The 115343-nt window shown below is 45.0% G+C and carries 114 protein-coding genes and 1 pseudogene (1 of these 115 running past the window's edge); 2 read left to right on the top strand and 113 right to left on the bottom strand.

The window, feature by feature from the left end; genetic code table 11:
* From ACTNA4_RS07750 to alaS, 61 genes and pseudogenes are all read right to left on the bottom strand, one after another.
* Window positions 1-634 carry the 5' portion of a hypothetical protein gene (locus ACTNA4_RS07750; protein ID WP_441029491.1) on the bottom strand. 164 nt of this gene lie to the left of the window's left edge, so only the first 634 of its 798 coding nucleotides appear in the window; it begins with the start codon at window positions 632-634; its stop codon lies beyond the left edge, outside the window.
* Window positions 592-870, bottom strand: a complete 279-nt coding sequence (locus tag ACTNA4_RS07745) for a hypothetical protein (protein ID WP_441029488.1) — start codon at window positions 868-870, stop codon at window positions 592-594. Before ACTNA4_RS07745 ends, ACTNA4_RS07750 begins: the two co-directional genes overlap by 43 nt.
* A 299-nt stretch (window positions 871-1169) precedes the next feature.
* A complete protein-coding gene (locus tag ACTNA4_RS07740; RefSeq protein ID WP_441029485.1) occupies window positions 1170-2744 on the bottom strand; it encodes an ATP-dependent nuclease in 1575 nt (524 codons plus the stop codon).
* Window positions 2745-2768: 24 nt separating this feature from the next.
* Complete coding sequence (locus ACTNA4_RS07735; protein ID WP_441029482.1) at window positions 2769-3944, bottom strand: ATP-binding protein; 1176 nt, start codon at window positions 3942-3944, stop codon at window positions 2769-2771.
* Between the two features lie 196 nt (window positions 3945-4140).
* Entirely contained in the window at window positions 4141-5076 is a 936-nt protein-coding gene (locus tag ACTNA4_RS07730; protein WP_441029533.1) for a sugar phosphate nucleotidyltransferase, read from the bottom strand.
* Between the two features lie 45 nt (window positions 5077-5121).
* Window positions 5122-5532, bottom strand: a pseudogene (locus tag ACTNA4_RS07725) (VanZ family protein); the annotation flags it as partial.
* A 410-nt stretch (window positions 5533-5942) separates the two neighbouring features.
* Window positions 5943-6101 carry a hypothetical protein gene (locus ACTNA4_RS07720; protein WP_441029479.1) on the bottom strand — a complete coding sequence of 53 codons (159 nt, stop codon included), beginning with the start codon at window positions 6099-6101 and terminating at the stop codon, window positions 5943-5945.
* Window positions 6102-6418: 317 nt separating this feature from the next.
* Window positions 6419-6802, bottom strand: coding sequence for a VanZ family protein (locus tag ACTNA4_RS07715; protein ID WP_441029476.1), 384 nt, complete (start codon window positions 6800-6802; stop codon window positions 6419-6421).
* A 91-nt stretch (window positions 6803-6893) separates the two neighbouring features.
* Window positions 6894-7745 carry a hypothetical protein gene (locus tag ACTNA4_RS07710; protein WP_441029473.1) on the bottom strand — a complete coding sequence of 284 codons (852 nt, stop codon included), beginning with the start codon at window positions 7743-7745 and terminating at the stop codon, window positions 6894-6896.
* Window positions 7746-7881: 136 nt separating this feature from the next.
* On the bottom strand, window positions 7882-8217 hold the full coding sequence (locus ACTNA4_RS07705) for a hypothetical protein (protein ID WP_441029470.1): 336 nt from the start codon (window positions 8215-8217) through the stop codon (window positions 7882-7884).
* Window positions 8218-8724: 507 nt separating this feature from the next.
* The gene (locus ACTNA4_RS07700) at window positions 8725-9864 is read right to left on the bottom strand and encodes a hypothetical protein (protein WP_441029467.1); all 1140 of its coding nucleotides are present in this window, start codon (window positions 9862-9864) and stop codon (window positions 8725-8727) included.
* A 289-nt stretch (window positions 9865-10153) separates the two neighbouring features.
* The gene (locus tag ACTNA4_RS07695) at window positions 10154-10456 is read right to left on the bottom strand and encodes a hypothetical protein (RefSeq protein WP_441029464.1); all 303 of its coding nucleotides are present in this window, start codon (window positions 10454-10456) and stop codon (window positions 10154-10156) included.
* A 48-nt stretch (window positions 10457-10504) separates the two neighbouring features.
* Window positions 10505-11689 (bottom strand): MerR family transcriptional regulator, encoded by a 1185-nt coding sequence (locus ACTNA4_RS07690; RefSeq protein WP_441029461.1) that lies wholly within the window; start codon window positions 11687-11689, stop codon window positions 10505-10507.
* 29 nt (window positions 11690-11718) lie between these two features.
* Window positions 11719-12633, bottom strand: coding sequence for a dTDP-4-dehydrorhamnose reductase (rfbD, locus tag ACTNA4_RS07685; RefSeq protein WP_441029458.1), 915 nt, complete (start codon window positions 12631-12633; stop codon window positions 11719-11721).
* Window position 12634: 1 nt separating this feature from the next.
* Window positions 12635-13669, bottom strand: a complete 1035-nt coding sequence (gene rfbB / locus ACTNA4_RS07680; protein WP_441029455.1) for a dTDP-glucose 4,6-dehydratase — start codon at window positions 13667-13669, stop codon at window positions 12635-12637.
* Window positions 13670-13683: 14 nt separating this feature from the next.
* On the bottom strand, window positions 13684-14259 hold the full coding sequence (gene rfbC, locus ACTNA4_RS07675) for a dTDP-4-dehydrorhamnose 3,5-epimerase (protein WP_441029452.1): 576 nt from the start codon (window positions 14257-14259) through the stop codon (window positions 13684-13686).
* Window positions 14259-15146: a glucose-1-phosphate thymidylyltransferase RfbA gene (rfbA, locus tag ACTNA4_RS07670; RefSeq protein ID WP_441029449.1), complete on the bottom strand. Its 888-nt coding sequence runs from the start codon at window positions 15144-15146 to the stop codon at window positions 14259-14261. The genes rfbC and rfbA overlap by 1 nt, the downstream gene beginning before the upstream one ends.
* Before the next feature lie 194 nt (window positions 15147-15340).
* Complete coding sequence (locus ACTNA4_RS07665; RefSeq protein WP_441029530.1) at window positions 15341-15508, bottom strand: DEAD/DEAH box helicase family protein; 168 nt, start codon at window positions 15506-15508, stop codon at window positions 15341-15343.
* A 474-nt stretch (window positions 15509-15982) separates the two neighbouring features.
* Window positions 15983-17137: an acyltransferase family protein gene (locus tag ACTNA4_RS07660; protein ID WP_441029446.1), complete on the bottom strand. Its 1155-nt coding sequence runs from the start codon at window positions 17135-17137 to the stop codon at window positions 15983-15985.
* 670 nt (window positions 17138-17807) lie between these two features.
* Window positions 17808-18131: a helix-turn-helix domain-containing protein gene (locus ACTNA4_RS07655; RefSeq protein ID WP_441029443.1), complete on the bottom strand. Its 324-nt coding sequence runs from the start codon at window positions 18129-18131 to the stop codon at window positions 17808-17810.
* Window positions 18132-18444: 313 nt separating this feature from the next.
* Window positions 18445-19914 (bottom strand): lipopolysaccharide biosynthesis protein, encoded by a 1470-nt coding sequence (locus ACTNA4_RS07650; protein ID WP_441029440.1) that lies wholly within the window; start codon window positions 19912-19914, stop codon window positions 18445-18447.
* A gap of 50 nt (window positions 19915-19964) precedes the next feature.
* Window positions 19965-20135, bottom strand: a complete 171-nt coding sequence (locus tag ACTNA4_RS07645) for a hypothetical protein (RefSeq protein ID WP_441029437.1) — start codon at window positions 20133-20135, stop codon at window positions 19965-19967.
* Between the two features lie 517 nt (window positions 20136-20652).
* Window positions 20653-21828 (bottom strand): CDP-glycerol glycerophosphotransferase family protein, encoded by a 1176-nt coding sequence (locus tag ACTNA4_RS07640; RefSeq protein WP_441029434.1) that lies wholly within the window; start codon window positions 21826-21828, stop codon window positions 20653-20655.
* On the bottom strand, window positions 21825-22703 hold the full coding sequence (locus ACTNA4_RS07635; RefSeq protein WP_441029431.1) for a hypothetical protein: 879 nt from the start codon (window positions 22701-22703) through the stop codon (window positions 21825-21827). Before ACTNA4_RS07635 ends, ACTNA4_RS07640 begins: the two co-directional genes overlap by 4 nt.
* Window positions 22704-22705: 2 nt before the next feature.
* Window positions 22706-23755, bottom strand: coding sequence for a glycosyltransferase family 4 protein (locus ACTNA4_RS07630; RefSeq protein ID WP_441029428.1), 1050 nt, complete (start codon window positions 23753-23755; stop codon window positions 22706-22708).
* Between the two features lie 19 nt (window positions 23756-23774).
* Window positions 23775-24758 carry a glycosyltransferase family 2 protein gene (locus tag ACTNA4_RS07625; protein ID WP_441029425.1) on the bottom strand — a complete coding sequence of 328 codons (984 nt, stop codon included), beginning with the start codon at window positions 24756-24758 and terminating at the stop codon, window positions 23775-23777.
* 15 nt (window positions 24759-24773) lie between these two features.
* Window positions 24774-25631, bottom strand: a complete 858-nt coding sequence (locus tag ACTNA4_RS07620; protein ID WP_441029422.1) for a glycosyltransferase family 2 protein — start codon at window positions 25629-25631, stop codon at window positions 24774-24776.
* A 44-nt stretch (window positions 25632-25675) separates the two neighbouring features.
* Entirely contained in the window at window positions 25676-26251 is a 576-nt protein-coding gene (locus tag ACTNA4_RS07615) for a serine O-acetyltransferase (protein ID WP_441029419.1), read from the bottom strand.
* Between the two features lie 12 nt (window positions 26252-26263).
* Window positions 26264-27499, bottom strand: a complete 1236-nt coding sequence (locus ACTNA4_RS07610; RefSeq protein ID WP_441029416.1) for an O-antigen ligase family protein — start codon at window positions 27497-27499, stop codon at window positions 26264-26266.
* Window positions 27500-27511: 12 nt separating this feature from the next.
* Window positions 27512-28582: a glycosyltransferase gene (locus ACTNA4_RS07605; protein ID WP_441029413.1), complete on the bottom strand. Its 1071-nt coding sequence runs from the start codon at window positions 28580-28582 to the stop codon at window positions 27512-27514.
* Window positions 28583-28608: 26 nt separating this feature from the next.
* Entirely contained in the window at window positions 28609-29022 is a 414-nt protein-coding gene (locus ACTNA4_RS07600) for an adenylyltransferase/cytidyltransferase family protein (RefSeq protein WP_441029410.1), read from the bottom strand.
* Between the two features lie 17 nt (window positions 29023-29039).
* Window positions 29040-29810 carry a glycosyltransferase family 2 protein gene (locus ACTNA4_RS07595; RefSeq protein ID WP_441029407.1) on the bottom strand — a complete coding sequence of 257 codons (771 nt, stop codon included), beginning with the start codon at window positions 29808-29810 and terminating at the stop codon, window positions 29040-29042.
* A gap of 446 nt (window positions 29811-30256) precedes the next feature.
* On the bottom strand, window positions 30257-30448 hold the full coding sequence (locus ACTNA4_RS07590; protein ID WP_441029527.1) for a hypothetical protein: 192 nt from the start codon (window positions 30446-30448) through the stop codon (window positions 30257-30259).
* Window positions 30449-31433: 985 nt separating this feature from the next.
* Window positions 31434-32420 carry an NAD-dependent epimerase/dehydratase family protein gene (locus ACTNA4_RS07585; RefSeq protein ID WP_441029404.1) on the bottom strand — a complete coding sequence of 329 codons (987 nt, stop codon included), beginning with the start codon at window positions 32418-32420 and terminating at the stop codon, window positions 31434-31436.
* A gap of 12 nt (window positions 32421-32432) precedes the next feature.
* Entirely contained in the window at window positions 32433-33683 is a 1251-nt protein-coding gene (locus ACTNA4_RS07580; protein WP_441029401.1) for a nucleotide sugar dehydrogenase, read from the bottom strand.
* Window positions 33684-34504: 821 nt separating this feature from the next.
* Window positions 34505-35923, bottom strand: coding sequence for a sugar transferase (locus ACTNA4_RS07575; protein ID WP_441029398.1), 1419 nt, complete (start codon window positions 35921-35923; stop codon window positions 34505-34507).
* 139 nt (window positions 35924-36062) lie between these two features.
* Window positions 36063-36572 carry an antiterminator LoaP gene (gene loaP / locus ACTNA4_RS07570; RefSeq protein ID WP_441029395.1) on the bottom strand — a complete coding sequence of 170 codons (510 nt, stop codon included), beginning with the start codon at window positions 36570-36572 and terminating at the stop codon, window positions 36063-36065.
* A 563-nt stretch (window positions 36573-37135) separates the two neighbouring features.
* Window positions 37136-37642, bottom strand: coding sequence for a VanZ family protein (locus ACTNA4_RS07565; RefSeq protein WP_441029392.1), 507 nt, complete (start codon window positions 37640-37642; stop codon window positions 37136-37138).
* A 5-nt stretch (window positions 37643-37647) separates the two neighbouring features.
* Window positions 37648-38304: a (d)CMP kinase gene (gene cmk / locus ACTNA4_RS07560; protein ID WP_427805847.1), complete on the bottom strand. Its 657-nt coding sequence runs from the start codon at window positions 38302-38304 to the stop codon at window positions 37648-37650.
* 18 nt (window positions 38305-38322) lie between these two features.
* Window positions 38323-38835 (bottom strand): hypothetical protein, encoded by a 513-nt coding sequence (locus tag ACTNA4_RS07555; protein ID WP_441029389.1) that lies wholly within the window; start codon window positions 38833-38835, stop codon window positions 38323-38325.
* A 14-nt stretch (window positions 38836-38849) separates the two neighbouring features.
* The gene (locus tag ACTNA4_RS07550) at window positions 38850-39953 is read right to left on the bottom strand and encodes an AAA family ATPase (protein ID WP_427820676.1); all 1104 of its coding nucleotides are present in this window, start codon (window positions 39951-39953) and stop codon (window positions 38850-38852) included.
* 187 nt (window positions 39954-40140) lie between these two features.
* Window positions 40141-41373, bottom strand: a complete 1233-nt coding sequence (locus tag ACTNA4_RS07545; protein ID WP_441029386.1) for an NAD(P)/FAD-dependent oxidoreductase — start codon at window positions 41371-41373, stop codon at window positions 40141-40143.
* Complete coding sequence (locus ACTNA4_RS07540) at window positions 41370-42299, bottom strand: MurR/RpiR family transcriptional regulator (protein ID WP_427805850.1); 930 nt, start codon at window positions 42297-42299, stop codon at window positions 41370-41372. The genes ACTNA4_RS07545 and ACTNA4_RS07540 overlap by 4 nt, the downstream gene beginning before the upstream one ends.
* Window positions 42300-42673: 374 nt before the next feature.
* Complete coding sequence (locus ACTNA4_RS07535; RefSeq protein WP_427805851.1) at window positions 42674-44089, bottom strand: oxaloacetate decarboxylase subunit alpha; 1416 nt, start codon at window positions 44087-44089, stop codon at window positions 42674-42676.
* A gap of 207 nt (window positions 44090-44296) precedes the next feature.
* Entirely contained in the window at window positions 44297-45448 is a 1152-nt protein-coding gene (locus ACTNA4_RS07530) for a sodium ion-translocating decarboxylase subunit beta (RefSeq protein WP_427805852.1), read from the bottom strand.
* A gap of 36 nt (window positions 45449-45484) precedes the next feature.
* Window positions 45485-45856, bottom strand: coding sequence for a biotin/lipoyl-containing protein (locus ACTNA4_RS07525; protein WP_441029383.1), 372 nt, complete (start codon window positions 45854-45856; stop codon window positions 45485-45487).
* 29 nt (window positions 45857-45885) lie between these two features.
* Entirely contained in the window at window positions 45886-46662 is a 777-nt protein-coding gene (locus ACTNA4_RS07520; protein ID WP_441029380.1) for an OadG family transporter subunit, read from the bottom strand.
* A gap of 14 nt (window positions 46663-46676) precedes the next feature.
* Window positions 46677-48113, bottom strand: a complete 1437-nt coding sequence (locus ACTNA4_RS07515; protein WP_441029377.1) for an acyl-CoA carboxylase subunit beta — start codon at window positions 48111-48113, stop codon at window positions 46677-46679.
* 209 nt (window positions 48114-48322) lie between these two features.
* On the bottom strand, window positions 48323-50311 hold the full coding sequence (locus tag ACTNA4_RS07510) for a 2-isopropylmalate synthase (protein WP_427805856.1): 1989 nt from the start codon (window positions 50309-50311) through the stop codon (window positions 48323-48325).
* Window positions 50312-50491: 180 nt separating this feature from the next.
* Window positions 50492-51856 (bottom strand): D-alanyl-D-alanine carboxypeptidase family protein, encoded by a 1365-nt coding sequence (locus ACTNA4_RS07505; protein ID WP_441029374.1) that lies wholly within the window; start codon window positions 51854-51856, stop codon window positions 50492-50494.
* A 257-nt stretch (window positions 51857-52113) separates the two neighbouring features.
* Window positions 52114-52683, bottom strand: coding sequence for an SMC-Scp complex subunit ScpB (gene scpB, locus ACTNA4_RS07500; protein ID WP_427805858.1), 570 nt, complete (start codon window positions 52681-52683; stop codon window positions 52114-52116).
* Complete coding sequence (locus ACTNA4_RS07495) at window positions 52673-53440, bottom strand: segregation and condensation protein A (RefSeq protein ID WP_427805859.1); 768 nt, start codon at window positions 53438-53440, stop codon at window positions 52673-52675. Before ACTNA4_RS07495 ends, scpB begins: the two co-directional genes overlap by 11 nt.
* A gap of 143 nt (window positions 53441-53583) precedes the next feature.
* Window positions 53584-54468 carry a metallophosphoesterase gene (locus ACTNA4_RS07490; RefSeq protein WP_441025380.1) on the bottom strand — a complete coding sequence of 295 codons (885 nt, stop codon included), beginning with the start codon at window positions 54466-54468 and terminating at the stop codon, window positions 53584-53586.
* 24 nt (window positions 54469-54492) lie between these two features.
* Window positions 54493-54765 (bottom strand): hypothetical protein, encoded by a 273-nt coding sequence (locus ACTNA4_RS07485; protein WP_441029536.1) that lies wholly within the window; start codon window positions 54763-54765, stop codon window positions 54493-54495.
* 76 nt (window positions 54766-54841) lie between these two features.
* Complete coding sequence (locus ACTNA4_RS07480) at window positions 54842-55225, bottom strand: hypothetical protein (protein WP_441029371.1); 384 nt, start codon at window positions 55223-55225, stop codon at window positions 54842-54844.
* 90 nt (window positions 55226-55315) lie between these two features.
* A complete protein-coding gene (locus ACTNA4_RS07475) occupies window positions 55316-56545 on the bottom strand; it encodes a D-alanyl-D-alanine carboxypeptidase family protein (RefSeq protein ID WP_441029368.1) in 1230 nt (409 codons plus the stop codon).
* A 65-nt stretch (window positions 56546-56610) separates the two neighbouring features.
* Window positions 56611-56898 (bottom strand): hypothetical protein, encoded by a 288-nt coding sequence (locus ACTNA4_RS07470; protein ID WP_427820665.1) that lies wholly within the window; start codon window positions 56896-56898, stop codon window positions 56611-56613.
* Window positions 56899-57129: 231 nt separating this feature from the next.
* Window positions 57130-58347 (bottom strand): aspartate aminotransferase family protein, encoded by a 1218-nt coding sequence (locus ACTNA4_RS07465; protein ID WP_427807941.1) that lies wholly within the window; start codon window positions 58345-58347, stop codon window positions 57130-57132.
* Window positions 58348-58603: 256 nt separating this feature from the next.
* On the bottom strand, window positions 58604-59200 hold the full coding sequence (locus ACTNA4_RS07460) for a putative ABC transporter permease (RefSeq protein WP_427807943.1): 597 nt from the start codon (window positions 59198-59200) through the stop codon (window positions 58604-58606).
* An 89-nt stretch (window positions 59201-59289) separates the two neighbouring features.
* Window positions 59290-59466 carry a 30S ribosomal protein S21 gene (gene rpsU / locus ACTNA4_RS07455; protein WP_004054229.1) on the bottom strand — a complete coding sequence of 59 codons (177 nt, stop codon included), beginning with the start codon at window positions 59464-59466 and terminating at the stop codon, window positions 59290-59292.
* 142 nt (window positions 59467-59608) lie between these two features.
* The gene (gene alaS, locus ACTNA4_RS07450; RefSeq protein WP_441029365.1) at window positions 59609-62248 is read right to left on the bottom strand and encodes an alanine--tRNA ligase; all 2640 of its coding nucleotides are present in this window, start codon (window positions 62246-62248) and stop codon (window positions 59609-59611) included.
* Between the two features lie 193 nt (window positions 62249-62441).
* Here alaS and ACTNA4_RS07445 point away from each other — a divergent pair, with 193 nt between their 5' ends.
* A complete protein-coding gene (locus tag ACTNA4_RS07445; protein WP_441029363.1) occupies window positions 62442-62645 on the top strand; it encodes a hypothetical protein in 204 nt (67 codons plus the stop codon).
* A 70-nt stretch (window positions 62646-62715) separates the two neighbouring features.
* Here the strand turns inward: ACTNA4_RS07445 and ACTNA4_RS07440 are convergent, their stop codons facing one another.
* From ACTNA4_RS07440 to gpr, 42 genes are all read right to left on the bottom strand, one after another.
* Window positions 62716-62850: a hypothetical protein gene (locus ACTNA4_RS07440; RefSeq protein WP_441029361.1), complete on the bottom strand. Its 135-nt coding sequence runs from the start codon at window positions 62848-62850 to the stop codon at window positions 62716-62718.
* A gap of 110 nt (window positions 62851-62960) precedes the next feature.
* Window positions 62961-65435, bottom strand: coding sequence for a homocysteine S-methyltransferase family protein (locus ACTNA4_RS07435; RefSeq protein WP_441029358.1), 2475 nt, complete (start codon window positions 65433-65435; stop codon window positions 62961-62963).
* A gap of 24 nt (window positions 65436-65459) precedes the next feature.
* On the bottom strand, window positions 65460-66107 hold the full coding sequence (locus ACTNA4_RS07430; RefSeq protein WP_427807951.1) for a vitamin B12 dependent-methionine synthase activation domain-containing protein: 648 nt from the start codon (window positions 66105-66107) through the stop codon (window positions 65460-65462).
* A gap of 8 nt (window positions 66108-66115) precedes the next feature.
* Window positions 66116-66982 carry a methylenetetrahydrofolate reductase [NAD(P)H] gene (metF, locus tag ACTNA4_RS07425; protein ID WP_427807953.1) on the bottom strand — a complete coding sequence of 289 codons (867 nt, stop codon included), beginning with the start codon at window positions 66980-66982 and terminating at the stop codon, window positions 66116-66118.
* Between the two features lie 81 nt (window positions 66983-67063).
* Window positions 67064-68500, bottom strand: a complete 1437-nt coding sequence (gene glgA, locus ACTNA4_RS07420) for a glycogen synthase GlgA (protein WP_427807955.1) — start codon at window positions 68498-68500, stop codon at window positions 67064-67066.
* Window positions 68501-68574: 74 nt separating this feature from the next.
* Window positions 68575-69363 (bottom strand): sporulation transcription factor Spo0A, encoded by a 789-nt coding sequence (spo0A, locus tag ACTNA4_RS07415; protein WP_427807957.1) that lies wholly within the window; start codon window positions 69361-69363, stop codon window positions 68575-68577.
* 125 nt (window positions 69364-69488) lie between these two features.
* Window positions 69489-70556, bottom strand: a complete 1068-nt coding sequence (gene spoIVB, locus ACTNA4_RS07410; protein ID WP_441029355.1) for a SpoIVB peptidase — start codon at window positions 70554-70556, stop codon at window positions 69489-69491.
* Between the two features lie 149 nt (window positions 70557-70705).
* Entirely contained in the window at window positions 70706-72379 is a 1674-nt protein-coding gene (recN, locus tag ACTNA4_RS07405; protein WP_441029352.1) for a DNA repair protein RecN, read from the bottom strand.
* Between the two features lie 24 nt (window positions 72380-72403).
* Window positions 72404-72856, bottom strand: coding sequence for an arginine repressor (argR, locus tag ACTNA4_RS07400; RefSeq protein WP_441029349.1), 453 nt, complete (start codon window positions 72854-72856; stop codon window positions 72404-72406).
* A gap of 35 nt (window positions 72857-72891) precedes the next feature.
* Window positions 72892-73725 carry an NAD(+)/NADH kinase gene (locus ACTNA4_RS07395; protein WP_427807963.1) on the bottom strand — a complete coding sequence of 278 codons (834 nt, stop codon included), beginning with the start codon at window positions 73723-73725 and terminating at the stop codon, window positions 72892-72894.
* Between the two features lie 19 nt (window positions 73726-73744).
* The gene (locus ACTNA4_RS07390) at window positions 73745-74551 is read right to left on the bottom strand and encodes a TlyA family RNA methyltransferase (RefSeq protein ID WP_427807965.1); all 807 of its coding nucleotides are present in this window, start codon (window positions 74549-74551) and stop codon (window positions 73745-73747) included.
* A gap of 6 nt (window positions 74552-74557) precedes the next feature.
* The gene (gene dxs, locus ACTNA4_RS07385) at window positions 74558-76429 is read right to left on the bottom strand and encodes a 1-deoxy-D-xylulose-5-phosphate synthase (protein WP_441017709.1); all 1872 of its coding nucleotides are present in this window, start codon (window positions 76427-76429) and stop codon (window positions 74558-74560) included.
* A gap of 12 nt (window positions 76430-76441) precedes the next feature.
* Entirely contained in the window at window positions 76442-77332 is an 891-nt protein-coding gene (locus tag ACTNA4_RS07380) for a polyprenyl synthetase family protein (RefSeq protein WP_441025365.1), read from the bottom strand.
* The gene (gene xseB / locus ACTNA4_RS07375) at window positions 77322-77624 is read right to left on the bottom strand and encodes an exodeoxyribonuclease VII small subunit (RefSeq protein ID WP_427807971.1); all 303 of its coding nucleotides are present in this window, start codon (window positions 77622-77624) and stop codon (window positions 77322-77324) included. Before xseB ends, ACTNA4_RS07380 begins: the two co-directional genes overlap by 11 nt.
* 3 nt (window positions 77625-77627) lie before the next feature.
* Window positions 77628-78896, bottom strand: coding sequence for an exodeoxyribonuclease VII large subunit (gene xseA / locus ACTNA4_RS07370; RefSeq protein WP_427820429.1), 1269 nt, complete (start codon window positions 78894-78896; stop codon window positions 77628-77630).
* Between the two features lie 31 nt (window positions 78897-78927).
* Window positions 78928-79323: a transcription antitermination factor NusB gene (gene nusB, locus ACTNA4_RS07365; RefSeq protein WP_427807975.1), complete on the bottom strand. Its 396-nt coding sequence runs from the start codon at window positions 79321-79323 to the stop codon at window positions 78928-78930.
* 15 nt (window positions 79324-79338) lie between these two features.
* Window positions 79339-79722, bottom strand: a complete 384-nt coding sequence (locus ACTNA4_RS07360; RefSeq protein WP_427807977.1) for an Asp23/Gls24 family envelope stress response protein — start codon at window positions 79720-79722, stop codon at window positions 79339-79341.
* A gap of 105 nt (window positions 79723-79827) precedes the next feature.
* Window positions 79828-81420, bottom strand: coding sequence for a peptide chain release factor 3 (locus ACTNA4_RS07355; protein WP_427807979.1), 1593 nt, complete (start codon window positions 81418-81420; stop codon window positions 79828-79830).
* 156 nt (window positions 81421-81576) lie between these two features.
* Window positions 81577-82191: a SpoIIIAH-like family protein gene (locus ACTNA4_RS07350; protein ID WP_427807981.1), complete on the bottom strand. Its 615-nt coding sequence runs from the start codon at window positions 82189-82191 to the stop codon at window positions 81577-81579.
* 21 nt (window positions 82192-82212) lie between these two features.
* Window positions 82213-82782 carry a stage III sporulation protein AG gene (locus ACTNA4_RS07345; RefSeq protein WP_441029346.1) on the bottom strand — a complete coding sequence of 190 codons (570 nt, stop codon included), beginning with the start codon at window positions 82780-82782 and terminating at the stop codon, window positions 82213-82215.
* Window positions 82769-83074 (bottom strand): stage III sporulation protein AF, encoded by a 306-nt coding sequence (locus ACTNA4_RS07340; RefSeq protein WP_441017715.1) that lies wholly within the window; start codon window positions 83072-83074, stop codon window positions 82769-82771. The genes ACTNA4_RS07345 and ACTNA4_RS07340 overlap by 14 nt, the downstream gene beginning before the upstream one ends.
* A gap of 16 nt (window positions 83075-83090) precedes the next feature.
* Entirely contained in the window at window positions 83091-84284 is a 1194-nt protein-coding gene (locus ACTNA4_RS07335; protein WP_427807987.1) for a stage III sporulation protein AE, read from the bottom strand.
* A gap of 50 nt (window positions 84285-84334) precedes the next feature.
* Window positions 84335-84721: a SpoIIIAC/SpoIIIAD family protein gene (locus tag ACTNA4_RS07330; RefSeq protein ID WP_441017719.1), complete on the bottom strand. Its 387-nt coding sequence runs from the start codon at window positions 84719-84721 to the stop codon at window positions 84335-84337.
* 37 nt (window positions 84722-84758) lie between these two features.
* The gene (gene spoIIIAC / locus ACTNA4_RS07325; protein WP_427807991.1) at window positions 84759-84953 is read right to left on the bottom strand and encodes a stage III sporulation protein AC; all 195 of its coding nucleotides are present in this window, start codon (window positions 84951-84953) and stop codon (window positions 84759-84761) included.
* Between the two features lie 24 nt (window positions 84954-84977).
* A complete protein-coding gene (locus tag ACTNA4_RS07320) occupies window positions 84978-85499 on the bottom strand; it encodes a stage III sporulation protein AB (protein ID WP_441029344.1) in 522 nt (173 codons plus the stop codon).
* Window positions 85484-86407 carry a stage III sporulation protein AA gene (spoIIIAA, locus tag ACTNA4_RS07315; protein ID WP_427820433.1) on the bottom strand — a complete coding sequence of 308 codons (924 nt, stop codon included), beginning with the start codon at window positions 86405-86407 and terminating at the stop codon, window positions 85484-85486. Before spoIIIAA ends, ACTNA4_RS07320 begins: the two co-directional genes overlap by 16 nt.
* A 103-nt stretch (window positions 86408-86510) precedes the next feature.
* On the bottom strand, window positions 86511-88598 hold the full coding sequence (locus ACTNA4_RS07310; protein WP_427820434.1) for a polyribonucleotide nucleotidyltransferase: 2088 nt from the start codon (window positions 88596-88598) through the stop codon (window positions 86511-86513).
* Window positions 88599-88849: 251 nt separating this feature from the next.
* Window positions 88850-89116 (bottom strand): 30S ribosomal protein S15, encoded by a 267-nt coding sequence (gene rpsO / locus ACTNA4_RS07305; protein ID WP_427807999.1) that lies wholly within the window; start codon window positions 89114-89116, stop codon window positions 88850-88852.
* A gap of 128 nt (window positions 89117-89244) precedes the next feature.
* The gene (locus ACTNA4_RS07300) at window positions 89245-90888 is read right to left on the bottom strand and encodes a Na/Pi cotransporter family protein (RefSeq protein ID WP_427808001.1); all 1644 of its coding nucleotides are present in this window, start codon (window positions 90886-90888) and stop codon (window positions 89245-89247) included.
* Between the two features lie 12 nt (window positions 90889-90900).
* On the bottom strand, window positions 90901-91830 hold the full coding sequence (locus tag ACTNA4_RS07295) for a bifunctional riboflavin kinase/FAD synthetase (protein ID WP_427808003.1): 930 nt from the start codon (window positions 91828-91830) through the stop codon (window positions 90901-90903).
* Between the two features lie 32 nt (window positions 91831-91862).
* A complete protein-coding gene (gene truB, locus ACTNA4_RS07290) occupies window positions 91863-92786 on the bottom strand; it encodes a tRNA pseudouridine(55) synthase TruB (RefSeq protein WP_427808005.1) in 924 nt (307 codons plus the stop codon).
* Entirely contained in the window at window positions 92787-93746 is a 960-nt protein-coding gene (locus ACTNA4_RS07285; protein WP_441029342.1) for a DHH family phosphoesterase, read from the bottom strand.
* The gene (gene rbfA, locus ACTNA4_RS07280) at window positions 93727-94119 is read right to left on the bottom strand and encodes a 30S ribosome-binding factor RbfA (protein WP_427808009.1); all 393 of its coding nucleotides are present in this window, start codon (window positions 94117-94119) and stop codon (window positions 93727-93729) included. Before rbfA ends, ACTNA4_RS07285 begins: the two co-directional genes overlap by 20 nt.
* Before the next feature lie 21 nt (window positions 94120-94140).
* The gene (gene infB, locus ACTNA4_RS07275; protein ID WP_441029341.1) at window positions 94141-96957 is read right to left on the bottom strand and encodes a translation initiation factor IF-2; all 2817 of its coding nucleotides are present in this window, start codon (window positions 96955-96957) and stop codon (window positions 94141-94143) included.
* 13 nt (window positions 96958-96970) lie between these two features.
* Complete coding sequence (locus tag ACTNA4_RS07270) at window positions 96971-97294, bottom strand: L7Ae/L30e/S12e/Gadd45 family ribosomal protein (protein WP_427808013.1); 324 nt, start codon at window positions 97292-97294, stop codon at window positions 96971-96973.
* Entirely contained in the window at window positions 97281-97550 is a 270-nt protein-coding gene (gene rnpM / locus ACTNA4_RS07265) for an RNase P modulator RnpM (protein WP_427808037.1), read from the bottom strand. Before rnpM ends, ACTNA4_RS07270 begins: the two co-directional genes overlap by 14 nt.
* Before the next feature lie 23 nt (window positions 97551-97573).
* Entirely contained in the window at window positions 97574-98737 is a 1164-nt protein-coding gene (nusA, locus tag ACTNA4_RS07260; RefSeq protein ID WP_427820438.1) for a transcription termination factor NusA, read from the bottom strand.
* Between the two features lie 20 nt (window positions 98738-98757).
* A complete protein-coding gene (gene rimP / locus ACTNA4_RS07255; protein WP_427808017.1) occupies window positions 98758-99225 on the bottom strand; it encodes a ribosome maturation factor RimP in 468 nt (155 codons plus the stop codon).
* A gap of 146 nt (window positions 99226-99371) precedes the next feature.
* Window positions 99372-101612 carry a DNA gyrase/topoisomerase IV subunit A gene (locus ACTNA4_RS07250; protein WP_441029340.1) on the bottom strand — a complete coding sequence of 747 codons (2241 nt, stop codon included), beginning with the start codon at window positions 101610-101612 and terminating at the stop codon, window positions 99372-99374.
* A 13-nt stretch (window positions 101613-101625) separates the two neighbouring features.
* Window positions 101626-103548 carry a DNA gyrase/topoisomerase IV subunit B gene (locus ACTNA4_RS07245; protein WP_427820440.1) on the bottom strand — a complete coding sequence of 641 codons (1923 nt, stop codon included), beginning with the start codon at window positions 103546-103548 and terminating at the stop codon, window positions 101626-101628.
* A gap of 78 nt (window positions 103549-103626) precedes the next feature.
* On the bottom strand, window positions 103627-104799 hold the full coding sequence (locus tag ACTNA4_RS07240; protein WP_441029338.1) for a stage II sporulation protein P: 1173 nt from the start codon (window positions 104797-104799) through the stop codon (window positions 103627-103629).
* A gap of 69 nt (window positions 104800-104868) precedes the next feature.
* Window positions 104869-105846, bottom strand: a complete 978-nt coding sequence (gpr, locus tag ACTNA4_RS07235; RefSeq protein ID WP_427808025.1) for a GPR endopeptidase — start codon at window positions 105844-105846, stop codon at window positions 104869-104871.
* Between the two features lie 185 nt (window positions 105847-106031).
* On the opposite strand from gpr, the gene rpsT reads away from it, so the two are divergent.
* Window positions 106032-106295: a 30S ribosomal protein S20 gene (rpsT, locus tag ACTNA4_RS07230; protein ID WP_427820443.1), complete on the top strand. Its 264-nt coding sequence runs from the start codon at window positions 106032-106034 to the stop codon at window positions 106293-106295.
* Window positions 106296-106418: 123 nt separating this feature from the next.
* Here the strand turns inward: rpsT and ACTNA4_RS07225 are convergent, their stop codons facing one another.
* The 10 genes from ACTNA4_RS07225 to ACTNA4_RS07180 all read right to left on the bottom strand — a co-directional run bounded on the left by ACTNA4_RS07225 (window position 106419) and on the right by ACTNA4_RS07180 (window position 115264).
* Entirely contained in the window at window positions 106419-107060 is a 642-nt protein-coding gene (locus tag ACTNA4_RS07225; RefSeq protein ID WP_427808029.1) for an orotate phosphoribosyltransferase, read from the bottom strand.
* A gap of 304 nt (window positions 107061-107364) precedes the next feature.
* On the bottom strand, window positions 107365-108381 hold the full coding sequence (gene ilvC, locus ACTNA4_RS07220) for a ketol-acid reductoisomerase (protein ID WP_427808031.1): 1017 nt from the start codon (window positions 108379-108381) through the stop codon (window positions 107365-107367).
* Window positions 108382-108495: 114 nt separating this feature from the next.
* Complete coding sequence (gene ilvN, locus ACTNA4_RS07215; RefSeq protein ID WP_427808033.1) at window positions 108496-108996, bottom strand: acetolactate synthase small subunit; 501 nt, start codon at window positions 108994-108996, stop codon at window positions 108496-108498.
* Window positions 108997-109191: 195 nt separating this feature from the next.
* Window positions 109192-110346, bottom strand: coding sequence for a double-cubane-cluster-containing anaerobic reductase (locus tag ACTNA4_RS07210; RefSeq protein WP_427807190.1), 1155 nt, complete (start codon window positions 110344-110346; stop codon window positions 109192-109194).
* Window positions 110347-110393: 47 nt separating this feature from the next.
* Complete coding sequence (locus ACTNA4_RS07205; RefSeq protein ID WP_427807189.1) at window positions 110394-111140, bottom strand: acyl-CoA dehydratase activase; 747 nt, start codon at window positions 111138-111140, stop codon at window positions 110394-110396.
* Between the two features lie 145 nt (window positions 111141-111285).
* On the bottom strand, window positions 111286-112290 hold the full coding sequence (locus tag ACTNA4_RS07200; protein ID WP_441029337.1) for a LacI family DNA-binding transcriptional regulator: 1005 nt from the start codon (window positions 112288-112290) through the stop codon (window positions 111286-111288).
* A gap of 250 nt (window positions 112291-112540) precedes the next feature.
* On the bottom strand, window positions 112541-112939 hold the full coding sequence (locus ACTNA4_RS07195; RefSeq protein WP_441029336.1) for a hypothetical protein: 399 nt from the start codon (window positions 112937-112939) through the stop codon (window positions 112541-112543).
* A gap of 57 nt (window positions 112940-112996) precedes the next feature.
* Window positions 112997-113188, bottom strand: coding sequence for a hypothetical protein (locus ACTNA4_RS07190; RefSeq protein ID WP_441029335.1), 192 nt, complete (start codon window positions 113186-113188; stop codon window positions 112997-112999).
* A 319-nt stretch (window positions 113189-113507) separates the two neighbouring features.
* The gene (locus ACTNA4_RS07185) at window positions 113508-114272 is read right to left on the bottom strand and encodes a MerR family transcriptional regulator (protein ID WP_441019027.1); all 765 of its coding nucleotides are present in this window, start codon (window positions 114270-114272) and stop codon (window positions 113508-113510) included.
* Between the two features lie 176 nt (window positions 114273-114448).
* Entirely contained in the window at window positions 114449-115264 is an 816-nt protein-coding gene (locus ACTNA4_RS07180; protein ID WP_441029334.1) for a DUF445 domain-containing protein, read from the bottom strand.
* Window positions 115265-115343: the final 79 nt, after the last annotated feature.

The following is a 115343-nucleotide window of genomic DNA, read 5'->3' as shown; positions in this document are numbered from 1 at the left end:
TACTCGGTATATTATGAAAGGCCAGCAGAACGGAACTCCAAGCCAGGCTCTTGCTGTTTTCTCGCCGGTCGATGAATAGCTCCTTCGTGTACACACCGCCCTGCTTGTATGCCTCGGCCTGTTTGCAGGCCTCATCCTGCTCATTGGCCACACCACTCTCAGTATTACCTCTGCCCCGCCCTTTCTTCAGACTGTACGAGAATACCAGCCCGGAATAGGTGCGGAACTTATATCCCTGGAACGCAATTACCGCTGCCCACAGAGCTTCCTCGCTATGTTCGGCCCTTAACTCCTCCAGAATCTTTTCCCGCTTCCGCATCCGGCGAATACGCTCTGCGCCGACGCTCAGATTTTTATTATCTGTTTTAGCCGGGAAGTATACACCCTTCTCATATGGCAGGTACGAAGTGACAGAGGCTTTGGAGAGATTAAGTTCCTGCATCGTCGCTGCGATAGCTTCTGTGTGTGACAGACCGGAGTCTCTGTGTTTATTGAACACTCTTTGAACCTGATCAGCGGCATCAGACTTGTACACGCCGGCGGTGATCAGCAGTTTGCGTACCTTTATGGGATTAATGTCGAGCCCGTCGGCTATAACTTGGAGAGACGGATGGTCAGCGGTACTGTAGAGCACCACGGCTGCGTCCATCTGATTCTGAAGGATGGAGCTTGGGTTGTAGTCCGGCTTTGACTTCTTCCGACCGCCACCGGGTTTTCTTTTTCTCCCCATTTTCTCACACCCCTTTCTATTTCCAGATTTGCATTTTCGTTGTCCGACAAATGTCTGTCTGCATAGTTCTTATTTCCATTACAAACTATATATTTGCTCCCACAGAAAGCCGTGTGTACGATATTTTTCAAAATTTTCACCCATCAAATATTTTCCACACGGCTTCAAAATTCACTTTTTTTGATACCCGCTTTACTTCAGCTTCACCAGAACATCTTTACTACACAAGATTCGTCCTGGGTTGGCTTAATGGAATTGTCAAAAAACTATTATTTTCCTTTTCTGGTGCCAGAACCCGGGGGGTTCTTAAGAAAGGTTGAGTTGGGTGGAGAGTGGTGGCGTTTAGCGTGCCTCTCATCATTGGTTCAAATTTTCGTGAGGCACTTGATTCTCAGTTGGACAACCTATTCTCATTTTACGCGGATCATTACAATCACCTTTATCTTAATCTTTTCATTGTCGCTGCCAAAAGTGCTCGAACGTTTAATTCACTCTCTGGTATGTTCTCAACTGCAAATTTATAAGAATATCTGTAAACCTCTTTAATAGTTACATTCAATTGTTGTGATAACTCTGATGCTATTTTTTCTGCTTGCTGTTTGCACTTTTTCCGAAAACTTCCTCTTTCTCCAATTTTACTATCATACTGCGCCTGATTAGTGAATTCGGGCAAGTCAGCTTCATATGCAATAAAATCAAATTGTTCTGTAATGGTATAATCGGCTTGCTGATTACTATACTCAGCACGCACCGACTGCAAGAAAAGCTGTTTCTTTTCAACATATGTTTTTACTAAAAGAACTTCTGGCGTATACGGCAGGAATTTAAGGAAGCGACTGTTATCATGAAACCTCTGTATATCTTCTTGATTTCCATATTGAGGATATGGTATCACATCCGTTTCAACATCTTTATCCATGAATGCGGTAACAAAAACATTATCGTAAAACACATAGTTATTTGCTTCCACATAAAAGTTCATAACATTTTTATATCCCCCAATTTCCAGTACACGAATATCAAGGTAGGCTTGTTCTGGATAGTAGGCAAAATACCTTCTTTTTAATTCCATAAACAATGCCTTTGCCATATCATCTTCTACCAGAACAACAATATCTGGCATCGTATCTTCCCTCATGCCAATAGCACCAATAGCTTTAGCTGGTGGACAATGATACATCACCTCTATTTGACCGCTGTCATTTCTCTCTTCAAGAAGTATCACATCTTTTTGACTTCTTATCAAACTTGCAGAATGCGTTGTAATTAAAATCGTAAGTCCTTTTTCCTCTGCCAATTCTTTAAGACATGAAAGTAATCGAATCTGTGCAGATGGATGTAGTGCCAACTCAAGTTCATCAATCAATACAAGAGAGCCATTCAACACATTATGTATATCATATAAAAGATTCAATAACACTATTTCGCCAAAGCTAAAGTTTCTCTCTGTATAAAATCTTCCGTCACCTGTCGGTATCGCATATGCTATGTTTCTACGCCTAGTATCTGCTGCAACTGTTCCTCTTCCACGATATAACTGACCCGTTGTAATACGAATCATCTGTGAATATTTGTTTGTTCCAAAAATCTGATTAAGCTTTTCATTAATCCAATCATCTCCGCGATTATTTCTTCGTGGAGTAATCTCTGTTTGTGTAAAAACTCGTTCATCCTTTGTTGTAATATTCACAACTTGAGGATATCCCATAAGCGTCAGAACATCATTCTGCTTATTTGCCTTCCATTTTCCACTCGTTCTTTTGGAATATTTGACATTTTCTCCATCTACTTCATACTGTATATACCCAGAAAAGAAATCCAGACGATCATTTCCATTTGAAGCTGGGAAACCTGTTCTAAATGCATTACTATTTTTAATTCTACTTAAGCAAGTAAATAATGTTGTCTTGCCACTTCCATTTTTTCCTGTAACAATATGAAGTCCCGGCGTAGGAATATAGAACTCCATATGATTAATGTTTTTTATGTTATCTATTACAATTTTCTTCGTCATCCTATATCCTTCCCGTACAGTCTTTTACACCCTTATCCCAAGCGAATACTTCGTCATCTGGACACATTCTTCGATGCTCGTCTTTACTTGTTCTTCGTCCAGAATATTCCGAACTTCTACCGGTGTACAAAGTATTTGATTGCGGTCAACTTTAGTATATGTATTCGCACCATACGCATTTGCCGTATAATTCCATAAGCCTTTGCAGCCGACTATGGTCACACAAATATACACTGCTGTTGAACGCCCCAGTTTTTTATACATCTCCGCTGTGCCTAATATCAGTTTTCTTAATTCATCTATGAAGTCAAACACTATCAGGTATTGTTCCGTATTTAACTCCTTACTTCTCACATTTTGTTCTTTTATCTCCAAATCCATCTTCAACTCAATGGAGCCGTTATTGAAAATTTGCAACTGTTCGTAATCATGCAGCTCAGAATAATCTGGGAAATACACCCCATCCACATTCGGAACTGCACGATCAAAGATCATACCATTAAATAGGGCATCAAAGTTCAGCTTTCCCTGCTTGTACAATTCGAACATTGGAATATAATCCATGGAGTTTTTAAATGTAGCTGGAACTATGTGCACAAGTGCAAAAGGCTTCTTCATTTCTGCGATATTTTCTGCTAATCGTTCTTTTCTAAATTCCTTGATATCTTCTGACAGCATCGCAGCATTCAAGAAATTATTTCTCATCTCCGTATAACTCATTGCCTGTTTCTTATTCCCATGCCTTATATAAAAGTGAAACTGCCCTTCTGGTTCTTCAGTAATATACGGCTTATATAATCCTCGATGAATGTGGAGAACTACAACATATTTATTCTCTTGTAACGAAATAAACGAGAAGTCCACCTCAGGCATTACAGGCTGAATAGCTTGCAGTTCATTCCTGCGATCCAGTTCAAACCGATCAAGATTCAACAGAGGAATGCCAACCACTGCCCCTGCCATCCCAGAATCTTCACCGATACCATAGAAGATGTATCCTCCATCCGCATTGGCAAAGGAACACACATCATTTCTAAATTCAGCCTGCTTTTCTTTCTTTTTATTTTTATCTGTACATTCAAGAGGAGCAAAATTCACCTTGTAATCAATGAAATTGTTCTCTCGATAATCATCATTCCGGATAAGAGCCTGCAGATCCTCTGCCGTCCAATCCTTGAATTCTTTGTTATTGATTCTCATAAGGATGCCCTCTTGCATTTTAAATCCACACTTCACATCTTAGCCGATTATCAATAGGATAGGCGTTGCCTGCTGCTCACCACGGAGAGGTGTGCAAAGTACCGAGCAGCTACCGTGCAGGGATAAGGTATCCATGCACAGCCTTATTTTAGTATATAGCGGGAATCGACAGAAATCAAGCTGACAATTCATATTCTCACAAATCGATGTACAGTTCTTCTCTATACACGTCATCCTCGATCAGCTTCTTAAAGCTTTGAACCACAGCCTCTTTGTCTTCCTTATAGGTAACACCGAACCACTTGTCCTTGGTTTCCAGCACCTTCACCGTATACTTCCCGTCTCTGAGCAAGCCGCCGATATGGGTTGGCAACAAATATTCTGCTTTCAGAGGATTCGCCTTCACGTCATTCTCAAAGAACTCCTTAAAGCCCTGCTCCAGAACATCCAGATATGCCGGAGCACATCCTTCCTTTGCCGGGAATCCCCAGAAGTTCATAGACACATAAGACTCGGGGTTCAATTCAACACCATCAGCAGATGCGCCGTCATCCGTCTTAATGATATTGCTGGTCTCGACAACATCGGTGATGTGAGTATGGCCTTCCGCCACTTTGCACACACCTCTGGTGACTCCACCGTTATCTGATAATGTGTTTTTCAGAATAAATCCAGCCATCGCAATGGCATTATCCGCATGATCCAATACAAGCCAGTCATGAAGTTGCCGGAATGCTTCTTTTCCGTAATAATCATCCGCGTTGATCACTGCAAACGGCTCGTGAATCAACTCTTTCGCGGCGAGAACTGCCTGTCCTGTTCCCCAGGGCTTTGTCCTTCCTTCCGGTACTTCCCCCGGCACATTATTCAAATCCTGGAAAGCGTAGGAAATTTCCACATTCTTTTTCTCGCAGATAGCTTCCACACGGTTACCAATCCGCTCCCGGAAATCAGCTTCGATATCCTTGCGGATAACAAAGATAATCTTGTTGAAACCTGCTTTGATTGCGTCATGGATAGAATAATCCATGATAATTTCATTATGTAAGCCAACCGGCTCCAACTGCTTGATGCCGCCGCCAAAGCGAGAACCGATGCCAGCGGCCATTATTAGTAATGCTGTGTTTTTCATATTGTTTTTCCTCTTGGGCTTTATTTTATAACCAATATAGTAGATAAGACCGCCAATGACTCCGCCCAGTGTGTTATAAAAGAGATCTGATAGCTGCCAAGTTCCTAACCGTAAAAACAACTGGAGCATTTCTATAGCAAAGGAAAACAGGAATACTATTTTCGTACTATTCCACAGTACCGATGCCATTGTCATCCTGGGTAAAATTCTTTCCTTATCCGTCCACAGTAGAAGTATCGTAAACGGAATAAATAGTGCCAGATTCTCGATACACTCTGTCGTGAGTTCTCCCTTCGCGTTATAAAGCCCCCAGACACCTATCACATTACTCACTGGATTCGCCCACATATTCCGATTCAGCAACGTTCGGAACAAGATCATCACAGTATAGAATACCAAGAAGAAGATACGGCGAAATGTGGAGTCGGATTTAAACCAGAAAATCCATTCTTTCATTGCCTGTATTATAGAAGGATAGGCTTTATATACAAACATAAACAGTACAGACAAGATGACTGCAAACCAGAACGGCTGGTAAAGGGCGGTAAGAACATTAGTGACTATTTTTGAAATTATTTGCATTGCTCTTGTCCTCCCTTCAAGTTATCTTCCTTCCGGTACACGTAAAAGCGATACAATAGCATTAACACACATGCTTCATCCTAGATCGGCTTTATAGAATTTTCACAAAAATTTTATTTGCCGTTTCTGGTGCCTGACCCCACTGTGGTTTATGTTGTCAGACTAGCGACAAAGGATGAGATAAAAGAACTGATCCGAATCCGGGCTGAAGATGATGAATGCGATCCCATAGAATAAGTACCACTGCCCCACTGTGTGTATTTTCCACAGTGAGGCTTTTTTCGTTACAAACTATATACTTCCATCATCAGCCGTATCCCGACTTTCATCCCCTCCTCAAATGCGCTTTTCTCCCATGCACAGCACACGCTTCCCTGCCTGACCATAATCTCCTCCCAGAGAGGGACCTTACCTCCAACAAAGTCCTCTACCAGTCTATCCATGCCAGGTATCTCTTGCAGCCACGCTTCAAACTCCTTATCTCGCGCCCTTGCTGCTCTCCCCGCCACTGTAGTCTTCGGTGCTGCTGGATTATTCTCTGAGTAAGTCTCATAGATCAGGTCGAGCAAGTTTTCCACTGGCGGGTAGTATTTTGGTTCTGTTTTCGATAAGTAGTTCTCCAGTATTTCTCTTAATTTTTCGATAATGCTACCTTCCCTTCCAACCAGGTTTATTGAATTCCGATTCCCAGTTATGAGGGATATTACCGTCTATTTCTGCACATAACAAGTTATTTTTCCCAGACAGTTAAGGTTCAATGTTACAAAATCAAAACCACAGCCCCACCGATAAAAGTACCGATCAGATTCAGTCCGACATCAAACCATGAGAAATGCCGCCCCTGTATCCACGGCTTTGTGGCCTCGTCCACATAACTCCACAGAGCCGCTATTATCATCCATCCCAGAGCTTCTCCTCCAACCTTTAGTGTCAGCCCCAGCAGGAACGTAAACACAGCGAATACGACAATGTGTGCCGCCCGCCGCAGCTTTCCGTTCAGGTCATTGATATCATTATCGAGAAAACGAAGATGCTCTGCCAGCTCCCGGCTTGCCCCGCCTGTGTGTTCCCCATCCTGATGGGAAAGGTAGGTCATGAAAATAAACCAGAGAATCATGGAAATTAGAGATATATAAAACGCCAATGTGCTTTACCTCCCGGTATTGATGGGAATCATTCTACCATAGAATTCTGCACATAGCCACTCCCAGAATAATTCTCACCCAGCGTTGATCCTATTCTGTTTTCTTCTCCCTCACCGGTGCCATCTTCTCTTTTGCTTTCTCCGGCACATCGATAAGGCCGAATCGATAGAACATTGCGAAGATGTAGGTCACACCCCGAATATCGCCGAGGGCCTTCGGACGATCAACCACAGCTCCAATGCTCGGAATATTATGAAAGGCCAGCAGAACCGAACTCCAAGCCAAGCTCTTGCTGTTCTCTCGCCGGTCGATGAACAGCTCCTTCGTATAGGTATCTCCTCTACCTTTTTTCAGACCGTAGGAAAATACCAGCCCGGAATAGGTGCGGAACTTGTAGCCCTGGAACTCAATTACCGCCGCCCATAGAGCTTCCTCGCTCTGTTTGGCACTCAGCTCCTCCAGAATCTTTTCCCGCTTCCTCATCCGCCGAATACGCTCTGCTCCAACGCTGATATTATTACTATCCGTTTCGGCCGGGAAGTACACGCCCTTCTCATAAGGCAGATACGAAGTGACAGAGGATTTGGATATATTCAGTTCCCTCATCGTCGCTGCAACGGCTTCTGTGTGTGGCATGCCGGAGTCTTTGTGTTGATTAAACACCCGGTTCACTTGATCGGCTATCTCCGACTTATACACGCCAGCGGTAATCAGCAGCTTGCGTACCTTGATGGGATTGAGGTCAAGCTCGTTCGCTATCGTCTGGAGGGACGGATGCTCCTCTTTATCGTAGAGCACCACAGCTGCGTCCATCTGATTCTGAAGGATGGCACTTGGGTTATAGTCCGGCTTTGACTTCTTCCGACCGCCACCTGGTTTTCTCTTTTTCGCCATCATATCGCCTCCTTTATCCTTATTTTCGTTACAATCTATATATTCCACATACTGCTCGTTTCGGTTTCTTGTTCTTTATTTCCGTTACAAACTATATGCAAACTCCCACAGAAAGCCGTGTGTACGATATTTTTGTTGAAATATTTTCCACACGGCTTCAATATTAGCTTTTCAGCTACCAGCTTTATTTCAACTTCTCCAGAATCTCAGCCGCACTTACTCCATCGGCCATCAGCTTCTGAATCATCTCTTCCAGTTCAGCTTTCTTCGCTTTCTCAGCTTCCGCAGCATCGAACGCTGCCTTCTGCTCTTCCAGCTTTGCAAGCTCTTTTTCTACGGCTTTCAGATCCGCCTTCTTCGCTTTCAGGTCGGCTTTGAGAGCAGTCAGATTCTCTTCGAGGGAAGCGATCTCAGCTGTGAGATTCTCTTTCGCCGAGGTTTTCTCAGCGATGAGGGTATCGAAGTCATTAGCTGGGATGGTAACCTTTGCTTTATTCTTGGAACCCTTGGGACGCGGCATAGATGTACACACTCCTATTTGAAATTTTAAGTGTATTAAGTATATAGCGGGAACTGGCAAAAATCAAGATGCAGTATTGGTATCTCCCGCATATATTCCACACATTTTTCTCAATTTGATATTGGGGTGTACATACCAATATGCCGAATCGGGCCTGATTTCCATCATGCGTTTTGTAGAAATACGGACAATCCTCGTTTTGATTCTACACTTTGCCGTATCAAAAACTGATGAAATTCTCAGTTTGGGTGCGGGAGATCAATCATCCTTGTCTTACTGATGACATAACACTTCGTTCAAAATCTTTAAGTTTTGCCCTTTCCTCCATAGAGTAGTTTCTGGGTAACATAGGATTTATCGGCATCACAATCTTCCCATTTCTTCGAACCTTAACTGTTTTACATAATACCTGTGCAGATTTTTCACTTTTTCTTCCCATTGACGTTTGATTTTTCGCTTTACCATTCCTTGAATGCATAAATGTCACCTTTACATAATACTATAAATTTATGCCGACTTACCTAAAATAGTTTTAGAATATATCAATTGTAAAAACCCTTGAGGCAACTCGTCGAGACCATTTATTCGATCAATCCAATTTGAATCCAATGTATCAAGATAAGTAGCATATTGCTGTGCTAATGCAAATAAGAGTTGCGCGGATTGTGTGTCAAATACTTCGATGTTTTCTTGTGTATTTAAGCAATCACAACATAAATATCCAAAGTATTTATATGTTCCATCTGTCAATTTTGTTCTTATCGAGACCACAATTGCACAATTATAATATGCATCAAAGTCGGTATGTTCGTTCATATAGTTTCCACTATTTTTCTTTGCATTATTTATTATGAAATGGTCTTTCTTCAAACAATGCACAAAATCAACGTTTCCATCAATTGTGTAGTATGCCTCTCCTATTTCCCTCTCATGTTTATCATATGTCTTTTTATCCCTGAATGCTGTGTACACAACAATTTTATTCCTTCCGTTTTCTTTTGAATAATAAGGTTTATCAAATAGTTTTATAGTTGCCGAAACACTCTTTTTCAATCCCTTTGCTGCCAGATATGCCTCTTCAATTGCTACTAAACAATTCAATAAATTGCTAGAATACCGCTTATACACATCGTACAATCCAATTGCAAATTCATTAATGGCGTGATGGATTTCTCTTTGCAGAAGTTCTGTATCTTTAATTTCACTACTTTGAAGGGTTTCCAACATACGATAAGAACGTTCAGCAATATCTGGTATTCGCGTACAAAACTCGTTATTAAGCTTACTAGCATTTTTTTGATTTACGCTAATAACTTCCATCTTTCGAAGTACATCATTCAGTCTTTCTGTAGCTTCTTTTTCTTGTACTTCCAGACTCCGTTGAAGTTCTTGATTCTTTTCTTCTAGCGCCTTTAGACTTGATTGCAAATCTTCCAAATTACGATTCTTCTTCTGTCTATCAAATAATGACCACGACCAAATAATTGCTACAAGCAGTTCTGCTGCGAGTAATCCAATAAATATTGATATAAATCCATTTGTTTCTGTCCTAAAAGCAGATACAACAGAGGCCACAGCACCTAATGCGCCGATAATCCACCCCATTACATCACTGAATCCAACCTTTAGTCTTTTTCCTTGCTTCATTTCTGTTCTCTCCGTACTATAATATTAGATATTAGATATTACATAATTACAACGAATTGGTTTCCTATTCCTATGACTCGTAGCATTCTATTGTATATTTTCGGTGTAATCACATAATTGATAACAGAACTTATATCGCTTCATTTATCATCCAACTGTTAAGTCGGTTCATTGGAATTTCCTGCTGGAAAATACATAGATATGTGGGAAATTCGAGCAACGCAGGAGCCAGTTCATGCCTCCTATTTATTAAATCGCGTTTCTTTCCCATTGGCAAGCACTATTATTCTCACAAATCACTGTACAGTTCTTCCTGATACATGCCATCCTCAATCAGCTTCTTAAAGCTCTGCACAACAGACTCCTTGTCTTCCTTATAGGTAACGCCGAACCACTTGTCCTTTGTCTCCAGCACCTTCACGGTATATTTACCATCTCTCAAAAGGCCACCGATATGGGTTGGCAGCAGATACTCTGCTTTCAGAGGATTCGTCTTTACATCATTTTCAAAGAAATCCTTGAAGCCCTGCTCCAACACATCCAAATATGCGGGCGTACATCCTTCCTTAGCCGGGAATCCCCAGAAGTTCATATCTGACCCTAGTATGATTCCTTCTCAAGGACAGGGCCTGTGTTAAATTTACTTCACCGTAGTAATAAATGCTCCGGCATCCTTTGTGATTGCAAAACCACGATCTGTTTTTTTCTTCACGAAATTATAAAAATCATGATACTTATCAACAATATATCGATTCTGATTTCCATGGCATGACAGAATGTATGCAATTAAAGGCTCTGGCTTTGTGACCGTCAGGCTGTCTTCAAATTGCTGCCAGCTCACCTCTGAGAAATACTGTGATAACTGCGCCCCGCCATTATCTTTTCCAAATTTATCAAAGAGTACATCGGCAGATAAAATAATCCTATCATCGAACTCCCGCACCAATTTGCTGACCTCCTGCATGTGCCTGCTACTGTAGGTACTGCAAATCATTCTTCCACCAGGCTTCAATACACGTCGAATTTCGGAAAAAACCTTTTCTAAATCCTCGCAATAGAACAGCATATGATTGGCGATCACAACATCAAAGCTTCCGTCTTCCGCATATATATGATGGGCATCCATCACCTGGCACTGAATGTCATGATTCAGCTCCGCCAGCTTTTTACCGGTTTCTCTGACGATACCATCGGAGATATCTGTTAATATTATCGAGGCATTATCTGGAATCAGATTCACGTTCTGGGTCCAGAGTGATCCGTCACCGCACCCCAGTTCCAGTACCCTCTCGCCGGGCTTAATATCCGCCATCCGGTAAAGCCAGGGAAACCATCCCTCTTTGTTTTCAGAGTATGCACTATGCAGATGGATGCGTGCGGAAATATTGGAAGAATTAACATATTGTGTTTTTAGCTTCTGTTCTAATTCATTCGCATTGGAAAGTCTCAGCATTTCACTCCAGTTTACTTCCCTGCTTTCCAGAATCGCTTCTCTTGCTTCCTGAATTGATTTTTTCATCAGAATCATCTGTTCAATGTGCTCATCCAGCAAACTCGTCTGCATCTGTAAGGATTCCAGCCAAAAATCCTGGTCTGTTCCTCTGACTGTCAGCTCCTTAATATCAGAGAGAGGGAAGGAAAGATATTTCAAGAACAATATCTGCTGCAATTTTGCAAAATCATTATCCGTATAATATCTCGTTCCATTCTCTGCCACGTGGGAGGGCTTCAGGATATTCTGTGCATCATAATAGCGCAATGTTTTCTTCGTCACATGAGCCATTTCAGCAAACTTACCGCTGGCATAATAACCATCTTTTTTCATCTGTACCCTCCTTTCATTCCGTCAGTTTTTTACAGTTTTGCCTCTTCTAGGTATCTTCTCACCGCATCCTGCCATGTCGGCAAAGGCTCAAAACCATTTTCAATCAGCTTGCTCTTATCCAGTCTGCTGTTTACCGGTCTCACAGCTTTAGATAATCCATACTCTTCAGTCGTAACAGGAACCACTCTGGTCTTCAATCCATACTGCCGGTAGAACTCACAGCAGAAGTCATACCAGGAAATATACCCACCCTCGTTGGTGGCATGGTAATAGCCGTATTTCTCCGTCTCGCACATATCCACAAGTAGGCGTGCCAGGTCGAAGCAATAGGTAGGTGTGCCAATCTGATCATTGACCACCCGAACTTCATCATGGGTCTTGCCCACATTGATCATGGTCTTAATAAAGTTCTTACCGTTCAGACCGAACACCCACGCGATACGGACGATGAAGTACTTCTCCAGCGTGTTCGCAACCGCCAGCTCCCCCTCCAGCTTGGTCTGACCGTAGACGTTCAGGGGCTTATAGTCCTTGCAATCCGGCTGCCAAGGCTCCGTTCCCTGGCCATCGAACACATAGTCTGTGGACAGATATAGCATCTTGCAATTCAGTTTCTTGCAGGTATCAGCAATGTTCTGGGTACCGCCTGCATTCACTTTTCTAACAGCTTCTACCTTATCGTCATCTTCTGCCATATCCACAGCAGTCCATGCAGCACAGTGGATCACCGCATCCGGTTTGACAGCTTCAATCACCTTGGAAACCGCATCTTTATCTGTGATGTCCAGCTTTACGTAGTCCATTCTGGTAACCGCGCTACCATCTGCGACACCTACATAGGTATCTGCCATATCAGAACCGACGCCTTGATGACCTCTTTTATTCAATTCATTCATGACATCATGGCCCAGCTGACCATTAACGCCTGTTACAAAGAACTTCATATCAATTTCTCTCCTTGTAGTTCTTCTCAATCCAGTTGAGGTATTCTCCACTCGTGCATTCTTCAGTCCACTTTCTACCTTCTTCTGACAGGTACCAATCGATGGTCAGCACAATACCATCCTTGAACATGGTGGTCGGTCCCCAACCAAGCTCTTTATTTGCCTTTGCAGGATCAATTGCATATCTCTGATCATGTCCATGACGGTCACCAACATGTGTAATCAGACTTTCAGGTTTACCCAGCTTGTCCAAGATAATCTTTACGATTTCGATATTTGCTTTCTCATTGTGGCCACCGAGGTTATAAACCTCACCAACACGGCCCTTTTCAATGACAGCGAGAATTCCGTAGCAGTGATCCTTTACATACAGCCAGTCACGGACATTCAGACCTTCGCCGTAAACCGGGAGCGACTTGTCATGAGTGGCATTGTGAATCATCAGAGGGATCAGCTTTTCCGGGAACTGATATGGTCCATAGTTATTGGAACAGCGGCTAATCGTCACAGGGAGACCGTAGGTGCGGTGATATGCAAGTACCAACAGATCTGCAGATGCCTTACTGGTGGAGTAAGGAGAACTTGTATGCAGAGGAGTATCTTCATGGAAGAACAGGTCAGGCCGATCTAATGGAAGATCACCGTAAACCTCATCTGTGGAAACCTGATGGTATCTCTCAATTCCATACTTACGGCAAGCATCCATCAATACAGCAGTACCGAGGATATTGGTCTCCAGGAAAATCTGAGGATTTGTGATGGAACGGTCAACATGAGATTCTGCTGCGAAGTTTACAACGATATCCGGCTTTTCCTCTTCAAAAATCTTCTCGATTGCAGCTCTGTCTCTGATGTCTGTTTTGTAAAACTTATAATTTGGATTCTTCAGCTCTTCTTCAATGGTGGAAGGGTTTGCAGCATAAGTGCAGACATCCACATTCAGGACTCTATATTCAGGTCTTTCTGCCAGCAGAAGTTTGCAGAAGCAGTTTCCAATAAAACCAGTACCACCGGTTACTAAAATAGTCTTACTCATATCTCTATCTCCCATTAACAATTCTCGTTGTAAATAAACTGATTATCAGAAGTATCAAGTGTTGGGCCAATCATGTCCTTTTCACTTAATATCGGTTCAATACCATTCAGCAGACTGCCCCAATCTACATTGACCTCAGGTGCATCGTATCTCATGCCGCCCTCTGAAGCCTTGTTGTAAACATTGTCACACTTGTAGCGGAACTCAACGTCATCTGTGAGTGTCAGAAATCCGTGTGCAAATCCACGAGGAATAAAGAACTGTCTGTGGTTCTCCGCTGATAATTCAACAGATACCCACTGTCCAAAGGTCGGACTGCCTTTACGAATATCTACAGCAACATCGATGACAGTACCTTTCGTGCAAGACACTAATTTTGCCTGAGCGTAAGGCGGATTCTGCCAGTGAAGACCACGAAGGGTTCCTTTCTGAGCAGAGAAGCTCATATTGTCCTGGACAAATTCTGTGGTGATACCGAGTGCCTCATACTTCGGTTTATTGTATGTTTCAGTAAAATATCCACGGTGGTCACCGAAAACATCCGTCTCGATAATTAACACACCTGGAATTTTTGTCTCGATTGCTTTCATTACCCTCTTACCTTTCCTTCTGCTACAGCCTGCAGATGCTTTCCATATGGACTCTTCCCATAACGTGCAGCGGACTCCAGCAGTTTTTCTTTATCAATCCACTCATAACGGAATGCGATCTCCTCCGGCGCGGAAATCTTGATCCCCTGTCTCTTCTCTACCATCTGGACAAAATCAGCTGCTTCCACAAGGCTATCCATTGTACCGGTATCGAGCCATGCAAAGCCACGACCAAGAAGCTGAACATCAAGACGACCTTCGTTCAGATACATCTCATTCAGCGTTGTGATTTCCAATTCTCCTCTTGCGCTAGGCTTCACTTCATTCGCCTTAGCACTTACACCTGCAGGATAGAAATACAGACCTGTTACAGCATAGTTGGATTTCGGATTCTGAGGTTTTTCTTCAATGCTGGTAGCATGACCATTCTCATCGAAAGCAACCACACCGAATCTCTCCGGGTCTGGAACGTAATATCCAAACACGGTAGCACGGTTGTTTTCCTCAGCATCAACTACAGCTGCTTTCAAAATCTTACTGAAGCCATTACCATAGAAAATGTTGTCACCAAGAACCATTGCTCCGGCTTCTCCATTAAGGAACTCCTCGCCAAGGATAAATGCCTGTGCCAGTCCATCAGGACTTGGCTGAACCTTGTATGAAAGATGAATGCCGTACTGAGAACCATCACCAAGAAGTGCCTCAAAACGAGGTGTGTCGGTAGGCGTGGAAATAATAAGAATATCCTTGATACCTGCAAGCATCAATGTGGACAGTGGATAATAGATCATCGGCTTATCGTAAACAGGCAGAAGCTGTTTACTGGTAACCATGGTGAGAGGATAAAGTCTGGTGCCGGAACCTCCGGCAAGAATGATACCTTTCATAGTGTTGATGCTCCTTTATATATATATATATATATATTGATTTCTAATGTACTCTTTCGTTACACTTATCACATATACATCATACACTATGCCCCAAGGTCACACTCAACACTTATTTTTTCAAAAAATTATACAAAAATTTAGAAAGCTTTTTCCTGCTTATGGTCATATCACACACATAACTACGGCAAGCATCAAACCAGTAATACGAGAAAGGTAGAGTCCGGATTATCGGCAATGAGCTGATAAGCTATGTAGGACCTCCCAAGCCCGGTCGGGTGGACAATACATGCCCTGTTGGCTTTTTTGAATGATTTGATGAGTGCCTTGTAGGCTTTAAGGTTATGTTCCAGGATTTGCATTTTTTTCTCTTCCCTACTCTTCTTCACTACTTTTCATCTTCCACACCAATCTACCATTTCCTCATACCAACCTAACCCCACAAAACAATAAAAGAGCAAAAAAAGAGAAAGAAGAAAGAAGGATAAGAAGAATAAAAGAATAAAAGAAGACAAGAACACAACCAAACACAACAATAAAAAAGCGCGGGGATGGGTTTTTAGTTGTTTGGTGGTGTTTGGATTGTGGTTTTTTAGTTGTTTGGATTGATATTTGCTTAGGAAGCACAAAATCAGGTAGGTGATTGGGTAGAATCAGGTATGGCAAGGTGACGAAAATCAACTATAACTTCAAATCCTCACGCTACATGATAGTAAGGTGGAAGTGAAGATTTGAAGTTTAATTGCACAAAAGGCACCCGGATAGTTAGCTCTTGCTTCGAATTTGGGATATCAATGAAAATCAATTATTGGAGGAATCCAGTTTTATAAAATCGCCTAGAGCAAAGTTGTTCTAAATCTGTTTTGGCGAGCTTTCAGCCTATCTTCAACAAACCTATAAAGAAAAGTAATCAGGATTGTAAAAATGGTGATTAGAGCCACTAGAATTAGAAGCGCCCATTCGCTGTTCCATCCATAATTTTCAAATACAGTGCCAATCAGCATTCTTACTGGATAGTGAAATAAGAATAAATACATGCTGATTTTTCCAAGATTGACCATTAGTTTTGTACTAAGACCATCAGATAACTTACCTCTACCACATGCAAATACATAAAGGAAAATAATGCATAGTACAATGTCAAGAAATCTCAATACTCCTTTATCAAATGGAATGGAATTTCTTCCAAAGAAATAGGTAATTGCTATCGCAGAAATAAGTAATTCTTGCCCGCTGCCCATCTGAGTTTTTGACTCTTTATATAAATAACCAATACACATACCTATAGCTAAATACCAGCACCTAATGAAAGGATGTCCATACCTTAAATCGTTTAAAACAGATAAGTTGTTTTGTATTAGTAAGGCACCAGATGAGAGTGCTAAAGTAATTACAACAAAACTACAAATCATGATGAGAGCTTGACTTTTATTTCTAATTTTGTCCACAACGCTCAAGAGCCAAGGACAAGCTATATAGCAAATAAAAATCGTGGATAAGAACCAACATACGCCATTAATACTGTGACTAAATATTGTCATACCTGTAATGGATTGAAATAATGTCAGATCAGTAATTCCAATGATAAACAATTTTGGTAATGTTTTAATCAAACCATCCGTGGTAAAACATACCCATGCCATGCCCAAAAGAAGAGACACAATATACGCTGGATATATCTTCTTTACTTTGGCAACTGCAAATTCCAGTCCGCTTTTTATTGAGCACTCAGGTCTTTTCGAACTAAAGTAAATACCAAATCCAGACAGCATGAAAAAGTAATCAACTGCTAATGTTGGATTATGTAAATACGTGTTGTAGAAATCTCCAAAGATTTCGGATTCACCGAGAAATTCTAAATGGGACAAGATAATTATGCAGCACATAATAAATCTTAATCCTTCAAGCTGAGGTATACGCTTGCTTGCTTGCCTGCTTGCTTGCTTGCTTGCTTGCTTGCTTGCTTGCTTGCTTGCTAAATTGTGTTCCATCTTATTCTCCCTTGTCAAGTTTTTTTGCAAAATATTTCCCTATAGTTTAGATTAGCTGTATCGTGGAATCTGTGGTTTTCTAATTATTCAGTAGAATTCTATTCTTAAATCTTCACGCAACATGATAGATAGTAAGGTAGAGGTGAAGATTTGAAGTTAAATTGCACAAAAGGCACCTGTGGGTGAGGTAATCACTTTGCTCAGTAAAATAGTAAATAAAAACTGAATTCAAAGTAATGATTTTCTCGCCTCGAATTCAGGAGGTCATGTTCAACTTATATTTGGTCCCGATTTCTTCGTCAGAAGCAATAATTAACACCCCCGAGTTTTCAACCAGAATTTTTTATCCGATATCAGATCACGTCTTATTTAAGCCGTTTTTTGATGCAAAAAATGTCAATTATTTTGATATTATACCTAGCGTATTCTAACGGTTTATAATTTAATAGATTCGGAGGTGCACCATCATGTCTATCAACCTGCGTGAATTCAAAAAACTTAAAGGTTCTTACTTCTCTGTTATTGTCATCGCCCATTTCAACTGAGAAAACAGTGTCTGATCTGAGAAAGTTGTGTCCGTGATGAGAATGAAGTATCTTTTGCTGAATTATGTACATAAGAGTTTTTAAATATAGATTATTTTCTATTCTGTTTCCTGATGGATCTGATCTCAGATTTCTTTTCTGATCTCCGGGTGTTTCCATAGCCATTCAATCATACGATGATTCACTGGATCATCTTTTTTTGTTTCTTCTCCATGCAGTAACCATTCCACTTCAACTTCTAATGCTTCAGCTATGTCCTCTGCCCTGTTTTCTTTCAATCTGTAATGACCATTTTCTGTCAGGCTTATCTGTGAATCGGCTATTGATGTCAGTTCAGATAGTTGTTTCAATGTTTTACTCTTCTCAAGTCTTGCCTGTTTCAGTCTGTTTCCTACCAGTGTTTTCTGCTCATTTATACTTGGCATTGATACTGCCGTATTGATATCCATGTCTCCTTCAAAGTATTCAGGATTAACATGTTATACTTCACACACTTTATTAATGAATTTTTCATCTGGTGTTACCGTCTCCACTTACATACGTTTGATATGAGTTGCTGTGCATCCTAATGGTTTCGTAGAAGCTACTGATGCAGTGTGAATACAAATCTCACTTTATAAATAAAGAGAAGCAGCGATCATAGACTACATAAGTATACAGTATTTATTAGCATAAATATGCTATATTATTATGTCCTCTATAACTGAGGACACTGTTTTATCATCAGGACACTAGATTCTCATTTTTCTTGGGCAATAACAATTATTTCCTCCGTTTCGTTATCATATGCAAAGCCGTGTCTTTAATATACACGAAGCTTTCCAGCTTGAACGCAAGGGACAGCGCAATATAGCTTGCAAAGCCTACCATAATTTGAAGTATCAGCTGGACAAGAACCGTAATCATCAACGCCTCACACATACGACCGGTCAACGCCACGATCCCCGCCATCATAGAAGAAAGAATGATGGCCGGGCCAATATCCTTTAATTGCTCAAGATAGCTATAATTCAGAAGCTTTTTGTTAGGTGTCGCATTGACAAAGGAGCGAATAAAGGATGCTACTACATTTCCAACCGCAATAGCATACACTCCGTAACGGACCGAGATCAGCAGGACAATGATCGCAACAGATCTTTTGATCACTTCCATCCGAAAATACAGATCACTGCGTCCGATGGCCTTAATCGCTTCCAAATTTGCCGTCTGCATAGGCTGTAGCAAATAAAAAAGGCAATACAGTTGCAAGAATGGAACGCAGGGCAGCCATTTGTCAGTCAGCAGCAATCTGACTACCGGCTTTGCCGTGACCATCAATCCCAGCAAAAGTGGCGACAGCACATAGGAGCTTACTTTGATCGATCTGCGCGTCATTTGCAGCAGCCTCTCTCTTTCTTCCTGATGCTTTGACAGCACCGGGAAAAGGACACCGCTAATCGCGGTATTGATATTGACAACGATCAAATTCGGCAACTGCTTTCCCTTAGAATAATAAGCCAGATCCTGAGAGCTATATACCTTGCCAATGATGATATTGGAAAGCTCATTGCAGAAATTGTAAAGCAGATTTGATAAGATGATATTGAGTCCATATCGGAACATCGGTTTCAATCGTGTCACAGAAAATACGGCCTTGGGACGCCATTTGACTGTAAACCAAAGCACCATCGTATCACAAAACGAGTTAAACAGATACTGCGCTACTAATGCCCAAATACCAAATCCGCTGACCGCCATTATGATACCAACAGCTGCGGAGCCGATCGTTCCGATGATTGTTGAAAAAAAGAACCTTTTAAACAACATATTTCTGGAAACGAACGCCTGCTGTATATTGTTCACGCCTGAGATCGGTATTTTTAAACCCAGTACTCGAAGCACCGGCGCAAGGATTGGCATCTTATAAAAGGCTGCCGCATACGGTGCAGCTAGCCAGATAAAAATATACAGTAGTAGCGACAATCCGACATTGAAAAAGAACATTGTCGAAAAATCTATGTCGTCTGCATCTGTTTTTTGGATCAGGGCATTACCGAAGCCGCTGGTGACAAATACATTCGCAATCGTAATAAAGGACATCACCAGTGCAATCGCACCGTAATCAGACGGCGCCAATATTCTAGCAAGAACGATAGAAACGACAAAGGTGACCATCTGTGCCAAAATACGTTCGCCAAAGCGCCATGACAATCCTGCCAGTACTTTCAATTTTTCACTTTGTGTCTTAGCCATTTTTTCCCTTCTTTCGACAAGAATCGCCCCTTTATTTCTTGGGACATTCCTCACAAGCCCTTTTCGTCACAGCTGCTGCCACAAAAGACAATCAGGATCAGGACCGCTTTCGTCCCTCTGATCAAAAGTGTGTCTAGATAATCTTTGAGTATATATCGGATCGTAAAATAATCCAGCCAATTACGGATCGGATACTGGAGCAGAAATACATACATAGACAATGCACTTGCCTCTTGAACCCATTTCGTGCATAGTAATATGGAGATTCTTCCTTTTTCAATGCGCAGCACCACAGCAGAACGGCACAAAACATTACATCGACCGCACGAAGACTTACATACGGAAACGGCATGATGCCGCGAACAAAAAACCTCCAGATTGCAAGAATCGTGGAAACATATTCAGCCCATGCATTTGCACTACATCACTAGCTGTCTTGGCATTGGAGATACAGAGCGCCTAGTAGCATTCCCAACAAAACATAAAAGGCACGTATATTCGGCGATCCATATACCAAATGATTAAAAGCAGTAACTGCTTCTATTTTCTGAATAATCGCGCTAAGCCCTAAAATTCCAGCATAGACTATTCCTATAGCCACCAAAATCTGTTTATCCTTCAGCTTATTTACCACTACGCAGCAGGAACGGTGCAATTAAATAGATGATAAACAATGTTGACAAAAAACCAAGCCACGCCATTGATCACTGTCGCAAACGAAATCAGGACCGTGGCAGACTACAGTAGCTTAAAATATTTCAACAGGCGCTTTGCGGAATTTCCGTCCATATGGTCATGAAACTTCCGGCATAAAACCTCACGCTCTTTCTTAAACGGGTCGCGTTCTTGCTGAATATCACGCAAAAAGACCTCAAAGCTGTGCTTATCGCGGATCTTATGTCCCGGCATATAAGAAAGCGGGTCGTCTACCAGAAAACCAACGCCATTCGAATAACTTTTCAAATCGTTCAATTCAAATCCGATCGGACGATTTGTCACCAGATAATCCAAGTACACCGACGAAAAGTCCGTGATCAATGCATCACTGCACGCAAGTAGCGAATAGACCTCGACATTTTCTTCTCTCAATTTTTGATTCGTCCATGTCCAGATATTCGTCAGCTCGCATTGAGGCACATATCTCATGTCCTGATGCGGATGATACTTGATGATCAGGAGCATATTCAGCTCTTGCAAAAGACGGTTCAGGTCTTGGATAAAGCTATTGTCCAAAATCGACATATCCAACTCGGTTTCCATATCCTTGCGGTCAACATTGGTAACATCGATATGCTTAAACGTGGGCATCCATAAAACTATCTTATCAAAACGCTCCAAGCCAAAAGTCTTCTTTGCGTCGTCCCCTCCGTTTATAAGGAGATCGTTACGCGGAAAGCCCGTAAGAAGCACCTTATCTCTTCCTCCCAAAAATGCTTTGCATCGGAGGTCTGCTGCAAAATCGGAGGTGCTTACAATATGTGTATTATAAGCTACCTTCCAGAACTTGCCTCGGCTATCCTTGAGAGGAGTACCATGGGTCAAAAAACATCTTACCTGAGACTTTTTGTAATAACATCCCAACGGCTTGTGTGTATAAAAGCAATAGCCCGCTTTCGCATTATAATACCAATAGTTTAGTTTATCCTTAAAGGACATCGTTCTATCGCTGTAATAGACAAATTTCACATTACTTTTTTTATGCTCTGTGAACTTTTCCGGATGTTCCACCATCCAAACCAGCTTTAGCTTTTCCACTCCTGTCTGCTTGAGCAATTCATCATAGAGTGCCTTTGAATTGTCGCAAAAATCCGAAGTGCTTTCAAACAAGACCAATTTTTGATCGGTAGGCAACCAGAACAGTGGATTCCACTCTCTCCATTCTCTTTGCAACTTATTGATAATTTTTTTTATCATTTTCGTGCTCCCATAATCCCCTCGCGGTAATCCTTGAACCCTTCCAGCATCGCACCGATCTTCTGCAGCTTTTTCTTTTCGCTCAGCACGAGCTTGGCATAGTAGATCATTCTTTTTTTCCTTGCAAATTTCACCGCGTCCTTGTGCGCTTTAAATTTTCTTTTAAAATGAAGATTGTTCCTCATCAGATAATAGTAACGGTTCACAGACAAGTTCGTAAGCCCGTGCTTGCTGAGCGTATTTGCCTTGATCGGTTCACCGATCTGCTGTACGATGATACAATCACCAAATACCTTCAGTTTATACCCCAGAAGCGCGATCTCATAATCCAAATCGAAATCCACAAAGGCAATAAAATAATCATCCAGCGGAAATACACGATCCAGCAGCTTCAGGTTCAAAAAATTGCCCGAAGTAATGTGAAACTTCGGCTCGGATACGATTCCTTTGGGGCAAACCGATTCGGAATACTCCGTACCCTGCGCGCCTACATATCGTTTCACAAAATTTGCCGCATAAATCGCCGTGCAGTCTAGCTCATGATCCTGCTCGATTTGCTGTTTCATATAGAGCATCCCCTCAGTGGAGAACTCTGTATCCTGATCCATGGTCAGCAGGAAATCGCAATGATCCGCCAGCGAGCGTACATACGCTTTGTTCAAAACGCAGGAAATGCCATCATTATGATCGTTGAAGATATATTCTACATTATCGTAATCGGCAGCCTTTTTTTCGATCCATTCATTACGCTGTATAGAATTATCATACAGATATACACAATCCATACTCTTTGCGTATCGTTCCAGCTGCTTTGGGAAATCCCGCTCAGGATTATAAAGGATCACAACACAGCCATATTTAAATTGCACTTTCATTTTTACCACCCAAGCCCGATCATCTCATTTTTCATATCTGCAAACACCTTGGAGGAACGGAAACGCAATGATTTTTCATAGTTTGCTTTCCCCATCGCAGTAAACAATGCTTTGTCCTCTAGCAACCGCCTGATCGCTGTTTCAAAACCAGACTGATCCCCTGTTTTGAAGATTAGTCCGTTCACGCCGTTAACAACAATCTCGCTATTATAGCTAATATCGCTTGCCACCACCGGCAGACCAGCAGAAAATGCATCCAGCAAAGAAGCAGGAAAGCCTTCGCGGATATGCTTGGATGGGAACAGGAATCCGTCATACTCACACAGCTTAGCCGTCACCATTGCATTTGGTAGAACACCGCAATATTGCACGCCGCACTTTTCATCCAAGCTGCCGATATCTTCTTTTGCATCCTCATCCACTGGTCCATAGATATCCAGGCAGACCGGATATCCTTCTTTTCGAAGCTCCTTGATCGCACGAATCGCCATATCCACGCCCTTGGTCCTGCACACTCGAGCCAAAAATACAAAACGTATATCCCTACCATCATCCTTTTCTCGGTCAATTGCGGTGCATTTGATGGGCTTGTAGTCATTATCCGGCTTAAAATTGGGAAACCAAACGGTATTGTGAATCCCTTCTTTACCCAAATTCTTTGCAAGCCCCTCTATTTCCACAAAAATCTTGTCCGCGCACTTCAGGGCATTTACCATAGCCTTGTCGTGCCATTTTTTCCCGGTATGCAATTCATTGATCAGATAGCCATTTATAGAAATGATCACATAGCGATAATCCTTCAACAGCTTTTTCTTTAGGTACGCAATCGGCAAAAGGATGCTCCGCCCGCGGGAGGACACCGCAATGATCGCCGGCTTTTTGCTCATGCAAAACCCGCCGTAAACCTTCAATGCTTTGCCAGGATTCATATTGCGGGTGTCCAACACAGTAATACGATAAACATCTCGTATATTCTGTAATGTATAGGTATTTTTGATGCCCGGTCCCATTGTCATATCAATCGGCCCGATAAAGTCTACTGCTTTCATCATGCCTTCACCATCCTATAGCTCATTTTCTTAGTACGCAGTGCAGACCGTCTAATAATGTCCACGCTTTCATTCGAATCAGCTTGTTTTCTACAAGAAGTCGGATACTTTTAGTTTTAAAAACCATGCAATCCTTGCAAAAAACCGAATCCGTATAAATCTGGATCATGCGTTCCCTCTTTTTCTGCTTGTCCATAGTACGCAACGCATACATTTGATTAACATACGAAACGATTTTCGAAAAAAAGAACAGTCGATACTCCACTGGAGGCAGCTCACGTCCAAATACAACGCGTAGCGTCTTCCAGCAATTCATTACCGCTTCAAAGCCATTTTCGTGAAACCGTGTGTTCAGGCTGCCATGAGATGAAATTTCATATGTATAAACCTTTTTCGCTTGCACGGCGATTTCTTGCGCTCTGTTGATCGTCTGCAGCACAAATTCAATATCCTCATAGATGGAAAATTCTTCACAGAATCTAATCCCATGCTGCACCAGCAGATCACGCCGAAACACCTTACTCCACGGAGAATGAAGAAGCCATTTGAAAAACAATTCCTTGAATTTCTCCTGCATAAAACGGTCCTTGCTACCGCACCAATCCGACTGGGGTATAATATCCTGAAGCTGCGCCTTGTCAATAAAGTGCTGTGTGTATCCCGATATGATCAGATCGACCGGATGGGCGCTTAACTTTTTATCGTATGCTTCAAGCGCGTCCGGTACCAAAAGATCATCACTGTCCAAAAAAATGATATAATCTCCCGTCGCGGTCTCTATGCCAAAATTACGGCTTCTGCTCACACCGACATTTTCTCTGTGGAACGGCTTGATCCTTGCATCACGCCCGGCATACTCATTGCAGATATCGCCGGAGCCGTCCGTGCTTCCATCGTTTACAAGGATCAGTTCCCAGTTTTCATAGGATTGTCCCCGCACTGACTCTATGGTCGCTCTTATATTTTTTTCTGCATTGTAGACCGGAACAACGACACTAAATTTCATAACGAGCTTCTCCACTTAGTAAAGTCCAAATTTTGCGCCAACACGAAGCAACACCACATCCAAATATTTTAAAATATTGAAAGCGCTCCTTCTCTTTTCTTGTGCTTCCCAAAAGCTAACTCTCCGTACCATTATGCGATATAAAACAGGATGCTTTTCCCAGTGCAAGTTTTCAAACACTTCTTTATTGGAAGCATACATTACCGCATGATTCTTACTGGCATTTGTATCATTGTCGCAATGTATGTATAGCTTTTGGGGATTCAGTGCAAATTTACATCCATTCTCAAGCATATCAAGCCACAGCATAAGATCGTCTGCGCCATTGCTTTTAAACGTATATTCTGTCCAGTTTTTGGGGATCGCAGATTTCCGAATAATGGCCTGCCCCGGAGAAACGATCGGATTCGTCACTGCACAATACGCAAAAATGCTTTTACAGCGCTTTTGCATATTTCCGTTGCTGTATAGCTCTTTTCGTTCGCAATTTGACGCTTCCACATAGCCGTTACAGATCACTACATCTGCCTGGTCTTCCAGAAGCTTTTTCATCTGCGAGCTCAGAAACTCTTCTGCAATCTCATCATCCTGATCCAAAAAAAAGATATACTCGCCGCATGCAGCCGCCAGTCCCTGAAGTCTGGTGCGGTGGATCCCCATATTGACGGCATTATTCACAATCCTTAATGTAAACGGCACCTCTTTTTCTGGCGCAGCGATGGTATCCGCAGGAGAATCATTCACCAGCAAGACCTCTACCTCGCTTATTTCCTGCTCATTGAGATTATTAACATTACGGCTCAACATCGAATACAGCTTCTCTAGGTATTTATTTCCATAGTAGTACGGAATGATCACCGAAATAGAAACCATACGATCCCTCCATTCTTCAAATCCTACATTGTGCAGCCATACCACTACACGCTCATATCAAACAAATCCCTGCAAAGATTTTTATGGGAGTTATTATTGCTTATTTTTTTAGCTGGAACTCCTCCCCAAGTAGTGCCGGGCTCGGTGATCGACTTTATCACCACGGCGCCCGCGCCGATCGCAACATCATCCGCAATCGTGATATCGCCAATAATTTTGGCACCGCTTCCAATGAAGCAATTTTTTCCGATCCTTGCTGCTTTGGTCTGTCCGTCGGTCGCCCCAATATTTACACCCTCATGGATACGACAGTTTTCTCCTACTCTGGCCGCAGGGTTGATCGTGACCGTGCCATAATGTGCGATAGATAATCCCTTGTCAAAAACATTTACAGGGATATAAAGTCCATATTTGACGCCCAGCTGATGCAGTCTGTATTTATACCACAGCTTTGCCAGAATGTTTTTACTGCAGTTTTGATAATACTCGCATTTCCGAAGCACGATTTGATATTTCCATAAATCATCAGAAAACAGCTTTGGCCTTTTTGCATTTTTTCTGTACAATGCGATCTTATCCTGATACATATATTCATAAAGATCTTTCTTGGATGTGATCATATCATTTAACCTCTATTCCCTATACTGATCACGGGACGCTCCGACCAATATGCCCAGCAGCATAAATTCTGTCTTATAATAATAGTGGACGATAAAGCCGTGCGAAAGCAAAATACATCCAATTAATACAATACATAAAAACGCCCGATCATTTTTACAATCGTCAAGCCCTTCTGCGTCCGCAATTTTTCTGAATCTGCTAAATCTTTTTAGCAACGTAATATGTATCCCATAATACAGCATTGCGCCCAAAACGCCCAAGCCGCTCAGCAACTCCATATAATTATCGTGGCAGAAGGTGTAGTAGCCCGTAATTTGCTCACGAATATAATAACCAATGCCACCCAGTCCGATGCCCCAAATCGGCGATTGTGTGAAATAGTGAAACGCCAATCGCTTCATTTCCAGTCGCTCCTGAGTAGAATTTTCCGTGGTATTTTTTCCGCCCGTGGTTAAAATATCCACCAAAGACTCTATTCGCACACCTACAATAGAATAAATCAAGTCATTCGTCATCACCACATGGTAAACAACAATGAGCAGGACAATTAGTATTGCAACAGCCATAACAATCTTGATCAATTTTTTAACTGTGAGCTTCCCTCGCAAATTAAAATATCCATAAACAGTCACACTTCCGAGAGTAATCAGCATCAATCCTGTTCTAGAACCAGTTAGCAAAATACCATAAAACAAAAGAAGATACAGGATAGAATAAAAGACCCGATATTTACCAATACTTTTAAAAATATAATAAATTGCACAAATCGCCGAAAATGCCAAATAAATTGCTGCCGTATTTGCGTTGCCAATTAAATTAGTAATACGGTCACCCATATTAATATCTGCATGAAACAGCATATACAGCGTTGCAACACCACCTGACCATGCAATCGCCTTCAAGCAGCTTTCAATACGGCCAGCAGTATTGAGGTGATCACATATCACAAAGAAAAACAAATAGTTTAATATCAACGTATTCGACCGTGTCATTGTTGCACTGGGATAAACGCTGTATAGAATAGACAGGCAAGACAGCGCTACAAAACCACCTAGCATTATCAGAAATACTTTATTGTATTTCACTTCCACTTCAAACCGCCTGACAAGCAATTCAAGAGCGATAAACGCTGCGATTGCAATATTTGTAAGCACGTTGCCTCCGGTAGCAGTCTGAAAACTAAACGTATAAACAATAAAAATCAGTGCCAAAAAATAATATTGCACTATATTTTTCTGATAAATCATACCCTTCATTCCTTAACACCTATCATATATTTTCAGATATTGGTCGCACATAATTTCCACTGAAAATCTATTCGCTCCCTTTCGTGCATTGCGCCGCATATTCACATGCTGCTCGTTTGTCATAGAAAGGAGTTTTGCTAATCCTTTTTGCTGGGAATCCAGATCCGGCGCCACAATGATCGCCGATGTGTGATCTACCATATCCGGAATACCGCCCACATTTGTGGTCAGGATAGACATTCCCGTACCCATTGCTTCAATCAGCGTGATCGGCATGCCTTCCCATGCGGAAGAAAGCCAAAAAGCATCATTTTCATGCATCAATTGATACACTGTGCTTTTTGCACCGGACAGTCTAACTCTTGTTTCGTTTTTATCCTTTATCAGCTGCTCCAACATTTCTTTACGTGAGCCTTCACCAACAATCGTGACCTCTACGTTCACCTCTTTAGGCAATGTTGCAACTGCTTCAATAATGGTGTGCTGGTTTTTCTGCTCCTCCAGTCGACCGATATTCAAAATCTTGAAGGGGTCTTGCAGGACATTTGCGTCTTTCACAACACATTTTTTTAAGTCAATACCGTTATAGACCATCGGCGTTTGTTTCTTTGACAGCCGATAGACACTGCACATCGAGTCCTGCACTCGCGGGCTAATAGAAACCGGCGTTACCTTTTTCAATTTGTATATAAGTTGCCGAAGCTTTCTTCGCGATGCAGAAACCTCTTTCTCTGCCACATTATGCACTGTATGAACTATCCGGACCTTTTTCCCCACGGCTGCAAGCAGCACATATTCCAAAATATATAAATGTGTGTGAATAAATGCCGGGTGATACTTATCTATCAGCTGTCTGAATTTTCGTACCGACTGAATATCTGCGCCCTCTTTTTTGTCCAAGTAAATTACCGGGACACCTTGTTTTTCCAGTCTCTCTGTAATGGCAGATTCATAACGAAAAAAGCTAACAGCGTACACCATGTAGCCTCGCTTTTGCTGCTCGATTGCCAGATTTTCCGCCATGATTTCCGCACCGCCCAACCGAAATGCAGGCAAGACCTGAAATATCACCTTTTCGTCCATTATTTTCGTCCTCTCCTAATCTATTATTAGATATGGTTTTTGACATATTCCGTTAGCTTAGTAGACGAAATACCGTCTGTGTGGGGCAGATACACGATCTCAACACCAAAAGGAGCCAATTCCTGTTCAAATTGTTTCCACTGCGGCGTTCCCTGCCAGTCGCTGCCAACGAACATCTTCTGGAACTTATATTTTTTCCATGCAGCAAACTTATCCTTATCCACCTGCGGCACGACCATATCAACATATTTGATCGCCCTAACGATCTCCATGCGCTCCTGAAAATCGATCACTGGCTTTTTCTTTTTTTCGCGCTGTACTAGCTCATCCGTACTTACGCCAACGATCAAATAATCACACTGCATTTTTGCTCGCTTGAGAATATTCAGATGCCCGATATGAAACATATCGTATACACCCGTTGTGTAGCCTATAACCATAACGTCCTCCTGCTTGATCACTTCATAATGTAAATACGCTTAATGCTGGCATGATATGCCCAGCCGACCATACAATAGACCGACTTCCACAGTGGCAGTTTTTCTACATGCCGATACAAATACCATGTGCGCTTCATCGCATTGAACTTGTTAGAGCTCAGCGACTGCGGAACACGTCGATACTGTGTAAGCACCTCATTTTGTCCGTTGAATTTTACACCGTTTCGCAGCATCTGCAGCCATGTTGCAGAATCCTGACCGCGGCGAACATCCGGCATGACCAAAAGATCCTTGTCTACCATTTCCAGATCAACAATAACGCCGACTGTTTGAATGATCGTGTTGGACAGGAGCTGATCATAGGTGATCGTTTTGGGCATATGCACGACCTTATTCAGCTTTGTACCATCCGCGTCGATCTTCTCATAATCGCAGCAGCTAAATTCCACATGATTGCTAGTCATGAAATCGATTTGTCGCTCCAGCTTATTCGGCAGCCATACATCATCTGCATCCAAATAGGCAATATACTGCCCCTGTGAGCGCTCTAAAGCATGATTTCTCGCTTTGGCGGCGCCGCCATTCTGATCCAGCTTCAAATAAATAACACGATGGTCATTTTTTGCATATTTTTTTATGATCTCTGCACTGTGATCGGAGCTGCAATCGTCCGCCAACAGCATTTCCCAGTTGGTATAGCTCTGCTTTTGCACGCACTGGATCGTTTCTTCCAAATACTGTTCACTGTTATAGACCGGAACAATAATTGAGACTAATCCTTTTATCATAATTTCATCCTCCTACTATTTGACCACTATCTCTAACGATCGCATTTTTCCGTATTAGAGTCCGGCAAAAAGGGCCAAATTGCGTTCACCAAAAAGGGCCATTTCCGGCTTCCTGAAAAGGGCCAAAGCGAAATAAGAAGGCTTATCAATGGCGAGCTTATGCCGTGAAAACCGCTTTATAGTTGGGTGTTCTCCCTGCTACACTATTGTGCTCGGGTGTTGCCAAAGGGCTTTATTTTCTCCAGCAGAGCGCTTTTTGTGGGTGCAGGCTGTCAAGCGGATCGTGGAATAACGAAGCCATTAGAAACCTTTAGATAAGCAAATGACCCTTTTCTCCGGACTCTGAATGGTCCTTTTCAGCGGACTCTAACATCCGCATTCGATTAGATTTAACGGCATTTTCTTATATGGCAAACGGTAGCCGTTGTTTTTACCTGAAGAAAGCCTTATACCAAATGATCAATATAGCTTTCTGTAGGATTTTCTCTCGGAATTATTTTGCATGGATTTCCAACCACGACAGAGTAGGCGGGAATATCGCAGTTAACATATGCGTTTAGCGCGATCAGTACATCATTGCCAATCGTTATGTTCCCCACTACGGTGGAATTGATGCCCAACCACACTTGGTCGCCTATAACGGGAGTTCCCTTGCGTTTTCCTCTATTTTCTTAGCCGATCGTCACGCCTTTATGAATATTGATGTTCTTGCCCGGAACCGCAGACTTATTTATCGTGATATTATAAGGGTGTTCAATATACAAGCCCTTTCCGATTTGTACACTCCGCGGGATCTCTATCCCATGCATTTTTGAAACGAAACGATACATAAAGCGATAATAGTAACTCAAGTATTTATTTTTACAGGTGGTCACCCTTCTAAAATAATACAAAAAATTATAATACCATCTTTCTACCTCCCCCGTATTGAGCCAAATCGCTCTTCAATACTTCGTTAAAATCATTCATTCATGTTCATTATCCTTTCAATAAGTGTTTCCCACGATCCAGGCTACATCATCTCTATAAACCGTCTGAATAACTAATCGGATCGATCTTACGATATTCGTGATGCCTGTCCTTTGTCTGTTTTGTTACCTGCAAGCTTCGCTTTTGCGGACCGATAGCCATACTGCCATATCAACGGCAAGCCAATACCCACGATGGTATACGGCAGTCACAGCCAGCCCTCTTTATATATCACATGATACTGTGCCAATAGCAGCCTGTCGCTTTCGTTACAAAAACATATAGATACGATACGTATTTAAACGCCATAAAATGCAATCATATGATCGACATAACGCCTTCAATTTTCTCAATATATATCGGATAACCGTTTTGCCCGATTTTGCATTCTTGCTGTCCCCACAAATATCCAGATATCAAAAAAACTGCCATATGAATAGATAGATCCAATGTCGCACACTGTTAGAAACGGATGTATGCCAAAGACCATAAGCGCGACCACGATTCCTTTCATTACATCTATCTGATTATCTCTCGCACGGCTTTCCATCTCCCCTTACCCTCCATCAACACAAGGAGTTTTATTCATCCGACGCAATTCAGGCTTCAAAAAATCTCGCCCGATCTACAAACGCTCTACAGCCTGCAGTGATTTTATTCCAGCGTCTGCCGATCGCAATCTTCGAACCAGTCGACAAATGTTTCTTCAAAGGTATAGTGGAATTTATAGCCGCAAGCTGCCAGCTTTTTACCGCAAATGTTCGTAGAAATCATCAGCTTCTTGACTCTTGCAGGGTGAATACCGACAACCTTGCCACCAAGATGACCTACAACCCTTGCTACGCCCATCAGCAGCTTACCAGGGATAAGTGGTACCCAGGTCTTTAATCCAGTAGCGGATTCCATAGTCTGTACAATCTGTTCAATAGTAAAGGCAGGCTCGAATGTACAGTTCCATACACCAGTTTTTCCATTCTCCAAACTCCACAAGAAAAAGCGCACTAACTCTTTAACATAAATACAAGCCTTGATTGTATCTTTTCTACCTGTGTAGACGAAATAGTGGCCTTTCAGACCGCTATATAAGCGAGTCATATTTCCGTGTTCGCCCTTACCATAGACAATGCCAGGTCTAACGATAACTAGTTGTGCGCTGTTCTTATCTGCCCATCCTTGGTGGATCTTCTCTGCTACTAACTTACTTATCCCGTAAGGAGTATTTGGAGTAGGGAGGTTATCCTCACTCTTTTCCTCTTCAGCAGCACCGTATGGGGCGATACTAGAAGTGAACAACACCTTCTTGATGTTGTGCTTCTCACACCACTCTGTTACATTCTCTGCTCCTCTGATGTTTGTCTCGAAGTATTCATAGTCTTCATGCCCAGGAGTTCTATGTACAGCAGCCAAATTAAAAACTACATCATCTTCTGTAGTTTTAATCTCGTATTCAATCTTCTTTCTTACATCTATTCTTTCGTAGATAACCTCATCATTCTTCTCAACGATTCCAGGAACAACCCCTTCTTCGCCTGGCATGACAATATCTAAACAGTAGATATTATCTGTTGGATGTGTTTCCTTCAAAAGATGAATAAGATGTGTTCCAATAAATCCGGATCCCCCAAAAATAATGTAGTTCATAATCTTTTCTCCTCAATCCCTCTTAAAAATGTCTCTTGTATAAACCTTCTCAGCCACGTCTTCTAATTCATCACTATATCTGTTCGCGATAATCGCATCACTCATGCTCTTGAACTTCTCCAAGTCGTTAACCACGACTGAGCCAAAGAAGGTCTCACCGCCTTTCAGCGTCGGCTCATAGATGACCACAGTAGCGCCCTTAGCCTTAATCCGCTTCATAACACCCTGGATGCTGCTCTGGCGGAAGTTATCGCTATTGGACTTCATAGTCAGTCGGTACACACCCACTGTGGCGGGCTTCTCTTTGCTCTTGCTGTATTGGTTATCTTCCTCATACCCGTAGTAACCAGCCATTTTCAGCACACGATCCGCAATGAAATCTTTACGAGTTCTGTTGCTCTCAACGATTGCTTCAATGAGGTTCTCCGGCACATCTGCATAGTTAGCCAGTAGCTGCTTGGTGTCTTTGGGCAGGCAATAGCCGCCATAACCGAAACTCGGATTGTTGTAGTGAGTACCAATGCGCGGATCGAGACACACACCGTTGATAATCTGCTGGGTATTCAGTCCCTTCATCTCGGCATAGGTATCCAGCTCGTTGAAATAGGAGACACGCAGCGCCAAATATGTATTGGCGAACAGTTTCACTGCCTCCGCCTCTGTGAATCCCATGAACAGCGTGTCGATATTCTCCTTGATTGCACCTTCCTGGAGGAGTGCAGCGAACTCATGAGCCGCCTCCACTAGACGCTCATCCTCCATATCCGTGCCCACGATGATTCTGCTGGGATACAAATTATCATAGAGGGCTTTGCTTTCACGCAGGAATTCAGGGCTGAAGATGATGTTCTTGCTACCGGTCTTTTCCCGGATGCTCTTGGTATAGCCGACCGGAATGGTGGACTTGATGACCATAATCGCATTCGGGTTATACTCCATGACCAGCTTGATCACAGTCTCGACAGCAGATGTGTCAAAGAAGTTCTTCTGGCTGTCGTAGTTAGTCGGAGCCGCAATAACAACAAAGTCCGCATTGCTGTAGGCGAGTTTTGCGTCCAGCGTTGCGGTCAGATCCAGCTTCTTCTCAGCCAGATACTTTTCAATATACTCATCCTGAATCGGAGACTTTTTACTGTTGATAAGCTCCACTTTTTCCGGGATGATATCCACAGCATATACTTTATGGTGCTGAGACAGCAGTGTGGCTATCGAAAGGCCAACATAACCAGTGCCAGCAACTGCAATCGTGTAATTCTTCATCATTCTTCTCCTTGTCTGTCCCGGCGTGATCGAGAATATCGGTCAAACCGGGAATGTTTTATCTATGTTTAATCGCTGTGGTTATCATCTTCCCGATATGTTAACCTGAATGATTCTCACAGCGCGGAATCTGCTAACTTAATCTTGATCTTCAATGTGTTTATCACTTCACGAAGTGTTCTTATCACTTCATGGACAGGTCTATCCAAAATTGCTTATGTTCATTTCAGTGGTTTTTTCAGCCCCAGACATGTTCATTTTCGGCCCCAAACCCCTCATTTACCCCCGAAAAACCATCAACTAAAGTTCATAGGGTAGACCCCTTGTTGTCTTTATCATTTATTGAAAACAACAATTCGGTTCTTCCATAGGTCACTAACTGCAAATGAGCGTTTTTCGGGCTTCCATCCCTTTAATTCCTCACTATGATTCTTTAGGGTAGACCCCTTGCACTCTCTATATCATCTATTGAAAACCCTTGATATTACGGCATTTTTCAATCTTCCTCTTATTATCTTCAACGCCAATTTCATGTTCAGAATGTACTTATCACTATTCCCAGACCTCTACCCGAAACGAAAAATCCATGTTTTTCGCCTCATTCATTTCGCTTGAAAATAGGTCTCATACACTCAAAATTGTTCTCATACACCCCATAGCCCGTAGGAAAGTCCTCACCATTTCATTTGAAAATGTACTTATTACTACCCGCAGACCTGTACCCTAAATCCTTATTTTCCGGCAATAACGGATGATTTTAACGGTCATCATAGCCCATGAAAACTCAACTGAAATTTAGGGTAGACATTGCTAAATAGAGCTTTCTATTTCGCCCCATCTTTTCCAATCACAACCAACACTGTTTTCAGCAAAATCTTAATATCAAGCCCCAAATCCCAGTTTTTAATATATTCTGTATCCAGCCTCACAACTTCTTCAAAGTCGGTAATGTCGCTCCGTCCGCTGATCTGCCACATCCCGGTAATCCCCGGTTTGATCGCCAGTCTGGCCCGATGATGCAGATCATACTTCTCCCACTCATCCTCTGTAGGCGGTCTGGTTCCAACGAGACTCATATCACCCTTCAGCACATTCCAGAACTGTGGAAACTCATCCAGGGAATAATCCCGGATAAAATTTCCGATCCCTTTAATAATCCTAGGGTCATTATCCATCTTGAACATCATGCCGTCCTTGATATTATTCTGCGCCATGAGTTCCTTCTTCCGTTCCTCCGCATCCATATACATGCTTCGGAATTTATAGATTTTAAACTTTCTTCCATTCTTTCCAACCCGGATCTGGCTGAAGAAGATCGGTCCCGGAGATTTCACAAAGATACACGGTGCCACAATCACAAAGATAACCGCCGTACCGATTAGTCCGACAATTCCTCCTGCGATGTCCATAAGCCGCTTCACAAATACCTGTTTCTGTGATGCCATGTTGATGCTGCTGGAGATCACCGTATACCCTTCAATCTCCTCCACCATCTGACGCGTCTTCTCTTTTTTCAGCCTTGCCAGCTTCAGATGCACTGTAAGGCCCATGATTCCACATTCATCAATCAGCTTCTCCGGAAGCGGTATGTCATTCGGAATGCTGAACATCACTTCATCCGTCCAGGCTGTTTTCAGATATTCCGCAATCTGGTTCACTCCGTAAATAACCGGCAGACCATGGAATTCTCTTCTTTCGCCTTCTTCATCCACGATCCCGATTCCGGTAACCTTGAATTCACTGTACGGATTATCGGTAAAGTTGTTCAGAAGCTCTTCATAGTTCTTCTTTGATCCGACCAACATAATGCCACGTTTTCCGGCAGCCGGTCCCCGGTGACTTCTCAGCCACATTTTCAAAATACATCTTCCTATATAAAGGAAGCTCCATGCAATGAACGGGAAATAAAACATCGCCAGACGCGAAGAATGTGCAGATTCTTTAATTACAAACAGATAGACGATGACACCGGCGCAGACAACGATCACATGTCGTGCGACTGCTTTCGCTTCCAGCCAGTATCCCCGTCTCAGAACACCCCGATATGTTTCCATCAGGAATCCCATCACCAGATCAAAAAGCCCCAGGACAATGAAGATACTTCGCATGAAAGAATCCATCAGCAAAAAAACTTCTCCATTTCTCACCACATACGCCACATAGAACGCAGCTTCTATCAATATGAAGTCCAACAAAATAAAATCCCAGTGTTTGAACCAATGTGATGTATTCCTCTTATACATTTGCTTTCCCGACCCTCAAATCTATCGATGCCTGTGGGCTTTCTTTTACCTCACATTTACAGCATCTTCGTTTATGAATAGTATTTTTATCGTATAAAAAATGATGTTTTCAACAACATAGTTATTTCAATTTCATTTTCTACACAGTTTTGGAAATAATTTCCAATCCCACTTCTACTCTCTGCATTCTTCCAAACATTTCGATTTCCAGCCAGGCTTTGCGCTTATGCCGGTCAATCTTTCGGATGAACGCTTCCATCCCTTCAAGAGGTCCGGACAGTATTCGGACTTGTGAATTTTCAATTATTCCTTCTGACATTTGAACTACTTTCTCTTCACCGCCGAAACGTTTGATGAAATCAACTTCCTCATCGGTGAGTGGAACGATCTCCTGACCGGTTCCGATCATCTTGGTCATTCCATCAATATGTTTTAATTCCTCATATAAATCATTCAAATGATCTGTAACCACAAAAACATAACCGGGAAATAGAATCTTTTTCAGAACAGTCCATTTACCTCGGAAGTGTTTCTTCTCTTCATACTGAGGTATAAAACACTCTTCCATAATACTTTTGTCTATCTTCTTTTCGCATTGTAAACGAATTCGTTCTTCTGCACCTGTACTGACTTGTACAACGTACCACATTCTTTTTCTCCTCACTCATGTTTATGTCATCAATTGTTGCATGGATTAGGAAAAAAAAAGAACCTCGTCATCTAAAAATGGATAAGCTTCGCCACTCCATCTTTATTCCGACAGATTCTCATACACATTTATCATCTGAATCTTCCAAACGCGACACGGCGACGATTTGGCTTACTCAGAATTTTTCCGTTTCCATTCTTTCTGTATTATACCTTATACCTTTTTATTTTTCAACATTTGTTGACATGATTTGTATTTTTTCTATAGCACACACCTATATGCACGATTTTTTTTTGTGATTTTTGTGCATTTCGTATATTGACTCTTTAGTTTAAAGTGATGATGTTACTTTATTTGGAGGGTTTTTTATGGAATTTTCTGTTTTTTCTCTTACCATCGCATAACAGAGCGGAGGCTAAGAGAATGAGTATTTATGAATATGATGAAGAACGGCATATGAGACAAACTCGCGCGGAAGGTTATGAGGAGGGGGAAATGATTGCTACAGCTCGTATTAACCAGTTAGCTCTATTAAAATAACCAGTCACATCAAGGGAGCATTTCTACTCCCTGCTATGACTGGTTTTTCTTTGACATATTTTTTCTATCACAGTGATTCCTATGACTGTCACCAGAATTCCCAGGGCTGCACCCGATGTATCGATGCAGACATCCTGGATTCTTCCTGCCCTTCCTTCTACGAACAGTTGATGGAATTCATCGGTACATGCCATGAAGGCGCTGATTCCGATGCTGCAAAATATTTTCCATTTCATTTTCATATAGATCTGCTGCAGCAAAAGCATGCTAAGCATTCCCATCACAGCATATTCGCAAAAATGTGCTGATTTTCGGATGATGAAGTTATACGGTTCAAGGAATTCTCTCTGTTCTTCTTTTGACATTTCTCTGAATTCCGGTATGAAGAATCCGACAACCTTCGCCCCGAATCCTATGCTCGTGTCTGTGGATTCGTCTCCCGGCTGGGCGGAAAATGCGAATATGATGCATCGCCATATTAAAATGAGAATGAGAAAGACATAGAAATGTTTTTTGTTTTTTATTATCATTCTCTCTACCTGCAAAGGCCGGTGATTGCCTTTACTACTTCCTCGATCGTCATATCAGAGCTGTCCACCAGGACGGCATCGTCTGCCTTTTTAAGCGGTGCGATTTCCCGGTTCATATCACGGGTGTCGCGTTCCTGGATATCTTGTGCGATTTCATCATAATTGCATGCGATTCCTTTTTCCGTCAGTTCTTTAAACCGACGATTTGCGCGGCACTCTACGCTTGCTGTCAGGTATATTTTGACATCTGCATTCGGAAGTACATGAGTTCCGATATCCCTTCCGTCCATCACAACATCTTTTTCTTTTGCCAGATTTCTCTGAAGGTCCAGCAGTTTTGCCCGGACTTCCGGTACAGCAGAACTGATGGATGCCATATTTCCCACCGCCTCTTCTCGCAGCATGGAAGTGATATTTTCTCCGTTTAAATAAATCTGCTGTGCGCCGTCTTCGTATCCGATGCTTACTTCTGCATCTTTGCAGGCATCAATGATTTTTTCTTTTTCATCCGGCTGAATGCCTTTCTTCAGGAAATGGATTGCAAGTCCGCGGTACATTGCACCGGTATCGACGTAGATGTATCCTTTCTCTTTCGCAACCAGTTTTGCGATCGTGCTTTTTCCGGCTCCGGCCGGTCCGTCAATGGCTATGTTGTATCCCATGGTTTTTGTTCTCCTTATTTAATAATTCTTTATTTTCTCAGCATCATTTCCAAATTCACAAAATTCATTTTGTGGAATTCGTGACCAAAATTTTGATATATCAAAGTGACATTTATTCAGCCTTGCCCCCAAATTGGAACAATTATTAATATCACTTTTATATTCTTTCTTTGAAGCACTTTTCGTAATTTCTTCGACAGACTTAATATTACATGCATTTACCAATTCATCCTCAAGATTCTTTACTTGTGGAACGCATATCACATCTTTAATTCCTTTTTGCATTTTCAAAAATTCTACATTATACTTTATTATTTCCATATTATTCGTAATATCTGTATCATAGATTAACACAACAATTGTACCAGATTTTAGCGGTCTGATTCTTGCAATTGTAAATCTGTTTTGTACAACGTTGAACTTATCAACCTTCCCACTTTTGACACATCCCAAGTCTCTTTTTAATGCATCTAAAACACTTTTCTCATCATCACCCTCAACATAATAATGATAAATGGATTCTTTTTTCATTTGTACACCCCCTATTATAGGTCTGCAATTTCATATAACTTATGTAATTCAGGAGCTGTACAAAACAAATCATTCTCAACAGCATTTTTCAAGGAATCTGTATTACGCTTTAAGTATTGTTCGGCGTGTATACATTTTATCGGCAAATCTATATCTCTTACATCTTTTTTCAGAAATGTAAAAGTATGTTTGGGCAACTGCATGTCTAAAATCTCAGTATTATGTGTCGTAAAAAACAATTGCTTTCTTCCGGTCAACTTTTCAATCATAATAGATAAACAAGCTTTCTCCACATCGCTGTTAACATAGGAAAATAATTCATCACAATAATACAAATCATGCTTATCGCAAACCAAAGATGCAATAATATATGAAATGTCCAGACCAGCTTTTGTACCGCTTGATAATACCTCTCCATTTGCAATTTGTCCATCTTTAATAATTACGGAACAATGATCCAATTTTATAGCGTAGGTATTATCTACCTCTTTGACTTTTATAACATCTTTTATTGATGGATCTAAAGTAATCAGTATTTGTTTTAAAATATATAGATATTTTTCATTTTCTTCAATAGGTATATAAGTTTTTTTCTTCCATGCATCTTGAGGATATGAGAAGTACCATCCACTAGTATTAATCTGATCATATGAAATCTTATTGCAATCAGATTCGTCCAATCGTTTTGCGCAGTTTTCATAATTATCTCTTATTCCAATAGGTGTGAAATACACATTAATATCTACGTCATCTTCTTTATATTCAACTTCAGCTTTTGGACGTACAGACAGTTGAAATCTATAAAGCCTGTTCTCATTTGTAACAAAGTCTATTTTAAGAAATGCATGTTTTTTCTCATTATCAATTTTGCTTGTAAATCTTTTATACATCCCATCCTCAAAATAATTTGTAAATGTCATAAGAAGTTTTCCAAGCGATGTTTTTCCAGTTGCATTTCCGCCCATAATTATATTTACTTTTTTGTAACGAAAATTTTGCCTGTCATTCAAATATTCTTCACTTATTGTTGAATCTACTATTTTTTTAGGATAAGACATATTCATATGGAAATTCTTAAAAGCATATAGATTGTCCGCTTTTATATCCATTATTATCATTGCTTGTCCTCCTTTTTTTCTTTTGTATATTTGTTCGCATTTCGCGAAATAATATCTTTGCATTTATTATACCTCGTCCCACAAAAAATTCAAGTTTATTCTATATATATTCTCATTTCATTTTTCGTAGAACGTATAAAAGGTCGAAACTTTGCATCGCTTCAACCTTTTAGCATCGTTTTTCTTCCTACCAAATATTGCTTCCCGCCGCATACCCCGTAGACCATGCGATTTGGAGGTTAAATCCTCCGGTAAGTGCATCCACATCCAGAACTTCTCCTGCGAAATACACTCCTCTTACCAGTTTGGATTCCATTGTGGATGGGTTCACTTCTTTGACCTTCACTCCCCCGCGTGTGATAATTGCTTCCTTGTAATCGCGCAGTCGGGTAAGTGTCAGTTTCAGGTGTTTGATAAGATGAACGAAATGCTGACGTTCTTCTCTCGATATGATATTCACTTTTTTCTCCGGATCAATTCCGCTTAGTGCGACCATGACCGGAATGAGTTTCGCTGGGAAGAGGGAATTCACAGCATTTTTAAACTGTTTATTATGGTTTTCTTCAAATTCACGCAGTACGCGCGCATCGAGCTGTTCTTCGGAAAGTGCCGGTTTCAGATCAATCACCAGCTTCAGTTCTTTCCCTTTTCCGAGCATTTTGCCTACATATGCGCTGGCGCTGATGATGAGCGGGCCGCTGACGCCGAAATGGGTGAACAACATCTCTCCGAAATCTGAGAAGATTTCTTTCTTCCCATTGTAGATCGTGGCCTGTACATTTCGCAGGGATAATCCCATTAGCTGCGGCACGAAATCTTCTTTTGTCTCAATCGGCACCAGTGAAGGGGCGGTATCGGTGATGGTATGGCCAAGACTTGCTGCAAACTCGAATCCATCTCCGGTCGATCCGGTTGTCTGATAGGAAAGTCCGCCGGTCGCAATGATACATGCGTCCGCCGTCACTTTACTTCCATCGGCCAGTACCAGATGGGAAAATGAGCCGTTTTCCGCAACCACATTTTTCACTGTTGTATAGAAATGTACCTGGACGCCCAGATTTTTCATCTCTTTTTCCAGAGTCTTTATCACATCCGAGGAATGGTCAGATTGCGGAAATACACGATTTCCACGCTCGATTTTTACCGGAAGCCCGGCATTTTCAAAAAAATCCACCACATCCTGATTGGTAAAACCGTAAAAACTGCTGTACATAAATTTCTCATTTGTGACTACATTTGCAAATAAGGTATCCATATCGCAGGCATTGGTGATGTTGCAGCGTCCTTTTCCTGTGATGAATAGCTTCTTGCCGAGTTTTTCATTCTTTTCAAATATATGCACTTCGTTTCCATTTCTGGCGGCAAAGATCGAAGCAAACATCCCGGCTGCGCCGCCTCCTATGATCAATACTTTACTCATTGATTCTCTTTTTCTCCCGTCTTATCAGATTTCATGGTTACGGTATCTCCGACCGAATTCAGTTCGTCCCGCGAGTAGACTTGATACTCGTCCCAGATATCTTCCAGTGTTTCCAGTGTCTGGATGACTTCTTTCTGCTTCTTCATGCAAAGCGCCACGACCAGAGCGTTGATCACGCTTAAAGGTGCGACCAGGGAATCCACGATAGACGCCATATCACTTCGTGCGATCAGGTTGCAGGAAGAATAGAGGTTCATCGGAGAATGTACACTGTCGGTCAATGTGATCACTTTCGCTTTACGGTTGCTTGCAAACTCCAGTGCTTTCAGCGTTCTCATGGAGTAGCGCGGGAAGCTGATGCCGATAATCACATCCTCTTCATTGATCCGGATCAGTTGTTCAAATATTTCACTGGAGCTGTTCGTATGAACACTGATTACGTTTTCGCAGATCAAATTTAAATAAAAACTGAGGAAATTAGCTAACGGGGCGCAGCTTCGGATGCCGACTACATAGATTCTCTTTGCATTGAGGATCGTATCTACCGCCAACTCAAACGCCTGCTGATCAATGCTTTCCATTGTCATCTTGATTTTATCGATATCCGACTGAAGCACAGTCTCAAGAATCTCACTCTGGGTAATTCTTCCGTAAGTGACCTCCATCCTCTGGATCGAATTCAGTTTTGTCCGCACCAGCTCTCCAAGTGCTTTCTGAAATTCCGGATATCCCTTGTATCCGAGCTGAGATGCAAAACGCACAACCGTGGACTCGCTGACACCTACTGCTTCCCCCAGCTTCGATGCCGTCATAAATGCTGCTTTGTCGTAATTCTGCCGGATATAATCCGTCAGGCGCTTCTGGCCTTTGCTCAGTTTCGGATACTTTTCTTCCAGTCTTGTTAATAGTTCATTTTGCGTACTCATGAACTGCCTCCTTTGGGGACGTTCCTTCTGTCACGGAGCGCCCTTTGCTCATTTTTACATCTTACAACAATTAGGTGGGGTTTACAATATTTTTACTAAAAAAACCTCTATGACCAAACTTATTTTCTCTAAAGACAAAAGCTTAATTCTTGGAAAATACTAAGGTGCCTCAAAGCGTTTTCTATGAAAAAGACAAAAAAGGCCGCCACATCTAAGGTTTACATATCCTTAAATGCGACAGCCCTCTTCTTTTCTTTCGTTATATCATTTATATCTGCACATTAGGCACTGATCGTGGCAAAAGAGTCGTTCCCAACGCGAGCCCCGAACCTAACGCGAGCCAAAGGGCGCTGGTCGTGGCAAAAGAACCGTCCCTACACCGGGTAGCTTCCATTCTCAGTATCTGCGATTGTTGCATCAACTTTTTTCTGCTGTGCATCGCGGTATTTGAAGAAGTCGATTGCTACCTGCGGGAAGAGTGCGTAGCTGAGTACGTCTTCATCCTGCTGTTTGTACTGGGCCATTTCTTTTTCGAGGGTATCCAGTTCATCCGGAATCAGGTCTGCCGGACGGCATGTGATGACTTCTGCGTCATCGCCAAGTACTTTTTTCTTTACTTCTTCGTTAAATGGTTTTACGGTTGCGCCGTATTTTCCGCTGAGTACGTCTTTTGTCTCTTTGGTTGCCATCTTGTAGCGTTCGCCCATCAGGACGTTGAATACGGCCTGTGTTCCGACGATCTGTGAGGATGGTGTTACGAGCGGCGGTTCGCCGAGGTCTTTTCTTACGCGCGGTACTTCTTCGAGTACTTCGTAGAATTTGTCTTCTGCACCCTGTTCTTTCAGCTGGCTTGTCAGGTTGGAGAGCATTCCGCCCGGCACCTGATAGAGGAGTGTCTTAATGTTTACGCCGAGGTTCTTCGGATTCAGAAGACCGCTGTCAAGTGCTTCGTCACGGATCGGACGGAAGTAGTCTGCGATCTCTGCGAGGAGCTTCTGGTCAAATCCGGTGTCGTATGGTGTGCCTTTGAAGGTTTCTACCATTACTTCTGTTGCCGGCTGTGAGGTTCCGAGTGCAAATGGAGACATTGCGGTGTCGATGATATCGACTCCTGCCTCGACTGCTTTCAGGTATGTCATGGAAGCAACACCGGATGTGTAGTGTGTATGAAGTTCAATTGGAAGATCCACTGCTTCTTTTAATGCGCCTACCAGTTCGGTTGCTTTATATGGAAGTAACAGGCCTGCCATATCTTTGATACAGATGGAATTTGCTCCCATATCTTCGATACGTTTTGCGATGTCTACCCAGTAATCCAGTGTGTATGCATCTCCCAATGTGTAGGAAAGTGCTACCTGTGCTTCTGCTTTTTCTGCGTTTGCTGCTTTTACGGCTGTCTGAAGGTTTCTTAAGTCATTCAAACAGTCAAAGATACGGATGATATCGATTCCGTTTGCAACGGATTTCTGGACGAAGTATTCTACTACATCATCTGCATAAGGACGATATCCAAGGATATTCTGTCCGCGGAAGAGCATCTGAAGTTTGGTGTTCTTGAATCCGTCACGGAATTTACGAAGTCTGTCCCACGGATCTTCTTTTAAGAAACGAAGGGATGCATCGAACGTAGCTCCGCCCCAGCATTCTACGGCGTGATATCCGACTTTGTCCATTTTATCAACGATTGGAAGCATCTGTTCGGTTGTAAGACGTGTCGCGATCAGAGACTGATGTGCGTCACGGAGAACAGTTTCCACAATTTTAATTGGTTTTTTTTCAATTTCAGCCATTTATTTCATCCTCCAAGTTTTTCTATTACGGAATTTGCCCTTGCTTGTCTTTGAACGATTCACGGGACTGGCTGCTCACGGATTCTTATCTCATAGTCAGGCACATGCTTCGCATGTGATTCCTTCGGAATCTCCGCACTTCGTGCTGCCTGACATTCGATAACAACCGGAATTTGCCCTTGCAAGCAAGCAAATTCCTTCCTGTTGTTACATTACTCCGAATATAGCCATGAATGTTCCGGCGGCTACGGCGGTTCCGATTACGCCGGCAACGTTTGGTCCCATTGCGTGCATCAGAAGGAAATTTGTCGGGTCTGCTTCCGCCCCGACCTTCTGGGATACACGGGCTGCCATCGGTACGGCGGATACACCTGCGGAACCGATCAGCGGGTTCACCTGTCCATGAGTTGCCCAGCACATGATCTTACCGAAGAGCACTCCGGCTGCGGTACCGAATGCGAATGCAACAAGACCAAGTGCCACGATTTTCAGAGTATCCAGGTTCAGGAATGCTTCTGCGCTTGTGGTTGCACCTACGGATGTTCCAAGCAGAATGACAACGATGTACATCATGGCATTGGAAGCGGTCTCTGTAAGCTGTCTTACTACACCGGATTCTTTGAATAAGTTACCGAGCATCAGCATACCAACCAGTGGTGCTGTTGTAGGAAGAATCAGACACACAACGATGGTAACGACGATCGGGAAAAGAATCTTTTCCAGTTTGGTAACCGGACGAAGCTGTCCCATTTTAATCTTACGTTCTTTTTCGGTTGTAAGGAGTTTCATGATTGGCGGCTGGATAATCGGCACCAGTGACATGTAGGAATACGCTGCCACGGCGATCGGTCCCATGATGGCCGTCTGCTGTAATTTACCGGCAAGGAAGATGGAAGTCGGTCCGTCTGCTCCACCGATAATGGAAATAGCTGCTGCTGCTTTGTCTGAGAATCCCATTGCCATGGCTCCCAGATAAGCTGCGAAGATACCAAACTGGGCTGCTGCTCCGAGAAGGAAACTCTTCGGATTTGCGATCAGCGGTCCGAAGTCGGTCATCGCTCCTACGCCCATGAAGATCAGAGACGGGAGGATCGCCCATTCATCCAGTTTGAAGAAATAATATAAGAGTCCGCCGGTTCCGTTTGCTGCGTCCTCTGCATGAAGCATGATGTCCGGGTAAATATTTACCAGAAGCATACCAAATGCGATCGGTACGAGAAGCAGCGGTTCGAAGCCATGCTTAATCGCAAGGTAAAGGAAAAAACATGCAACTGCAATCATCACGTAGTTTCCAACAGTCAGATTGAAAAATGCGGTCTGATGCAGGAGATTTCCCAGTGTATTTGTAATGTATTCCATGTTATAACCTCCTGTTTGTCAAAAGGATGCTGCTCCTTAGTTTAATGTAGCTAATGTCTGGCCTGCTTCTACCATATCGCCTACTGCTACATCAATACTAGCAACGGTTCCGTCTTCCGGAGCCACAACAGGAATTTCCATCTTCATTGCTTCTACGATCACAACGGTATCACCTTTTGCAAGTTTCTGTCCGACGCTTGCTTCGATCTTGAATACTTTTCCGGCTGCACCTGCTGCCACTTTAATGCTGCCTGCGCCTGCTGCCGTTTTTGCTGCCGGTGCTACCTTTGGTGCTGCCTTAGGTGCCGCTGCCGGTCTTGCTGCCGGTGCCGGTGAAGCTCCTGCTCCGTTTTCTTCTACTGTCACATCATATACGTTTCCGTTCACTGTAATTGTATAATTTTTCATGATTATTTCCTCCTGAATATCAACTATATTTATGCATTCCATTTGTTGGATTTTCTTCTCTTAATAGAACGTACTACGAAACCGTCCGTAGAAGTTCCTTCGTAAGCAGCAATCGCTGCAGCGATAACCGCGACAAGCTCTGTGTCATCGATCTCCTCTTCTGCTGCGGCTTCTTCTGCCTGTGCCGGAGCCGGAGCAGCTTTTGCAGGCTCCGCCTGTTTTTTGGATTTTCTGTCTACTAATGCAGGAACGTATTTAAACAGAGAAATAATAAAACTCATGAATATCAAAACACAAAATACAGTTCCCATACCTAATAATGTATTCAATCCGGCTTTCTTAAGAATCTCGCCCGTGCTGAAGGAAGCATTTACCGTAAATGACTCCAGCTTCAGATTCTCATCAAATGTAAACTCCAGATCAGCTTCTCTGTCTGAGAATTCTGCCGGTGCAGTTACCGTCAGAGTCGTACTGCTGGTCTTGAATTCATAGTCTCCGTGACTGATGTACTGTCCGCATTCATCCGCTGACGCACTCCATCCTTCTAATGCAGTAATAAAATCTTCTGCCTCCATCTGGACGCCGGTCTGGGACTCAAACTGTGCCATCAGATAGCCCTGATTCCAGTCTGACATGCTGCTGACCTGCTCACCTGAGATACCGCCGCTTGCAACGACATATAATACCTGTTCACAGCTCTGCTCGATGGTCTCCGGATCATACTGGATTCCTTTCGCATTACCGCAGCCGGTAAAGGCAAACGCAAGTGCCAGAATGCAGATTAATAAACTGATTTTTTTCTTCACTTTGCTTCACCTCACTAAACTGTTCCGTGTTTCTTTGAAGGACGTTCTTCCCTCTTTGTAAATAACATCTCAAATGCGCCGATCACATATTTTCTTGTGTCGGCCGGTTCAATGATCGTATCTACATAGCCTCTTCTTGCAGCAGAAAGCGGGCTTGACTGAAGTTCCTGATACTCCACTGCTTTTTCTTTTAATGTATCGGCATCTGCATCTGCGTACATGATCTTTGCTGCCATATCAGCTTCCATCATACCGATCTCAGCGTTCGGCCATGCATAAACCATGTCTGCTCCGATGGATTTGCTGTTCATGGTCACATATGCGCTTCCGTATGCTTTTCCGGTTACAACAGTAACTTTCGGTACGGTTGCATCGGCGAATGCATAGGTAAGTGATGCCATTGCTTTCGCAAGATTCTTCTCCGAACATACAGCTGCCTTGAATCCTGTTACATTGGTAAGTGTCAGGACCGGAATTCCAAATGCATCACAGAATTTCACAAATCCGGCTGCTTTCTTGCATCCTCTTGCTGAAAGAGAACCGTCGAATTCTTCTGCTGCCTTTCCTTCTTCATCAAATACTTTTGAACGGTTTGCCACTGCTCCTACGGTCATTCCGTTAAGACGGATAAAACCGGTCACCATATCTTTTGCGTATTCTTTCTTTGTTTCGAAGAAAACGCCGCTATCTGAAAGCATTGACAGAACAATGGATGGGTCCTCGGCTGCATTTTCAATATCTTCACAGATCCGGTTCAGATCATCGGTACATTCATCATAAGAATCGTTATCCTCATTATTTGCCGGAAGCATACATACGAGTTCACGGATATTTTCCAGGATCTCTTCTTCTGTTCCGACTGCATCCACCATTCCGGATTCCTCGCTCTGGAACTTAGCACAGGATGTGTCACATTTCTTAATTTCATTTCCGACGATTGCATTCGGAGAGTTCACAAATAATCTGCCCTTTGTCTCCATAAATGTGAAATCAGTCAGTGCTGCAGCTGTTGCGAGTCCACCGCCGCAATTTCCGAAAATAGCAGTAATCTGTGGAATAACGCCAGAAGCCATTGCCTGTTTGTAGTAGAGACTTCCAAATGCATTCAGTGCGTCTGTTGCTTCCTGAAGACGCATACCTGCACAGTCAATAAGTCCAATGACCGGTGCACCCATCTTCATTGCCATGTCATAGATATGTGCGATCTTTCTTGCATGCATCTCACCAATCGCGCCCTTTAAAACAGTCGCGTCCTGGCTGTACACATAGACAAGATTACCGTCAATGACTCCATAACCGGTAATGACACCATCTGCCGGAGTCTCTTTCTCCTGCATGTTGAAATCTGTCGTTCTTGCTGTTACTGCTCCGCCGATTTCAACAAAACTTCCCGAATCAAGCAATGCAGCAATTCTCATGCCTGCCGGATTTGATGTTGTTGTGTTACTCATAAATCTAGCCCTCCATTTTATAAATTTAAATATAAACCAAATTTTCTGCCGAGTTTATTATACTTGTATTTTCTGGAAACTGCAACATTTTTCGCGAATAACTCGTTAATAATTTCACATTGTATTAAAAAAAGACCAAAAGCGACAAGGGGACGAGTGACTAGGGTCACCGGTCACCCGTCACCCCTAGTCACTCGCCCCCTTGTCACCTATTTCTGATTCCGGAACTGTACCGGTGTCATATTATACGCTTTTTTGAACAGCCGGTTAAAATGCTCCACGTTCTGATATCCAACAGAAAGCGCGATATTTTCCACGGTCATACTGCTGCTCTTAAGCATGGCTCTGGCTTTTTTCATACGGACTTTCTTTACGATGTCCCCGAACGTCATACCTGATTTTTCTTTGATGTATTTGGACAGGTACGGCTTGGAAAGGAAGAATTTCTCAGAGAGGTCATCCAGAGAAACATCCAGATAGTTTGCCTGAATATAATTCATGATCTCAAGCATACGTTCGTCCTTACACTCATCTGCTGTTTTGATCTCTTCAATTTTATTAACCGCAACTGCCAGTGCATCGATGGATGCGTGGATAATGTCTGCATCAATGCCGACTCCCCAGTATGTATGTCCGTTGCAGATAATACCGACATATGCACATGCCTTGGAAGAAGATCCCTTTGTCAGAGAATGTTCTTCATAGAAGGACAGCTCGTAGCTGATGTTGAAATACTGCTTGATCGCATTGCTTACCGCATCGAGACGTCCATTACCGGATGCTGTCACGATCCGTTTGCTGTTCGCATGCGAAATGGTTGCTGTCGCAAGGATTCCGTCTTCCTGTTTGAAATGACACTCATCAATCGTAAAGACACCTTTGTAATTGACATAATTGTCCTCGAAAATATGGTAAACCCATTCCGGAGTCAGCTCTTTGTGAGCCTTGTCGGATACATCTTTTACGAGATATCCCACTTCTTCCTTCATCTCCTTCGGCAGATTGATACCGAAGTTCTGCTTTAATATGTAGTTGACGCCGCCCTTACCGGACTGGCTGTTGATACGGATAACATCCTTGTCATAGGTACGTCCCACATCTTTCGGATCGATCGGCAGATACGGAACCGTCCATTTATCGCATTCTTTCTCTTCCCTGAAGGCCATACCTTTCGCGATCGCATCCTGATGGGATCCGGAAAATGCGGTAAATACCAGATCTCCTGCATACGGCTGACGTTCGTAAACATGCATTCTGGTAAGACGCTCATAGGTCTCACGGATTTCCATCATGTTGGAGAAATCCAGTCCCGGATCAACACCGTGTGAGAACATGTTCATAGCCAGTGTGATAATGTCCACGTTACCGGTACGTTCTCCATTTCCAAACAGCGTTCCCTCGATACGCTCTGCTCCGGCAAGTACACCAAGCTCTGCGGTTGCCACACCACATCCTCTGTCATTGTGTGGATGCAGGCAGAGGATCACGCCATCGCGATGGCTGAGGTGTTTGTCTACATATTCTACCTGGCTTGCAAATACATGCGGCATTGCGTTCTCTACGGTTGTCGGAATGTTGATGATTGCTTTCTTATCCGGGGTCGGCTGCCATACATCCAGAACGGCGTTGCACACTTCCACTGCGTAATCCACTTCGGTTCCCGGGAAGCTTTCCGGACTGTACTGGAAGGTGAAATTTCCTTCTGTCTCATCAGCCAGTGTTTTCAAAAGTTTCGCTCCGTCGATCGCGATCTTCTTGATCTCCTCTTTACTCTTGCGGAACACCTGCTCACGCTGAGCAACGGATGTCGAATTGTAAAGGTGTACAACCGCATGGGGCGCTCCCTTTACTGCTTCAAATGTTTTCTTGATGATATGTTCACGTGCCTGAGTCAGTACCTGTACGGTCACATCGTCCGGAATCATATTCTTCTCGATCAAAGTGCGCATGAACTGATATTCTGTCTCGGATGCTGCCGGAAAACCGACTTCGATCTCTTTAAATCCGACTTTAACTAACAACTGGAAGAATTCCAGCTTCTCCTCCAGGCTCATCGGCTCGATCAGTGCCTGATTGCCGTCACGCAGATCCACACTGCACCAGATCGGTGGTTTCTCAATGTAATCCTTCTTCGCCCAGTCATAACTGACTTCCGGCGGCATAAAATATTGTCTTTCATACTTTTCAAAATTCTTCATCGTGTTCTCTCCTTCTATAAATACTCAAGAATGTAATTTGTCTGAATTATAGGAATTTTTCAGTCTTCGCGCAAAATTCATAAATATTCGTCAATGTTCTTGCTCTATTTTGTTGTACTCACATATCCTAACACATCTATATTATAAAGTCCAGCGACAAATTTAAGCAATTTAATTGATCTAATTTATCATCATGTATTTTTTACAGATTTTTCGGAATACCCAGGCATAGTTTTTCACCGGAATCTCCTCTTCAATGACCAGAGGGTACTTTTTTAGTACTTCTCCATTCAAAGTATAGCATACATAGCCCGCTTCTGTTCCTTTCGTCACCGGTGCCTGCATTGTTTCTTCCTGGCAGACAGTCACCTCTACCTGTTCCGACTCCGATAAAAGAACCTGCAGTTCCTTCTGTTTTCCTTCCTCTGTCTGCAGGACCGGCGTGGATTTTGCATCCCCAAACAGCTCCTGATCATCCGGAATTCCATTTTCCACGGTAATTTCCCTGAGCACCGGCTCTTTCCATACATCGCGGTACTGATACGTCTTCAGCGCATACTGCATCAATTTCTTGGTATCAACCCATTTATAACTTTTGTTATTGGGCCATCCACAGCCCAGAAGCGCAACGACAAAGGTTCTTCCGCCATTCTCCAGTGCTCCCACATAACAATACCCTGCTTCTCCTGTAAACCCGGTTTTTCCTGAAATGGCTCCCTCCATCATATCCAGGAACAAGTTGTGGTTTGTGCAGGTAAAATTCCTTGTCCCTTCGACATTGGAAAAAGAATAGCTTTTCTGCTGGGTGATCCCCAGAAATTCTTCTGCTTTTGGTGATTCGAGAATGCAGTAGCTCATGATCCTTGCCAGATCGGCAGCCGAAATGCTGTGCTTTCCGCCGTCATCTTCCGCGTCCAGTCCGTTTGGCGTCACAAAATGGGCATTGGTACACCCGATTTCTTTTGCCTTTTCATTCATTTTCTCGGCAAATTGTTCCACACTGCCAGCAATATGCTCGGCGATGGCAACTGCACTGTCGTTGTGTGATTCGAGCATCAGGGAATACAAGAGATCTTCAAGATAATACTGTTCTCCTTCTGCCATCTGCAAATGGACCTTAGGCTGGGAAGCAGCATTCTTCGATACGGTCACAATTTCCCCGGCACTTTCCATCTGTGTACCTTCATTCTCCGCGCTTTCATTCTCCGCGTTCATCGCTTCCAGGGCAAGGATACAGGTCATGATTTTTGTCGTGCTTGCCATCGGCCGCATGGTTTGCCCGTCCTTCGAGATCAGGACACGCCGGCTCTTGGCATCCATCAGCACAGCGGAAATGGCATGCAGATTCTGCAGCTCTTCCGGCAGGGAACCTGCTGCTTCTTCTTCCTTCACTGATTCCTGAGATGCCTGATTCACTTCCCATACCTCGTCAGAAGCCAGCGCATGGAGTATTTCTTCAGTCCCGGCAAGCTGCGGCATCACGATGAGATTAATGGATATGATGAAAATGCAGGTGACCGATATAAGATTCCGGATTCTTTTCATTACGCACATCTCCCTATTCGAATCATATCATAGCTCCTCTTGAGGACATTATTTTCCTCTATCCTATCGTATGAACGGGTGCTTTTCTCCATGCATCTTCTTTCTTCCAATTTCTCAATGAAGCTATTGATTACCGAACCTTTTGGAGAGTCTGCACTGCAACTAAAAAAGCTGCAGAAAATGTATACAGGAATGATCCTGTTTCCTACAATTTCTGCAGCTTTCTGCTTTTTACATGTATAATACCTCTGTCCCGGTTATATATCCAGCTTCAGCTGAACTTCGTCTTCGGCCTCTTCTTTGAATGTCTCCATCTTCTCCGCATCGATTCCCGGCAGCTCATCCAGCGACGTTACGCTGAATCTTCGAAGAAATTCTTCAGTGGTTCCGAATAACAACGGTCGCCCCGGTGCGTCGAGCCTTCCCACCTCACAGACAAGATTGTACTCGATCAGTTTATTCACGGCATGGTCTGATTTCACACCACGGATCTTCTCGATCTCCAGTCTGGTAACCGGCTGTTTGTACGCGATGATCGAAAGCGTCTCCAGCATGACATCGGTGAGGACGTAGCGCTTTGGCTGCTTGGCGATCCGGATCAAATACTCATACATTTCCGGCTTCGTGGCAAGCTGAAAGGAATCCTCCAGTTCAATGATGCGGATTCCCCTGCCTTCCTTCTCATATTGGTCCATCATGTTGTGAATGATTTTCTTTGTAGTTGGCACATCCTGTTCGATTGCCGCAGCGATCTTGCTGACTTCAACCGAATCACCCATGGCAAATAAAATCGCCTCGATTATGCCTTGCAGCTGTTTAATCTTCATTATGTTCCCCTTCATTCTCGTTCGAGGTAATCAGTATATCATCAAACGTATGTTCCTGATAAATCGTAATCTTTCCGATTTTCATAAGTTCTAATATTGCAAGAAATGTAACGATCACCTGGACCTTGGATGCCTGTCTAGTAAGTAGATCCCGGAAGCTGAAGTTGCGGTGTACTTTCGCATACTCTTCCACATAATTCAGTTTCTCAGGCAATGTCACTTCTTCCTTCTCAATCTTTCCGAATTTACTTCGGATTGGATCCGTCTTCTCCGTCTGTCGTTTTAATACTTCCTGGAAAATGTCATTCAGCTTCGAAAGGGTTAGATCCCCGAGAAGCTCATCCAGATCCACAGGCTCGACATAGCTCTTGACAACATCGGGAAGCGTTTCCTCCTTGTAATAAATCTTCTCTCCGTCTACCTGACGATCCCGAAGCTCATAAGACATATATTTGTACATCTTATATTGGAGGAGCTGTTCCACCAGTTCCTGTCTCGGGTCCTCTTCTTCGCCCTCTTCGTTGACTTCCTTCGGCAGGAGCATACGGCACTTAATGTCCAGAAGCGTGGCTGCCATCAGCAGGAATTCACTCATAATGTTCAGATCTTCCCGTTCCATATCTCGGATATATTCCATATACTGGTTGGTGATTTCCACGATCGGAATATCGTAAATATCTATTTTATTTTTATCAATCAGATGCAGAAGAAGGTCCAACGGCCCCTCAAACACCTGCAGTTTTACCGGAATTCCCATATTCTTACTGCCTTTCCGTCTGTCGAATCAAAGCGTGTCCGTGCACTAGAACAGTGTAACACACTTCTGGCTTTCGGGCAAATAGATCTTACAAATCCACTGAAATAAGCCCATGGCAATATCCACAGGCATAAATCATTCTTCTACATTCCATGAATATGAAGCACGATCAGCTCCGCCGGATTGAACAGACGGATATTGATCGTATGCGTCCCCAGTCCTTTGCTGACTACAATACTTGTATCTCCCTCTTTGTAGCAGTCGCCGGAATATTTCGGGAACAGCCCTACTTGAGGGCTGATGACGCCTCCCAGTACAGGGAGCCGCATAACGCCCCCGTGAAGGTGACCGGAAAGAATCAGATCCGCTCCCCATTCTTTGTAGATCGTGACAAATTCCGGGTGATGCACCATCAGAACATTCCATGCCTGCGGATCTGCCTGTCCCAGTCCGTCTTTCATATCCTGCAGGGAAGGCTCCATCCTGCCGAATCTGGCATAACATTCCGAAGGCATCTTCATTCCATACAGAAGAACCCGAGTGCCTTCCCATTCCATCTCGCAGGATTCATTGATCAGAAAATGGATTCCGGCCTGTTCCAGTTCTTTCTTATATTTCCAGTAGCTGTCGCCGTAATTTTCCGGATCTTCAAGCATCCTCTGTTCATGGTTTCCGAGCGCGCAATATACCGGGGCAAATTCGGTCAGTTTTTTCATGCATTCTGCCGCCTTTCCCCAGGAACTCTCCCTGCCGCCATGCGTATTTCTATTTGCCACAAGCATATCCCCGCCGCAGAGGATCAGATCCGGTTTCTGCTCCCGAATCTTTTCCAGAAGCTTACCATTCTCCTCTCCGTATTCGCGGTTATGAAGATCACTTAAAAATACGATTCTTTTATCTTCCATTTCAGGAGGAAGCTTCGGTGTCCTGATCTCGTATTCCGTCACTACAAACCGATGTGTCTCCCGGTATATTTCAGCTAATATGAGCAGCACTGCCGCTATGAGGGCAGCAAGTAAATATATCATTCTGCAAATCTCCTTAAAGTCATCTTAATCTCGTTCTACCCGTTCTATCATACAGGAATGTTCTTTGCTCTTCGGATCGTAATTAATTCCAACCAACAGAATATCTGCTCCATAATCCTTAATTGCAGCAGCCACCTCTTCCGCATCCATATTCAATGTAGCATCCAGAAGATGATCAGAGTTACGAATCAGCTTTGCAATTTCTGTATGCTTCCCTGTAGTTACAGCACGAACAAATTTCTCACGTGCATCTTTGCTGCAAATGATTTTCCAAAACGTCGTGGTCTGCTTACACATGTCATCTTATCGCTTGTTCCAAGTGTACTGTTAATAAACGATATCAACCCTGTCTTATCTACATATATTCCTTTTCTTACAGTTTCAAACCCAGCATTTCCATGGTACTTATATCATATCTGATTTTTGAATATTTGTACACCTGATTTATAAATTCTTCTAACCGAGGATCGTATGGTCCGTCACAATAGAACCCCGGCCAGAGCGAGGGTAAACTTCGCTTTGACCGGGGCTTTTCTCCCTCGGCATCTTCTGTCGGTTCTGTGGTGATAACGCCATCGTCCCACTTATGATTCAGAGCATCTACCTCGCGGGTTTCGGTAACCTTGCAAACAGTGCAGGTTCTGGTTTCCTCACCCTTTTCGGTACAGGTAGGCTCGGTGATAACAGTCCATTCACCCCACGCATGCTCTTTGCAGAAAGGTTTCCAGGTGATGGTGCCGCCGTAGTTCTGCATCACATCGCTTGTCCAGGTCTCATTCCCGCCGGGATAGAAAGCTGTAGCCGTAACTCCTTCGAAAGCATTTTCCTGAATTTCCGGTGCATCTCCTTAAACTGTCATTTCTTCCAATACGTCCAGCAATGCCGAAAAAAATGTCATCGCTCCGACATCTTCTTTTGCATAAATGGCAACTTCACCAATCTTTTCTCCGTTCAGCTTGTAGCTTACCCGCCCGATGGTATCGCCCTTTTTCACCGGTGCATCGAGTTCTTCCACCGTTATTTCTTTCGTTATGGCATTCAGATCTGCACCTGTTACATCCACATACTGAAAGGAATTCTCGGCTTCGCCTTCAACCTGTTTTTCAATTCCCCTGGTCACTTCTGCAAAAATCGGCTCCTCGAGCACATTTTCATCGACAAAACGGCTGCATTTTCCAAAACCGTAGTTCAGCATGGAAATCGCATCCTTGACACGGGTTTTGGAATCCGGCTCAGCCATGACAACAGCGATCATTTCAATCCCGTCTTTTTCAGCCGTTGCCGAAAGGCAGAACTTTGCCTTACTGGTGGAGCCGGTCTTCAGTCCTGTCGCGTATTCGTACTGGCGAATCAATTTATTGGTGTTGGTGAGACCGAATTCGCTGGTTCCTTTAGCAGTCGTGTGGGTGATATTTTCCATCCAGATCATCGAATACTTATGAATCTCTGGATATTTTGTGATGAGTTCCCGAGACATCAGTGCGATATCTCTTGCGGTCGTGAGGTGTCCGTCCGTATCCAGTCCGTTGCAGTTTACGAAATGAGTATGTTCCATTCCAAGCCCCTTGGCACGTTCGTTCATCTTCTGTACAAAGGCCTGCTCACTGCCACAGATCAATTCGGACATTGCCACACAGGCGTCGTTCGCACTTGCCACAGAAATGCATTTGATCATAGTTTCCACGCTCTGCTTTTCTCCCGGTTCCAGAAACACCTGGGATCCGCCCATGGATGCCGCATACTCGGAAGTCGTCACCTCATCCTCCAGATGGATCTGTCCACTCTCAAGAGCATCAAAAATGAGCAGAAGTGTCATGATCTTGGTCACACTCGCAGGCGGAAGCTCCTTGTCGGCCTCCTTCTCATAGAGAACTTTCCCGGAGGAAGCTTCCATAATTATTCCTGACTCTGCGGAAATGCCGAGTTCTTCTGTATTTTCTTCTTTTTCCCCGGAATCATCCTGGATATTGCCGGTTGTTTGCGTTTCTTCATTCGCCAGGCTGACCAGGCATGGCATCCTATAACTCGTCTGCAGGCACAGTACGATTCCCAGAAATACAGTCAGAAATCTACGCATAAAACAGCTCCTTCACCGATTCGTCTGTTACTAATAAATGCCATGCCGCATTAAAATAGAACCTTCTATCCTATGTTTCCGTTATATTCTTTTCCTTTTTCATTAAACCAGTCCAGCGCTTCGCAGATTCCTTCTTCTGCAAAGGCAAATTCTTTCGTCTCTTTTTTTTCCTCCGGAGTGTTGTCGTAATTGTACGGTCCTTCCCAGACCGTACCCAGAAGGATCGTCTCCTTCTCGCCATCCTCAGATTCTTTTTCTTCTTTTCCCAGTCGGAAATTCATCTTTCCCATACTTCCGTTAAACTTTGCCTTTTTATAAAAATTCAGCGGAAAAAGCTGCATCCGTTTCAACATTGATTTATCCCTCCATTGTAAATAACCGCCTTATATACGGAACCATTTGAAAGAAATATACTGCCAAATCACAAAAATAGCAAGCTCATTTTATTATATACATGACAACTCACAATAATCCAATGGACCATTTTCTCAAATGCATGGAACAAAAAAAGGCATTGCCATGCTTTGTGATGTTCGCATGCAATGCCTTTATTTGCAATATTTATGATTGTTTCACGCCGTCTTCTATTCTCCTGTCACTTCAAGGATCGCATCTCTCATGATCTCGATTGCCTGATCAATGTGATCTTTGGTAAGTGTAAGTGGCGGAATCATACGGTTTACATTGTTTCCGATCGCCGTGATCAGAAGTTTTCTGCGGAAGCATGCCCATTTCACATCCAATGCAATCGGCATATCGTATTCGCAGCCTACCAGGAGTCCTTTTCCTCTTGCTTCTTTTACATGTGGAAGGGTTGCAAGTTTTTCTTTGAAGTATTCTCCCATTACTTTTGCGTTTCCGCTCAGGTCGTTGTCCAGAATCTCTGTGATAGATGCAAGAGATGCAGCACATGCAAGAGGATGTCCACCGTATGTAGAACCATGTGTTCCTGATGTAAATACTTTCGCAACCTCTTCACTTGCACAGCAAGCTCCGATCGGCATTCCGCCGCCCATTGCTTTCGCCATAGTTACACAGTCCGGTTTTACTCCGTATCCCATGAATGCCATCGGAGAACCTGTACGTCCCCATCCGGTCTGTACTTCATCAAGAAGGAGAAGCATTCCTCTCTCATCGCAGAGCTTGCGAAGTCCTTCGATGAATTCCTGTGTTGCCGGATGTACACCGCCTTCGCCCTGTACCGGCTCGATCATGATCGCGATCGTATTTTCTGTTACTTTTGATTTGAAATCTTCCAGATCATTGTATTTTGCATAAGAGAATCCAGGAAGCATCGGTTTGAATCCAAGCTGGCATGCATTGTCCGGCTGACCTGTTGCTGAAAGTGCTCCGTAGGTTCTGCCATGGAAACCGTTGACAGCTGTTACGATATGGTAATGTTCCGGGCCGTATTTTTCAACACCGTATTTTCTTGCCATTTTGATCATGCATTCATTAGCTTCTGTTCCTGAGTTCTGGAAGAAAATCTTATCCATCCCGATCGTGTCACAGATTTTTTTTGCAAGGAGTGCCTGCGGTACGGTATATGGGTAGTTGAAGGTATGCATAATATCATCAACCTGATCCTTGATTGCCGCAACTACTTTCGGATTTCTGTTTCCGGCACTGTTTACAGCAACACCGCCATAGAAGTCAAGATATGCAACGCCTTTTTCATCATACAGATACATTCCCTCTGCTCTCTCTGCGATGAAATCGTAACGTGCATAGGTTTCTACCATGTATTTGTTTACAATGGCTTTCAATTCTTCTGCTGTTAATCCTGTGTCTTTGAGTTTCATAAGAAATTCCTCCCATTTTCTTTATTGTTGTAAGAAATATCAAAATGAAGTAGATTTGACTCCCACCAAGAGTAACTTGCGCAACTCGCCACCTATGAAGGTGGGAGTCTTATCTTCTTTCAAGATAAAAAAAAGCGCCATGTACATCCTGTACATGACGCCTTTGTCATTTAACGATTATGAGTATATACCTCAGTCTAAAATTTGTCAACACAAAATTTTTACAAAAAAATTATAGATATTTCAGATAAATTTTCTAAATAAAATTACGGATATTCTCTTTTATTCTTTCGATCGGTCCGGTAACACATTCCGGCATATCATCCTTTTTTACATTGTAGAAGGATGAAAGAAAATCCATACCGAATACGGTGATCAGTACCGAACCTGCCACCCGTCCTACATAAAGCGGGATCAATGCCACGATTCCCTCCACTGTGTTCTGCAGGAACATGAAGAGAAACAAGGTATAGAACCCCCAGGCGATCGAACTTTCGAGACAGATTATCCCTTTATAGTTGAAAGGTTTTTCATTATAATCCCACCAGACTTCTCCGAACACCTTCTGCATCAGAAGTGCGGTCAGATATTCCAGAATGGTTGCGAAAAAGGATCCCATGAAAAACAACAGGACACGATTCTCGCTGTATGGCCTGAGGAGAAAAAATACAGTCAGCGCCCCCACACCATAGATTGGACAGAACGGACCTCTTCCGAATCCCCTGTTCGTCAGCTTTTTATTACAAAAGGACATATAGATCGATTCGACGAGCCATCCCAGCATTCCGTAAGTCAGGAACCACATGACTAATTCATAACTTCCAACTCCAAAAATCACTCTATTCCACCACATATCCATTCCTCCGGCACTTGGCCCTTCGACCTCCTGCCCGCTAAAAAAATGAGGTGTTGATATTCAAACACCTCATTATTCTGCACATATTAATTATATTTACGTTTTCTAGCAGCTTCGGATTTCTTTTTACGTCTTACGCTTGGTTTTTCGTAATGTTCTCTCTTACGAATCTCCTGCTGAATTCCTGCCTTTGCGCAGTTTCTTTTGAATCTGCGTAAAGCGCTGTCTAACGTCTCGTTTTCTTTTACGATTACATTTGACATAGTCTCACACCTAACCTCCCCTCCAGCCTTGTATTGTGCATTATACGACTGTTCGGGTATTTTATTGCACTACACATGATTATAGCATATTTTTTAATACAGTCAAGAATTTTCTTTAAAAATATGCCAAATTATGCATAATTTATTGAATCTGTCCTGCTAAAACCTCTTTCACTTTTGCAAGTGCATCCGGAATGCCTGCCGGATTCTTTCCGCCTGCCTGTGCCATGTTCGGGCGTCCGCCGCCGCCACCGCCAACGCAGGATGCGATTGCCTTGATCAGATTTCCGGCATGAGCGCCTTTCTTCATTGCTCCGTCGGTTGCGGTTGCCATCAGGCTGACTTTGCCGCCTGCAGCAGATGCAATCACGACCACACCTTCTCCAAGCTTCTCTTTGAGCTGGTCGCCGAGATCGCGAAGTCCGTTCATATCCATATCTTCTACGCTGACAGCAAGAACCTTCACTCCGTTCACTTCTTCTACCTGGCTCATCACATCGCCCATAGCGTCCTTTGCCAGTTTGCTCTTCAGGCTCTCGACTTCGCTGTGAAGTTCTTTGTTCTCAGCCTGCAGATGCGTGATCTTCTCAGTGAGATTATCCGGGGTCGCCTTCAGAAGCTTCGCAGCTTCGTGCATCTTTTCTTCCAGAGCCGCGTAATATTTCATAAGTCCTTTGGAAGTCAACGCTTCGATACGGCGCACGCCGGCTGCCACACCGCTCTCGGATATGATCTTAAATGCTCCGATTTCTCCTGTATTTGCAACGTGGGTTCCTCCACAGAATTCGATGGAGTAATCACTCATATTGACAACTCGTACAATATCACCGTATTTTTCACCGAAAAGTGCCTGTGCTCCGGTCTTTCTTGCTTCTTCGATCGGCATATTCTTCGCGATAACCTGAAGGGATCTGGAAATGCTGTCGTTGACCATATCTTCGGTCCTCTGCAATTCTTCCGGTGTCATTGCAGAGAAATGCGAGAAGTCAAAACGCAGTCTTTCGTCATTTACGCTGGAACCTGCCTGTTCAACATGAGTTCCGAGAACCGTGCGGAGTGCTTTCTGAAGCAGATGAGTCGCACTGTGGTTTCTTGCGCAGAGAGAACGTCTCTCGGCATCTACGGTAAGTGTTACCGTATCTCCTGCTTTCATCATTCCGCGGGTCATGCGTCCGATATGACCGATCTTGCCGCCGAGCAGTTTTACAACATCTTCTACGATGAATTCTCCATCTCCGCAGCTGATCACGCCGTGGTCAGCTTCCTGTCCGCCGCTGGTTGCGTAGAACGGAGTCTTCTCTACAAAAATGGTTCCTCTTTCTCCATCTGACAGTGCATCCACAACCTCTTCGTCGGTTGTAAGAACGGTGATCTTTGATTCATAGGTCAGGTTATCATATCCGACAAATTCGGATGTCACGGAAGGATCGATGGATTCGTAAACGGTCACGTCTGCGCCCATATAATTTGTCACTTTACGTGCTTTTCTTGCAGTCTGACGCTGTACTTCCATAGCGGCCTTGAATCCGTCTTCATCCACATCCATGTTCTCTTCTTCCAGGATCTCTTTCGTCAGATCAAGCGGGAATCCGTAGGTATCATATAATTTGAATGCATCCTCGCCGGACAGAGTCTTTACGCCTTCTACCACCATCTTCTCTTTCATCTCATTGAGAATGACAAGGCCCTGATCGATCGTCCTGTCGAACTGCTCTTCTTCTTTGCGAATCACATTCATGATAAAGTCTTTCTTCTCTTCCAGCTCCGGATAGCCGTCCTTGGAACCTTCGATTACAGTCTCTGCAAGCTTGGTCAGAAAACCGCCCTCGATGTTCAAAAGTCTTCCGTGACGGCAGGCACGGCGGAGAAGTCTTCTCAGCACATAGCCGCGTCCTTCATTGGAAGGCATGATTCCATCGGAAATCATGAACGATATGGAACGAATATGGTCGGTGATCACGCGAAGGGATACGTCTGTATTATAATCTTCACCGTAAGACACACCTGCAAGTTCGCATACCTGATCGCGAAGTGCCTTCAGTGTATCAATATCGAACATGGAATCTACATCCTGTACGATACATGCAAGTCTCTCAAGTCCCATACCGGTATCAATGTTCTTCTGTTCCAGTTCTGTATAATTGTTATGTCCGTCATTGTCAAACTGGGTAAATACGTTGTTCCAGATCTCCATGTATCGGTCACATTCACATCCTACGGTACATCCCGGTTTGCCGCAGCCGTATTTCTCACCGCGGTCATAATAGATCTCAGAACATGGACCGCACGGGCCTGAACCATGCTCCCAGAAATTGTCTTCTTTTCCAAAACGGAAAATCCGCTCCGGAGCGATTCCGATTTCTTTATTCCAGATCTCAAATGCTTCATCGTCATCCAGATATACAGACGGATATAATCTGTTCGGGTCCAGTCCCACAACTTCTGTCAAGAACTCCCATGACCAGTGGATTGCTTCTCTCTTAAAGTAATCTCCAAAAGAGAAGTTACCGAGCATTTCAAAAAATGTACCGTGACGTGCTGTCTTTCCAACATTTTCAATATCACCGGTACGAATACACTTCTGGCAGGTCGTCACACGACGTCTCGGCGGGATCTCCTGTCCGGTAAAATACGGCTTTAACGGTGCCATACCGGAGTTGATCAGCAAAAGGCTGTTGTCGTTGTGCGGTACCAGCGAAAAACTCTTCATCTTCAAATGGTCCTTACTCTCAAAAAACTCAAGGAACATACGTCTTAATTCGTTTACTCCGTACGCTTTCATCTTTTTCCTCCTATACTGTATCGTGCAAAATTCTGCACGCAATTTGCTAAAGTTTAATTATAAAGATTGTGGGGAGGTTTGTCAACTGTTTCGCGTTGGAAAATGGGGACGCCCCCGCCTGGCAGGGATGGTTCCCGGACTCGCTTTCGCTCGGGCAAAAACGCAGCGGTACTATGATGCCAGGGCGCCGCGCATGCGGCTGCTGCCATCAAGTGCCGGCGTTTTTGACGGTCCGGGAACCATACCTGTCAGGCGGGGGCTGTGCATTTCCATGGGGGAGGATGTGCATTTTCTGGGAGAAGATGTGCATTTTCTGGGGGAGGATGTGCATTTTCTGGGGGAGGATGTGGTTTTCCTGGGTGGGGCTCAATTGGGTCCCATAGATGGGACCGATTGAGCGGGGGAAGTCAGACAAATAAAAAGATTCTCCGGATTTATGGTCCGGAGAATCTTTTTATCTGTCTTCATTATTTTTCTTCAGCTGTGGTTTTGGCGTTTTTGCGGTCGCGCAGTTTTTTTCCGGTCAGGATTCCGAGGAATGCGAAGACTGCTATGATAGCCATTTTAATAAGTGTGCTGATTAGTGTTGAGAAAAATGCCATACTCGTGCCTCCCTTGCTAAACTAGTTTTATCATAACATATGAATGGGTTCTTTTCAAATCAATTTTCACATAATTTGTGGTTTTTGTGGCTTGATTTTATGAATTTTTTCTAAACTTTGTTTTCTGTTCCGAAGAGGGACTGGGCGTAGTGTACGGACTGCATGGCGTCTTTGCCGTAGAAGTCGGCGTCGATCATGTCGGCGTATTCCTGGTTGAGGACGGCGCCTCCTACCATGACGCGGCAGTCGGGCTTTTTCTCGCGGAGCTGGCGGATGGTTTCTTCCATGCTGACTACGGTGGTGGTCATGAGTGCGCTTAGGCCTACGAGTGTCACTTCTTCTTCAATTGCTTTTTCTACGATAAGTTCCGGCGGTACATCTTTGCCGAGGTCCAGGACTTCGAAGCCGTAGTTTTCGAGAAGGACTTTGACGATGTTTTTGCCGATATCGTGAATGTCGCCTTTGACGGTTGCAAGGATGATTTTTTCTTTTTTTTCTTCGGCAGCTCCGGATTCGGCGAGTACGTCTTTGATAACGGCAAAGGCGATTTTTGCGGCGTCGGCACTCATGAGGAGCTGGGGAAGGAACACGGTTCCTTTTTCAAAGCCGTCTCCAACGACGTTGAGTGCGGGGATCAGTTCCTGCTGGATGATCTCCATCGCATCCCGTGTTTTCACGAGTTCCCGGGTGAGATGATGGGCTTCTTCCTTCAGGCCTTTTTCGATTGCGTATTTTAATGTCAGTGTGTTCCCGGTATCTGTGCCCACCGGCTGGGAGGGGCCGTTTCCGCCCGCTATCCGGAGTGTTCCGTTTCCGCCTGCCACCTGTGCCGCAGCTTTTTCCGCCGCTGCCTGTGCAGCATATTTGGTGATATAGGAGGTACAGTTTTCATCGTATCCCATCAGTGCGAGGAATGCGTCGTAAGATTTCATCATTTCTTCGGAGGAAGGATTGATGATGCCTGCCGTCAGTCCGTTCTGCATCGCCATGGTGTAGAAATGGCTGTTGATCACCGGTCTTTTGGGAAGTCCGAAGGAAATGTTGGATACGCCGAGTACGGTGCGCACTCCGTAGATCTCTCGCACTTTTCTGAGGGCTTCCAGGGTGACTTTTGCACCGTCCTTCTCGGAGCTGATGGTCATGGTCAGCACATCGATAACAATATCTTTCTTCCTGATTCCGTATTTTGCGGCTTCTTCGATGATTTTTCCGGCGATCTTCACTCTTCCGTCTGCATCGGAAGGTATTCCCTGTTCGTCTAAGGTCAGCCCGACTACGACACCACCGTATTTTTTCACCAGCGGGAAGACGGCGTTCATGGATTCCTGTTTGCCGCTAACGGAGTTAAGCATAGGTTTGCCGTTGTAGATCCGCATGGCGGCTTCCATGGCCTTTGCGTCTACCGTGTCGATTTGCAGCGGAAGGCTGGTCACGCTCTGAAGCTGGGTCACTACATCCTTCATCATCTGCACTTCATCGATATCCGGCAGTCCCACATTGACATCCAGAATGTGCGCACCCTTCTCCTGCTGTGTGATTCCCTCTTTGAGGATGTAATCCATATCGTGCGCTTTCAATGCTTCTTTAAACCTTTTTTTGCCGGTCGGATTGATGCGCTCACCGATAATAAGCGGCATATCCCCTAAAATCACTGCTTTCCCATAGGAGGAAACGATGGTATCCTCCTTCTCTTCCACCGGAAGGATTGGATGGTCCTTGCAGGCTTCCACCATTCTTCGGATATGATCAGGTGTGGTTCCACAGCAGCCTCCGATGACGCAGGCACCCTCTTCTACGATTTTCTTCATCGTGGCGGCAAAACGTTCCGGCTCTACATCATAATATGTCTCCCCGTTCTTCTGCTTCGGAAGTCCCGCATTTGGCTTTACGATGACCGGAAGAGAGGTGTAGCGTCGCATCGCTTTCAGAAGTGGAAGCATCTGGTCCGGTCCGAGGCCGCAGTTCATTCCGATGGCATCGACTCCCAGTCCTTCAAGCATCGCCACAACGGACGGGACATCTCCACCGGTCAGAAGTTTTCCCCGCTCATCGAAGATCATCGTGGCAAATACCGGAAGGGAGGTGTTTTCTTTCGCGGCAAGTACCGCAGCTTTCACCTCGTAGGTGTCACTCATGGTTTCTATATGGATGAGATCTGCACCGTTCTTTTCTCCGAGGGTGGCAGCTTCTGCAAATGCGCGGTACGCATCCTCAAAATCCAGATCGCCCATGGGCTTTAACAACTTACCGGTGGGTCCCATATCGAGTGCCACATAGGTTTCTCTTCCATCCAGCACTCCCTGCTCCTGTGCCCGCTTTGCATTTTTCACGGCAGCACAGATAACTTTCTCCAGTGACCAGTTGTCATCATGGAATTTGCAGGCATTTGCCCCGAACGTATTGGTCAGGACGATGTCGCTGCCTGCTTCAAAATATCTCCGGTGGATCTCCTCGACCTCTTCCGGGTGCTTCAGATTCCATACTTCAGGGAGCTCTCCCGGTTCCAGTCCCCGTTCCTGGAGAAGCGTCCCCATTCCTCCGTCAAAAAAGAGCAGTTCTCTGCCCAGTCTTTCTCGTATACTCATGTCCATTGCTCCTTCTAACTTCTTCTAGTTTCTTCTGTAAATGCAGTCTGTCTTCCCACAGGATTCACAGCCTTTGATATGACATTTCTCATCGGAATCGCTGATCCCGATCAGTGCAGTCACAGATTTGACCGGTGTAAGCATATAGCTGTCCGTCATCGTAAGGCCGATCGTTTTGGCCGTATCCAGCATTTGCAGAATGTCCTTCTGATGATGAATATCAAAATCCCCGTACCCGGGACTGAATCGTGGTCTGAGCCATTTTTCCTGTTGCCTTAGCTCTTCACCGATCTTCTCCTGGAGCTGATCCAGATATTCCTCCAGATACGCTGCGGCGCAGGCCTGAAGTACCACCGTCTTGGCCATATCTGTGAGGGAGAACCGCTTCATCATCAGATCCACGCCGGTCCCCAGTGTAGCTCCAAGCAGAACCACACTGCCGCATCCCTTCAGGTTCCTTCCGAGACTCCTGCTTGTAATATTCATTTTTCCTATTTGTAATTCGTTCTCCCCTGTATGTTCACATTCAAAAATGCGGTAGATGGATTTCGCTGCCGCACATGCTTCCAGATCCCTGAAAGAGTCTGAAATCAGCCCAAGCGTTCCCTCATCTACCGCGTGTTTTCCATAACCAAGGTAACGAATCGCTTCTTTCGTCCTTAAGTCTGTCATAGTTACACCTATTTCATAATTTCTGAAAGATTTGCCATGATTGCCGCTGCAACCTCCGGCTTATTCATAGAATAAATATGGATATTCTGTATTCCGTTTGCAATCAGATCGATGATCTGGTCTGTCGCATAAGCGATTCCGGCCTGCTGCATTGCCGCCGGATTATCTCCGAATTTATCCACTACCGCGAGAAATCTCTGCGGAAGCACAGTTCCGGAGAGCGAACAAATCCTTGCGATCTGCTTACCGTTTGTAACCGGCATGATTCCGGGAAGCACCGGAACCGTGATCCCTTTTTCGCGGATACGATAAAGGAAATTATAAAGAATACTGTTATCGAAAAACATCTGTGTCGTAAGAAAATCCACACCGCAGTCCACTTTTTCTTTCAAATGGAGAATGTCTTCATCCTTGCTTGCAGATTCTACATGTCCTTCCGGATAGCAGGCTGCGCCAATACAGAAATCTCCCTGTTCTTTGATGTCCCGGATCAGTTCGGATGCATAGTGATACTGTCCCGGAATCGGGAAACTGGCGTCTTTCGGAATATCTCCCCTAAGTGCAAGAATATTTTCAATTCCCTCTTCTTTCAGCCGGTCGATCACTGCATGAACTTCTTCCCTTGTGGAAGACGCGCAAGTCAGATGTGCGAGACTCGGCACACCCAGATCTTTCTTAATGTGTGAAGCGATCTTCACTGTATTCTTGCTCGTTCCGCCGCCGGCACCATAGGTAACACTGATATAAGAGGGCTTCAGAGCAGCGATTTTCTCCACCGCTCCCATAACGGATTCAAAGCCTGCATCTGTCTTCGGCGGAAATACTTCAAATGAAATATGTACTTTATTTTCCTGTAGTCTTTCTTTGATTTTCATTCTTTCTCTCCTATTCTAACATACTTATCTTCCATTATATCTCAATACCGACTCTCTTACTAGGGATAATTTTACCAAATATTACATTCCTTCATAGAGATCTTCATATAATCTTGCTGAATTGCTCCATGAGAAGTCTTTCTGCATGCCTCGTTCCACGATCTTGTTCCAGTCACGTTTTCTATCATAATAAATACGTTCTGCATAACGGATCGTTCCAAGCATCTCATGCGCATTAAAGTTCATAAAACTGAATCCGGTTCCCGTCTTCTCGAACTCGTTGTACGGCTCAACCGTATCTTTCAGTCCACCGGTCTCACGAACGATCGGTACGGTTCCGTAACGAAGGCTCATAAGCTGACTCAGTCCGCAAGGTTCAAAAAGTGACGGCATCAGGAATGCATCACAGGATGCATACACTTTGTGTGACATCGGCTCGGAATAATAGATATTGGCACTGACTTTCTCCGGATATTTCCATGCGAAATAACGAAAGCTGTTCTCATAGCGTTCTTCTCCGGTACCAAGAATGACGATCTCCACCTCATCCTGACAAAGTTCATCCATTACATAGTTGACCAGGTCAAATCCCTTCTGGTCTGTCAGTCGGGATACAATACCGATCAGCATCTTATGAGGATCTTTTTCCAGGCCAAGCTCTTCCTGAAGTGCGGTCTTATTCTTCACTTTTTCCTTGCGGAATGTCTCAATAGAATAATTTTTCACAATGTTCGGGTCTGTCTCCGGATTGAACTCATTGTAGTCAATTCCATTTACAATTCCGGAGAGACAATTGGAACGGGCATTCATAAGTCCGTTCAGCTTTTCTCCGTAAAATGGTGTCTTTATTTCTTCTGCGTAGGTATTGCTTACCGTTGTCACGCGGTCTGAATACACGATACCGCCTTTGAGGAAGTTGGCATCCCGGTATGCCTCCAGTTTATCCGGTGTGAAATAGTAATCCGGAAGTCCGGTGATATCACGAACCGTTTTCTTATCCCACACGCCCTGGAACTTCAGATTATGGATGGTAAATACAGTCTTGATTCCTCTGAAATACTCATTTCCGTAACGGAAGTTGTCAAGAAATACCGGGACAAGTCCTGTCTGCCAATCGTGGCAGTGAATAATATCGGGGCGGAAATCCAGGAGCGGGAGTGCGCAAAGCGCTGCTTTGGAGAAAAATGCGAACTTCTCAATATCATAGGCAATATCTCCATACGGCTTCGGTCCGTTAAAATAATATTCGTTATCAATAAAATAGAATGTAACACCTTCGTACTGAAGTTCCAGAATTCCCACATACTGCTGCCGCCAATTCAGATCCATATAAAAATGAGTCTTATAAACAAGCTGATTCTTCCATTCTTCCTTCATACATACATACTTTGGAATCATCACACGCACGTCGTATTTCTTTTTGTCAAAATATTTCGGAAGTGAGCCGACAACATCTGCAAGGCCTCCCGTTTTAATAAATGGCACCGCTTCCGATGCTACAAACAATATCTTTTTCATCCTGCGCCCTCCTTCTTCTCTCTTGCGGCTTTCTAGCTACTAATTATACCGCAAAAACGGCGATTTGAAAAGATTTATCTGTGCTTTGACTGTAATCGGATCGTATCTGCGACAAGCGCGATAAACTCAGAATTTGTAGGCTTGCCTTTTCCATTGCTTACTGTATACCCGAACAGCCGCTCCAGCGTGTCGAGTTTTCCTCTGCTCCATGCAACTTCGATCGCATGGCGTATTGCTCTTTCTACTCTGCTCGCCGTGGTCTGATGTTTTTTCGCCACGGTCGGATACAGAATCTTGGTAATCGCATTCAGAATATCCATATCGTCTACGACCATCAATATCGAATCCCGAAGATAATGATATCCCTTGATGTGTGCCGGTATCCCGATCTCATGAAGAAGATCCGTCACTTGTTTTTCCAGGTTCTCCTGCATGTCCGGTCCTTTTGTAACCATCGTTTCTTCTTTCCGGTCCGCCGCTTTTGTTCCGTGGCCGGTACTTTTTATCCGCTGTAGCACAGTCTCATTGTTGAAAGGTTTTAAAATGTAGTATGATGCACCTTTTTCAAAGGCATCTTCCGTAATCCGCTCCTGTCCGATTGCGGTCACAACAATGAAATTGGGTTGTTTTTTGACCGCCTTATCCTGGCTCACAAGTTCCATCACACTGATCCCGTCCATTTTCGGCATGATCAGATCCAGAAGTACAACATCCGGTTCCTCTTCTTTGATAATATGATACATATCCTCCCCGTTGTTCGCCTTTCCAACAAGATTCAATTCCTGATCACTTTCGATAATTTCGCTCAATAAATCCAGCATTCGTTCATTATCGTCGGCAATCGCAACATTCAGCCTTTCCATAAAGTTATACCCTCCTTCGATTTGACAGCAGATTTACGGCTGTTACGGGAAACATTATATGCTCCTGAATTTGCCGGATACAAGAAAACAAAGTCGTAAAAATTAGACATTTTTCGCGCTTGACGCTATTCGTCAAGATTCTCCAGCATATTTTCGATGAAAATGCCGTAGCCTTTTGTCGAATCCTGTACGAAAACATGCGTGACTGCTCCCACAATTTTTCCGTCCTGCAAAATAGGACTTCCACTCATTCCCTGCACAATTCCGCCTGTTATTCTCAAAAGTTCCTCATCGGTGACCCGGATCTCGATTCCCTTATTGACCTCCCCCGGGTGTAAGTCGATTTTTGTAATCTGAATCTCATAATCTTTTACTTCACCGCTTACGGCGCATCGGATATACGCTTTCCCTGTTTTGATTTCTTCTTTCGAAGCTGCCGGATAGGCCTCCTGGTTCTTGAACACCTTATCTACCCGGTCGATTTTCCCATAGATTCCCGTTTCCGTATTGCTCGTTATACTTCCGAGTACATTGTAGTGATTATATACAATGATTCCTTCCATGCCTCCCGGACAGCCATTCTGCCCTTTTTTGATGTTTTGTATACTGGTTTCATAAAGAGTGCCTTCTGATATTTCCAAAAGCTCACTCGTGTCCACATCATGGATTCCGTGACCAAGCGCTCCGAACTCGCTGTTCGCATTCAGAAATGTGATGGTTCCGAGTCCCTGCACATTGTCCCTTACCCAGATGCCAAGTTTATACTTCCCCTCTTCATCCTTTGCAGGATGAATCTTTACATCAATATACTCCATTTTTCTACGTAAGTGCAGAATTACGGTTTTTTTCGACAAATTCTGCATAACTTCGATGAGTTCCTGCTTATTTTCTACCTCTTCTTCATCGATTCCGACGATATAATCTCCGTCTTTCACCAGATGTTTTGCAGGGGAAGTTGAGCTCCCGTCACTGCTTTTGATCTCGTCTGTGCCGAGTACCATCACTCCGTCCGTCTCCATGTATATGCCTATTGGCATTCCTCCCGGAATCAACAGATTCTCGGATCCGGTGCCTGCGCTCACCTCTTTTTTCAGTTCCTCCCTTTTTATCTGCAGGAAGCAGTAGCTGCCGCCGACCGTCACGGCAAACACCAATAAAATAATCAGCATTCTTCGATACCATCTGACTGTCATGTCTGTTCCCCTTTCTCCTGCTTTTTCTGAAGATTCTGATGAAAAAACGTAAGTGTTCAGAGCCAACTTTGAAACCACTGCTCGGCTCTGAACAGATACAAAAAAAGCAGGAAACTTGTGTTCCTGCTTTTAGTATGCAAAAAATATCTTTATTTTAAACCGGATGCCAGATTTTTCATTTCTTCGGCATTGCGAAGCACTGCATCCGTGATCTGGGCGCCTCCCAGAATCCGCGCCAGTTCTCTTACGGATGCTTCTTCGTCCAGCCGGGAAATGCTGGTTTTCGTCACATGATTTTCCACTTTTTTTTCGATCGCATAATGGGCATCCGCCATCGCTGCGATCTGCGCCAGATGGGTAATGCAAATCACCTGATGTTTCCGCCCGATCACGCCCATCTTCTCGGAGACCTTCTGCGCCGTGCGTCCGCTGATCCCCACATCGATTTCGTCGAATATCAGTGTCTCGATCTCATCTTTATCTGCAAGAACCGACTTGATTGCCAGCATGATTCGGGATAGTTCACCGCCGGATGCGACCTCCGCCAGCGGCTTTTGGGGCTGTCCCGGATTCATGGAAATCATAAACTCCACATCATCGGTTCCTTCCGCTGTGTAATCCTGGGTTTTTGTGAACCGGATCTCGAACTGCACTTCAAGAAAATTCAGGTCCAGAAGCCCTTCCAGGATCTTTTCCTGCAGTTTTTTTGCCTCTTTTTGACGAATCCGGCTCAGTTTTTCGCACAACTCCCCTAATCTGTCCTCTGCTTCTTTTACGCGGACTTTCAGGGTATCCAGATAATGATCGTAATCCTGAAGGATCTGAAGTCGCTGCTGCTGTTTTTCACAGTATTCGAGAATCTCCGTCACGGTGTTGCCGTATTTGGACTTGAGGTGATTGATATCGTTCAGTCTGCTCTCCACTTCATAGAAAGCTTCCGGTGAAAAAGACAGCGAATCCGTGTATTCCCTGAGTTCCCGGCTGAAATCGCCCAGCAGATTCTCCACTTCCAGTATCTGGCCGTACAGCTCTTCCGTATGCTTGTCGTATCCGGTCGCATCTGCGATGGCACGGACGGCACGCCCCAGAAGTTCGCCTGCATTTTCCTGGTTCTCTCCTGCCAGATAGGCATAGGCCTCTTCCAGACTCTCTGCGATTCGTTTGCCGGACACCATCTTTCGATATGTTTCTTCTATTTCCAAATCTTCTTCTTCGGATAGTCCCGCATTCTGGATCTCTTCGATCTCAAATTCCAGGAAGGAAATCTCCTTCAGTCTCTGAGCTTCATCCGTATCCGCCTCGTTCAGTTCCTTTTGCACGGCACGATATGTCCGGTACGCTTCCTGTACCTGTTTTTTCACACCGTCCGCATCCTTGGCAAATGCATCGAGTATGGCCAGGTGATTCTTTTTATAAAGCAGGGATTGATGCTCATGCTGTCCGTGTATATCAATAAGCGCCGATGCCACTTCCCGGATCTTAGAGGCTGTCACCGTCTCCCCGTTGATCCGGCTCACACTTCTGGAGCCCGTCAGTTTGCGGCTGATGATGATCTGCCCGTCATCCGGATGAATCTCCAGCTCTTCAAGCTTGCGGATCGTCTCAGGAGAATTCACGGAAAAGGTAAGCTCTACAAGCCCCGCATCCGTTCCTTTTCGCAGCATATCAGCTGAATAGCGCCCGCCGAGGGCAAGACTCACACTTCCCAATACGATTGATTTTCCTGCCCCAGTCTCTCCGGTCAGAATATTCAGACCTTCCGCAAAATCCACTTCGACCTCATCGATCAGGGCGAGATTCTTCACATGTAGATTCTGTAACATGCTTCCTCCTGTTCTACTTTTCAGCTACTTCGCGAGCAGCTTCTTGATCTTTTCCATCAAAAGGATGGTATCATCCACACTTCGCACCGCGCACATCACGGTGTCGTCTCCGGCAATACATCCCACCAGTTCTGTCCATTTCATCGCGTCCAGAGCGGCCCCCACTGCCATCGCCATCCCGGAGACCGTCTTGATGACCAGAATATTCTGTGCCATATCCATGGACACGAATCCGTCACGCAGAATGCGGATATACTTTTCTCCCATGGCAGTATTTCCGCTTTCCAGTACTGCGTATTTCTGTTTTCCGTTCTCAGCCGGAACTTTCGTAAGCTTGAGGTCCCGGATATCTCTGGACACCGTTGCCTGTGTCACATGGAAACCAACCTGGTTCAGCCGCTCTGCAAGTTCTTCCTGTGTCTCGATCCGGTATTTATTTATAAGTTCTACTATTTTCGCGTGTCGGTTTACTTTCATGTTCCAGTTCCTTTCCATATTTATCAGGCAATGCCCTAATTTCCCTTCATCTTCTCACGCATAGTCTCCAGGAAACTGATCTTGCTCAATTTGACGATTTTCGCCGTCTCCCAGGCTTTTTTAATTCTCACCCGGTCTCCGGTATGCAAAGGAATCACATCTGCCCCGTCAAAACTGATCGCCGCCTCTTCACACTGTCCTGCACGATGAGCTCCAATCTCAATCACGATCTCATCATCTCCCGAAAAAACAATGCTCCGTGAATTCAGTCCGTGTGAACAGATCGGGGTGACCACGATGAGCGATGCCCTGGGCTCCACAATCGGGCCGCCTGCCGAAAGGTTATATGCGGTCGATCCGGTCGGTGTAGAAATAATGATTCCGTCTGCTTTATACGAATTTAAAAATTCCCCATTGACATACAGATTGATCTGGATGATTTTCATCAGTCCGCTTCTTGTGACAACAATATCGTTCAGTGCCACATCCCGCATCTGATTCGGGCCGGAACCGTAGAGCATCATTCTGTTCTCGATCGCATAGTTGCCTGTCATCAGCTGTTCGATGGCGCGCTCCACATTCTGGACCTCTACTTCCGTCAGATATCCAAGCGTTCCCATATTGATGCCAAGCATAGGAATCTCTCTTCCGAACAAGGTTCTGGATGCCTGGATGAACGTTCCGTCGCCTCCAACGACCAGTGCACAGTCGATCTGATTCGGTATCGTCTCCGGTCTGATCTTCTCATAGTCATCCTTCTGGCAAAGGATACAGGTCTTCCCGTAAGACTCAATACACTCTTTGATCCGAGTCGTTATTCGATAGTCTTCGTCTTTTGCATAATTTGTAATAATATAAAATCGTTCCATTTTCAGCCTCATATCCCTGTTATGCAAGTGTGTCAAACGCCGCATCCGTCACCTGACGGATCCGTACACCTTCCTCCACTTTTGCTTCTTCCGGCGGGCATTTCTGCAAATGAACCAGATATTCGATATTACCTTCCGGTCCTTTGATCGGCGAAAACTCCAGCGCCTTTACCTTAAATCCTATGGAAACGGCATATTCTGTCACTTTCTCAATCACTTCAACATGAGTACTTTTTTCCCTGACCACTCCTTTTTTACCGACTTTCTCACGCCCCGCCTCAAACTGTGGTTTGATCAGTGCCACGATTTCCCCATCATCTTTCAGATAATTCCGGATCGGAAGGAGCACCTTGGTAAGGGAAATGAAGGAGACATCGATGGAAGAAAAATCAATCGGCTCGCCGAGATCTTCCGGAACCACATAGCGGATATTGGTCTTCTCCATGCAGACAACACGCTCATCCTGTCTTAGCTTCCAGTCAAGCTGCCCTCTTCCGACATCAATTGCAAATACTTTTCTGGCTCCATTTTGCAGCATACAGTCCGTAAAGCCTCCCGTAGAGGATCCCACATCGGTGCACACCTTGCCCTCCATGGAGACATCAAAATTCTTCATCGCTTTCTCCAGCTTCAGCCCTCCCCGGCTCACATAAGGAAGGGTATGCCCTTTTACTTCAATCTTTACATCTTCGAAAAATGTGGTTCCCGCTTTATCTTCTCTCTGTCCGTCCACAAACACATTGCCGGACATGATGATTGCCTTTGCTTTCTCTCTGGAGGCTGCCAGACCCTGCTTTACAAGTAATACATCCAACCGTTCTTTCATGTCTTTTTATCCTCTCCGTCCCATATATTCCGTCATGACTCGCTTCGCTATGGACTCATCATCCATCAGGACTTCCCGGCGCAGTACATCCACACTGCCGTGTTCAATATAATCATCCGGCAATGCGATCATAAGTACCTTCATCTTCAATCCTTTTCTGGAAACAAAATCCAACACTCTTTCTCCGTAACCGCCACTTTTGACATTTTCTTCGATCGTAACGAGAAGTTCATGTTCACCTGCCAGTGCAAGGAGCATTTCTTCATCGATCGGTTTCACGAAGCGCGCGTTGATCAGCGTGCAGTTGTAACCGGTATCCTTCAGCTGTTCACGTACACGCACGGCCGTTTCAAACATATGTCCCACACTCAGGATGGCAATGGAATCCTCCTCGAAAATCGCTTCACTCTTGCCGTAGACGATCGGCTGACGGTATTCTTTGAATCCGTCGTACGCCGTGCCACGGGGATACCGAAGCGCGGCCGGTGCTCCCATTTTTACCGCAAAGCGCAGCATGTCTGCCAGTTCCCATTTATTCTTCGGTGACATCACCGTCATATTCGGCACCATCGAAAGATAGGACAGATCAAAATCGCCCTGATGCGTCTCGCCGTCGCTTCCTACCAGACCTGCCCTGTCAATGGCAAACACGACCGGAAGCTTCTGCAGACATACATCGTGGATGATCTGATCAAATCCCCTCTGCAGGAAAGATGAGTAAACCGCAAATACCGGATGAAGGCCGGCTGCCGCAAGTCCCGCCGCGAACGTCACGCCATGCCCTTCGGCGATCCCCACATCGAAGAACCGGTCCGGGAAATGCTTATGGAAAGCGGCAAGTCCTGTTCCGTCCTCCATCGCAGCCGTGATTGCCACCAGACGTTCATCCTTTTTCCCAAGATCCAGCATGACTTTGGAAAACACATCCGTGTAAGAATCTTTCGCACTCTTTGTCAACGGCTCTCCCGTTACGATGTCAAATGGCCCGGTTCCGTGGAATTTCGACGGATCCTGCTCTGCCGGGAGGTATCCTTTTCCTTTGCGGGTCAGCACATGAAGAAGCACCGGCCCTTTCACTCTCTTTGCTTCTTTGAACGCCCGGCAGAGTGCTTTCAGGTTATGCCCGTCCACCGGTCCTAAATATTTGATCCCCATATCTTCAAAAAACATACCCGGCACAAAGAGCTGTTTGATGCTGCTCTTCGTCTTGCGCATATGTTTTACGAGCTTCTCGCCGCCGACCGGAATGCTTCCCACCACCGTCTCAACCGCATTTTTCAAGTCAGTATAGGCCTTGGCGGTGCGCAGTCCGTCCAGATACTGGGACATTCCGCCCACATTCTGGGAAATAGACATTTTGTTATCATTTAACACAATAATAAAATTAGTTTTGAGTGTGGCCGCGTTGTTGAGTGCCTCGTAAGCCATTCCTCCCGTCAGGGATCCATCACCGATGACGGAAATCACATGATAATCCTCCCCGAGGATATCCCGCGCACACACATATCCAAGCCCCGCGGAAATGGAAGTGGAGCTGTGTCCCGTGTCAAATGCGTCACAGTCACTTTCCTTTCTTTTCGGGAATCCGCTCATGCCGCCATATTTTCTCAAATCATCAAACCCGTCTTTTCTTCCGGTCAGAATCTTATGGGTATAGGATTGGTGGCCCACATCCCAGATAATCTTATCCTCCGGAAGATCGAAATTCAAATGCATGGCCATGGTGAGTTCCACCACACCAAGATTGGAGGCAAGATGCCCTCCGGTTCGGCTGATTTTATCTATGAGAAATTTCCGGATCTCAAGAGCCAGTTCATCCAGCTCCTCGTCCTTCAATTTTTTGATATCATTTGCTTTCTGAATCTGTTCCAGATACATGCCAACACCTCATTATTTTCTCCTATGTACCAGTTCCTGAATCAGCCATGTCAGATAAGGATTCTCAAGATTCAGACTCTGAAGCAGCTCCACTGCTTCTTCCGAGATTCTTTCTACGTCCTTTGCCGCCTCATCCAGACCTTTTATGGTCACATATGTCGATTTTTCATTCTTTTCATCGCTGTGGATCGGTTTCCCGAGTTCTTCCTGCGTGCTCGTCACGTCCAGGATGTCATCCTGGATCTGGAATGCAATTCCCACATCCGATGCGATCTTCTCCACCGTTCTTACCTGTTCCTGCGTAGCACCGGCAAGCACTGCACCGATCATCATAGCACTTTCAATGAGTGCTCCGGTCTTCAGCTCATAGATGAAGTTCAGCATCGCTTCGTCCAGTCCCTTACCGCAGGATGCCACATCCACAACCTGTCCGCCGATCATTCCGTAAATTCCTGCCTTTTCTGCCAGGATCTTAAATGCCTTCCCAATCTGAAGGCTCTTTTCGGGAGCAATGTCAAATGCTTTCACTGCCGTCTCAAACGCATAATTGAGCAGTGCGTCTCCCGCAAGAATTCCCATCGCTTCCCCGTAAACCACATGGGTCGTCTTCCTGCCCCGGCGGTATTCGTCGTTATCCATCGCCGGCAGGTCGTCGTGAACCAGTGAATAGGTGTGGATCATCTCCAGTGCCGCCATAAATGGCTCCACGACTTTTCCTTCTCCGCCAAAAAGGCGGAAGGTCTCCTGCATCAGCATGGGGCGGAGACGCTTTCCTCCCGCCGTCACACTATACGCCATTGCTTCCATGATCTGCTTCTGATATCCTTCGGCAGCCGGCAGATACTCATCCAGGATTGCCTCGATCTCATTTACTTTCTGCTTCATTTCTCCACTAAAATTCATGTGTTTCTCCATTCTCCTCTAATATCAGCACCTGTTTTTCTACTTTATCGATTTTATCACTGCACCGTTTCAACATCTCCATTCCGCTCTGGTACAGCCGGAACGATTCCTCCAGCGATGTCTCGCCGCTTTCCAGTTTGTTCGTCACATCGTCCAGCTTCTCAAAGAGTTGCTCCAGTGTCTCTTCCGCTTCCTGTTCAGCTTCCTTCTCTTCCTTGATCGGTCCTGCCTCTTGTTTCCATTCTTCTTGAAATTTTTCTTTCGGCACTGCCTTTTTCTTCGTCTCTGCCACCCTTTAATCCTCCTTCCGGACGTCTCTGACCTGTGCGTGGATCACGCCATCGGTCACATATATGTTGAGGAGCTCCTTTTCTCTGACATCCGCAACGCGTCTGACCGTGCGTCCGTCCTCCCGCTGCACATAGGAGAATCCCTGATTCAGCCTGTCAAGCGGTGATGCCCCCTTCATCCGCTCGATCCTGAGAGCCAGCCTATGCTTTGCATCTGTCAGCTGCCTTCCCATGTCGGCGTGAAGGAGCTCTTCGTATTCGTCTACTTTATCCCGGAAATCCCTGATTCTGGCGTTAAATGCCTCCGGAATCAGTTCTTCGTAATCCGCAAGCTGCTGTCTCAGATCCAGAAGTCTTCCCCTGGGACTTAGATACCCCATCTTTGCCTGATATGTTTCCAGCACCAGGCGCGTCATATTCAGCTTCTGCACGAGGCTCCGGTGCATCTTGCGTGCATAATTCTCCATCTTCTCATCCACTTTGCGAATCTCACAGACCGCAAGTTCCGCCGCAGCCGAGGGTGTCGGCGCGCGCAGATCCGCCACATAATCAATGATTGTCATGTCCGTCTCATGTCCCACGGCCGAAATGACCGGAACTGTGCTTTCAAATACGGCTCTTGCCACGATTTCTTCATTAAATGCCCAGAGATCCTCGATGGAGCCTCCGCCTCGTCCGACGATCATGACATCCACCTTCTTCTCCTCCAGCATCCGGATTCCTTTCACGATACTCTCAGCGGCACCTTCTCCCTGTACCAGCGCCGGGTAGAGGATAATCTGCACATAAGGATTCCGCCTTTTCGTAATATTAATGATATCACGCACAGCCGCTCCCGTCGGAGCCGTCACCACGCCCAGTGTCCGCACGTAGGGCGGGATCGGCCTTTTGTATTCCGGCGCAAACATCCCCATTTCTTCCAGTTCCTGCTTCAATGCCAGAAAACGTTCATAGAGCAGTCCTGCCCCGTCCAGACGGATTTCCTTCGCGTAGAGCTGGTATTTCCCGTCTCTCTCATAAACGCTGATGCTTCCAAGGACAATGATCTGCTGCCCTTCCCTCATACGAAAAGAAAGTCCGCTGCGTTGCCCGGCAAACATGACACAGGCAATCGTCCCGGACTCATCTTTTAAAGAAAAATATATATGTCCCGAAGTGTGATATTTTACATTCGACACTTCACCCTTCACATAAATTCGATTCAGCATAAAGTCCTGCGCAAACATATTTCTGATATACGCATTGACCTGCTTTACTGTATATACATTCTGCATGATCTCTCCTGCACCGAAGACCGGGTAAGACTTAAGCAAGCTTTCCCAGTACTCCGTTAATAAATGCCGGCCCTTCATCACCTGAGAATCTCTTGGCAAGCTCTACGGCCTCGTTGATCGCTACTTTCACCGGCACATCGTCATCGAATTTCATCTCGTAGACAGCAAGCCGCAGAATAGAAAGATCCACCTTATTCATTCTTGTTGTCTTCCATCCGGTCGCATTCTCATTGATCATCGCATCGATCTCACATACTTTTTCGGCAATCGCTTTTGCCTTTGCCAGCATATAGCTGCGATCCTTCTCGCTCACCTCATCCAGCTGGTCAAGATACAGCTCCAACTGCTTCTCGATCTGTTCCTCCTCCGTGAATTCCAGTCCGAAAATCATTTTGAAAATATGTTCTCTCAGTTCACTTCTTCCCATCGTCTCTCTCCAAATTTATTCTTCATCCGGCATATCCACGCCTGCTACACGGATGTTCACGTCCGCTACGGTAAGGCCGGTCATATTTTCAATTGCTGCCTTTACTTTCTCCTGCACCTTCATGGTCGTCTCTTTAATACTTCTTCCGTACTTCAGATTCAACGCAAGAGAAACGGTCACGATTCCTTCAAGCACATCTACTTTCACACCCTTGGAAAGGCTCTTCATACCAAGCTTCTCGATCAGTTCTCTTGTAGCGTTGCCTGCCATGGAAGAAACGCCTTCTACTTCCATTGCCGCAAGCCCAGCAATGATCGCAACCACTTCATCTGCGATCTGAACAACGCCTAGATTCTCATCGGTTTCAATTGTATATGTGTTTCTTTCTTCTTTATTCATGATAAGCCTCCTTCAAAATTCATCTGTATACTCAGTTCATCCGCCCCTTATCGGGGCACATTCTACTCATACTATATCACATTTTCCATGCGTTGGAAAGAAGAATTATGAACGCCCGAACTCGGATAATACCAGGCCTTCATTTCGCTCCAACACCATACGGATGCTCCAGCTGTTGACAAAAAGCAGGAGCGGCCGGTCTTTCAGATCCTTGATCTTCTTCATATCAGAGGTACCCACCAGCCTGTCCATATCAATGTTATCATTTTCAATCCACCGAATATGCTCATACGGAAGGGTATCCATGCGGATCTCCACGTTGTATTCATTTTCCAGACGGTACTTCAGCACATCAAACTGCAGAACCCCGACCACCCCTACGATGATCTCTTCCATACCGGTATTGAATTCCTGGAAGATCTGAATCGCGCCTTCCTGAGCGATCTGATTGATTCCCTTGATAAACTGCTTTCTCTTCATGGTATCCACCTGGCGCACTCTTGCGAAATGCTCCGGTGCGAAGGTCGGAATTCCTTCGTATGCGAATTTCTCCGGAGAATTGGTGAGAGTGTCTCCGATGGAGAAGATTCCCGGATCAAACACACCGATGATGTCTCCTCCGTATGCCTTGTCGATCATCTTTCTCTCGCTCGCCATGAGTTGCTGCGGCTGGGAGAGACGGACCTTTTTGCCGCCCTGAATGTGATACACATCCATTCCCGCATCAAATTCACCGGAACAGATCCGCATAAACGCGATCCGGTCCCGGTGTGCCTTATTCATATTTGCCTGAATCTTAAATACAAATGCAGAGAATTCTTTCTCTTTCATCGGATCAATAAGCCCTTTATCGGACATTCTCGGGAGCGGAGAAGTCGTCATCCTAAGGAAATGCTGAAGGAATGTCTCCACACCAAAGTTCGTGAGCGCAGATCCGAAAAACACCGGCGACAACTCTCCTTTACTTACCAGTTCCTGATCGAACTCGGCACTTGCACCGTCCAGAAGTTCGATCTCCTCCTCCAACTTCTCGTACTGTTCCTGCGTCACGATCTGCTTCGCTTCCTCACTGTCGATCGGCGCCTTTCTTACTTCTCCTACCGTCGTTCCTTTCTTCGTATCTGAAAAGATTTCCAGTTCTCTGGTATCCCGGTCAAACACCCCGCGGAATTCCTTTCCCGATCCAATCGGCCAATTGATCGGACAAGTGGCGATCCCCAGTTCTTTTTCAATGTCATCCAGAAGTTCAAAGGTGTCCATCGCCTCACGGTCCATCTTATTGATAAACGTAAAAATCGGAATGTGGCGCATTACACATACTTTAAACAGCTTCCTTGTCTGCGCCTCAACACCCTTGGAACCATCGATCACCATGACCGCCGAATCCGCTGCCATCAAGGTACGGTACGTATCCTCCGAGAAATCCTGATGTCCCGGAGTATCCAGAATATTGATGCAGTATCCACCGTACTCAAACTGCAGTACGGACGAAGTTACCGAAATACCTCTTTCCTTCTCAATCTCCATCCAGTCTGAAACAGCATGCTTCGCTGTCGCCTTTCCCTTGACCGAACCGGCCTGGTTAATGGCTCCTCCGTAAAGCAGGAACTTCTCGGTCAATGTCGTCTTTCCGGCATCCGGATGGGAAATAATTGCAAATGTTCTTCTTTTCTTTATTTCATTCGTAAAATCTGCCATGGTATACTCCTGTTATTCTATAATGTAGTATTCGTTCTTTCTATCTATTTATTCAACTTTTCTCACTTAATGAGGTCATTTAATTAGTCTACCACATCTTATTCCAAAATAAAAGAGAGAAGTTGTTGGGGATGGCTCTGATTCCACAAATTAAGCTCATTCATTCTCCCCGCTATGGATCGGAGTGATCACAATATTTGCCGCGTTGATCCCTGCCTTGCGTGTCACGATGTCTTCGATCTGCGCGCGTTTGGCTTCCGTGAGGTCACTGCTGTTCACCACAACATCTGCCGAATCCTCGGAAAGGCTGACGACTGCCTCGCTGAACCCTTTGCTGGCCAGTAGAGTTTCGATCGTCACTTCTTTTTCTGCCAACTCAGTCATCTGCACCATCTGCGCGATGGCATCTGCTTTCTGCTCATCGCTCACATTTGCATCATCGATGATTGCCTGAAGGGTTTCTTTATTTTTCGCCCGTACCTGCTCCCGGCTGATCTTTGCCTGTGCCACTACGCCGCTTGCAGTTCCGCTGGTAAGAACCGCTTCTCCCGGTGTACCTTCCGTTTCCGCATCGGACACTTCTCCGTCCGTCTGAGATGTATCTTCGTCAGAAATATCCAGAAGTTCCGTGCTTGCAAGTGTACTGTCCGCTTCCTCGGCCGTACTGTTTTTTCCAAATATTTTTCCGGAGTAATTAAGATAACCGGCCACCGCGATCATAACTGCAAGTGCCGCAATGACTATCTGATTCTTTTTGAATATTCGTTTCACTTTCCTTCCTCCTGTTAATATTTATTGATTGCGCTTCATTACTTTAATTCTATGCGTGTCTACCGGGAATAATGCCTGGACAGCCTCGGTTATATTTTCGATCACCACGGCATCATCTCCCCCATCCGCAATCACCAGAACCCCTTCAATAGCGGGGCTCAGTTCTTTCGCAATGTAAGGCGTCTCATTGCTCCCGTTTCCGGTATAAACGGAGGTTTCCGAGGAACTGCTCCTTTTCGACGAACCGGATTCATTTTCTCCGCTCGTCTCGCTGGAACTCTCTCTGTCTTTTTCCACGATCTTCTCCGAAGAAGCAGAAAGCGTGATCATCACGGACACTTTTCCTACTCCCTGCACCTGCACCAGTGCATCCTCCAGCCTCCGTTCCAGGCGTCGGACGTACGCCTCATCGTCGGTGCTTCCGGAACTCGCTGTTTCGTCCTGTACCTCTTCCTGCTCTTCTTCCCCTTCTTTTGGGACCGGGATCGCGATCACGACCAGCAGGATCCCGACAAGCAGAAGGATCAGCCACTGCTCCTTTTTCCCGAAGAACTTTTTTATATATTGTAGATACTCTTTATTCTTCTCCATCCTGCTCCTCCCCGGAAAATGAATAGACAAAATCTTCCAGACCCTCGGCCTGCTCTCGGATCTCCTCCAGTTCCTTCCAGTTGTCATCACTTACAGACGCCCGCATCCTGCCTTCAAATCCGGCATCTATGACTCTCATGACCGGTGTCAAAAGAAGGATGACCAAAATCAGCCCACAGAAGAAACGAATATATTTTTCATAGCTTCTGTTCGGGATCAGCTGCAGGACAGCCGTTACCAGCACCATGTAAAATGCCAGATTTCGAAGCCATTCATAAAAATAGTTGAACATCCTGTGTCTCCTTTCTTCAACTGGTGGATGCCGCCGTCACTGCAATGGTCACCAGAAAGAGGATTGAAGTTGTGAAAATGATGCTAAGGAGCATCCGGCAGGCATTTCCCATGCTGGACAGCACTTCCACGATCCTTTTATCGGAAATCGGCTGAACCACAGCTGCCATCGCTTTATAAAGAATCGTCAGCACGCCCATATTCAGGATCGGGAGCAGACAGATTCCAACCGCCAGCACCGCTCCCGCCATCCCGACCGCATTTTTGATCAGTACCGCTGTTCCAAGTACTACTTCCGTCACCCCGCCTATGGCATCCCCGATTCCGGGAAGCATTTCGGCACCTTTTGTCCAGACACTCCGTTTCACCTGATCAATTGCAGGACTTAAGATTCCCTGGATCACACTCACTCCGGTCACACAGGCAAGCATCGTCTTCATCACCCAGGAGATCAGCGTCTCCAGAAGTTCCCCTGTTTTGGAAAGATATTCTTCACCGGACAGATAGTTCAGGATCTGCACCATCAGATAAACGTGCACGAGCGGGAGAACAAACCGCACGATCACCAATTCCACCAGATAGATCAGAATCAGGATGAGCTGATAGAATCCCATTCCGGAAACACTACCGGTCGCTGCCGTCATACACAGGAAATAGGCAGGAGCCAGAACCTTCATAAAGGTCAGAAGAGTTTCCAGCCCCTGTTCGACCGTTTCCGTGGTAGAAGAAAATCCGGTCAGGCAGACAGCAATCAGAAGAATATAGACGATATAAAATGCGCAGTCCGCGATCTGGCTGCTTTGAAACACGCCGGAGAAATTGGTGAAGACGGCTGCAACGATCAGGAGCAGAAGCATCTGCAGCATGGCGGGTCTGTTTTCCCTCACAAGACCGAACAGAGTATCCGCGACGAAATCCACAATCAATTCCGGGGAAATGGTTTGCTCCCCGTCCATCATTGCCTGCACCACATCTCGGAACCGGACTTTTTCCCGCGAATATGCCTCTTTTAAGACACGGTCGATCTGGTCGGTATCCAGTTCGTCGAACAGACTCTCTGCTGCATCCTCACTTAATTTCGCAGCGTCTTCCTGCGTCACCCTTTCCTGTGCCTCCTCTCCCTCGGCGTGTACCGTGCCCGTGACTGCAATCAGCAGAGCCACGAAGAGAACATACATTCCATGCCGCATGCGCCGTAGTATTCCTGTCATCTTTCACTCCTTCCCCATATTCCCAATCCCATACTCTTTTTCCCGGGCCTTCAACCGAGGAATCCCTGAATCGTGACCAGAAGTGCTTCCAGTACAGGCATACTGAGAGCCAGGATCGTCAGCTTTGCAAAGATTTCGATCTGCGATGCGATCGTCTGGTATCCTGCATCCCGGCAGATCGCGGAAGCAAATTCCGACACATAAGTCACCCCCAGCATTTTGAGAATTGCTTTCATATAGCCATTGTCCACTTTAACAAAACTACCGATGGTATCAAATGCCTCTTTAATCACCTCCAGCCTTCCGCTCATTCCAAAGAGTAGAAACAGACTGACGGCAATCCCTGTGTATATACCGTATTCCGCTTTTCCGCTTTTGAACTGCAGGGCAAGGAGCGTCCCCACTACCCCGATTCCTGCAATCTGCAGTATGTTCATCCGAATGCCTCCCTTCTAAAAACAGTCCGGCTGTTTTCTACAGTGCAAATAATCTCCTGATATCTTCAAAAAGCTCATACACATAAGGGATGATCCAGAACAGTACCAGTATAAGGCCCGCAAAACTGGTCAGAAATGCCTGTTCCTCCCGCCCGCTGTGTTTCAACACCTGACTGAGCACCGACACCAGGATCCCGACAGCTGCGATTTTAAAAATCAGATTAACACTCATGAATTCCTCCTCCGATTTCTTTTGTCACATAAGCAGGATCACAAGGAAAAGTCCTGCCGACACCCCCAGCAGATTACTGAGACGCTGTTTCTCATATAAAATCTTCTCTTTACGGCCTCTCCGCTCCTCCAGTCGTGTGACGTACCAAATAAGTGTCTGCTCCTGCATACGGATATCCAGATGATTCATCTGATATCCAACCTGCGAAAGCTCGTTCATTTCCTCCGAATCTAAAGGAAGTGTTCCCAGAATTTTCCGCGTTCTGTTCTCCCATAACGCTCCTAGCTGCACTGCCCCCTTTTCCTGCATTTCCCTGGCCATTTCACGGAGCCAGAGGCTGTACGGACTGCGGCAGTATCTCGCTGTACGGAGAAAGATTTCCGGGAGCGGTGCTTTTGTATAGGAAATCTCTCCGCCGATCTCCCGGATCAGCTGTTCCAGACAGTGCATTTCCTGGATCTGCCTTCTATACTCTATACCTTGAAAATACCCCAACCCCGAAGAAGCCGTCAGAATGCAGAGACATCCGATCAGTTTCCACAGCATATCCGGTTCCCTCTGTCATCATAAATTCCTTCGATTTCTCCCGTCTTTCCACTTTCTTTCATCACCACATACCGTTTAAAATCATGACCTTCCCAGAAACGTTTCAAGAACGGCTTCTCACGGATTTCCTCCAACGATGTTCCGTGAACCGTCGCAAGCATGATCGCGCCACAGTGCATGGCATAGGATACGGCCTCCACATCTTGAGCGGTTCCAATCTCATCCACGGCCACGACCTGCGGAGACATGGATCGGATGAGCATCATCAACCCTTCCGCTTTCGGACAGTTATCCAGAATATCGGTCCGTTTTCCCACCTGATTCTGTGCCACTCCCTGATAGCATCCTCCGATCTCGGACCGTTCATCCACCACTCCTACATTTTGCCCTGCAAGATAGGCATTCCCATCCGATATCTGCCGCACCATATCCCGAAGAAGTGTGGTTTTGCCTCTCCCCGGCGGCGATATGATCAGCGTGTGACAAAGGCGCCCATTTTCCAGCACTTCCGGAAACAGCCGGTCCGCACATCCTTTCACTTCATGACAAATACGGATATTAATAGAAGAAATATATTGAAAATTGCGCACATGTCCTCCATCTGGTATAATTTTTCCGGATATTCCCACCCGATGGCCGCCATCGATCGTGAGGAACCCCTGTTTCATCTCTTCTTCATAGGCATACAAAGAATAGTTAGCTATGTATTCCATCGTTTCTCTCAGCTCTTCGCGCGTCACAATATGCGCAAACAGCTTTTCCTCCCCATCACATCGGATCACCAATGGCTGTCCTTCCCGGAGTCGGATCTCCTGCAGCGTTGCAAAATCAATTCCTTCATTCAATATGATCCCGCGGATCCGCTCCGCAAGCACTCGGATAATCTGGTTTTTCTTCTCTCTTCTCATCTTGTCCACCTCTTTAAACCAAATATATGGGCAAAATGCCGTATTTATGCTAAAAAAAGAACCCTTCATCTCTGAAGAGTTCTTTTCTGTTTCAATTTTATCTTTATTCAGCTACATCTTTGATACTAAAGCTGAGACGTCCCATCTTGTCCTTTCCGAGGCAGACAACCTTCACATGGTCGCCCAGTGTCAGGACATCTTCCACATGTTCAATTCTCTGCTTAGCGATCTTGGAAATGTGAACCATTCCTTCCTTGCCCGGAGCAAATTCAACGAAAGCACCGAATTCCTTGATGCTGACAACGTCACCTTCCAGAACCATTCCTGCTTCCAGGTCGGTCACGATGATTGCAATCATCTTCTTCGCTTTTTCCATGTTTTCAGCGTCGGTTCCGCAGATTGATACGTTACCGTCATCGGTGATATCGATCTTTACGCCCGTCTTTTCGATGATCGCGTTGATGGTCTTTCCTCTCTGTCCGACTACATCGCCGATCTTAGAAGGATCAATACTCATTTGAATAATCTTCGGAGCATATTTTCCAACCTGCGGTCTCGGCTCGGCGATCGCTTTACTCATGACTTCGTCCATGATGTAAATTCTAGCCTGTCTTGTACGTGCAATCGCTTCTTCGATAATCGGTCTTGTCAGTCCGTGAATCTTGATATCCATCTGGATCGCTGTGATACCTTTCTTGGTTCCTGCTACCTTGAAGTCCATGTCTCCGAAGAAGTCTTCAAGTCCCTGAATATCAGTCAGTACCAGATAATCATCGTCCGTCTCTCCGGTTACCAGACCACAGGAAATACCTGCTACTGCAGATTTGATCGGTACACCTGCTGCCATCAGTGACATAGAAGATGCACAAACGCTGGCCTGTGAAGTAGAACCGTTGGATTCAAATGTCTCGGATACGGTACGGATCGCATACGGGAATTCTTCCTCTGACGGGAGTACCGGCACCAGTGCTCTCTCAGCCAGTGCTCCGTGTCCGATTTCACGTCGTCCCGGTCCTCTGGAAGGTCTGGTCTCACCTACAGAGTAAGACGGGAAGTTGTAGTGGTGCATATATCTCTTGGATGTTTCTGCTTCATCCAGTCCGTCCACTTTCTGAGCCTCTGAAAGTGGAGCAAGTGTGGTAACGGTACAGATCTGAGTCTGTCCACGGGTAAACATTGCAGAACCGTGTACTCTCGGAAGCAGATCTACTTCTGCTGCAAGCGGGCGGATCTGATCAATTGCTCTTCCGTCCGGACGCTTATGATCTTTGAGGATCATCTTGCGGACTACCTTCTTCTGATACTGATATACTGCATCCGGAAGTTTTGCCAGCCATTCTTCATTGTCTGCAAATGCTTCTTCCAGTCTTTCTGTCACTTTGCGGATATTCTCTTCTCTGGTCTGCTTGTCATCGGTAAATACCGCAACTTCCATCTCTTCCGGTGTCACGATCTCCTTCATTGCATCAAAGAGCTCTTCCGGTACAGCGAAACTTACATAGTCATGTTTCGGCTTTCCGCACTCTGCAACGATGGTTTCGATAAATGCGATCACCTTCTGGTTCACTTCATGTGCAGCGAAGATCGCTTCGATCATCTTATCTTCCGGAACTTCATTTGCACCGGCTTCGATCATGATAACCTTTTCCTTTGTAGATGCAACCGTCAGTGCCAGATCGGATTTCTCCTTCTGTGCTGCAGTCGGGTTGAAAACAAACTCTCCGTCAACCAGTCCGACCTGCGTAGATGCTGTCGGTCCGTCAAACGGAATGTCTGAGATTGCTGTTGCGATTGCAGAACCAAGCATTGCGGTAAGTTCCGGTGCGCAGTCCTGGTCTACAGAAAGAACCAGGTTCTCTAAAGTTACATCATTTCTATAATCCTTCGGGAACAGTGGTCTCATCGGACGATCGATTACACGGCAGGTAAGAACCGCATTTTCGGAAGCCTTTCCCTCTCTCTTGTTAAATCCTCCCGGGATCTTTCCAACGGCATATAATTTCTCATTGTATTCCACACTAAGCGGGAAGAAATCGATTCCTTCTCTCGGCTTGTCTGATGCAGTTGCTGTTGACAGCACAACCGTATCACCATAATGCATAAGCGCTGCTCCATTTGCCTGCTTTGCTACTCTACCGACATCAACGCGGAGAGTTCTGCCTGCAAGCTCCATTTCAAATGTTTTATACATGCTATTCTTCCTTTCTACTATTCACTATATGTCACCGGCAGCCTTTTCCGAAACTACTGAAAAACCCATCTTCCCCTCCGGATACAGATACGCTTTTCAGTGGTCTCGGATCTACATACTGCCACAATCTTACACATTATATCACAGCAAGTCCTTAGTTGCAAGGGAAAAGTGAAGAGGGCGGCTAGCCACCCACATAAAAAGAGAGCACTCCACCCAGTGAAATGCTCTCTTTCGCTTTATGATCAGAATTACTTTCTCAGACCTAATCTTTCAATCAGTGAACGATATCTTTCAATATCATTCTTCTTAAGGTATGCAAGAAGTCCTCTTCTCTGTCCAACCATCTTAAGAAGTCCTCTTCTTGAGTGGAAATCCTTCGGGTTAGCTTTGAAGTGGTCGTTCAGGTCATTGATTCTTGCTGTAAGAATAGCAACCTGTACTTCCGGAGATCCTGTATCTCCTTCTGTTCTTCCGTATTCCTTAATAATCTGTTCTTTCATTTCTTTTGTGATCATTTGTCACTACCTCCTGATATATACTAATAATTGCCAGGTATTAAGCAGCGGTTGGAGATTCCATCTGCCGAACACCGGTTTTCACACCGCTTTAATATATCACAACAGCCGTATGAAGTCAAGCACTTTTAATCATCATCGTCACTGTAATCGTCCGGCTGATGAATCGCAAATGCAATATTTGTCGCGTGGTCCGCCACACGTTCCAGACCGGATACCGTATCGGAGAAAATCATACCGCCTTCCGGTGTACATCTGTTTTTAGTAAGACGTTTTACATGGGCTCTCTGGAGCTTCTTCTCTTTCTCATCGATCGCATCCTCGAGATCCAGAATTTCCTGCATATGTTCCTGATTGTTGTGTGTGAACATATCCAGTGAGTAGTCCAGAATTTCCATAACCATCTCTGTCATATCCTGAAGCTGCTGTTTTGCCTTATCGCTGAGCTGTGCCTCTCCGTTCCTGATCATTTTGGCTGAATCGGCAAGGTTCTCCGCATGGTCACCGATACGTTCGATATCGTTTACCACGTGAAAGAGTGCTCCCACCATCTGAGAATCGGCGATCGGCATCTCCATCTCGCTGGCCTTCACAAGATAATCCGTGATCTTATGATTCAGGAAGTTGATATACCGCTCTTTCTGGTAGATCACATTGATCTCATCCTCGTTCGGATCACAGAGTGTTTTCATTCCAAGCTTCAGATTATCACAGGCAAGCTGTCCCATGTGTTCGATTTCCTGAATGGCATTCACTGTTGCGGTACTTGGTGTCATCATCTTTCCTTCTCCGATGTAAAGAAGTTCAAATTCATCTTCCGGTGAAGGATCTTTACCCTTAATAATCTTGTAAGTTGCTTTCACTACCCAGTTCATGAACGGGAACAACAGGATTACTTCTGTAATCTTAATGATCGTATGTGCGTTCGCAACCGCACGAGACGGATTGTTTCCTGAGAACTTCAGGATTGCCGTTGTAATCGGATCGGTCGCAATCATCAGTACGATGAAAATAATAAAGGATCCGATAATGTTAAACAGAAAATGAATCCATGCGGCCCGCTTTGCATCCTTCTTTCCTCCAAGGCTGGCAAGAAGGGCTGACATACAGGAGCCCATATTACATCCCAGGATCAAGAACGGACAGATGGCAAATGCCAGAAGCCCTTGTCCTGCCATCAGAATAATGATACCGACCGTAGCCGATGAACTCTGAAGAATGGATGTAATCACAAATCCAACCACGATTGCCATCAGCGGATTGGTCAGTGACTGGAGAAGTTCCATGACTTGCGGAGAGTTTTTCAGGGATGTCATGGCATCCCCCATGGTACTGAGTCCCATGAACAAGATACCAAATCCAAGGACCACCACACCAACTCGTTTGATATTGGTCTTTTTACAGAACATATACATGATCACGCCGATCATGACGAACAGTGGTGCAACATCCGAAAGATTAAATGCAATCAGCTGCCCGGTCACTGTTGTACCGATATTGGCTCCCAGAATGACTCCACTGGCCTGGTACAGATTCATGAGCCCGGAATTTACAAAGCTGACCACCATGACCGTCGTCGCACTGGACGACTGAACTACTGCCGTGAAAAGAATTCCCACCAGCATTCCAATAAAACGGTTTTTTGTAAAGAATTCAAGAATTCCCCGCATCCGGGCACCGGCTGCTTTCTCCAGTCCGTCGCTCATAAGCTCCATACCGAACAAAAACAGACCCAAACCACCCAGCAGCAGAAAAATCGTTGTGATATTCATATCGTTTTCTCCTTATCCTCTTTTGTGACGGAAATACTCTCTTCCATAAGAGATATCAGACTCTACCTGCTGCCGCATTTCTTCGACAGAGGCAAACTTTTTCTCAGGTCTGCGGAATTCGTAAAGCTGAATCTTCACATTTTTTCCATAAGCATTTCCTTCATAATCAAACAGATAGCTTTCTATCAGCATCCGCTTTTCGTCTGTTACCGTCGGCTTTACACCTACATTGCCGATTCCGTCATACCACACGCCGTCCAGCTTCACGCGGTCTATATAGACTCCGTTCGGCGGAAGCAGTTTCTCTTTGGCAGGATGGACATTCAGGGTGGGAAATCCCAGTCTTCTTCCAAGCTGTTTTCCATATTCCACAATTCCGGCAACCGTATAGGGATACCCGAGCATCTCGTTTACCACTTGCATATTTCCTTTACGCAATTCTTCTCTGACATAAGTACTGCTGATCTCACGATCTCCATACATTTCTTTCTCGATCACGAACAGTTCATAATCATATTCTCCGGCATATTCTGCCAGCATGTTCACATCACCGCGTTTATCGTGCCCGAACCGGAAATCGGTTCCGACCACAACATACTTTGCGTGAAACAGCCCGGAAAGAATGTCACGGATGAAGACTTCTGCCTCCATACTGCTGATTTTCTCTGTAAACGGACACTCCACAAGCGCATCCACCTCATCTTCCAGATGCATACGCCGTTCCTCGTTCGACATGATCCCATCTCTTGGCAGCCCCAGCCGCTCAAAAAGCGGTGTCATGTCAAAAGCAAACACAACCGACTTCACTTCATGCGCTTCCTTCAGCTGACGCACCTTATGAATCAGCTTCTGATGTCCGCGGTGAAGTCCGTCAAATTTTCCAAGTGTAATCGCTGTCCTTCCGTCTCCCCGGTAGGATGCAAGCCCTTTGAAATACTCCATTTCATTTCCTCTTTATGTCATAGTATACAGTCTTACTTCTCTTTTTTGTCAAAAAACATTTTTACGATTTTAAATAATTGATTTTCTTTTTCAAATTCATACACGGCAATAAAATTCCGTTCCTCATCATAGACCCGTACTCTTTCCGCATTCTGAAATCCAGAAAGTTCCGATATCCAGATTACATCCCCCAGACGGAACGAATTGCCGTTCCTCACAGCAGCCGAAGCTTCCGGCGTCAGATACACCTTCTGATAATCCGGGAACATCTCATCCACTTTTATCATATGTTCCTGAAGTGTTCCCTCATCCATAAGTTGCTCCACTTCGGAAATCCGGAGACTTTCTGCCACGCCAAACCGCTCCACTCTTGTCCGGAGCAGGGATTCCATGCATCCTCCGCATCCCAGTTTCTCACCGATATCGTGGCACAGTGTGCGGATATAGGTTCCCTTGGAGCATGTTACTTCCATACGGACACGAGGCAGATCGATCTGAAGGATTCGGATACGATAGATCTGCACATGCCTTGGCTTTCTCTCCACTTCTTTCCCGTCTCTTGCGAGCTCATACAGCTTTTTCCCGCCGACTTTCAAAGCGGAAAACATCGGCGGTATCTGATCGTACTCGCCTTCAAAGGATAATACCACTTCCCGCACTGCTTCTTCCCTCAAATCCGCCGTGTTTTTTTCCTCCAGGATCTTTCCTGTGGTATCCTGCGTATCGGTTGAAATTCCCAGAAGCAGTACCGCTTCGTAGGTCTTATCCTTGTCAGTCAGAAGATCACATAATTTGGTCGCCTTCCCGAGACATACGGGCAGGACGCCTTCGGCTTCCGGATCGAGTGTCCCAGTATGACCGATCTTCTTCTGTCCCACGATCCTTCTCAAACGGGCAACCACATCATGAGAAGTATATCCTTTTTCTTTATAAATATTCAGCACTCCGTGTATCATTTAAGCCTCGTTCCCGCCTTTCATCTGCAGTTCGATCCTTCTTGACAGATTATTGATCACATCATGTACCGTTCCAGACATGGTGCATCCTGCTGCCCTTACATGACCGCCGCCGCCGAAATATCTGGCGACTTCACTGACATCCACAGCTTCGGTAGAGCGCAGGCTGACTTTAAATGTGCCATTTTCCAGCTCATACATGAAGATAGCGACATCCACGCCTTTCGTCAGCTTCAGCTGACTGACAATGCCATCCAGATACTTGGGCTGTACCTGATAAAATTCCATATCTTTCTTCCGAAGAGAGGACACGATACATCTCCCATCCATGAACCGGATACTTTCCAGAAGCGCACGGCCCAGAACCTGGTTCTGAACATAACTTTTTTCGTCAAATGTCTCCGTAATGATCCTGGAAAAATCGATTCCTTTTTCCATCAATGCTGCGGCCGAGCGCATCGTAGACGGATGGGTATTGGTGTACCGGAACACCCCTGTATCGTGCACCATCCCCGTGTACAGACACTCTGCCACTGCTTTCGGGATTTTCTCATGATCCAAAAGATCATAGATCAGTTCTGACGTGGAACTTGCATCCGGTCGTACATAGTTCTCTTCTGCAAAAGCCTGGTTGCTGATGTGATGATCCACACACAGCGAATGCTTTGCATTCTCATAAAGAGGTGCTGAGAATCCCAGTCTGTCCGGTGATCCGCAGTCCAGAAGGATAAACAGATCGTAGATCTTCTCATCCGGGATCTCATGACGGATTTCTTCTGTTCCCTTCATGAACTTGAACGTATTCGGGATTTCCTCCAGATACACATGAATCTCTTTTTCGGGAAAGTTTTCTTTTACATAAAGCCATAATCCCATACAGGAGCCTACACAATCTCCATCCGGACGTATATGACCGCCGACAGCGATCGTCTGCGCTTTCTTAATTGCTTTCTGTAACATGTTCCTCATCCTCTTTTTTCAAATCCTTTGTCAGATCATCAATTTTCTTCGACATATTTACGCCGTACTCGATCGACTGATCCAGCACAAACCGGATCTCCGGTGTATTTCTCATATTCAGTGTATGTGCAAGCTCACGGCGGATATAGCCTTCCGCACTCTGAAGTCCCTTTACCGTGTCTGCCTGTGCCTTTTCATCACCAAGAACGCTAATGTATGCTTTACAGGTCTTTAAGTCCGGTGCAACTTCAACCGCCACCACCGAAGTCATCGGTGCAACGCGGGGATCCTTGATCCCGCCGCGCAGAATATTGCTCAGCTCACGCTGCACCTCCGTATTTACTCTTGTATTCTTAATACTGTTCTTTCTCATATTTCAAAACGCCTTCCTTTATTATCTTGGGATCTCGACCATCTTGAATGCTTCTACCTGGTCACCCTCCTTGATATCGTTGAAACGTTCAAATACAAAACCACATTCATAACCGGCTTTCACTTCTTTCACGTCATCTTTGAAACGTTTGAGGGATGCCAGTTTTCCATCATAGATCACAATGCCGTCACGTGTGATACGAACCTGACAGTCTCTTTCAAACACACCATCCAGCACGTAAGAACCTGCAATGGTTCCGACTCCGGATGCCTTGAATGTCTGGCGCACTTCGGCATGACCAAGAACCTTCTCCTCAAATACCGGTTCCAGCATACCCTTCATGGCAGCTTCTACATCCTCGATCGCATTGTAAATGACGCGATATAATCTCATGTCAACCCCTTCGCGCTCTGCTGTTTCTTTTGCAGATGCATCCGGGCGGACATTGAATCCGATGATGATCGCGTTAGACGCCGCAGCCAGTGTAACGTCTGATTCGTTGATTGCACCGACACCTCCGTGGATGATCTTCACCACAACTTCATCGTTGGACAGCTTCACAAGACTCTGCTTGATTGCTTCAACGGATCCCTGTACATCGGCTTTGACAACGATACCAAGTTCTTTCAGATTACCTTCCTGGATCTGGTTGAACAGATCATCCAGAGACATCTTCGTCTTCGTTTCATCCAGCATTTTCATTCTTCCCTGGCTGATAAATGTCTCTGCAAAGCTTCTCGCTTCTTTTTCGTTACCGCATCCTACGAAAACTTCGCCTGCGTTCGGAACGTCATTCAGTCCGAGGATTTCTACCGGAGTAGACGGGCCTGCCTCTTTCACCCGGCGTCCCTTGTCATCCATCATGGCACGCACTTTACCGTAAGCAGAACCTGCCGCAACCGGATCTCCTACACGGAGAGTTCCTTTCTGTACCAGCACAGTCGCAACCGGACCTTTACCTTTGTCCAGTTCGGCTTCGATCACAAGACCTCTTGCGCGACGGTTCGGGTTTGCCTTTAATTCCATCACTTCCGCAGTCAGAAGGATCATTTCCATCAGATCATCAATGCCTTCTCCGGTACGAGCGGAAACCGGAACAAAGATGGTGCTTCCGCCCCAGTCTTCCGGAATCAATTCGTATTCAGTCAGTTCCTGTTTTACTCGTTCAATATTTGCACTCGGCTTATCGATCTTGTTGATCGCAACAACGATCTCAATTCCCGCTGCTTTCGCATGGTTGATCGCTTCCACAGTCTGAGGCATGACACCGTCGTCTGCTGCTACAACCAGAATCGCGATATCTGTAGAATTTGCCCCACGCATACGCATTGCAGTAAATGCCTCATGTCCCGGTGTATCCAGAAATGTGATCTTTTCTCCGTTCACCTCTACAACAGATGCACCGATGTGCTGGGTAATTCCGCCGGCCTCGCCTTCGATCACATGGGTATCACGGATCGCATCCAGAAGAGAGGTTTTACCATGGTCTACATGACCCATAACACATACAACCGGAGGACGTTTCTTCATTTTCTTTTCGTCCTCTTCTTCCTCTTTCAGAAGCTCTTCGATCACATCGACCACTTCTTCTTTTTCACAGAGCACTTCGAACTCCATCGCAATTTCTTCTGCGGTATCGAAATCGATTTCCTGATTGATCGTCACGATCTTGCCCTGCATAAAGAGTTTCTTCACGATCACAGACGGCTGGATTTTCATCTTGTCAGCCAGTTCCTGAATCGTCAGCTTCTCAGGAATGGTGATCTGCTTGATCTGCTCTTCTGCCGCCTCTTTCTTCGGCTGCGGTCTTTCTAATTTCGGCTGCGGGGTATTATTCTTTCCTTTTTTGCCTTTTGGCATTCTTTCTTCGTTGTCATTATCATCATTTCTGTATTCTTTTTTCTTATGAGCATCCTTCGGTTTCGTACGGCTCGGTTTCTGCTCAGCAATTGCAGGTGCCGGAATTGCCGGGCCGGATTTTCTCCGGTCATCACGACGACCGTCTCTTCTGTCATCCCTGGAATCCTTGTCACGGAAATCGCGGCTGTCCTTGTCACGGAAATCACGTCCGTCTTTGTCGCGGAAATCGCGGTTTTCTCTTCTGTCATCGCGGTCTCTTCCCTGGAACCCTTCTCTTCTTCCTTCGAATGGGCGACCCTGTCTCTGGTCGTCACGGCCTCTTCTGTCGTCACGGTCTCTTCCCTGGAATCCTTCTCTTCTTCCTTCACCCGTGCGGTTCTGTCTCTGATCGTCACGGCCTCTTCTGTCGTCACGGTCTCTTCCCTGGAACCCTTCTCTTCTTCCTTCAAACGGACGATTCTGACCGCCGTTTTGCGGACGGCCTCCCTGCGCGTTATTATTTCCCTGCGGGCGGCCTCCCTGCGCATTGTTATTTCCCTGCGGACGGCCTCCCTGCACATTGTTATTTCCCTGCGGACGGCCTCCCTGCGCGTTGTTATTTCCCTGCGGACGGCCTCCCTGCGCGTTGTTATTTCCCTGCGGACGGCCTCCCTGCGCATTATTATTTCCCTGTGGACGGCCTCCCTGACGCTGTCCCTGCGGACGGCTGTTTCGTCCGCCGTTCTGTGTATTCTGAGGACGGAACACCTGAACAATATTTTTCTTCTTCGGTACCTCCGTCTCTTCTGTCTCTTTTTTCGGCTGTACTTCTGCCGGCTTCTTCGCCGCTGCCGGTTTCTTCATCATATCGACCTGCTCATCCGAAAGAGTGCTCATATGACTTGCAACTTCGATACCCTTTTCCTTTAACATGGCGAGCATCTCTTTGTTCGTCTTATTCAGCTCTTTCGCGAGCTCATATACTCTTAATTTTGACATATATAACTACCTCCTATGCAACCGTATCCTTCTCTGTATCCAACTGCTTTCTGATTCCTTTCGCAAATCCTGCATCCGTTACTGCAAGAGACGCGCGGAATTCCTTCCCCATTGCATGCCCCAAGGTATCTTTATCTCCATAAAAATAGATTGGCACTTTATAAAAATCACACATATTCTGAAATCGTTTTCTGGTATTGTCCGATGCATCCGCCGCGACGATCACGAGATATGCATCTCCCTCCTTGACTGCTTTTTCCGTAAGGAATTCTCCGCTTTTTGTCTTACCCGCTTTCGTCGCAAGACTCAGAAGGGACAGTGATTTATTCAACTTCAAGATTTTCCAGCTCCTTTTCCAGGTTCTCATAGACTTCCTTCGGGATCGTCTGCTTGAATGAACGTTCAAGCCCTTTGTTCTTTCTTGCCTTTTCCAGGCATTCCTTCGAGAAGCAAAGGTACGCCCCGCGTCCGTTCTTTCTTCCGGTCGCATCGAGAACAAATTCATTCTCCGCTGTTTTCAGAATACGCAACATTTCTTTTTTACTCTTCATTTCCTGACATCCCACACACTTGCGCATGGGAATTTTTCTCATAGCGCTCAACGTATCACTCCTAATTATTCTTCATACAGATCCAGATCATCGGAAGTATAATCCTCTTCCCCGGAATAATTCTCAGCAGGTTCATCCTCCTGATAGTCCTCCTCCATGGCCATTTCCATATAATTTGCCGGGAGTTCGCCGGATTCGATTGCCTGGGTCTCACTCTTGATATCGATCTTGTATCCGGTCAGGCGGGCAGCCAGTCTTGCATTCTGTCCTTCCTTGCCGATGGCGAGGGATAACTGGTAATCCGGAACGATCACGCTTGCCGTCTTCTCATCCGGATCAGCCGCAACCGAAATAACCTTCGCCGGGCTGAGCGCATTCTCGATCAGAAGTGCCGGGTTCTCATCCCAGTTGATGATATCGATCTTCTCACCGCGGAGCTCATTTACCACCGCTCCGACTCTGGCGCCGTTCATACCGACGCATGCTCCGACCGGATCCACATCCGGGTCATTGGACCACACAGCAATCTTGGTACGGGATCCCGCCTCTCTGGCAATGCTCTTGATCTCCACTATACCGTCCTTCACTTCGGTAACCTCTGCCTCGAAAAGACGTTTTACCAACTCCGGATGAGTTCTGGAAACCAGGATCTTCGGTCCCTTCGTGGTGTTCTTCACTTCAACTACATATAACTTGACTCGTTCGGTCGGCTGGAATACTTCTCCCTTCACCTGCTCGTTTTCTGTCAGCATCGCATCCGCCTTACCAAGGTTGATGCTGATATTCTTGCCGACATAACGCTGCACGATACCGGTCACGATATCCTTTTCTTTTTCAAAATACTGATCGTAAACGACTTTTCTCTCCTCTTCACGGATCTTCTGAAGAATCAGATTCTTCGCATTCTGCGTTGCGATTCTTCCGAAAGATTTGGACTCGACCGGGATCTGTACGATATCGCCCAGTTCATAGGACGGATCCATCATCTTTGCATTGGTAAGACTGATCTCTTCCACCGGATCCTCTACCGTCTCAACAACTGTTTTCTCCTGGAACAGAGAATAGTCACAAGTCTTACGATCCATGATCACTTTAATATTGTCAGCTTTTCCAAAATGGTTCTTACATGCGCTGATCAGTGAATTCTCAATTGCATCCATCAGCGTTTCCTTGCTGATGTCTTTTTCCTGTTCAAGAATATTAAGCGCTTCTAATAATTCTGTGTTCATTTTCTTTTTTCCTCCTGTCACTAGAAATCAAATGCGAGACGAATCAAAGCAATATCTGCTCTTTCGAATGTCTTTGTCTCTTCGTCTTCATACTCAATGGTAACTGTATCCTTATCATAACTCTTTAAGATTCCAAGAAATTCTTTCTGTCCGTCGATTGCCCGGTATGTCCGGATCTCCACTTCCTCGCCCAGGCTTCGTTCAAAATCTCTCTCCTTCTTAAGCGGGCGTCCCAGTCCCGGAGAGCTGATCTCCAGAATATATGCCTCATCAATAAAATCTTTCTCGTCCAGAATATCGGACAGTTCGCGACTGACCACCTCACAGTCATCGACCATGATTCCCCCCGGCTTGTCGATATAAGCTCTGAGATACCAGTTGCTTCCCTCTTTGACATACTCTACATCCCAGAGTTCAAATCCATGCTTTTCGAGGATCGGAAGCAGAATTTCTTCCGTTTTCTGTTCATACACTTCTCTTTTTGACAATCTGCAACTTCCTTTCTTTTTGAATCTGTCCCGTCACCGGGCACTTCGTAAAAAGAAGAGTGAACTTTCGTCCACTCTTCTGCTCATTTCCTATGTTACTGGTAATAACTATAACACTTTCAATTCTCAAAATCAAGTATTTTCCGCTATTTTCTCATTTTCGTTCCGATTCCATCCCGCCGTGCCAGCTTCAGACGGTTCAGTGTGATCTCTTTCTCATGAAACATAACCTTTGCTTCCGTTCCCTCTTCAAACAGAACCACTTTCTCCACGGCATCCTTCTTCTGGAGCCGGATTCCCCGCACTCCGACGGCACCCTTTTTCTTTTCGGCCACTTCTTCCGCAGCAAACCGGAGTACATATTCGTTTTCCGTCATCAGCACCACGTTCTGGCTGTCGTTCACAATCTGAATGCTCACAACCGCGTCATCATCCTGCAGCTTCGTCGCTGCGATCGTCCGCTTTGCCACCTGGAACTCACTTCCGTCCACCTTTTTCAGCATTCCCTGCTTCGTGACAAACAAAAGCTTTGCGAAATACAGCTGTCGGTCATCACAAATATAGATGATCTCCTCCTTCGTACTGTCGTAATTACTTACGTTGTCCACCGGAAGCCCCTTATCGCGGAACTTTCCGTAAGGCAGATCCTGTACCTTGGCCTGATGCATCTTGCCGTCCGCCGTGAACAGCATCAGCTTTCCGGTATTCATGCAGGTAAGAATGCATTTATTCTCCTTGTCGGCAGCTTCTTTGTTCCTTTCATAAGTAGAAACATCCACCGTCTTTGCATAGCCGAAACGATCCATCAGAAGTACGACCTCCTGCTCTTCCACCTTCTTTTCTTCGAAGACAGCTTCCTCAGCATTCTCGATCACCGTCCGCCTCTTCACCGCATATTCCTTCTTAAGTGCATCCAGATCATCCATGATAACCTCGGACATGGAGTCATAATTATTCAGGATATCCTCATAGCGTGCTATATTTTTCAGCGTCTCTTCGTGCTCCTTCATGAGCGCTTCGATCTCCAGTCCGATCAGCTTGTAGAGACGCATTTCCAGGATCGCCGTCGCCTGACGCTCGGTAAAGCGCAGCATGGATGCCATCTTCTGGGAAATCTTTGACTTAAACTTGATATTCTCCGTGATTCCCTGAGTCAGGCACGCCTTTGCCTCCTTCACCGATTTGCTCCCCCGCAGGATCTCAATGATCAGGTCGATCACATCGCAGGCCTTGATCAGGCCTTCCTGAATCTCCTTTTTGTCCTTTTCTTTATTGAGAAGTGTCCGGTACTTTCTGGTTGCCAGTTCAAACTGGAAATCCACATGATACTCAATAATCTTCTTCAAACCCAGGACTTCCGGTCTTCCGTCTGCAACCGCAAGCATATTAACGCCGAAAGTATCTTCCAGACGGGTCTTCTTGTAAAGCATGTTGATGAGGTTCTCCACATCCGTATCTTTCTTCACTTCGATCACGATGCGGATTCCTTCCTTGGAGGACTGATTGGAAATGTCCACGATATCATTCGTCTTCTTTGTCTCGATCAGGTTCGCCACGTCATTCAGGAATTTTCCGATTCCCGCACCGATCATGGTGTATGGAATCTCAGAAATAATGATCTTCTTGCGTCCTCCCTTGACCTCTTCCACATCGACCTTCCCGCGGATCTTGATCTTCCCGGTTCCGGTCTCATAGATATTCAGAAGCTCATCCTTGTTGACCACGATCCCTCCCGTCGGGAAATCCGGGCCCTTGATATATTTCATGAGCTGCTTCGTGGAAATGTCGTTGTTCTTCATGTATGCTTTCACCGCATCCACAATTTCTCCCAGATTATGGGTCGGAATGCTGGTTGCCATACCGACTGCGATTCCTTCAGCTCCGTTGAGCAGCAGATTCGGCACACGCACCGGAAGTACGGAGGGCTCCTTTTCGGTCTCGTCAAAGTTCGGCACGAAATCGATGATATCCTTATCCAGATCCGCCAGAAACGCTTCCTGCGTGATCTTCGCCAGTCTCGCCTCCGTATAACGCATGGCCGCAGCACCGTCCCCCTCGATGGAGCCGAAATTGCCGTGACCGTCCACGAGTACCATGCCTTTCTTGAAATCCTGAGCCATCACAACCAACGCTTCATAAATAGAACTGTCCCCGTGGGGATGATATTTACCCATGGTGTCCCCGACGATACGGGCGCATTTCCGGTAAGGCTTGTCATACCGTATTCCCAGTTCATACATATCGTAAAGTGTTCTTCTCTGTACCGGCTTCAGTCCGTCTCTCACATCCGGAAGCGCGCGGGACACAATGACACTCATCGCGTAATCGATATATGATTTCTTCATCAAATCCGAATACTCTGTCCGGATAATCTGTGAATTCTCCAAATTGCCTTCCCTCCTAAATATCCAGTTCCGCTTCCGTCGCATTCTCATAGATAAATGCGCGGCGCGGCGGTACTTCCGTTCCCATCAGCATCTCCGTCACGCTGGATGCCATGCGGGCGTCTTCTATCTCGATTCTCTTAAGCAGTCTTCTCTCCGGATCCAGTGTGGTCTCCCAGAGCTGCTGGGCGTCCATTTCTCCGAGACCTTTGTAGCGCTGAAGGGTAAATGGTCCCTCATGCGTCTTACGGTATCGCTCCAGTGCCTTGTCATCGTACAGGTACTCTTCCTCTCCCTTTTTCGGCATCGCTTTATAGAGCGGTGGCATCGCCACATACACATGTCCCTCATAGATCAGTTCCGGCATAAACCGGTAGAACAGCGTCAGAAGCAGCGTGGAAATGTGCGCACCGTCCACATCCGCATCGGCCATAATGATGATCTTATCATACCGTAGTTTCGTAATGTCAAAATCGTTTCCGTACCCTTCGGAAAATCCGCATCCGAAGGCATTGATCATGGTCTTGATCTCCGCGTTGGCGAGAATCTTGTCGATGCTGGCCTTCTCCACATTGAGGATCTTTCCGCGGATCGGAAGGATGGCCTGATACATCCGGTTTCGCGCCGTCTTCGCAGAGCCTCCCGCCGAGTCCCCCTCGACGATAAAGATCTCACATTTGGAGGGATCCCGGCTCTCACAGTTCGCCAGCTTCCCGTTGCTGTCAAAGGAATACTTCTGTTTCGTCAGAAGATTGGTCTTGGCCTTCTCCTCGGTCTTACGGATCTTCGCCGCCTTTTCCGCACAGGAAAGCACTTTCTTGAGCGTCTCCAGATTCCGGTCGAAATACCTCGTCACCTCATCACTGGTCACCTTTCCGGTGGCTTTTGCAGCATCCTGATTATCCAGCTTGGTCTTCGTCTGCCCTTCAAACCGCGGATCCGGATGCTTGATGGATACGATCGCCGTCATTCCGTTCCGGACATCGGCGCCCGTAAAATTGCTGTCCTTTTCCTTCAGGATCCCCAGCTCTCTCGCATACTGGTTCATGATCGTGGTAAATGTGGTCTTAAACCCGGTGAGATGCGTTCCGCCTTCGGCATTGTAAATGTTGTTGCAGAAACCGAGTACATTTTCATGGAATTCATTTACATACTGGAATGCGACTTCCACTTCGATACCTTCGGCCTCTCCCTTATAATAGACCGGTTCGTGCAGGGTCTCATTCTTGGAGTTCAGATCCTTGATAAATCCAATGATTCCGTCCGGCTCATGATATTCGATCCGCTCCTCCGGTTCCTTTCTCTTATCTGTAAAAAGGATCGTCAGCTCCGGATTCAGATATGCGGTCTCATGCAGACGGCTCTTAATCTCTTCCTCCCGGAAACGGGTCTTTTCAAAAATCTCCGGATCCGGCAGGAAATTGACACAGGTTCCCGTCTTCTTCGTCTTCCCGATGACAGGCAGTAACCCATTTTCCAGCTCGATCACCGGATGCCCCTTCTCATACCGGTCGTGATGTACCGCGCCCTCCCGGCTGATCTTTACATCCATATATGTGGACAGCGCATTGACGACCGAAGAGCCTACCCCGTGCAGCCCCCCGCTCGTCTTGTATGCTGAATCGTCAAATTTTCCGCCCGCATGAAGTGTCGTATATACAATACGCGCCGCCGACACACCCTTTGCGTGCATTCCAACCGGTACCCCGCGGCCGTTGTCGTTCACCGTAGCCGATCCGTCCTTCTCCAGCGTCACCTCGATCCGATCGCAGAATCCTGCCAGATGCTCATCCACCGCATTGTCCACGATCTCATAGACCAGATGGTTCAGTCCCTTCGTACTGACACTTCCGATATACATACCCGGACGCTTTCTGACAGCCTCCAGTCCTTCCAGTATGGAAATACTATCCGCATCGTATGTAGATTGTTTTGCCATATTTACCGTTCCCTTTCTTTTTTCGTATGTTATGAATTTTATCCCAAACTTTCCTGTTTTGTCAAGTAACACGAAAATTCACTGCAGAACATCATTCAAAAGCTCGGCAAGCGGTTCCATGGCATTTCTCATTTCTTCCACCGTGTTCGTCTGTGCTCCCGCTTCGATCAACAGCATCTTCGGGCAGAGATCCATGTTATATTTGTAGCCCTTCAGATAAATCCGTCTCGCAAATCCGGGATATTTCGATTCCGCAGCAATTTTCATCTGCAGAGAAAATGCCAGATTATCCTGTATATATGGGTTCGTCATTCCCGTCAGATTGCCGTTCGCTCTGGTTCTGCACATACCGTTAAAAAACATGATCTGCGCCGTCTGCTTTCCGTTAATCTCCGTCAGCAGATGCGTGGTGCTTTTCACACCGTCCCGATGCAGATCAATGACGACTTCGATTCCCGGATTCTCCTTCAGAATCCGCTCAATTTCCGGCTTTGCGAGCTCGTACGCTTCACTTCGATCCAGTTTGCCGTCGATCAGGTCATACACCCCTTCATGATGAAGGGTCTCGATATGGTACTTGTTTGTAAGAAGCTCCGCCAGATACCTTCCGATCCCCACGATACTGGTCGATGGATCCCCATTGGAATCGATAAAGCTTTCCTGTGAATGCGTGTGGAAAATGAGAATCTTCGGACCTTCGGCATCTCCCTGGATCCTCATATCCTTCTTCATCAGCTCTGCCGCATTCAGGTCCGAAGATTCCACATAGGTCACGCTGTCTACCGTATAGAAACTGCTGACCAGATACTCAAAATCCGACAGTTTTTCCAGAGAAATATCTGCCGCCGCCACAGTGGGTGTCTGCGTTATCTGGCTTTCATCCTGCCCTACAAGATTTCCATTATCGTCCACCTGGTTTTCGTCCTCAGCCTGTCTTCTCACCAGCATCTCATAGGTAGCCTCATCCTCCACCGCAGACTCCGCATCACTTTTACTTCCTATATATTTACCAAGCGGGAAAAGATTCATCGCCATCCCGGAGATCCATTCATTTACCGATCGTTTATCCGACTGTTTTTCGCTGCATGCGATCCCTGGAAAATACATCATTTCCGCATGTTCCCGAATTTCCTGCGCGATCTGCAGCTTCCATGAATTCCAGATCTGCCTGCTTCCCTTAAGGAGCACATAGCCTCCGAGTATGCAGATAATGATTCCCGTAAGGAGTGTACTCATCCGCCATTTTTTCATATTTTCCGCCTCGATTTCAAACCTGCGACATTACCTTCGCTTTCCTATTTTATGCAACGTGGCGACAGATTATTCCTTCTCCTTTTCTTCTTCATGGGCGAACAGCATATTTAAACTTTCTGAAATCGTATAACTGATCCTTTTTACCGTCTCATCAATGTCTTTGGGCGTCACGAACATTCCATTTAAATGTGGGGAGATCAGTTGCCTGACCAGTTCATACTTTTCCGCAGCATTGTACCCCTGCAGGACCAGTCCGACTCCCTTGAGCGTCTCGGATTCTTCCAACGCCTGAAGAAAATTCTCCATCGTATCGTTGACAATCGTCGCCGCATCCACTACCGTGGGAACCCCGATTGCAATGACCGGTATCCCAACCGTCTCTTTCGTTATCGCATTGCGCTGATTTCCCACGCCCGATCCCGGATGGATTCCGGTGTCCGCGACCTGGATCGTCCGGTTCAGCCTTCTGGAATTCCGCGCGGCAAGCGCATCGATGGCAATAATGAAATCGGGGTTCGTCTCCTTAACCACCCCGCGTATAATCTCGACCGTTTCCATTCCGGTCTGCGCCATCACCCCCGGCGCAATGGCACTGACACTTTCCGCCTTTTCCTCCCCCATCGCATATTTTCCATACTCCCTGAAAATATGGCGTGTGACATTCAGGTTATCCACAACATAAGGTCCCAAAGCATCCGGTGTCACTTTCCGGTTCCCCAGTCCCACGATCAGCACCTGATAATCCTCCTCTTTTTCAGGCACCATATCCTTGATAAATTTCGCAAGCTCCCTGGAAATCTCCCGGTGGTACTCCTCATCCGGCACCGCCATATTCGGCGCTTCCATGGTAATATAGCTTCCCACCGGTTTTCCCATGATTTTCGCGCCTTTCTCCGTCTCTATCTTCACCGTGGTCACACGGATCTCCAGTTCTTCATTATATTCTTCCGTGAGAGATACTCCCTGAACCTCGACATTGTCCGATTCAAAACGCTCTTTCTGCTCCAAAGCCAGATCTGTCCGGATACTGTATTTCTCGATCATACTGTTCCCCCTTGCCTTCTGTTTTACTTTACCGCATTTATTCCTAGTTTTTCTCAAAAAACACAAAATATGTATTGACAAGAAATATTTATTCGAATACAATAAATAAGTGTGTTCGGCAGATGTTCCGTGTCACGTTCTGTCGGCAATGAAAGAAATGAATCAGAATTTGGAGGTGTCGGAAAATGGCTAACATTAAATCTGCTAAGAAGAGAATTTTAGTAACTGAGACAAAGACAGCTAGAAATAAAGCAATCAAATCTAAAGTGAAAACTTATGTTAAGAAAGTAGAAACTGCTGTTGCTAAGAAAGATGCTGAAGCTGCTAAGGCTGCTTTAAAAGAAGCAATCTCTGTAATCAACAAAGCAGGAACGAAAGGTGTTTATCACAAAAACACTTGCGCAAGAAAGATTTCCCGTTTAACAAAGGCTGTTAACGAGATTGCTTAATTTCGTTTCGAGATAAATTTGCAAATAGGAAAAGACAACCATTCCGTCATGTGGTTGTCTTTTTTATTTGCCTTTGTTTAGTCGATTCTGCAAATCTTCTCCGATTGCTCTTTATAATGTCCTTTACAATTTCGAATATCCGAAGCTGTTCACGATCGCTTCGATCCGCTTTCCTTCCTTACACATTGGACACTCGAGCGGCTTATATGCGCGATAATCCGGTAGATCCGCACTTGTGAAGATCGTCTTCACTTCCATTCCTGCCACTTTACTTACAGAACTGAAGATCGAACAGATTCCGCAAACAGTTCCCCCGTAATACAGCACGGACTCGATGGCCTGTTTTACAGACTTACCGGTCGTGATCGATGCTGCCAGCAGAAGCACCTGCTTATCCTTAATCATTCTCTGCTTATTATCACGGAAAATGATCTGGCCTCCCTCATGGTATTCCGGCGTTACAAGTGAAATATTGTTTCCCTTACTAAGAGAGAGCGGGTTCATATCGGCAAGCTGTTCCGCCATAAATGTTCCGATGGTATCCGTCTCCTCCAGACATACGATCGTATCAACCATCGTTGTACTTACATATTCTGACGCCAGTACCTTCGCCGTCTCACGGCAGTTGTTATGTCTTACTTTGACCGTAGACATATCAATATATGTATTGATGTGAGAATGGCTGGTTGCAAAATGTCCCTTTAATATCTTAATTCTTGCTTTCGGGTTCTTCGTCGAGCGAAGATCTTCAAATCTCTCGTCCATTTTATTCCTCCTTTAATTCCGACTCGTTTTGGGAATTATCACTGAATTCAGTATAACATAACGGTGAGATTTATGCAATTCATCCTATGAATACTTTAAAAGAAAGGATACCGCGAGTTCATGCAAGCATGACTCGCGGGGTGAATGATTTTGGGTTTGGCAACGAGCCGGTCTGAGTCTCACGAGACAAGCTCGTTCGACCGTTGGCGTCGCCAACTACATAAAAAGAAAGGATACCGCAAGTTCATGCAAGCATGACTCGCGGTATCCTTTCTTTTTATGTGACCGGCTCGTTGCCTATCGACTAGTTATTGATCAATTTATCTTCGTTGCTCCAGCTGTAGAGTTTTCTTACTTCTTCGCCTACTACTTCTGCCGGATGTTCTGCTGCTTTCTTTCTCATTGCTTTGAAGTGTACCTGACGTCCTGCCGGTGACATGTCGAGTAAGAATTCTTTAGCGAATGTACCATCCTGGATATCGGAAAGGATCTTCTTCATTGCTTTCTTTGTATCTTCTGTGATGATCTTCGGTCCTGTGATGTAATCACCATATTCTGCTGTATTGGAGATAGAGTATCTCATTCCTGCAAAACCGCTCTGATAGATCAGATCAACGATCAGCTTCATTTCATGGATACATTCAAAGTAAGCATTTCTCGGATCATATCCTGCTTCTACCAGTGTTTCGAAACCAGCCTGCATAAGTGCACATACACCACCGCAAAGAACTGCCTGTTCACCGAAAAGGTCTGTCTCTGTCTCTGTTCTGAAGGTTGTCTCAAGGACACCTGCTCTTGCTCCACCGATTCCAAGTGAGTATGCAAGTGCTCTGTCAAGTGCTTTTCCTGTAGCATCCTGTTCTACAGCTACCAGACACGGAACACCTTTACCTGCCTGATATTCGCTTCTTACTGTATGTCCAGGTCCTTTTGGTGCAATCATGGTTACGTCTACGTTCTTCGGAGGAGTGATGCATCCGTAATGAATATTGAAACCATGTGCAAACATCAGCATGTTGCCTTCTTCAAGGTTCGGTTCAATGTCTTTCTTGTACATATCTGCCTGCAGTTCATCGTTGATCAGGATCATGATGATATCTGCCTGCTTTGCAGCTTCTGCTGCTGTATAAACCTGGAAGCCCTGTTCTTCCGCTCTCTTCCAAGATTTGCTTCCTTCATAAAGTCCGATGATGACATCACATCCGGATTCTTTCAGGTTCAGAGCGTGTGCATGTCCCTGGCTTCCGTATCCGATAATTGCGATCTTCTGTCCTTCCAATACGGATAAATTACAATCTTCCTGGTAAAAAATTTTAGCCATTTTAATATTCCTCCTAAGCTTTGCTTTTTCTGTATTATAGTTAAAGGCGATAGGCCCCTAGCTTCCTGATAAAAATGAATGTCTGCGGTTCTTCCCTCTTCGCTCCCGCAATCTTTAATCTATGTATACAACATCGTCTGATCCACGGGTAAGCCCGGTAATTCCGGTTCTTGCCAGTTCCAGAATCTCATATCCGTCCAAAAGCTCCATAAATGCTTCCAACTTGGATTCTGTTCCCGTCAATTCAATCATCAGACAATCTTTCTCAACATCTACGATCTTCGCACGGAAAATGTCTGATACGGAAATGATCTCCGCTCTCTGGGATGCATTTGCACGGATCTTGATCATCATCAGTTCTCGGCATACAGAGTTTGTTGTATTCAATAATTTGATATCAATCACATCCTCCATCTTCCGTACCTGTTTCTCAATCTGAGAAAGGATCTGTTCGTCACCGCTTGCCACGATCGTAATTCTTGTAAATCTCGGATCCGCAGTCGTTCCTGCCGTGATGCTTTCAATGTTATACCCCCGACGGCTGAAAAGTCCTGCCATCCGGCTAAGAAGTCCCGGGTTATTGTGTACTAAAATAGAATACGCTTGTTTTCTCATAACATACCTCTTTCTTCTAAAAACAGAGTGCGTTCTGTTTTTTTATTGTAACAATTCACTATATCTTTGTCAAGTGACTTTCTTAAATTTTATCATTTTCATTACTATTTGACAAGGGAGAGACAGGGGAACAGGTTCATTGACTCACAACTGAGTCAATGTACCTGTCCCCCTGTCTCTTCCCCTGTCTTTCTTCTAAAGCATCTCAATAAATGCAGCAATTCTTGTCTCAATCTGCCCGCTGTCTGTGGTGGAATAGTCTGTCTCCAGTTTCATATAAGGAATGCCCAGTTCTTCTACCATCCGGCCCATCTGAGCTGCTTCCACATTAAAAGTATGGCAAGCCTGAAGAACGACCTCGATCACGCCGTCTACTTTATATTTTTCAATCATTTTCTTTGTATTTTCCAGTCTGCCTGAATTGGTTGTCATGACAGAACAATTGATTGCAAGATAGCGGTCTGCGATTGCCTGTAAAATGTCTTCTGCCTCTACATCAACCAACAGCTTGTTTGTACGCTCTCCGCCGCAGTCATCCAGACAAACAAGCACTCCGCCGTTATTCTCTATAACCATTCCGACTTTCTGAATGACACCGGCTGACGGACATCCGGTGAGAAGGATTCGTTTCGCTGTTTCCGGGACCGGACGTTCCCCTGCTTCATACGCTTTTTTCGCTTTTTCAACGAGGGCTTCAATATTTACGATCTGCTGATCCAGATCAAATGTAAAGGTTCCCTGCTGGAGGGCAAGCATCATATCTGTTCCTTTCAGTGCCGGAGGGCAGCTTTCCTGCAGTTCATACATGCTGCAGAGCGCTTTTCTCAGCCGGTTTCTCTTGGCAGCCGCCTCGCGCAGCTTTTCATCGGTGATCTCCACATCAAACTTCTCTTCCAGGCGTTCTTTCAGAAGCCGAAGCTCTTCACACCAGATCTTATTTGCATAGGCGCGTTCCTGACTCTGCGGAAGATGGAGCACATACGTTTCTTTGAGTTCATTCAGAAGCTCATACATCTTCTTTTTACCATCACAGGTCGTCTCGCCAATGATCATATCTGCAAAATAAGTATACGGACATTTCTGTGAGTATGCAAACCCATAGGTACTTTTAATCAGCGGGCAAAGATTCTTCGGAAGAACCTTCTCAGCATCCGCAATCGTCTCGTTACTTGTACCGCAAAGTCCCACCGTTGCGACACCGGCTGCATCCATCAGTTCGGAAGGCGTGTAGGAGCAGAGACAACCTGCCAGTTTCCCCCCATTTTCCTTGAATTCTTTTACCTTCAAAAACCCGGCTTTCCGCGCGTCAACAAATTCGTCAAATGTTTTCGGTAATTCAAATGCTTCCATTTATTCTTGTTCTCCTTTGTCTTTCATTATTCCGTTTGATGTGCCATTTATTCCGCCATCAAAGCTGCCCCGACTGCACCTGCATAACGTGCAAGCGGTGCACTTGAAACCGGTGCTCCAAGCGCTTTCACCAGTCGTTCGATGATATATTCGTCTTCGCAAAGACCGCCTGTCAGGAAATACTGTTCAGCCGGAACCTGGGAAATCAGCTGGACCACTTTCGTCACAACCGACTCGATCACACCATATGCAATATCCTCTCTTGGTGTACCCTTTCCAATCAGACTGATTACTTCGGACTCGGCAAACACGGTGCACATAGAGCTGATCGTGATCGGATTCCCCTTGCGCGCGAGTTCGGAAAGCTCATTCTGTGTGAGCCCCAGTCTGTTCGTCATGACCTCCAGAAACTTTCCGGTTCCCGCTGAGCATTTATCATTCATGATAAACTTCATGACTCTTCCTTTTTTCAGGGAAATCCCTTTCGTATCCTGGCCTCCGATATCAATAACAGTACCGTCTTCATGGAACAAAAATGCTGCCCCTTTTCCATGACAGGTAATCTCGGTAATCACATCGTCTGCATAAGGAACCGAAATTCTTCCATATCCGGTTGCCACATATCTGGCATTTTCCTTGGTAATCCCCTCATTTTTAAACGTTTCGTAAATTTCTTCTGCCGTTTTTCTGCTGTTGAATCCTGTGTTTAACAAAAGTGTTCTGACAACTTCTCCTTCATTCATCACAACTGCTTTTGCCGCACTGGACCCAATATCAATTCCTACTTGATACATGCTTCCCTCCAACTTTTTCTTAAGTTTTTACGCATTTTATTTTACGCTTTATATCCAGTGTATGCTTCTGAAATTCATTCGTCAAATCGATAAATTCAATATCTTAATAGATAGATTCTATAAGTAGACAATTCCTGATCCATCGTTATTTCACAGAATCCCGAAGGACAAGTTCGATCCGCTCTTTCCCAGAATTTACAGTCTCATCACGCATCAGAGCATATAGCATTTCCACTGTTTTCACTGCACTCTGCAGAGGATTCATCTTCACAACCGTAAGCCCAGGTCTCATGAGCGGCGCAAAAATATCATCTCCAAAACTTGCCACAGACACTTCCCCAGGCACCAAAATCCCCATATCCCCTAGATATCCCATCGCTTCCGCCGCATGATACTCATTTGCGAAAACCAGCAGTTTTTCCTCAAATGCCTCCCTGGCAAGGTTCTTTTTATAAAAATCAATCCTGTTGTCCCTATCAGACGGCAGTTGGAGATATTTAACCTGGACAGATGCAGCCTTTTCATTTTGAAATGCCCGCTTCATCCCCCGCCAGTATGCATGGGCATTTTCATCGTCCATAAAACAGACACTCCTGTGTCCGTAGTTCAGAACATATCTGCCCATTAATTCACCAGCCTCCAGCTCCGTCTCCACTGCATTTCCAATCTTCGCCGAAATTACAGGTATCGCACATCTGCTGCGGACGCTCTCTTCCATTTTCCCTTCAAATCCGGTCAGAATGATCCCTTCCATTTTCCACATCATTGCCAGACGCAGAATTTCTTCTTCCGAAGCAGCAAAATGCAGAAGCATATAGCAGCCACACCTGTATATCTCCTTCTCTACTTCCCGGATCCACAGCGCAGCTTCTCCTGCTTCTGCATTTTTAAAATTTTTGCCTATCATGACACCGACTACACAAGAATATTTGCCTGAAAGCAGCCTGTTTCCCATACTCGGAACATACTTTTTCTCTTCAAGAAGTCTCTGTACCCTCTGCACGGTCTTCTCCGAAATTCGTTCCGTTTTTCCCAATGCGACATTCGATACCGTCGTCGGACTCACCCCTGCTTCCGCAGCAATCTCTTTGATTCCGACCCTTGTTGTTCTGTTATGACAGTCCTTATCTTTATTCTTTATCGCTTTCACATGGCATCCCCCCTCGTAAGTTTACTCTAACCAAGTATACATCCTTTTTCGTAATATTCAGGGTTTGCGACAAAATTCGATGCAAGACGATAAAATTCGATAATAATGGGGGACGGGTGAGGTCACCCGTCCCCCAGTCACTTATCTACATTTAAAATCAATCGGACTGTCAATCAACGTTGCAGCCTGAAATTCATGTTTCTGGTCTTTACAGCAGTTTTGATTATTCATCACAAAAATCCTTTCTCTTTTAACATATGACAAAGGTTGAGAATTGTGATAAATGTAATTGTTCTCTTCCTTTTTCAATCAAAGCATCTCCAGATCCCGTCATCGTTTTCATCTCCTCTCGAAATGTTTCCGCCCATTCTACATGCGAATATTTTTCTATTTTATCAATGTCACATGAAAATACGCCATTTAAATAATCAAAAATACTTTCTTTTTCAGTTCCTTTTCCTCTGCGAATAATAATCACTGTCATTAGATCATAATCTGCCTCAGGTTCATCTGTTTCTTGAAAAATATCTTTCTTTTTTATAGAATATTGCGTCATTGTATCCTGGAGCTTTCCGGGAATATCTCCTGAGCAAATCCAAATTGAATAACATTTTTCCAAGATAGAATAATCTGTTTTTCCCGTAATCACACTCAATTGCTCTGAAAAGCTTCTCGCCACATAATAAAGCGCCCTTTTCACAATTTCTTACGATGAAACGGATGATATATCAAGGCAATTTGCAATCTGCTGCTGGCTGCAATCACTAAATTCCGGAACCACCATTTCCATTATTGGTACAATGATTTCTTTACATCGAAAAAGCAGCTTGATCCCATTATCATATAAAGCCCCGATATGACTCGCAGAAGCGATGTTAATCTTTGTCTCGCTTTTCATTTGTTTCCCCTTTCATATGAAATAAAACGAAAATGGGAAACCGTCGTATCTTTTTATATTAGATATCTGATATTGTCTATATTGTAACATGACAATCCAGGAAAAGAAACCGAATCCTATTCATTCCCATCTTCTTTTCAATAAGCTATATGTTGGTAATATCGCGAAAAAATAATTGAAATAGATATACTTTTGACATTCTTTTATTACAGAGATTCATACTGTTAAAATGATTTGAAGAAAGATAGCCTACCACTGATGAAGTATATTTGCAAGTAATAAAAAAATAAGGTGGCTGAATATCCAGCCACCTTATCTTTTACATTCGATCCGCCCAAAATTCTATTGCCGTTTTCAGGAATTCTGCGCATCCTGTCTGCTCTTTATCATAATACTGCCGGAATCTCTCGTCCGCCACATACATGCCAGCTACACCTTTGTGCGCTTCAGCCGAATAACTCTTCCACGTTGACGTAAGCCATCCTTTATGCAGTTCCACAATGTGCTTCGCTTCCTCGCTGTCCGCTCTGACACCTTTCCTCACACAATCCTGAAGACTTTCTCTGATTTCTCTTTCCAGTTTCTGAAAATGCTCCCATTCATTTTCCGTCATATTCAACATATTTCTGTTGGAGGCATCCACTTCCTCATCTCCATATTTTTCACGCACTTCCCTGCCATATTGTTCTTCATTTTCCCGAACCATTTTTTCTTTAAATGCCTGGAATTTTTCCGGATCACTCATCACCCATTCTCCTTTCATTGCCGATATTGTCTGTTTCACTGTACCGATCAGCATTTCCAGACGGTCACGCTGTTTTTCCAGTTCTGCGAGGTGTTCTTCCAGTGCCCGCATCCGATCAAAATCATCCTCGCAGAGCATCTTTTTAATACTCTTCAGGTCAAATTTCCTTTCTCTGTAAAATAGAATCTGTTGCAGGATATCGACTTCCTTTTCCCCATAATAACGGTATCCCGCCTCAGTTACATAAAGGGGTTTCAGAAGCCCGATTTCGTCATAATAACGTAAAGTCCGTGCACTGACTCCCGCCATCTGCGACAACTCTCTGATACTGTATTCCACGCTTTTCACCTCCGGTATATATAAAGGATACTGCTTGACGCTGCGTCAAAGTCAATAGGTAATTGCAAAAATATTATAATCCTTTAGAGGGACGGGTACCCCAAAATGCATAAAAGAAGAAGTACTCCATTTCAAAGTACTTCTTCCCAACCATTTATTCTACTTTATCCATTATGCTAAATAAAGATATTCAACATCCCCAGAATCGCTCCTACCAGCGCCCCAAGATTTACGATCGTATCCAGTTCTTTCTTCATAACAGAAAGCACCATCTTCTCCAAATCGTCAATACTCATTTCACTGACTTTCTCTTCAATAATTCCGGCAATATTCAAATTGCTGACCAGATTTCCTGCTGCCGATTCTATCGCCGTCTGGTACAGTGACGACACCATCCCGCGCACGGAATCCTGTGAAACATTCAGATTATCGCACAATTCCAAAATGCTTTTTTCTTCCAGTGCGGCCAGTTTTCTGCTGATCTCACCTTTAATGTAATCCGCCCCGCTTACCTGGATATAATTGACGATTTCGCCTCCTACCGGCTGAATCAGAGAATTTAGCATCTCATCGTTCAGGAACATTTCCAACATAGTCCCTTTTGTCTTTGATTTTACTGCTTTTCCTGCCTCTTCAACAATTATATGTTCCAGATTCATGTTCTGTACTGATTCCAGAATCTGATCCGTCAATAAGTTTGTGACTTTTTCCTTCGCATTTGTGTATTCTTCTTCAGGGAAAATCCTGTTAATAGAAGTATGAAGATTTGTCGACAATCCATCCATTATTTTTTCCACAACTGCATTTTCGGTTTCGTCAGACAAGATTTTCTTTTTCAGATCTTCCTCTGTGAGAAGCGTATTTGCCACAATATTTCCAATTGCTTTTGCCAGTCTCGGTTTTCCTTTTGGTATTGCTCCCGGGGTAAACGGAAGTTTGTGTCCCCAGATTTTGATTTCTTTACTATGAAACAAAACCTTCAGAATAGCCAAAAAAGCGCAAACTACCCCTATCTAGTGCAAAAAGGTTGATTTTGAACTTAACCGACAGGCTTATGCGGCAACTACTGGA

The organism is Bariatricus sp. HCP28S3_A7, from assembly GCF_052066375.1.
Lineage (GTDB): Bacteria > Bacillota > Clostridia > Lachnospirales > Lachnospiraceae > Allocoprococcus.
The sequence above is the reverse complement of the archived record's forward strand: the minus strand, read 5'-3'. Positions and strand labels throughout refer to the sequence as shown.

What these genes read in the sequence shown, in the direction of transcription:
- ACTNA4_RS07495 (WP_427805859.1), bottom strand. Translation starts at nt 53,440, where the DNA reads ATGGGAATTCCGGTAAAACTGCAGGTGTTTGAGGGGCCGTTGGACCTT.
- rbfA (WP_427808009.1), bottom strand. Translation starts at nt 94,119, where the DNA reads ATGAGAAAGAACAGTATTAAGAATACAAGAGTAAATACGGAGGTGCAG.
- ACTNA4_RS07300 (WP_427808001.1), bottom strand. Translation starts at nt 90,888, where the DNA reads ATGAATATCACAACGATTTTTCTGCTGCTGGGTGGTTTGGGTCTGTTT.
- ACTNA4_RS07440 (WP_441029361.1), bottom strand. Translation starts at nt 62,850, where the DNA reads ATGGCATTTTTCTCAACACTAATCAGCACACTTATTAAAATGGCTATC.
- ACTNA4_RS07610 (WP_441029416.1), bottom strand. Translation starts at nt 27,499, where the DNA reads ATGATTTATCAGAAAAATATAGTGCAATATTATTTTTTGGCACTGATT.
- ACTNA4_RS07600 (WP_441029410.1), bottom strand. Translation starts at nt 29,022, where the DNA reads ATGGTTATAGGCTACACAACGGGTGTATACGATATGTTTCATATCGGG.
- ACTNA4_RS07390 (WP_427807965.1), bottom strand. Translation starts at nt 74,551, where the DNA reads ATGAAAGAACGGTTGGATGTATTACTTGTAAAGCAGGGTCTGGCAGCC.
- ACTNA4_RS07605 (WP_441029413.1), bottom strand. Translation starts at nt 28,582, where the DNA reads ATGGACGAAAAGGTGATATTTCAGGTCTTGCCTGCATTTCGGTTGGGC.
- ACTNA4_RS07565 (WP_441029392.1), bottom strand. Translation starts at nt 37,642, where the DNA reads ATGATAATAAAAAACAAAAAACATTTCTATGTCTTTCTCATTCTCATT.
- ACTNA4_RS07330 (WP_441017719.1), bottom strand. Translation starts at nt 84,721, where the DNA reads ATGAACATACTGCAGATTGCAGGAATCGGGGTAGTGGGGACGCTCCTT.
- gpr (WP_427808025.1), bottom strand. Translation starts at nt 105,846, where the DNA reads ATGATCGAGAAATACAGTATCCGGACAGATCTGGCTTTGGAGCAGAAA.
- ACTNA4_RS07540 (WP_427805850.1), bottom strand. Translation starts at nt 42,299, where the DNA reads ATGAGTACGCAAAATGAACTATTAACAAGACTGGAAGAAAAGTATCCG.
- ACTNA4_RS07490 (WP_441025380.1), bottom strand. Translation starts at nt 54,468, where the DNA reads ATGATATATTTACTTGCTGCCCTCATAGCGGCAGTGCTGCTCATATTA.
- infB (WP_441029341.1), bottom strand. Translation starts at nt 96,957, where the DNA reads ATGTCAAAATTAAGAGTATATGAGCTCGCGAAAGAGCTGAATAAGACG.
- ACTNA4_RS07580 (WP_441029401.1), bottom strand. Translation starts at nt 33,683, where the DNA reads ATGATGAAGAATTACACGATTGCAGTTGCTGGCACTGGTTATGTTGGC.
- ACTNA4_RS07465 (WP_427807941.1), bottom strand. Translation starts at nt 58,347, where the DNA reads ATGAAACTCAAAGACACAGGATTAACAGCAGAAGAATTGAAAGCCATT.
- xseA (WP_427820429.1), bottom strand. Translation starts at nt 78,896, where the DNA reads ATGCAGAATGTATATACAGTAAAGCAGGTCAATGCGTATATCAGAAAT.
- ACTNA4_RS07515 (WP_441029377.1), bottom strand. Translation starts at nt 48,113, where the DNA reads ATGAGTAACACAACAACATCAAATCCGGCAGGCATGAGAATTGCTGCA.
- ACTNA4_RS07650 (WP_441029440.1), bottom strand. Translation starts at nt 19,914, where the DNA reads ATGGCTAAGACACAAAGTGAAAAATTGAAAGTACTGGCAGGATTGTCA.
- ACTNA4_RS07445 (WP_441029363.1), top strand. Translation starts at nt 62,442, where the DNA reads ATGCGGCTGCTGCCATCAAGTGCCGGCGTTTTTGACGGTCCGGGAACC.
- rpsU (WP_004054229.1), bottom strand. Translation starts at nt 59,466, where the DNA reads ATGTCAAATGTAATCGTAAAAGAAAACGAGACGTTAGACAGCGCTTTA.
- ACTNA4_RS07730 (WP_441029533.1), bottom strand. Translation starts at nt 5,076, where the DNA reads ATGAAAAACACAGCATTACTAATAATGGCCGCTGGCATCGGTTCTCGC.
- ACTNA4_RS07435 (WP_441029358.1), bottom strand. Translation starts at nt 65,435, where the DNA reads ATGAGTATACGAGAAAGACTGGGCAGAGAACTGCTCTTTTTTGACGGA.
- ACTNA4_RS07360 (WP_427807977.1), bottom strand. Translation starts at nt 79,722, where the DNA reads ATGAATAAAGAAGAAAGAAACACATATACAATTGAAACCGATGAGAAT.
- ACTNA4_RS07735 (WP_441029482.1), bottom strand. Translation starts at nt 3,944, where the DNA reads ATGAGAATCAATAACAAAGAATTCAAGGATTGGACGGCAGAGGATCTG.
- ACTNA4_RS07240 (WP_441029338.1), bottom strand. Translation starts at nt 104,799, where the DNA reads ATGAAAAAATGGCGGATGAGTACACTCCTTACGGGAATCATTATCTGC.
- ACTNA4_RS07655 (WP_441029443.1), bottom strand. Translation starts at nt 18,131, where the DNA reads ATGGATATCAATACGGCAGTATCAATGCCAAGTATAAATGAGCAGAAA.
- rfbB (WP_441029455.1), bottom strand. Translation starts at nt 13,669, where the DNA reads ATGAGTAAGACTATTTTAGTAACCGGTGGTACTGGTTTTATTGGAAAC.
- rnpM (WP_427808037.1), bottom strand. Translation starts at nt 97,550, where the DNA reads ATGAGAAAAATTCCCATGCGCAAGTGTGTGGGATGTCAGGAAATGAAG.
- ACTNA4_RS07620 (WP_441029422.1), bottom strand. Translation starts at nt 25,631, where the DNA reads ATGGTTTCTATTTCGGTGATCATTCCGTACTACTATGGAAATAAATAC.
- ACTNA4_RS07615 (WP_441029419.1), bottom strand. Translation starts at nt 26,251, where the DNA reads ATGATCACATCCAAGAAAGATCTTTATGAATATATGTATCAGGATAAG.
- nusB (WP_427807975.1), bottom strand. Translation starts at nt 79,323, where the DNA reads ATGGGAAGAAGTGAACTGAGAGAACATATTTTCAAAATGATTTTCGGA.
- recN (WP_441029352.1), bottom strand. Translation starts at nt 72,379, where the DNA reads ATGTTACAGAATCTACATGTGAAGAATCTCGCCCTGATCGATGAGGTC.
- ACTNA4_RS07740 (WP_441029485.1), bottom strand. Translation starts at nt 2,744, where the DNA reads ATGACGAAGAAAATTGTAATAGATAACATAAAAAACATTAATCATATG.
- cmk (WP_427805847.1), bottom strand. Translation starts at nt 38,304, where the DNA reads ATGGGATACAACATAGCCATTGACGGACCGGCCGGAGCCGGAAAAAGC.
- ACTNA4_RS07225 (WP_427808029.1), bottom strand. Translation starts at nt 107,060, where the DNA reads ATGGACGAGAGATTTGAAGATCTTCGCTCGACGAAGAACCCGAAAGCA.
- scpB (WP_427805858.1), bottom strand. Translation starts at nt 52,683, where the DNA reads ATGAAGATTAAACAGCTGCAAGGCATAATCGAGGCGATTTTATTTGCC.
- rfbC (WP_441029452.1), bottom strand. Translation starts at nt 14,259, where the DNA reads ATGAAAGCAATCGAGACAAAAATTCCAGGTGTGTTAATTATCGAGACG.
- spoIIIAC (WP_427807991.1), bottom strand. Translation starts at nt 84,953, where the DNA reads ATGAGTGTTAATCTGATTTTTAAAATCGCAGCTGTCGGGATCCTGGTG.
- ACTNA4_RS07665 (WP_441029530.1), bottom strand. Translation starts at nt 15,508, where the DNA reads ATGCAAATCCTGGAACATAACCTTAAAGCCTACAAGGCACTCATCAAA.
- truB (WP_427808005.1), bottom strand. Translation starts at nt 92,786, where the DNA reads ATGATACACGGAGTGCTGAATATTTATAAAGAAAAAGGATATACTTCT.
- ACTNA4_RS07460 (WP_427807943.1), bottom strand. Translation starts at nt 59,200, where the DNA reads ATGTGGTGGAATAGAGTGATTTTTGGAGTTGGAAGTTATGAATTAGTC.
- ACTNA4_RS07630 (WP_441029428.1), bottom strand. Translation starts at nt 23,755, where the DNA reads ATGATGAAAGCAGTAGACTTTATCGGGCCGATTGATATGACAATGGGA.
- ACTNA4_RS07545 (WP_441029386.1), bottom strand. Translation starts at nt 41,373, where the DNA reads ATGAGTAAAGTATTGATCATAGGAGGCGGCGCAGCCGGGATGTTTGCT.
- ACTNA4_RS07380 (WP_441025365.1), bottom strand. Translation starts at nt 77,332, where the DNA reads ATGAATTTTAGTGGAGAAATGAAGCAGAAAGTAAATGAGATCGAGGCA.
- rfbA (WP_441029449.1), bottom strand. Translation starts at nt 15,146, where the DNA reads ATGAAAGGTATCATTCTTGCCGGAGGTTCCGGCACCAGACTTTATCCT.
- metF (WP_427807953.1), bottom strand. Translation starts at nt 66,982, where the DNA reads ATGAAAATCAAAGAAAGACTACAGGAAAATAAAGTACATATTTCATTT.
- ACTNA4_RS07345 (WP_441029346.1), bottom strand. Translation starts at nt 82,782, where the DNA reads ATGGAGAAGAATAAAGAGTATCTACAATATATAAAAAAGTTCTTCGGG.
- ACTNA4_RS07595 (WP_441029407.1), bottom strand. Translation starts at nt 29,810, where the DNA reads ATGATAAAAGGATTAGTCTCAATTATTGTTCCGGTCTATAACAGTGAA.
- alaS (WP_441029365.1), bottom strand. Translation starts at nt 62,248, where the DNA reads ATGAAAGCGTACGGAGTAAACGAATTAAGACGTATGTTCCTTGAGTTT.
- ACTNA4_RS07245 (WP_427820440.1), bottom strand. Translation starts at nt 103,548, where the DNA reads ATGGCAAAACAATCTACATACGATGCGGATAGTATTTCCATACTGGAA.
- dxs (WP_441017709.1), bottom strand. Translation starts at nt 76,429, where the DNA reads ATGTATCTGGAACAGATTCAGAAAGCAAATGATATCAAAAAATTGAAG.
- ACTNA4_RS07210 (WP_427807190.1), bottom strand. Translation starts at nt 110,346, where the DNA reads ATGGAAGCATTTGAATTACCGAAAACATTTGACGAATTTGTTGACGCG.
- ACTNA4_RS07190 (WP_441029335.1), bottom strand. Translation starts at nt 113,188, where the DNA reads ATGAAAAGCGAGACAAAGATTAACATCGCTTCTGCGAGTCATATCGGG.
- rfbD (WP_441029458.1), bottom strand. Translation starts at nt 12,633, where the DNA reads ATGAAGTTCTTTGTAACAGGCGTTAATGGTCAGCTGGGCCATGATGTC.
- ACTNA4_RS07550 (WP_427820676.1), bottom strand. Translation starts at nt 39,953, where the DNA reads ATGATAATAATGGATATAAAAGCGGACAATCTATATGCTTTTAAGAAT.
- ACTNA4_RS07525 (WP_441029383.1), bottom strand. Translation starts at nt 45,856, where the DNA reads ATGAAAAATTATACAATTACAGTGAACGGAAACGTATATGATGTGACA.
- ACTNA4_RS07705 (WP_441029470.1), bottom strand. Translation starts at nt 8,217, where the DNA reads ATGCCGCGTCCCAAGGGTTCCAAGAATAAAGCAAAGGTTACCATCCCA.
- ACTNA4_RS07340 (WP_441017715.1), bottom strand. Translation starts at nt 83,074, where the DNA reads ATGTTCAACTATTTTTATGAATGGCTTCGAAATCTGGCATTTTACATG.
- ACTNA4_RS07430 (WP_427807951.1), bottom strand. Translation starts at nt 66,107, where the DNA reads ATGACAGACTTAAGGACGAAAGAAGCGATTCGTTACCTTGGTTATGGA.
- ACTNA4_RS07355 (WP_427807979.1), bottom strand. Translation starts at nt 81,420, where the DNA reads ATGGCAGATTTTACGAATGAAATAAAGAAAAGAAGAACATTTGCAATT.
- ACTNA4_RS07585 (WP_441029404.1), bottom strand. Translation starts at nt 32,420, where the DNA reads ATGAACTACATTATTTTTGGGGGATCCGGATTTATTGGAACACATCTT.
- loaP (WP_441029395.1), bottom strand. Translation starts at nt 36,572, where the DNA reads ATGTGGTACGTTGTACAAGTCAGTACAGGTGCAGAAGAACGAATTCGT.
- ACTNA4_RS07285 (WP_441029342.1), bottom strand. Translation starts at nt 93,746, where the DNA reads ATGTTACAGAAAGCAATTAAGAAAGCGCAGACGATCGCTGTCGGCGGT.
- ACTNA4_RS07395 (WP_427807963.1), bottom strand. Translation starts at nt 73,725, where the DNA reads ATGGAACGATTTTATATTATTACAAATTATGCAAAAGACGAAGACTAT.
- ACTNA4_RS07640 (WP_441029434.1), bottom strand. Translation starts at nt 21,828, where the DNA reads ATGATAAAAAAAATTATCAATAAGTTGCAAAGAGAATGGAGAGAGTGG.
- glgA (WP_427807955.1), bottom strand. Translation starts at nt 68,500, where the DNA reads ATGAAAAAGATATTGTTTGTAGCATCGGAAGCGGTGCCATTTATTAAA.
- ACTNA4_RS07535 (WP_427805851.1), bottom strand. Translation starts at nt 44,089, where the DNA reads ATGGCTGAAATTGAAAAAAAACCAATTAAAATTGTGGAAACTGTTCTC.
- ACTNA4_RS07690 (WP_441029461.1), bottom strand. Translation starts at nt 11,689, where the DNA reads ATGAAAAAAGATGGTTATTATGCCAGCGGTAAGTTTGCTGAAATGGCT.
- ACTNA4_RS07335 (WP_427807987.1), bottom strand. Translation starts at nt 84,284, where the DNA reads ATGACAGGAATACTACGGCGCATGCGGCATGGAATGTATGTTCTCTTC.
- ilvC (WP_427808031.1), bottom strand. Translation starts at nt 108,381, where the DNA reads ATGGCTAAAATTTTTTACCAGGAAGATTGTAATTTATCCGTATTGGAA.
- ACTNA4_RS07475 (WP_441029368.1), bottom strand. Translation starts at nt 56,545, where the DNA reads ATGCGTAGATTTCTGACTGTATTTCTGGGAATCGTACTGTGCCTGCAG.
- ACTNA4_RS07295 (WP_427808003.1), bottom strand. Translation starts at nt 91,830, where the DNA reads ATGGAGTATTTCAAAGGGCTTGCATCCTACCGGGGAGACGGAAGGACA.
- ACTNA4_RS07635 (WP_441029431.1), bottom strand. Translation starts at nt 22,703, where the DNA reads ATGAAAGTGCAATTTAAATATGGCTGTGTTGTGATCCTTTATAATCCT.
- ACTNA4_RS07575 (WP_441029398.1), bottom strand. Translation starts at nt 35,923, where the DNA reads ATGTATAAGAGGAATACATCACATTGGTTCAAACACTGGGATTTTATT.
- ACTNA4_RS07485 (WP_441029536.1), bottom strand. Translation starts at nt 54,765, where the DNA reads ATGTGTAAGCAGACCACGACGTTTTGGAAAATCATTTGCAGCAAAGAT.
- spoIIIAA (WP_427820433.1), bottom strand. Translation starts at nt 86,407, where the DNA reads ATGAGAAGAGAGAAGAAAAACCAGATTATCCGAGTGCTTGCGGAGCGG.
- ACTNA4_RS07320 (WP_441029344.1), bottom strand. Translation starts at nt 85,499, where the DNA reads ATGCTGTGGAAACTGATCGGATGTCTCTGCATTCTGACGGCTTCTTCG.
- ACTNA4_RS07205 (WP_427807189.1), bottom strand. Translation starts at nt 111,140, where the DNA reads ATGTATCAAGTAGGAATTGATATTGGGTCCAGTGCGGCAAAAGCAGTT.
- ACTNA4_RS07695 (WP_441029464.1), bottom strand. Translation starts at nt 10,456, where the DNA reads ATGAACTTCTGGGGATTCCCGGCTAAGGAAGGATGTACGCCCGCATAT.
- spoIVB (WP_441029355.1), bottom strand. Translation starts at nt 70,556, where the DNA reads ATGACAGTCAGATGGTATCGAAGAATGCTGATTATTTTATTGGTGTTT.
- ACTNA4_RS07625 (WP_441029425.1), bottom strand. Translation starts at nt 24,758, where the DNA reads ATGAAATTTAGTGTCGTTGTTCCGGTCTACAATGCAGAAAAAAATATA.
- ilvN (WP_427808033.1), bottom strand. Translation starts at nt 108,996, where the DNA reads ATGAGAAAACAAGCGTATTCTATTTTAGTACACAATAACCCGGGACTT.
- ACTNA4_RS07700 (WP_441029467.1), bottom strand. Translation starts at nt 9,864, where the DNA reads ATGAAGCAAGGAAAAAGACTAAAGGTTGGATTCAGTGATGTAATGGGG.
- argR (WP_441029349.1), bottom strand. Translation starts at nt 72,856, where the DNA reads ATGAAAGTAAACCGACACGCGAAAATAGTAGAACTTATAAATAAATAC.
- rpsT (WP_427820443.1), top strand. Translation starts at nt 106,032, where the DNA reads ATGGCTAACATTAAATCTGCTAAGAAGAGAATTTTAGTAACTGAGACA.
- nusA (WP_427820438.1), bottom strand. Translation starts at nt 98,737, where the DNA reads ATGAACACAGAATTATTAGAAGCGCTTAATATTCTTGAACAGGAAAAA.
- ACTNA4_RS07555 (WP_441029389.1), bottom strand. Translation starts at nt 38,835, where the DNA reads ATGAAAAAAGAATCCATTTATCATTATTATGTTGAGGGTGATGATGAG.
- ACTNA4_RS07510 (WP_427805856.1), bottom strand. Translation starts at nt 50,311, where the DNA reads ATGAAGAATTTTGAAAAGTATGAAAGACAATATTTTATGCCGCCGGAA.
- spo0A (WP_427807957.1), bottom strand. Translation starts at nt 69,363, where the DNA reads ATGGAAAGGCTGAATGTTGCGATTGCCGACGATAATGAACGAATGCTG.
- ACTNA4_RS07310 (WP_427820434.1), bottom strand. Translation starts at nt 88,598, where the DNA reads ATGTATAAAACATTTGAAATGGAGCTTGCAGGCAGAACTCTCCGCGTT.
- ACTNA4_RS07660 (WP_441029446.1), bottom strand. Translation starts at nt 17,137, where the DNA reads ATGGAACACAATTTAGCAAGCAAGCAAGCAAGCAAGCAAGCAAGCAAG.
- rpsO (WP_427807999.1), bottom strand. Translation starts at nt 89,116, where the DNA reads ATGATCACAAAAGAAATGAAAGAACAGATTATTAAGGAATACGGAAGA.
- ACTNA4_RS07505 (WP_441029374.1), bottom strand. Translation starts at nt 51,856, where the DNA reads ATGAAAAGAATCCGGAATCTTATATCGGTCACCTGCATTTTCATCATA.
- ACTNA4_RS07530 (WP_427805852.1), bottom strand. Translation starts at nt 45,448, where the DNA reads ATGGAATACATTACAAATACACTGGGAAATCTCCTGCATCAGACCGCA.
- ACTNA4_RS07720 (WP_441029479.1), bottom strand. Translation starts at nt 6,101, where the DNA reads ATGGATAGACTGGTAGAGGACTTTGTTGGAGGTAAGGTCCCTCTCTGG.
- ACTNA4_RS07470 (WP_427820665.1), bottom strand. Translation starts at nt 56,898, where the DNA reads ATGTTGAAACGGATGCAGCTTTTTCCGCTGAATTTTTATAAAAAGGCA.